The sequence below is a fragment of the Pseudomonas sp. 3A(2025) genome (assembly GCF_054589175.1).
On the sequence record NZ_BAAILM010000113.1, the window covers coordinates 134,584 to 247,327 of the forward strand.

Genomic DNA, 112,744 nt, shown 5'->3' on the forward strand with positions numbered 1-112,744 from the left:
CCAGAAAGGCTTTCCAGTGGCGCCCGGTATCAGGGCCATAGACATTCAGAAAGCCAGCGCCGCTGTGCTCGTCGAGTCCCAGGGTCGCGTGAATCTGACGGCGCAGTACCTGACCGCCCAGGGTCGCCCCCTCCAGAACATACAACACTCCCAGACAAGCGCCAGGGCTATCGATGGGCGGCACCTGCGTGCACAGCGCCAGTGATGCAGGCGCTGTGCCCAGCGCTTCAAGGTCGCGCAACAGGGTCGGCACTTTCAGGCGCACGGCCAGATCAAGCCCGGCCGGCACACACGCGCTGCGTGTCAACGCCGTTTCCAGCGGCTGGTAGAAACCGTAATAGGCTTGAATCAGGCGGGTGTACAGCCGGTGATCAAGCTGGGGGGCGAAAAACGGCATGCGCTTTTCCAGTTGGACATGTAGCTGGCCGGTGCGTGCTCGAAGCACGTCAAGCATCTTGGGTGAATCCAGGCAAAGGGGCGTTGCCGACATCCGGTAAGGCTCTCAGAGGGTTGGACTGCAAAACGCATCCCAGCGATCAAAAAACCTCAACATACAGGCGCAACGCCATTGCCGACAGGCATTTTATTGCTCAATCAGTAAATTAATTGCCTGACGCCACCGCAGCGCAGCACTTCAGGTGTTTTTTCTGGCCTTGGCCCAGCAACAAGTGGTCATGTCCAGAGAGGGTGCATGACCATACAACGACGGCCCCAGTGGCCGGGCAAAGCCCAACAGGGCTGTATAGGTGCGCAAACTTTGCGCAGCCCCCTGCAGAAAGACCGGGTGTCTGGCAAAACAGGCACTGCTCAGGCTGTCGGCCCCCCAGACCTGACGAAATGCCAGCACGCGCAACAGCCGCTGCATGACGTCGCCCGGCACTGCTGCCAGGTTATGTACCGGGACAGATGAGGTGCCAGCGCAAATCATTGCTTCGACCTGCTGCTCATCTGCGCTGTACAGCACAGACTCCCTGGCCTGGACGTTGTTTGCCCAGCCTCTGGCCAATGCACCTTGCGGATCGGGTACAAGGCCCGAGACCCTCAACCAGGTGGATTCACTGTAGCCGAGCATGGCGCTGCACAGCGCCCGATACAGGGCGATCTCGGCCCAGCGCTGCTCGGCGGCCGACAACGTTATGCCAAACTGCGCAGCCTGCACGGTGAATTCGGAGTGTGCCATGAAGCCTGAGCACGTGACGCTGATCAGGTGGCGGGTATGCTTGAGACAGACACCCTGGCTCAAGGCGCGCTGACGCCCGCGACGGATCGCTGCCAGCCCTGCGCGCACCTGGGCGACGCTGAAGCACTGGCTGGCATTGACCGCGTGCCCGGTCGCGACCAGCTCTTCGATGACATCACAACCCATTTCGCTGAGTGGCACGCTGACCATGATATTGGGCATCAGGTTAGCCAGTTGGCGCGCACGCCTGAACATCGCTACCGCGCCATGCGTCTCGCTCGGCTCGATTTCCACAGCCATCCAGCCGCGCTCGGACTGACTGTCTTGCCAGGCAGGAAAAAGCAATTCGGCGTTTTCGCGCAGGGCGGTTTCGTACAGGAGTTGATGAGTCGGCGCGGGACTGAACTGTTGGTTCCACTGCCGGACGCGACGTACCCAATGCTGCTCGTTGGACATCAGGAAGGCGGTGATCGAACCTATCGTGGTGATCGCCCCGCCAAGGCCAGCATCGACCGAGGCAAAACCGTTCGGCAGCAGATGACTGATACCGTCATGTGCGTCGGGATAGTCCTTGAACATCCGCGCCTTGAACACGGGGTAGAGCGCCGGTGCCCCGTCCCACCAGAACAGGGCGTGCCGAAGTATGTGAGGTAAGGAACTTAGTAGGCCATGCGATTCCATGCATCCTGCCTTTATTATCATTAAACACGGTCGAGCAATCAGCAGCGGCGCCCTGATTGTTATTTTTTTGAACCTGGCAACGGGCTCGCATCACGCCCCTAAATGCAACCTCTTACAGCATGACGTGTAACTTATCGTCGATCGGCTGCCGAGAATTATTATGATTATTAGATGACACGCATACCACGAGATTTGCCCAGGGTCCGGCCCGTGAGCAGGTATTACTAGAGAATGCATGAGGCTCACGCGGTGCGTGGCCTTGCCCGAGCGGGCGCTAGTGGCGCTATGCCAATACACAAGAATGTATGACTGTTATAAAACTGTCAAACCATTGAAGGTAAATTTATCGATACAGTAAACGTGCCACCCCCCACACCCATAATGTTTCACTTTTATTACAGGGCCTGGCGTTACCCCCCTCAAACCACGGCATCTCTTACACTTCAAAAAGGTGTTCACCCCTCGTTTGAGTGAACACCGTCGGTGTTTTAATAACGCGGTCAGAAAGTACCGCGCAGGGTTACTTCAAGGCTGCGTGGCTCACCCCAGTAATAACTGGTGGCCGTGGTGCCAATCTTCTTGTAATAGGCTTTGTCGAAAAGGTTATTGGCATTGAGTTGTACCGAATAATGATCGTTAAAGCGATAACTGGCCATGGCGCTGTACACCGCATAACCGCTTTGGGTGGCCAGTGCGGTGCCGCTGCGCGAGTAGATGTCGCTTTGCGCACGCACACCGCCGCCCACGGTCAGGTCTGACCAGGCGCCCGGCAGGCGATAGCGGGTAAACAGCTTGAGCATGCGCTTGGGGTCGGTAGAACGCAGCACGTTACCCGTATTGCTCACTGTGTCTTTGAGGAATTCGGTGCTGGTGTAGGTGTAGCCACCGGACATCTGCCAGCCCGGCAAAATTTCACCCGACACTTCGATCTCGAACCCGTCGCTGCGGCTCTTGCCGCTGGCCGCCTGGCAATAACCGGTGGCGTAGAACGGCGGGCACGGGTTGGGGCTGTTGATGTCATCCAGCGCCTTGCCGACCTGATTGATGCGAAACAGCGCCAACGAGGTGTTCAGACGCCCGTCATAGAACTCGCCCTTGATGCCCATCTCGTAGGCTTCGCCGGTGATCGGGTCGAGCACAGAGCCGGACACGTCGGTGGCGCTTTGCGGGTTGAAAATCTCGGTGTAGCTGGCGTAGGTGCTGAAGTTATCGTTGAGGTCGTAGATCAGTGCCGCATACGGGACGACTTCCTGAGTGACGCTGTAATCACCGGTGGCCGTGGTCGACTGGTCGTAATCCCACCAGTTGATCCGCGCGCCGACGATGGCGGTCAGCGGGTCGGCCAGCGAGATACGCCAGGTGGCGTGTGCCCCTTCTTGAGTGGTACGGGTCATCACCGGACGGGCACGAATGGTGATCGCAGGTTCAGCCAGGATGGTTTTAGGGTCCCAGGTGCGTACATCGACATTGGTCAGATTGGCCATGAAATTGGTGGCCGACGCAGTCGAGTCGTTACGAATGCGCTCCACGCCCAGCATCAGCTCATGCTGACGGCCAAACAGGCTGAACGGGCCATTGAGCGTGGCACTGAGGTTGGTCTGCTCGCTTTCGCCGCCATCGCCTTCGGTGGTCTGCACATTGACCAGGTAAGGGTTAGTGGTACTGGACCGCGAGATAAAGGTCTGCTTGAAGCCGTGGTCATCCAGGCGAAAATGCGTGCGGGTGCCGGACAGCTTCAGTGCCCAGTCGTTGTCGAACATATGCTCCAGCTCGACGAAGGTCTGCAGGTTGCTGCGGTTCCAGCGGTTCCAGTCCGTGCCCAGGTAGGTGCTGCGCGACAGGTCCAGCGGCTTGCCGCTGAAGTCTGCCGGCAGGCCACCCCAGGCACCGGTGGCGTCCAGTTCGGTGTACTCGATGCCGGTGGTCAGCGTGGTGCGCTCGCCGAGGTCGGCGGCCAGCGATCCGTAGAGCACGTTCTTGCGCTCCTTGCGGATGTCCTGAAACATCTCGCGGTCATCGTGTACCGCGATCATCCGGCCACGAATCGCGCCCTCGGCGACCAGCGGGCCGGAGACATCGACGACATAACGCTGGGCATCCCAGGAGCCGGCCGTGACGCTGGCCGAGCCCTGGAATTCGCGGGTCGGGCGCTTGCGCACCATGTTCACCGTGCCGGACGGATTACCCGAGCCGCGCAACATGCCGGTGGCGCCGCGCAGCACTTCGACGTGGTCGATGATTGCCGAGTCGCTCTGGATGAACGAACCACCGCCGCTGCCCTGCACCACGGTGGCGCCGTCGTACTGAATGGCGTCGATCTGATAGCCGCGTGAATAGTAGGTGACCCGTTCGCTGTCGACATAATCGACCACCACACCCGGTGTCTGCTCCAGCACGCTGGTCAGGTTGGTCAGGCCCTGGTCTTCAAGGCGCTGGCTGGTCAGCACGGTGACCGATTGCGGGGTACGGCGCAGGCTTTGCGGTGATTTGCCGATGCTGACGGCACCGGTGGTGTAGGAACCGGAGTGTTCGGTGACGCTGCCCAGCCCCGCGCCGGTGACGCTGGTGGCGCCCAGTTCGATGGCGCCTTCAGCCAGCGGTTGTGGCCTGGCGATCAGCACATAACTGCCGTTAGCTTGTGCCACTACCTGAAAATTGCTGCCGGCCAGCAGGGTCGCAAAGCCCTCTTGCACGCTGTAACTGCCGCGCAGGCCGGGCGACTGACGACCTTGTAGCTGGGCTGCATTGAAAGAGATTGCAGCGCCCGCTTCGGCGGCAAAGCGGCTGAGCACTTCGGTCAGGCTGCCAGCAGCGATGTCATAGCTGCGCACACGGCTTTCGCTGGCAGTTTCGGCGGCTGTTGCCTGCAATACAGGCGTCAGGCAGGCGGCCCCCAGGCCGAACAGACAAATACGAATGGCAGTGCTCAGCACGCTGTAATTGGGTTTGCAAGGTGTCATGTATCCCCTCCCCCGGGTATTTAATGACCGATATCGAGGGTTAAGCCGAACGGGATAGCGAATTAATGCAAAGGCGACACATTTTTATTTGCGAAAACATTCGCGGTACCTGTCAGGCGCGGCTGACGGTCACCCACAACGCGGTGTGTCGTACCACTTTCAGGCCCAGGCCGCTTTCCAGTGCTGCCAGGGCGACGTCGGTGTTGTTCAGCGGAAAGGCCCCGGACACCTTGAGCCCGGCCACTGCCGGATCGCAGCGCAGCCAGCCACGCCGGTAACGGTTCAATTCCGTCAGCAGTTCACCCAACGGTTGCTCGATGGCCAACAGGCTACCGTGCTGCCAGGCCGCCGTGGCCGGGGTATTGGCCTGGGCTGCGCCGATGTGCTCGCGGTCGAAACGCACTTGTTGGCCCGCTGGCAGCGGTTGCAACTGACGCCCATGCGGCAGGCGCACCTGCACGCTGTTGCGCAGCACCGACACCTGGCTGCCCTGCTCAAGCACGCGCACGGTAAAGCGGGTGTCTTGTGCCAAAACCCGGCCATGCGGGGTTTGTACCCAAAAGGGCCGGCCCAGCGGGTCGGGCAAGGCATTGACCAGAATTTCTCCGGAACGCAGGGTCAACTGGCGGCGCTGTGCATTGAAGTCAACATCCAGCGCGGTGTGGGTATTGAGCTTGATGTCGCTGCCATCGGCCAGTTGCAGGTCGCGCTGTTCGCCCACGGCGGTGCGGTAGTCGGCCAGCAATGCCGCACCGGTATCGCTGCGCCAGCCTGCGATACCCAAGCCCCCGGCGGCAGCCAACAGCACCACGCTGCGCAGCACCTGACGTCGTGACTGCCCGCCTTGCAAGACCGGCACCGCAACCTGGCCCGGCACCCGGCCAAACTGCGAACTGACCGACTCGACCCGTTGCCAGGCCTGACGATGCAACGGGTCGGCATCGTGCCAGCGTTGCCAGGCACTGCGATTGCGTTCGCTGTCTTCACCGCCCGCCAGCCGCGCATACCATTGCGCAGCGGCGCGAATGGCGTCGCGCTCACCCGGTGAGGGGCTCATGAGAATTGCATCAGGCAACAATGCTCCATCGCCCTGGCCATGTGATTGTTGACGGTGCGCACCGAGATACCCAGGCGCTCGGCGATGGCCGGGTAAGTCAGGCCTTCGAACTGCGAGAGCAAAAAGGTCTGCTTGACCTTGGCGCCCAGGCCGTCGAGCATCCGGTCGATTTCGATCAGGGTCTCGACGATGATTGCCTGATCCTCCAGTGACGGCAATTCCCCAGGTGGCACGCTGGCCAGCCACTCCAGGTAACTCTGCTCCAGCGCCCGGCGGCGAAACAGGTCGATGAGCAGCCCACGGGCAACGGTCGACAAGTAATGCCGCGGCTCACGGATATCCAGCGCAGTGCGCGCCTTGAGCAACCGCACGAACGTATCCTGCGCCAGGTCGGCTGCATCGCAGCGATTGCCCAGGCGCTGACGCAACCAGCCTTGCAGCCAGCCATGGTGCTCGGTGTACAGATCGTTGACGGCACAACGCAGGGAGGGAGGATCGACAGCCATGGGACTTCGTTCGATGGGAATGAAAGTGATTATCAGATACGCATGCGGCCATTTGCAACCGTCTGTTATCTGACAACCACTTTGCTTTCTCGAAAAAATCTCCCGATCACGTGGCGTAGATATTGACCGCAGGCTTACGCCGTACAAAGGCGATAAACAGAATCGCGCCGGTCACCGCTGCGGTCAGCAGGGTTTCGTAGCGGTAGCTCGGGCTGATCAGCATATAGCCCAGTACCAGGCTGATCAGGCCGATGACGAACCAGGTCAGCCAGGGGAACAGCCACATCTTGAAGGCGATTTCGGTGCCTTCGCGCTCCATGATCTTGCGCATGCGCAGTTGGGAAATGGCGATCACCAGGTACACCAGCAAGGCAATCGCGCCGGTGGTCGACAACAGGAAACCGAACACCTGACCCGGAAAGGCGTAGTTGACGAAGCAGCCGACGAAACCGGCCAGGGTCGACAGCACCACGGCCACGGTCGGCACACCGTTGCCCGATACGCGACGCACCGCATCCGGTGCTTCGCCGCGCGAGGCCAGCGAGTAGAGCATCCGCGAGGCGGTGTACAACCCGGAGTTCATGCAACTGGTCACCGCGACGAACACCACGATGTCGACCATCAGCTTGGCACCCGGCACATTCAGCACTTCCAGCACGCGCTGGAACGAGCCGACCTTGAGCAATTGCGGGTCGTTCCAGGCCACCAGCGAGACGATGAAGAAGATCGAAAACACGTAGAAAATCGCGATGCGATAGACCACAAGGTTGGTGGCGCGGCGAATCTTTTCCTTGGGGTTGGCCGTTTCGTCGGCCGCGATGGTGACGATCTCGGCACCGAAGAACGAGAAGATCGTGACCAGCACACCGCCCAGCACGGCACCAAAGCCGTTGGGCATGAAACCGCCGCTCTGCCACAGATGCTGCACGCCGGAGACTTCGGCCAGTGGCCAGAAGCCCAGTACCGCAGCGGAACACACGGCGATGAACGCCAGGATCGCGATGACCTTGACCAGGGCGAACCAGTATTCGAATTCACCGAAGTTTTTCACGCTGACCAGGTTGGTACCGGCCAGCACGATCATGATCAGAAAGGCGAACAGCCACGAAGGCACCGCCGGCATCCAGGCGTGCAGGATATCGGCACCGGCAATCGCTTCGACCGGAATGATCAGCACCCAGAACCACCAGTACAGCCAGCCGATGGTGAAGCCGGCCCATTGACCGATGGCGCGGCCGGCGTAGGTCGAGAACGAGCCGCTGTTCGGGTTGGCGATGGCCATTTCACCCAGCATGCGCATCACCAGCAGCACCAGGGTGCCAGCGATCAGGTAGGAAATCAGGATCGCCGGGCCGGCCTTGGCAATGGCGTTGGAGGAACCAATAAACAACCCGGCGCCGATGATGCCGGCAATCGAAATCATCGACACCTGACGCGAGGTCAGCCCGTGCTGGAGTGAGCGGTGCTCTTTTTTCTTGTCTGTGGTCATGGTGTTCCCTCAACGTGAGCGCCTTATCGCGGGCAGCCGAAACCGCGCCGGCCATTAGGCGACGTAATGCTGAATAAGCGTTGTTATAGGTTCTGAGGCAGAACGGGTTATTGGCTCAAGGGCAGGCTCGCCGTTGTAACGAGCCTGCCTGTTTCATTGGCGGACTTGTGATCAAAGCACGACGCGCAGGCATTGCCCGGCGTGGTACAGGGTGAAACCGGCTTCATAGGCCAGGCTGCGCACCGGGTTGCCGGTGGCCGCCGAGCGGGTGGTGAACGACACCGGTAGCGCCCTGGCGTCGTTACCGCCGAGCAGGTAATCGGCGAAGCACTTGCCCACCAACGTGCCGGTTGTCACACCACGACCATTGAAGCCGGTGGCGGCGAGCAAACCGGGCGCCGGCTCGAACAGACGCAGCAGGTGATCGGGGGTAAAACCGATTCGGCCGGTCCAGGTGCTTTCCCATTCAACCTTGTTGCCCAGTTGCGGGAAATAATGCTGCTGGATACGGTCGGCCCAGCGGCGAATGAACCACAGCGGGTAGTTGCCGGCATTGCCCAGGCTGCCGAGTACCAGACGGCCGTCGACGTCGCGACGGATGCTGCTCAATACCGTGCGGGTGTCCCACGAGCCCTGGCCACCCTTGAGGATGCCGGCCTGTTCGGCACCGTGCAGCGGCACGGAAGCAACCTGATAGTAGTAACCGGCGAAGATATGACTCTTGACGTCGGTCCACTCGCCTTCGGTGTAGGCATTGGAGGCGATGATGACTTTCTCGGCGCGCACACTGCCGCGCTCGGTGTTCACCTGCCAGCCATCGCCGGTGCGGCGCAGGCCGTTGACCGGTGATTCGCCGTACAGTTCGCCGCCCTTCTTCACCACATTGAGCGCCAGCCCCGAGACGTAGGCCATCGGGTTGACGGTGCCCGCGCGGTGATCGAGGATCGCGCCGGCAATCTTGTCGGTGCCGCAGGCGTCTTCACAGGCTTTGCCGGTCAACAGCTCGACCGGTGCGCCACGACGCTGCCATTGTTCGACGCGGCTGCGCAGGTCTTCCAGGCCCTTGGCGTTGTGCGCCATGTGCAGGGTGCCGGTGCGGGTGTCCTGGCAATCGATGGCGTACTTGTCGATGGTCGAGAACACCAGCGACGGCGCTGCACCCAGGGCCGTGTTAAGGCGCGTGGCCTCAGCGCTGCCCAGGGCCTTGTCGAGGTCATCGGGCGCGACCCAGGTGCCGGCGTTGACCAGGCCGACGTTGCGCCCCGAGCCACCGTGACCGACCTGATGCGCTTCGACGATACACACCGACTTGCCGCCCTCAAGCAATTGCAGGGCAGCCGACAGCCCGGTAAAACCGGCGCCGATGATGCAGACGTCGACCGTACGCTCGCCCGTCAACGGCGGATGAATCGGGCGCTGTGGCGTCAACTGTTCCCAGAGACACCCTTGTTGAAATTGCGCCATGCAAGAACTCCCCAGCGATGGCCAGAAAAAAGGCCGGCGAATGCCGGCCTCACAGCCCATCAATCAAACACGATGCCCTGAGCCAGTGGCAGCTCGCGGGAGTAGTTGACGGTGTTGGTCTGACGACGCATGTAGCCTTTCCAGGCGTCGGAACCGGATTCGCGACCGCCGCCGGTTTCTTTCTCGCCACCGAAAGCGCCGCCGATTTCTGCACCGCTGGTGCCGATGTTGACGTTGGCGATGCCGCAGTCGCTGCCGGCCGCGCTCTGGAAGGCTTCGGCCTCACGCACGTCGGTGGTGAAGATGCACGACGACAGGCCTTGCGGCACTTCGTTGTTCAGGCGCAGGGCTTCTTCGAACTCGTCGTAGGCCAGCACATAAAGGATCGGCGCGAAGGTTTCATGACGCACCACGGCGCTTTGTGCAGGCATCTCGGCAATGGCCGGCGTCACGTAATAGCCGTTGGGGAATTTGTCGGCCAGTTGACGCTCGCCGCCAAACACCTGGCCGCCTTCGTCGCGGGCCTTGGTCAGCGCGTCCTGCATGGCGCTGAACGCTTGCTTGTCGATCAGCGGGCCGATCAGGTTGCCTTCACGCGGGTCACCGATGCGCACTTTGCCGTAGGCGGCTTTGACGCGGGCAACCACTTCGTCCTTGATCGAACGGTGCACGATCAGGCGACGCAGGGTGGTGCAACGCTGACCGGCGGTGCCGACGGCGCTGAACAGAATGCCGCGCACAGCCAGGTCGAGATCGGCGCTCGGGGCCAGGATCATGGCGTTGTTGCCGCCCAGTTCGAGGATGCTGCGGCCAAAGCGGGCGGCAATGCGTGGACCGACTTCGCGGCCCATGCGGGTGCTGCCGGTGGCGCTGACCAGCGGCACGCGCGGGTCATCGACCAGCACTTCGCCGGCTTCGCGGTCGCCAATGATCAGTTGTGCCAGACCTTCAGGCGCATCGCCGAAGATTTTCAGCGCTTTATCGAACAGCGCTTGAGAAGCCAGGGCAGTCAGCGGGGTCTTTTCCGACGGTTTCCACAGCACGGCGTTACCGGCCACCAGCGCCAGCGCGGTGTTCCAGGCCCAGACGGCGACCGGGAAGTTGAAGGCGCTGATGACGCCAACCACGCCCAGCGGGTGCCAGGTTTCACGCATGTGGTGACCCGGACGTTCCGAGGCAATGGTCAAACCGTACAACTGGCGCGACAAGCCGACGGCGAAGTCGCAGATGTCGATCATTTCCTGCACTTCACCCAGGCCTTCCTGAGTGATCTTGCCGGCTTCGATCGACACCAGCTCGCCCAGCTCGGCTTTGTGCTCACGCAGCACTTCACCGAGGATGCGCACCAACTCGCCACGACGAGGGGCCGGCACGCTGCGCCATTTCAGGAAGGCTTCGTGCGCGCTTTGCACACGGGCGGCGACCTGTTCTTTGCTTTCCAGGGTGACGGAAGCGATCTGGCTGCCATCGATGGGGGTGAAGACGGCATGGTTGCCGCCCGTGTAGGCACTTTTATCCACGCCCAGACTTTCTAACAATTTGGCAACCACTTTGATTCTCCTGCTTTGACACTGGTTGAAAGCATTGATGTCGGTCAGTATTGATCCACACCCGTCATCGTCACAAACGACGATTTAGAAAAACATGATTCCGTTTTGGAATGTTCTACCTTAGCAGGAACTCACCGATGTCCAAGCGTCTGATGCCCTCCACCACCGCCCTGCAATGCTTCGAGGCAGCGGCCCGGCATCTGAGCTTCACCCGCGCCGCGCAGGAATTGCACCTGACCCAGAGCGCGGTCAGCAAACAGGTCGCCCAGCTTGAAGAAATGCTCTGCCACCCGCTGTTCCAGCGCATCCGCCGGCGCCTGCACCTGACGCCGGCTGGCGAGCTGTACATGGCCGAGGTGAACAAGATCCTGATTCAGGTCGACATGTCGAGCCGCTATATCCTGACCTACGGCGGCGAAACCGAAGTGCTTAAAATCGCCACCCAGCCGACCTTCGGCGACCGCTGGCTGGTGCCCAACCTCAAGGGTTTCAGCAGCCTTAATCCGGGCATTCACCTGGATATCCGCAGCGAACTGGAGCCCTTCGATCTGGTGCGCGCCAAGGCCGATGTGGCGTTCTTTTTCGGTCAGGGCACCTGGCCCGGCGCTACCTGTATCGAGCTGTTCAAGGAGCAGGTGGTGCCGGTCTGCGCCCCGGAAGTCATGGCCCGCCATGTGTTCGAGAACGCAGAAGCCCTGACCGGGCACATTCTTTTGCAATGCACCTCGCGCCCCGAGGCCTGGCATGAATGGTTTCTGGAGCAGAACCTGCATTCGCAAAACAGCTACCACGGCCCGCGTTTCGACACCTTCTATATGTGCATCCGCGCCGCACAAGCCGGTTGCGGCATCGCGCTGGTGCCGCGTTATCTGGTCAACGAAGAGCTGGCCGAAGGCAAGCTGGTCATTCCCTGGAATCATCCTTTGCAAAGCGACGGCTCACACTTCCTGGCGCATGCCGAACATGCAGCCCAGGTGCCGAAGGTCAAGGCGTTCGTGGACTGGATCCGGCACAAGGTCAGCACAGGCCACATCCAGAATTAATGGAATGACACAGCGATTTTATTTCGTTTGCGAGGTTTGCCGGTTGTTCGCTTAGATAGATGAAACGAGCAACAGCCAGGAAACTCATTCAATGAGCCGCGAGAACATCAGCCAGTCGATTTCGGCGGTACACCCGCTGACCCTGTCCCACGGCAAGAACGCCGAAGTCTGGGACACCGCCGGCAAGCGCTACATCGACTTCATGGGCGGCATCGGCGTGCTGAACCTGGGCCACTGCAACCCGGCGGTGGTCAAGGCCATTCAGGATCAGGCCGGCAAACTCACCCACTACGCGTTCAATGCCGTGCCGCACGATCCATACATTCAGTTCATGGACCGCCTCGAAGCGTTCATGCCGGTCAGCTACCCGCTGAGCGGCATGCTCACCAACAGTGGCGCAGAGGCTGCGGAAAACGCGTTGAAGATCGTCCGTGGTGTGACCGGCCGCACCGGCGTGATCGCCTTTGACGGCGGCTTTCATGGCCGCACCCTGGCGACGCTGAACCTCAACGGCAAGGTCGCGCCGTACAAGCAGCGCATCGGTGTATTGCCGGGCCCGGTGTTCCATGTGCCGTACCCGAGCAAGGACACCGGCGTCACCACCGAGCAAACCCTGAAAGCCATCGAGAGGCTGTTCAGCGTCGAGATCGATGTCAACGAGATCGGCTGCTTCATCATCGAACCGGTGCAAGGCGAAGGCGGTTTTCTGGCGCTGGAGCCCGAGTTTGCCGTGGCCCTGCGCGCTCTGTGCGATGCGCACGGCATTTTGCTGATCGCTGATGAAATCCAGTCCGGTTTCGGCCGCACCGGCCAGCGTTTCGGCTTCTCCCGCCTGGGCATCGAGCCGGACCTGATCCTGCTCGGCAAGAGCATCGCCGGCGGTATTCCGCTGGGTGCGGTGGTCGGGCGCCGGACCCTGCTCGACAATTTGCCAAAAGGCGGTTTGGGCGGCACGTACTCGGGTAACCCGATAGCCTGCGCCGCAGGCCTGGCCTCGCTGGCGCAGATGACCGATGAGAACCTGGCCTTGTGGGGCCAGCGTCAGGAAAAGGCCATCGTCAACCGTTACCGCACCTGGCAGGAAACCCGGCTGTCGCCTTATCTGGGTCGTTTGACCGGGGTGGGCAGCATGCGCGGTATCGAGCTGGTAACGCCTGAAGGCGCGCCGGGCACGGTGCAGCTGGCGCAGTTGCTGAGTACTGCACGCGATGCCGGTTTGTTGTTGATGCCCAGCGGCAAGTCGCGGCACATCATCCGCCTGCTGCCGCCCTTGACCACCGAGCTTGAGATTCTTGAACAGGGCCTGGACATCTTCGAACGATGCCTGGCGGCCTTGAACTGATAATAAATACCGTTGATTGACCGGAATTCGTGCGGAGAACCGATTCAGATGAGCACTGCAAGATTCGCCAGCCGCGACCAGATTCGCGCCAGCTTTTCCCGCGCCATGTCGCACATGTACCAAGAGGAAGTGCCGCTGTATGGCACCCTGATGGAACTGGTGGCCGAGACCAATGACGGCGTGTTCAAGGCTCAGCCCAAGGTCCTCGACAGCCTGAAAAAAACCGGCGAGATCGAGCGCCTGGACATGGAACGCCACGGCGCGATCCGCGTCGGCACGCCTGAAGAGCTGGCAACCCTGGCGCGTTTGTTTGCGGTCATGGGCATGCAGCCGGTGGGTTATTACGACCTGACCCCGGCCGGCGTGCCGGTGCATTCCACAGCCTTTCGAGCGGTGCATGAAGACGCGCTGCAAGTCAGCCCGTTCCGGGTGTTCACCTCGCTGCTGCGCCTGGAACTGATCGACAATCTTCAACTGCGCGCCTTTGCAGCCGACGTGCTGGCCAAGCGTTCGATCTTCACCCCGCGCGCGCTGGAGCTGATCGCCCAGGATGAACGCGATGGCGGCCTGAACGAAGCGGATGCTGCCGAGTTCGTCGAGCAGGCGCTGGAAACCTTCCGCTGGCACAACACCTCGACCGTGTCGCTGGCCGAATACAAACAACTGTTGGCCCAGCACCGCTTGATCGCTGACGTAGTAGCGTTCCGGGGTCCGCACATCAACCACCTGACGCCACGCACGCTGGATATCGACACCGTGCAAAGCGGCATGCCGCTCAAGGGCATCACGCCCAAGGCGGTGGTCGAAGGTCCGCCGCGCCGCGAGTATCCGATCCTGCTGCGCCAGACCAGCTTCAAGGCGCTCGAAGAGCCGATCACCTTTGTCGGCCAAGGCACCCATGAGTCGGGCAGCCACTCGGCGCGCTTCGGCGAAATCGAACAACGCGGTGCGGCGCTGACACCAAAAGGCCGTGCGCTTTACGATCAATTGCTCAATAGCGCACGCGATGAACTGGGTGAGTTTCCCAACGAAGCCAACTCACTGCGCTATGCCGAACTGCTGGAGAAGACCTTCAAGGATTTCCCGGACGACCTGGATGCGATGCGCAAGCAGGGCCTGGCCTACTTCCGCTTCTTCCCGACCGGAAAAGGCATCGCGGCGCGCAGCAACGATTTGCCGCTCAAGGATCTGGAACAACTGATCGAGGCCGGGCACATCGATTTCGAGCCGCTGGTGTACGAGGACTTTCTGCCGGTCAGTGCGGCGGGGATCTTCCAGTCCAATCTGGGCGACGACTCGCAGTCGCACTACACGGCCAGCTCCAACCAGCAGCAATTCCAGATCGACCTGGGCCGCGAGACGATCAACGAGTTGAAGCTGTACGCCGACACCCAACGCCGCTCGCTGCTGGAATGCTCGACACAATTGCGCGTGCCGCCGCTGGTATAGCCCAAACGACACAGATCCCCGTAGGACCGACTTTAGTCGGGAACGGTGGCGCTGCGGTTCCCGACTGAAGCGGTTCGCCGCCCGGTCGGTCCTACGAGCTCCTACGAGATTTGTATGCCGTTGTGCCCGGCTTCATTCACCAGCCAGTCGTGCACCGCGCGGCGGGCTGGGGTATTAAGGGCGCCTTCACGGTACACCAGCACATACTTCTTGCGCGCCTTGATCGGCTGGCCAAACGGTACGATCAGCGAGCCCTGCACCAGTTCGTCGGTGATCAGGGTCTTGCGCGCAATCGCCACGCCCATACTCATGCGCGCCGCCTCGATGGTCAGGTGGTTGCGGTTGAAGGTGTGCCCGCGCCGCACATCCACGCCCGTCGCGCCGATGGCGGTCAGGTAAAACTCCCACTCGGCATATTCATAGCTGCCACGCCAGGCGGTAATGTCGTGCAACAGCGGGTAATGCACCAGTTGCTCAGGCCCGTCCAGCGGTGGGCGGCCTTCGAGCAGGGCCGGCGAACAGACCGGAAACAGCTCTTCTTCCAGTAACGGCGTGGTCAGCAGGCCAGGATAACTGCCGTCATTGAGGTCAATGGCCAGGTCGAAATCGTCGTCGCGCAACGAGCCGCTGCTGTCCTCGGCAATAATCCGCAACTGGATATCGGGAAACGCCTGCTGCAAACGCGGCAAGCGCGGCATCAGCCATTTATGTAGAAACGACGGAATCGAGCGCAGCTTGAACACCCCGCCAATCCGTCCGGAATATAAAAGCCGCAATTCATCGCTGATGCGGCTCTGCACCTCGTTGGCCACCAGCGCCAGACGCTGACCTTCGGCAGTCAGCTCTAGCCCGCGCCCGACCCGGTGAAACAGGGAAAAGCCCAGGCGCTCTTCGAGCTGGCGCATCTGTTGGCTGATCGCACCCGGCGTCACGTGCAGCTCATCGGCGCAGCGGGTGAACGACAAATGCCGGGCCGCGCAGGCAAACACCTGCAACCAGGCGTGCATCTGGGCATTGAAAATTCGGCTCATTGAAGAGTTCTGCTAATACGTTGCATAGGAACCATCGTTTGTCGTTTCACCGCGCTCACCCAAAGATAAGCCCCATTACACATGAGGCTATTAAGCCTCAGGCTACTTATCCCAAGGGTGCACCAGATGGCTATCAGCGTCTTCGACATGTTCAAAATCGGCATCGGGCCCTCCAGCTCGCACACCGTGGGTCCGATGCGAGCCGGAGCGCTGTTTGTCACCGATCTGCGTGAGCAAAACCTGCTCGACAGCGTAGAACGGATGGAGGTGCGATTGTACGGCTCTTTGTCGGCCACCGGCATCGGTCACGCCACCGACCGCGCCACGGTCATGGGTTTGATGGGCGAATGGCCCGATCAGGTCGACCCTGCTGCGGTCGGGCTGCGTATCGAGGCGCTGCTGCGCGATAACCGCTTGCTGGTCGGCGGCGAGCGCGACATCGAGTTCATCTGGCAACGCGACATGCGCCTGCTCGACGAAAGCCTGCCCTTCCACCCCAATGGCATGACCTTGTGCGCTTATGGCGCGACCGGCGAGTTGTACGAGCAGACCTACTATTCGATCGGTGGCGGTTTTGTCATCGACGCCCGGCAAGCGGCCAGCGGCACACTCGACGGCGACAACACCGTACTGCCTTACGATTTTTCCAGCGGCAAAGAACTGCTGGCGCTGTGCAAGACGCACAACATGAGCATTTCGACGCTGATGCTGGAGAACGAAAAGGTCTGGCGCAGCGAAGCTGAAATACGCAGCAAACTGCTCGATATCTGGGGCGCGATGCAAGCGTGCGTCAACAAGGGTCTGCAAGAGCAAGGTATCTTGCCCGGCGGACTGAATGTACGGCGCCGCGCCTATCGTTTGCACCAGAGCCTGCTGAACCTGGACAACCCCAATGTCATCGGCTCGACCATGAGCGCCATGGAGTGGGTCAACCTGTTCGCCCTGGCGGTCAACGAAGAAAACGCCGCCGGCGGACGCATGGTCACCGCGCCCACTAACGGCGCGGCCGGTATCGTACCGGCGGTGCTGCATTACTTCATGAAATTCAACCCGGCGGCCAACGAAGACGATGTGGTACGTTTTTTTCTGAGTGCAGCGGCGGTCGGCATTCTGTGCAAGAAAAACGCGTCGATCTCCGGTGCCGAGGTGGGCTGTCAGGGTGAAGTCGGCTCGGCCTGCGCGATGGCGGCGGCCGGCATCGCCGAGATTATTGGCGCCACGCCGCAACAGGTCGAAAACGCCGCTGAAATCGGTCTGGAGCACAACCTGGGCCTGACCTGCGACCCGGTGGGCGGTTTGGTGCAAGTGCCGTGCATCGAGCGCAATGCCATCGCCGCGGTCAAGGCCATCAACGCCGCGCAGATGGCACTGCGCGGCGATGGCGACCACTTCATTTCGCTGGATCAGGCGATCCGCACCATGCGCGACACCGGTGCCGACATGCATGACAAATACAAGGAAACCTCGCGCGGCGGCCTGGCGGTGAGTCTGGTGGAGTGCTGAGGCTCACGGCAACGCGAGTCCTTACGACTTGGCACGTGCCTCATCGTCAAGAATGATCGCCTGCTCGCTGCTCTCCCCGGCCAGAAGCGTCAGCTTCTCGTCGGCGGACTTTTCCTCCTTCAGCGTCTGCCCGAGCAGTTTGGCCGCGTCCTTGATGCCCAACTGGCCAGCCATGGCGATCAGCGTCCCATAGCTGGCGATTTCGTAGTGCTCGATCTTCTGACACGCCCCGATCAGCCCGGCATCCAGCACATGCCCGGGCTCTATCTCTTCAAGCAGCTCCCTGCTTTCTTCAATCAAGCCTTCCATGGCCAGGCATTTGATGCGCTTGAGCTTGAAGTTCGACGCCTCGACCAGTTGATCGATGCGCTCGATCTGGCCGTGGGTTTCTTCAAGATGCGCCTTGAACGCTTCTTGCAGCTTGGGGTTGGTGGCCGCACGGGCCAGTTTCGGCAAGGCCTTGGTGATCTGCTTTTCCGCGCTGTAGACATCGGACAGCTCGTGGATAAACAGGTCGTCGAGGGTCTTTCTGCTTGCTGTTTTGCTCATCGCGGGTTTCATCCAGTAAGGTTGACTGCGTGAGGTTTACGGCTGAGGAAGCGATGGGCGCCTCCCCCGTGGAATCGACCGAGGGTGTGGAGGCGCTGTTCAAGGCAGGCGACGAACAGTCATGGTTAATTTGCCGCAGGGGATTTATGCCGGATCTGACCAGATGACTTAAGATCAGCGAAGACAGCCATAAGTCAGGCGCGTGACAGGCCCAGAGACCATTGAACTGCTGTACCACTGCCTGACGACGGCGCGCGAGATGCTTGCCGGCTGGTCCGTGGCACGGTGGGTGTTGATGAGACGGGGCTTACAACGCTGGCGTTTGTATGGGGCTGGTTGTCGGGGCAACCGGCAGCGGGTAATCGAGCTATGCCGAGCTTTTGGCTCAGGATCACGTGCCTGCGGCGGCAGGCGCGTGAGCATGTCTTTATAAGCGGCAAATGTCGTTATGACGACGCTTTGGCCAGCTTACCGCTGTAACGCAGCTTATTTGCGCTGTCGAACAGTTGAATCGCCACGCCCTCACCGTCGGGTCGGGCTTTCAAAGAGCCGGCCGCCAGTGTCGTGCAACGCCCGGCTGCCGCGCCCCTGAATACATAGCTTGCGGTTCTGGCGGCATCGGCACCAACGAACACCAGCGAAAGACCACACACCCACGGCTCGTTGAAGCGAATCCGTCCCGCAAGATCACCTTCCTGAACGGACGGCTTGATGCTCAGGGCGACGGAAAACGGTCGGCCATTGTCGTTCAACGTTCCCTGATAACTGTCATCGGCCCAGGTCGACAGAACTGTCGCCAGCGAAATGAACCCGACCAGCGTTGCAGCGATGCGCCTCATGATTGCGTTGTCTCCTGAAGGATCCCTTGATTGGGAAATGCCTGCGCCCCGCAGACACGCACAACGATATCAGACAGCCATTAACCATGAACCACTTTCGTTTCGGTGCCGGCATTACCGAATGCGCCGGATGCAATGGCGTTCGTCATGCCGGCCCTTTGGCGATCTGCTCGCGTATTTCAGCAGCGGTCTTGCCCTTGGTGTCGACTTTCATGCCGGGTGCCTGAAGCTGGGTGATTTCTTCATCGGTGATGCCGAGGTCGCGCAGGTCTTGTTCCCATTGCAGACGGCGCTTTTGAGCAGTGCGCAGTGAGTTTGGCCGCTCGGCGCGCAGGCGCACACAGACGTCGCACCTGTCGTCCGGGTGCGGCCTGGCCTGCCAGGTGCCCGGACGCCGGTATTCGTACAGGCCGCAATCGCAGCGGCAGAGCCACACGGTGCCTTTTCTCAAGGGGCACGGGCGACACCAGGCAATGGCGGTCATTGTCCCGCGCCGCTTGCCGGTATGGTCGCTGGCGTCCGCCGGGCGGGGCGAGAGGTTCGGCAGGTGATAGAGGGTTACGGGCGGCTTGGGTGGCTGCTTCATACGTTGCTCCCTTGGCCGATAGCGCCAGCACTAAACAGCGTGTTGGCTTTTTTCAGGCAAGCCGACCCCGTCGGTGCAAATGCACCGTTTTGATAGTTCATATTGTTAACCGCCCTATGGGCCTGGAATGCTATTCACCATCGCGGCCAGCCCTTGGGGGCTGGCGCGATCCCTTCGTGTCATGGCTGCGGTCCGGTTATGCCGGAGCGATGTAGCCCAGCGCGCCGCTGTCTGGCGTGAGCGGTGAGTCGATGACCGGAAGGCCGGACGGGGATGAGTGTGCGCACAGGCCGCTCAAGGCCCTATGGCGGTGAGCAAGTGCGCGGATTTTGAACGGATTGAGGGCGTGCATGGATATAGCTCCTAACGTTGAGGAACTACCGGCATCATTTGGCGCTGATGGGCGGTAGTGCTGTGCAGGTCGCCAAAACCAGAACGTTAGGAACCTGGTGCACACGAATGTGCCCCACACAGCACCACCATAAACACATACGAAAAAACTCCGCATGGGGATATGGGAGCTTGTGCTCCTAACAGGTTTCGGGTTTGGCGTCCCGTTCGCTGGATTGACAGCGACGGGCAGACGATACGCCGCATCACCGTTGCGCGCAACCGCAGCGTATAGGCATGGCAAGATGCCAAGAGACGGTGAAGTCCTTGCAAGACGGGCTTTCTGGAGGGTTTTGCTGCAGCGAGAGGCGGGTATGAACAGCTGGAATGTGTCCCCTGCAGGAATCGAACCTGCATCTAGCCCTTAGGAGGGGCTCGTTCTATCCGTTGAACTAAGAGGACTCAACATCGACTGGAGTGACCTGACGGCTTGCCATCAGGTGCTGCGCATTTTACGCAAAAACAAGGATTTAGCAAAAACTTCGTGACCTGTGCCCCGTACCGCTTGCAGCCGCCTGGCTTGCAAAGGAATACACACCCATCAGCCCTGTAAGACTGTGCCGACACAACTTTGCGAATTTGGTTCGACGCTGTTGTCGTGCATTTTGCAATCCTGCAAATGGCCATCATTGCAAAACGCAAGGAAAGGCGTTTGAAATATTAGCTTAACTCATTGATTTATAAGTTATTTTTTACATCAAGAGATTGGCATGCAGTCTGCAATATTACTTTCAACGAGCAGACTCCTTTCCACCCTCGGACGCAGGCACACAAAAATGAACATGATCCTCACCGCGTTGAATGCAGCAGTTCTGGTGGCACTGGTGACTTTTCATTTTCAAGGCGCTGCCAGTCAGGACGCCCAGGTGAGTACGCATGCTTATACCCACAACACCCTGCGCCAGGCGCCGCAACTGGCGATCATGGCTGACAAAGGCGCCAACCCGGCTATGCTGACCAATGACGCGCAACAGATGCCCCAGGCAACAGGCAGTGCGGCACAGCGCTGGGTGTTCTGAACGCGTCCTGCACAATTCTGCTGCATGAGAACTACTTGAGAGAGCTGCCATGTCAAAATCCGCACTGTCCTTTCTGATCCTGACTCTGATGGCCATCGCTGTAGACCTGCTGCTGCCGGAGCAGGCGCTTAGCCTCAACATCCTGACCAAAGTCACCGCAGGTGTATTTGCCAGCCTGTTCTTTGGTGCGCTCATCATCGGCCGTCGTTTCAAATTCGACCCGGTGCTGCGCTGAAAGGTCTGAGCCTCCAGCCTTGCCTGGCGTTCCATAAACCTGTTCATGCTGATGGCTGTACTGGTCTGCTGTACTGACCAGGCATCGGCAGTGTTGCCTGCCCTCCCCTCGCTGTACCCCTCCTTTATCAGACCGTTCGCCCGGCACGGTGCGTTGGTCGGACCAGATTCGTATTCGCCTCCAGAACCATCTACGCTCTGAGTACAGATAGCCATGATGGCAAAAAGCAGTCAGACGTTCGTGAGCATCGACAGGAAGGCGACAGCTTCGCGCTATGCAAAACCGTTCGCAATTCTGATAATCGGTGCTGGCCAAACGCCTTTATCTGAGTCAATATTTGTCACAGATTTGACGCCAAGTAATCGACGCAATGGGGCATGATGCTGACCCCCCGATAGCGCGGTTGAACATTTGGTCAAAAGGACTGTCATAAAAGGACAAGCTTGCGGCCATTTGCCAGAACCGCTTCCCCTGAACTAACCGGTTAAATATATGAGCCCTATGAAACAGGCTACTTATTCCAGCCGCACGGCTGACAAGTTCGTCGTCCGCTTACCCGATGGCATGCGCAATCGCGTGCAAGAGGTGGCCAAGAATCATCACCGCAGCATGAACTCGGAAATCATCGCTCGCCTCGAGCAGAGTCTGATTCAGGAAGGTGCCTTTGGCGACGAGCCAAGCCTGCGCCTTGATAGCCCTGAGCTGACCCTGAACGAACGCGAACTGCTGCAACGCTTCCGCCAGCTGTCCCACCGCCAACAGACTGCACTGGTATCGTTGATTGCACACGACACCGAACTTGCGAACGAAGAGTCGTAAGTAGTGCGCAGGATGCTCAAGCCAGCGTTACGCTGGCTTTTTTAACGGCTGTAAAACGCCCTGTTAGTTGTAGGACGTTTCTTTAGGCCACAAAAAACCGCCTCATACGGCGGTTTTTTTTTACGTGCGATTTAGTGCAACTAAAGCAGGAAAACGGTGGCCAGCCCCAGGAAGATAAAGAACCCGCCACTGTCGGTCATGGCAGTGATCATTACGCTGGCACCCATCGCCGGATCCCGACCGAAACGCACCAGCGTCATGGGAATGGTCACCCCCATGAAGGCTGCCAGCAGCAGGTTGAGCGTCATGGCGGCGGTCATCACCACCCCCAGTGACCAGCTGTCATACAGCAGGTAGGCCACTATACCGATCACGCCACCCCACACCAGGCCGTTGACCAACGCCACTGCCAGCTCCTTGCGCAGCAGGCGCGCGGTATTGCCGGTACTGACTTGATCGAGCGCCATGGCGCGCACGATCATGGTGATGGTCTGGTTACCGGAGTTGCCGCCGATACCGGCCACGATCGGCATCAGCGCCGCCAACGCCACCAGCTTCTCGATGGAGCCTTCGAACAGGCCAATCACCCGCGAAGCCAGGAAAGCGGTGATCAGGTTGATGGCCAGCCACGACCAGCGGTTACGCAATGAACGCCAGACCGAGGCAAAGATGTCTTCGTCTTCGCGCAGACCGGCCATGCTGCGTACTTCGCTTTCGCTCTCTTCACGAATCAGGTCGACCATTTCGTCGATGGTCAGACGGCCGATCAGCTTGCCGTTCTTGTCGACTACCGGCGAGGAGATCAGGTCATAACGCTCGAAGGCCTGTGCGGCCTCATAGGCATCGCCTTCAGGATGAAAACTGACCGGGTCGTCGGCCATGACGTCGGCCACTTGCTTATCCGGGTCGTTGACCAGCAGGCGCTTGATCGGCAGCACACCCTTGAGCACGCCTTCGCTATCGACCACGAACAGCTTGTCGGTGTGGCTTGGCAACTCCTTGAGGCGACGCAGATAGCGCAATACCACTTCCAGGCTGACATCCTCGCGGATGGTAACCATCTGGAAGTCCATCAGCGCACCGACCTGCTCCTCGTCATAGGACAGCGCCGAACGCACCCGCTCGCGCTGCTGCGCGTCGAGCGTTTCCATCAACTCATGAACTACGTCGCGCGGCAGCTCGGCGGCCAGGTCGGCCAGTTCGTCGGCATCCATGTCACGGGCAGCCGCCAGCAACTCGTGATCGTCCATGTCGGCGATCAGGGTTTCGCGAACCGCATCGGATACTTCAAGCAGAATGTCGCCGTCGCGCTCGGCCTTGACCAGTTGCCAGACCGTCAGACGGTCTTCCAGCGGCAAGGCTTCAAGGATATAGGCGACGTCGGCCGAGTGCAGATCGTCGAGCTTGCGTTGCAGCTCGACCAGATTTTGCCGGTGCACCAGGTTTTCGACACGGTCCTGGTGCTGGCTTTCCTGACGGTGAGTCAGGTCTTCGACGAGACGCTGGCGATGAAGCAGGTCGATGACTTGCGCCAGACGGTCCTGCAGGCTTGCCTGCGTCTTTTTTACTTCTCTTTCGGTCATAGGCGAACTCCACTCCCAGCAGCGGAGCACGCCGGGAGATCAATCAGGTGAAACTTGATTGTTAAAATCGGATGTCAAGTAACTACTGGGTAAGTCCATGGAGGTATTCCATAAGCCCCGGCGGGGCTGACGGGCGCAATGATACACCGCTTTGACCGGTTAGCATCCGGGAAAATTCGGGAAAGAACAGAAGGTTGCGACACAAACCTAACAATCGTGCGAGTCAGTATTACTACGACGTCACATCCTGCGAAGAAAACACGCTCGCCGGCAGAAATCAGCGGCATTAGGCTGTGGCGGATCAGTCATGGAGGACTCATCGATGCCCATTCGCACCACCCGCAACCTGATTACCTGCACCCTGTTCTGCCTGCCCCTTGCCGGCCAGGCCAGCACCGTCCAGCGCTGTGAGGACGCCAGCGGCGCCATCACCTTCACCTCGCTGGGCTGCACGACCGAGCAGCTCAGCCAGCAGGTGAAGGCCTACAACACACCGCCCGGCAGCGTAACGCCTGCCTTGTTGCCAGAACATGACTATCGACGTACGCGAACCCCCATCAAGGAACTGGTGGTAGTCGGACAGCGCGATGATGGATGCGGCAACCGCCTCAGCGCCGAGCAGCGACGCATTGCGATCATCAATCAGCGCACGCCATCGGGCATGACCCGGCGCGACGTAGAGAGCCTGCTGGGACGGCCGACCAAAGTCACTCAGCGCAATGGGGAAACGCGCTATCACTATGCAACCAGGAACGGGCGCAGCAACCAGGTCACCTTCGACGAGGATGGCTGCGTCAAAGGAAAGCGCTGACGCCACAAAGCAAAAAGCCCGCATCTTTCGATACGGGCTTTTTGATGTTTGGTGCACTCGACAGGATTCGAACCTGTGACCGCTCGGTTCGTAGCCGAGTACTCTATCCAGCTGAGCTACGAGTGCATTTGTTGGTTCGCATTATAGGCCGTGAATTTATTCTGTAAAGCGATTTTTTAAAATAAATTCAATGACTTATAACACAATGGAAAACGCCTGAGACAAACGGATTCCCGTAAAAGCAGAAAGCCCATATCTTTCGATATGGGCTTTCTGGTGTTTGGTGCACTCGACAGGATTCGAACCTGTGACCGCTCGGTTCGTAGCCGAGTACTCTATCCAGCTGAGCTACGAGTGCAAGTATGTTTTTAGACCAGACCATCTCTGGTTGAAGCCAGTTACTTGTCGGAGGTTTCAGCCCGTGGGCCAGACATCGTTCAAACAACCTTTAAATGGTGCACTCGACAGGATTCGAACCTGTGACCGCTCGGTTCGTAGCCGAGTACTCTATCCAGCTGAGCTACGAGTGCATATTCAGTGTTGCGCATTTTAGGTCGTCGAATCTTTTTGTAAAGCGCTTTTTCCATCAACCCCGAGTAGAAGATTTCAAGTAAAGCCAGACTCAACGCACTACACAAATAATGGCGGAGAACGGGGGATTCGAACCCCCGACACCCTTTTGAGGTGTACTCCCTTAGCAGGGGAGCGCCTTCGGCCACTCGGCCAGCTCTCCGCAACACGGGGCGTATATTAACCACGCTTATCCCGCTTTGCAAACAAAATCTTCAAATAAATTAATGGCTTGGTTCCTGGTCCTTCTCTTTCTTGATTCGCAGGTAGATTTCCTCGCGGTGAACCGCGACTTCCTTGGGCGCATTGACACCAATACGCACCTGATTTCCTTTGACGCCGAGCACAGTCACCGTGATCTCACCATCACCAATGATCAGGCTTTCTGCGCACCGACGAGTCAGAATCAGCATACTTTTCTCCTCACGCAATACATTCAGGAACAACAAGTCTGCACAACCACCAGGCAACAGCCGGCGACAAGAAAGCCACGAGCCAAGCCTGAGTATTGACCAGCGCACCGAAAAGAAAAGTCTTTGTGCGCCACTCAGAAAGCAAAAGGCGCGGTCATGCCGCGCCTTTTGCTATTTACGGGTCACTCGCCCTGGCGGGGAGCGTCCAGTTCGAAAGCCGTGTGCAAGGCGCGCACAGCCAGTTCCAGGTACTTCTCTTCAATCACCACCGACACTTTGATTTCGGAGGTGGAGATCATCTGGATATTGATGCTCTCCTTGGCCAGCGCTTCGAACATACGGCTGGCAACGCCGGCGTGCGAACGCATGCCGACACCGACGATCGACACCTTGGCGATCTTGGTGTCGCCGGAGACTTCACGGGCGCTGATTTCACGCGCGGTGTTTTCCAGGATCTGCAAGGCCGCCTGGTAGTCGTTGCGGTGCACGGTGAAGGTGAAGTCGGTGGTGTTATCGTGCGCAACATTTTGCACGATCATGTCGACTTCGACGTTCGCGGCACTGACGGGCCCAAGAATCTTGAAGGCCACGCCCGGGGTGTCTGGCACGCCACGGATCGTCAGCTTGGCTTCATCGCGGTTGAAAGCGATGCCGGAAATGATCGGCTGTTCCATGGATTCCTCTTCATCAATGGTAATGAGGGTGCCCGGACCCTCCTTGAAGCTGTGCAGTACGCGCAGCGGGACATTGTATTTGCCGGCGAACTCGACCGAACGGATCTGCAACACCTTGGACCCGAGGCTGGCCATTTCCAGCATCTCTTCGAAAGTGATCTTCTCCAGCCGGCGAGCCTGCGCCACAACCCGCGGGTCGGTGGTGTAGACGCCGTCGACATCGGTGTAGATCTGGCACTCGTCAGCCTTCAGCGCCGCCGCCAGGGCTACGCCGGTGGTGTCCGAGCCACCACGGCCCAGCGTCGTGATATTGCCGCTTTCGTCGACGCCCTGGAAACCTGCCACCACGACCACGCGCCCCGCCTTGAGGTCAGCGCGGATCTTCTGGTCGTCGATGTCGAGGATGCGCGCCTTGGTGTGTGCGCTGTCGGTCAGGATCCGTACCTGATTACCAGTGTAGGACACCGCCGGCACACCGCGCTTGATCAAGGCCATGGCCAGCAGGCCGATGGTCACCTGCTCACCGGTCGACACGATCACGTCCAGCTCACGCGGGACCGGCTGATCGGTGATCTGCCGGGCCAGCTCGATCAGCCGGTTGGTTTCGCCGCTCATTGCCGACAGCACGACCACCAGATCGTCACCGGCCTCGCGGAATTTCTTGATTTTCTCGGCTACCTGTTCGATTCGCTCGACAGTGCCGACGGAGGTGCCGCCAAATTTCTGTACGATCAAAGCCATGTCAAAGCCGCCTCAGAGCCCTTTAAAGGGCACCCGTTAACATTCAAATCCAGGCCCGGCCTGCCGGTTGTCCGACAGGCCGTCAAGCCGGATCAGATACCCTGTTCCACGAACGGAACGGTCAACGCCAACGCCGCATCCAGCGCCGCCGCATCGACACCGCCACCCTGGGCCATGTCGGGACGACCACCGCCTTTACCACCGACGGCAGCAGCCGCTTGCTTCATCAGATCACCGGCCTTGAGTTGGCCAGTCAGGTCCTTGGTCACGCCTGCGACCAGTACGACCTTGTCATCCTGAACCCCGCCAAGCAGGATCACTGCGCGGCCGAGCTTGTTCTTCAACTGATCGACCAGTGCCAGCAGTGCCTTGCCATCCTGACCATCCAGGCGCGCAGTCAGGACCTTGACACCCTTGACGTCCAGCGCACTCGACGACAGATCGTCGCCGGCGGCGCTGGCTGCCTTGGCCTGCAGTTGTTCCAGTTGTTTTTCCAGCTGACGGTTGCGCTCGAGCACCGCCGTCAGCTTGTCCAGCAGGTTGTCGCGATTGCCCTTGATCAGGCTCGCGGCTTCCTTGAGTTGATCTTCGGCCGAGTTGACCCAGTTCAGGGCCGCACTGCCGGTCACCGCTTCGATACGACGTACGCCGGAAGCCACACCGCCTTCGCTGGTGATCTTGAACAGGGCGATGTCGCCGGTGCGATTGGCGTGAATACCGCCGCACAGCTCGACGGAGAAATCACCGCCCATGGTCAGGACACGCACGGTGTCGCCGTACTTCTCGCCGAACAGGGCCATGGCGCCTTTGTTTTTGGCGGTCTCGATGTCGGTGACTTCGGTCAGCACTTCGGTGTTCTTGCGCACCTGGGCGTTGACGATGTCTTCCAGCTCACGCAGTTGCTCGGGCTTGATGGCCTCGAAGTGACTGAAGTCGAAACGCAGACGCTGACTGTCGACCAGCGACCCCTTCTGCTGTACGTGCTCGCCCAGTACCTGGCGCAAGGCGGCGTGCAGCAAGTGGGTCGCCGAGTGGTTCAGCGAAGTGGCCTGGCGCACTTCGGCGGCAACCCGGGTTTGCACCTCGGTACCCACCGCCAGGCTGCCAGTGGCAACCACACCATGGTGCAGGAACGCGCCAACGGTCTTGGTGGTGTCTGTCACGTCGAAACGCACCGCACCGGCTTCAAGGTAACCGCTGTCGCCGATCTGACCGCCGGACTCGGCGTAGAACGGCGTGGTGTCGAGGATCACAACGCCCTCTTCGCCTTCGTTCAACTGGCCGATCGACTGACCGTCCTTATACAAGGCAACGACTTTGGCCGTGCCACTGGTGTCGGTGTAGCCGGTGAACTCGGTGGCCACATCGACCTTGACCAGGCTGTTGTAGTCCAGGCCGAAAGCGCTGGCCGAACGCGCACGCTCACGCTGTGCCTGCATTTCACGCTCGAAACCTTCCTCGTCGAGGGTCAGGTTGCGCTCACGGGCGATGTCGCCGGTCAGGTCCATCGGGAAGCCGTAGGTGTCATACAGTTTGAACACCACAGCGCCCGGCACCACCGACCCCTGCAACTCGGCCAGGTCCTGCTCAAGAATCTTCAGGCCCTGATCCAGGGTCTTGGCGAACTGCTCTTCTTCGGCTTGCAGCACGCGCTCGATGTGCGCCTGCTGCTGCACCAGTTCCGGATAGGCTTCGCCCATCTCGGCAACCAGGGCGGCGACGATCTTGTGGAAGAAGCTGCCCTTGGCACCCAGCTTGTTACCGTGACGGCAGGCGCGACGAATGATGCGGCGCAGCACATAGCCGCGACCTTCGTTGGACGGCAGTACGCCGTCGGCGATCAAAAAGCCGCACGAACGGATGTGGTCGGCCACGACCTTGAGCGACGCCTGGGCATCGTTGCTGCAACCGATGGCCTGCGCAGAACCTGCCAGCAGGTTCTGGAACAGATCGATTTCATAGTTGGAGTGCACATGCTGCAGTACCGCACTGACCCGTTCCAGGCCCATGCCGGTGTCGACCGACGGCGCTGGCAACGGGTGCAACACGCCGTCGGCGGTGCGGTTGAACTGCATGAACACGTTGTTCCAGATCTCGATGTAACGGTCGCCGTCTTCTTCTGGCGAACCGGGCGGGCCGCCCCAGATGTCGGCGCCGTGGTCAAAGAAGATCTCGGTGCACGGGCCGCACGGGCCGGTATCGCCCATGGTCCAGAAGTTGTCCGAGGCGTAAGGCGCGCCCTTGTTGTCGCCAATGCGCACCATGCGCTCGGCCGGCACGCCGACTTCTTTGGTCCAGATGTCGTAGGCTTCATCGTCGGTGGCATACACCGTGACCCAGAGTTTTTCCTTGGGCAGGTTCAGCCATTTTTCCGAGGTCAGGAAGGTCCAGGCAAACGTGATCGCATCACGCTTGAAATAGTCACCGAAGCTGAAGTTGCCCAGCATTTCGAAAAAAGTGTGGTGACGGGCGGTGTAGCCGACGTTTTCCAGGTCGTTGTGCTTGCCACCGGCACGCACGCACTTCTGGCTGGTCACGGCACGGGTATAGGCCCGTTTTTCCTGGCCCAGAAAACAGTCCTTGAACTGGTTCATGCCTGCGTTGGTGAACAGCAGGGTCGGGTCGTTGCCCGGGATCAGGGAGCTGGAGGCGACACGGGTGTGGCCTTGCTCTTCGAAGAAGCTCAGGAAGGCTTCACGGATTTCTGCGCTTTTCATTAGGTTCTTCCACGGAGACTGCAGCCAGGCCCGTACACAACGTCGCGAGACGTAACGACGGCAAAGGGCCGCATTATATAGGCGTTGCGTCCTCGGTACAGTGTGTTTGTACGATAGATACGATTCATTGGATTATCGGTTACTGACTGACGAACGACGCGTGGGGATATTTGCAACAGGCCCTGAGGCTTATAAGCAAAAGGTAGGGAAACCAGACTAAAGTGTCCAAGCATGTTTGTCAGAACTGTGATAAAAATCCTGCGCCGGCCCCAAACAGGGCTCGGTAACGTTCTCAGGGCGGGGTGCAAGTCCCCACCGGCGGTAATGACGCACAGCGTCTAGCCCGCGAGCGCTTCGAACCTTTCGGTTCGCAGGTCAGCAGACCCGGTGTGATTCCGGGGCCGACGGTCATAGTCCGGATGAAGAGAGAACGGGATGAATGTCGACGGTATCCAGCTTCTCATCGAACGCCTCAACCGGTTTCGATGCGTCTATACGCCACCTCGCATCCCCTTCGATCCAAACGCCCTGTTTTATTGATAAACAGGAGTCAGAACACGTGCAACCTACCGCTATCAACAGCAAAAGCCACGCTAACGAGCGCATCGCTTTCATTCAGGCCAGCTGGCACAAAGACATTGTCGATCAGAGCCGCAAGGGCTTTCTCGCCGAAATCATCCGCCAGGGCTACAACGAAAACGACATCGATTTCTTCGAAGTCGGTGGCGCCTTTGAAATCCCCCTGCACGCCAAACTGCTCGCCAACACCGGTCGCTATGCCGGCATCGTCGCCGCAGGCCTGGTGGTGGACGGCGGTATCTACCGCCACGAATTCGTCGCCCAATCGGTGATCAGCGGCCTGATGCAGGTGCAGCTCGAGACCCAGGTACCGGTGTTTTCGGTGGTATTGACCCCGCACCACTTCCACGCCGGTGAAGAACACCACACGTTCTTCTTCAATCACTTCGTGCACAAAGGCGAAGAAGCAGCACGTACCTGCGCCGACACCCTGGCCAAGGTTCGTCAGTTGCATCATCTGGCTGCGCCACAGAAAGCAGCGGGCTAAGCATTCGCGACCTTCGCGACCTTCGCGGCTAAAGCCGCTCCTACGGGATATGCGTCGTAGGAGCGGCCGGGCGGCGATCCGCTTTAGCCGCGAAAAGATCCGCCTCAATCCTCCAGCACCACATCCTCTGCCGGCACAATCAGAATCGCGGCGCGCAATCCACTGGCTACCCGTGGGTTGGGAAAAATCACCCGCGTGCCCTTCTGCTCGATCACCCAGCGCTTGCCGCCGATGTCCTGGGCCAGAACATAGTCCTTCTGCAACACCGAAAAATTCTCCACATCCTCGGCCAGGTGCAAAAGAAAGCTCTCGCTGTACTTGATGACTTCCTGTGCCACGCGAAACAATTGCAGCCCTTGCAGCGAGCCTTCGCTCGCCGGCTCCGTGCCCTCGATCATCTGCGTCAGGCGCTCACGCAGGGCCGACAGGTTGACCTGCTGGTTATGACCGAACGGACGGGACTTGCCCAGCTCCAGGGTAAACGCCTGGGCATCGAGCTGACTGCGGGTGTAGGCGCTGAACACGGTCGAAGGTTTGCTCTGCAACAGCACGGCGCTGATCCCGGCCGCCTGCAAACGTGCCAGCTCGAATTGTGAAGGCTGACGGCCGTCTTTCCAGGGGCTCAAGGCAAACTGTTCGATCTTCGAGCCGCGAAGGGCGGTATGCAAATCGTAATGCACCCGCTCGCGCTCAGGCAGGCTGAAAAAACTGGCGGCCAGCCGCTCCAGCAAACAGGCACGCAGGGCTTCAGGGCCGCTGCTTTGTTCATGCTTGCCGCTGAACAGTCGGTTGACGTCCTCTTCGACATAGCGCACCCCGCGGCGCATCGCCTCGGGATTGCCGAACAGAAAAAGAATCCGTGCCCGAGGCTTGAGTTCACCCCGGGCGATGGCGCGGATCAGCTCATCCAGCAGCTCGATGGGCGCGGTTTCATTGCCATGGATACCGGCCGATAACAGCAAGTCCAGGCCACTGTCGCGGCCCTGGGGAGGCCGCACCTCCAGTGCGCCCTCGTCCAGCCAGCGCAGGCGTACGCCGCCGACGGTCAGTTGAGTCTTTTCTGCGGGCTCGCGGCCCGCCAGAGTCAGGTCAAGCAATTTACCGAGGGCGAGCATAGGCGGTTCCTCAGTGATTGCAGTCCGGACCGTGGACGTGGCCGTCATCCGCTTCAGGATCAGCCGGCTCCATCTCCAGCTGCAGGCTGACCAGGTTGGTGGCCAACGGACGTAGCAGCAGATTGGCGTACTCGGCATCGTCCTCCTCGACATCGACACCGATCAGCAACTGGCCACGGCCATCTTGCTGAATCCAGATTTCCTTGCCTTGCCAGACCACAGCCAGGCGTGTGGACGAAATTTCGGTTTGCTTGCCGTCGGCATCTTCAAGAATCAACTGCAGGGTGTCGCTCATACTCGGGTGCTCCAGGCAGGTAAAAGTCAGCGCAAAATGGCGCTGTAGTCATCAGGTCCGTTGAAACGGATAAACGGACCCCAGTGTAAGGATTTGCGTCAGTTGATCCAATGCCGTGCGGCACTCAAGCAGCAACTGTGGGTCGGCCAGGTCATGCTCGTGCATGCGGTCACGATAGTGCCGCTCTACCCAGCCGGTCAGTTGCTGATACAACGGCTCATTCAATATCACGCCGGGGTTGACCGCCGCCAGTTCCTGATCGCTCAGCACCACGCGTAAACGCAAACAGGCAGGACCACCGCCGTTGCGCATGCTCTGCTTGAGGTCAAAGGCCTTGACCTGGCTGATCGGCCCGCCAGACGCCAGCAGGCCTTGCAGATAATTCCATACCCGTGGGTTGGCCTGGCATTCCTGCGGCACGACCAGCAGCATCGAACCGTCGTCATGGCTCAGCAACTGGCTATTGAACAGGTAAGAGCGCACCGCATCGTCGACACTCACAGCAGCGCGCGGCACGGCAATGGCTTGCAACTGTCCGCCTACGCGTTCGAGCTTGCCGCGCAATTGGTCCAGCAACGCCTTGCTGTGCAGAAAGGCGTCCTCGTGATGCAACAGCACCTGGCCGTTGCCCACCGCGATCACGTCGTTGTGAAACACACCCTGATCGATGACCGTCGGATTCTGCTGGCCGAACACCACGCGCTCATCGCTCAGCCCATGCAGGCGCGCCACCGCTCTGGAGGCTTCAAGGGTCTGACGCGCCGGGTACTTTTGCGGTGCGGCATAGCGAGTGTCGAAGGCACTGCGGCCAAAAACGAAGAACTCGACACCGGGCTGGCCGTATTCGCGACACAGCCGGGTGTGATTGGCCGCGCCCTCATCCCCGAACTGAGTCACGTCCGGCAAGGCCGGGTGATGAGAGAAATAACGGGCATCGGCAAACATCGCCTCCAGCAAGCGGCTGGTGGTCGGGTGCTCGATGCTGCGGTGGTATTTGCAATTGAGGTTGGCCGCGGTGAAATGCACGCGGCCATCGGCGGTGTCGGCACTCGGGCTGACGGTCGCGGCATTGGCCACCCACATGCTCGACGCCGAACAAGTAGCGGCCAGCAACGGCATGTCCTGGCGCGCGGCCTTTTCGATCACCTGCGCGTCGCTGCCGGTAAAGCCCAGGCGGCGCAGGCTGGCGACATCCGGGCGTTCCTGCGGCGCGATCAGCCCCTGGGTAAAACCCAGGTCCATCAGGGCTTTCATTTTTGCCAGCCCCTGCAAGGCGGCTTCACGCGGGTTGGAGCTGAGCTGGCTGTTGTTCTGCGAGGCCACGTTGCCGTAAGACAACCCCCCATAGTTGTGGGTCGGACCCACCAGACCGTCAAAGTTGACTTCACGGGTTTTCATCAGGCACGGCTCCATGGATCTAGTTTTTATACCGCCAGCACGCCGGGACGATCAGTCCAGACGAATGCCCGGCGTCAGGCTGCCGGGCAGGGTCAGGTCCCGGGCCTCCAGCGATGCCACCGGCCAGGCGCAGTAATCGGCGGCATGATACGCACTGGCGCGGTGGTTACCCGATGCGCCCACACCGCCAAACGGCGCGGTGCTGGCGGCACCGGTCAACGGTTTGTTCCAATTGACGATACCAGCGCGGCTGTGCAGCCAGAACTCACGGTAGCGCTCTTCGCTGTCCGAGAGCAGCCCGGCGGCCAGGCCAAATTGCGTGGCGTTGGCCTCGGCGATCGCGCCGGCAAAATCGTGGTAGCGGATCACTTGCAGCAACGGCCCGAACAGCTCCTGGTCAGGGCGCTGTGCAACCTGGCTGACATCGAGAATCCCGGGGCCGAGCAAGGCGGTGCCCGGCTGCAAACGGGTCATTTCCAGCAACGCCACGGCGCCGCCAGCCAGCAGATCACGCTGGGCCTGCAACAGGCTGTCGGCGGTCTGCAAGGAAATCACCGCCCCCATGAACGGCGCCGGCTGGCGGTCGAAAGCCCCCACCTGCAAGGTCTTGCTGACCGCGACCAGGCGCTGCAAGAATCCATCGCCCCAAGTACCTTCGGGCACCAGCAGACGCCGGGCACAGGTGCAGCGCTGGCCAGCCGAAATGAATGCCGACTGGATCACCGCGTACACGGCAGCGTCGACATCCTGCACTTCATCGACCAGCAACGGATTATTGCCGCCCATCTCCAGCGCCAGAATTTTCTCCGGGCGCCCGCCAAATTGCTGATGCAGGGCATGGCCCGTGCGGCTGGAACCGGTGAAAAACAGTCCGTCGAGCCCCGTGTGTGCGGCCAGCGCCACACCGGTGTCGCGCCCACCCTGCAACAGGTTGAGCACACCCGCCGGCAAACCGGCCTCGACCCAGCATTGCACGGTCAGTTCGGCCACGCCGGGGGTCAGTTCACTGGGCTTGAACACCACGGTATTACCGGCCAGCAGCGCCGGCACGATATGGCCGTTGGGCAAATGGCCGGGAAAATTGTACGGACCGAACACCGCCACTACGCCATGCGGCTTGTGGCGCAAGACGGCGCTGGCATCGCCCAGCGGGCCACTCTTCTCGCCGGTACGCTCGCGGTAGCTCTGCACCGAGATGGCGATCTTGTTGACCATGCTGGTCACTTCGGTGGCCGACTCCCAGAGCGGCTTGCCGGTTTCGGCACCGATCCTGGCTGCCAGCTCATCGGCGCGCACCTTGAGGCGTGCGGCGAACGCTTCGAGCAGATCGATGCGTTCTTGCAAGGGCCGCAGCGCCCAGCCGGCAAAGGCCTGGCGCGCCGCCTGCACCGCCTGATCAACCTGAGCGGCGCTGGCGGCTTCACCGCTCCAGATCACTTGCTGGCTCACCGGATTGTGCGAAGCGAATGCCTCACCCTGCCCGGCCTGCCAGGCGCCGTCGATGTACAGGCTGCTCATCACACACCCGCTGCCAGCGGCACGGCACGCACGTTGTCGCCGGGGCTCATGCGCAGGCGCCGGGCAGTCGCCGGGTCGACCACCAGCGTACCGGCCACCGAGCGCGCACGGCCCACGGTAATACGGCAGTCTTCGCGCTTGCGGTTATGAATCAGAAACAGCGGTGCTTCTTCGCCTGCCGTGCCGATGGCCAGTACCAGCGTCTGGCTGTCACGCACCGCACGTACCTTGCCGGTTTCGCATTCGATGGCAGGGCCCGCATCGAAGATGTCGACATAGCCCTGATAAGTGAAGCCTTCGCTCTTGAGCATGGTCAGCGCCGGCTCGGTTTCAGCATGCACGCGGCCGATCACCTCGCGGGCCTCGGCAGACAGGAAGCAGGCGTACAGCGGAAACTTGGGCATCAGCTCGGCAATGAACGCCTTGTTGCCGACGCCAGTCAGGTAATCGGCCTGGCTGAATTCCATCTTGAAAAAGTGCCGGCCCAGGCTTTCCCAGAACGGCGAGTGGCCCTGGCCATCGGAAATGCCACGCATCTCGGCGATGATCTTGGGACCGAACAGGTTCGGGAATTCGGCAATGAACAGCATGCGCGCCTTGGACAGCAGGCGACCATTGAGCCCGGTGCGAGAATCGCTGTGCAAAAACAGCGAGCACAGTTCCGAGTTGCCGGTCAGGTCATTGGCCAGGAACAGGGTCGGTATCTCGCGATAGATGTTCAACTCCTGAGAGGCATTGACCGTCAGCCCCACCCGGTAGTTGTACCAGGGCTCGCGCAGGCCGACAGCGCCGGCAATGGCGCTGATGCCGATGACCCGCTCCTGATCGTCTTCCAGCACAAACAGGTAATCGGAGTCGGCCCGCTCGGCCTCGCCGCGAAAGCTTTTTTCGGCCCAGCCCACCCGATGCGTCAGGCGCTGTTCGTTGGCCGGCAGGGTCGTCAGGCCCGCACCGGTGCTGCGCGCCAGGTCAATCAGCGCGGGCAGGTCAGTGCTGCGTACAGGACGAACGATCATGTTTTCTCCTCAAGGGGCTCTGTGAGCCCCGACAAACCAACCGACCGCTGCCGGTCAGACCGCGACGATACGCACACTGGCGCCTTCGCCGACACCCAGCGCCTCGGCCGCCTGCGTATTCAGGGTCACCGGGCGACCCGGCGCCCAGTCCAGCTCCAGCAGCACGGCCCGGTAATCCTGCAACAGGTCGTTGGCGACCAGGTACAAGCGCCCGCCACGCCCGGGCTCGCTGCCCTGCCCGGCCTGGATCTTGACCGGTACCAGGCGGCTCTGGGCAATCGAACGAATCCCCGAGGTGCGCGCATGCAGGGTCGGCCCACCGTCGAAAATATCGATGTAGTGATCGGTTTCGAAGCCTTCGCGCATCAGGATATCGAAGGTGATCTGCGCACGTGGATGCACCTGGCCCATGGCCTCTTGCGCGTCATCGGACAGCAGCGGCACATAAATCGGGTAATGCGGCATCAGCTCGGCCAGAAAGGTCCGGCTCTTGAGCCCACACAGGCGCTCGGCATCCGCGTAGTTGAGGTCAAAAAAATGCCGACCGATCGAGTCCCAGAACGGCGAGTCGCCGTGTTCGTCGCTGTAGCCGACGATTTCGGTGACCACCGAATCGGCGAAGCGCTCCGGATGGCTGGCGATGAACAACAGCCGGCCACGCGAATTGAGCTCCGACCAGGCGCTGCCGACCAGTTCAGGGATCACATAAAAGCTGGTCAGCAGGCTGTTGCCGGTCAGGTCGTGACACAGCGACAGTACGTGGGTCTTGTTGTGAATCTTCAGTTCACGCGAGGCGTGTACGAACGTCTCGTTACGAAAGCTGTAGAACGGCTCGGAATAGCCCGCCGACGCGACGATGCCCGAGCAGCCCACAAGGCGGCCGGTGTCGCTGTCTTCGAGAACGAAAAAGTAGGTTTCTTCACCGTTGAAGCTGACTTCGGCGGCAAACGACGACTCGGACGCAACAATCTTGTCGCCCAGCCGATCCACATCGTCAGGCAGGGACGTGACACCGATCGGGCTGTCGGCGGCGAGGCGCTGAACCTCGGCCAGGTCAGCCATTTGCGCGGGGCGCATCACCAGCATGGTGTCACTCCTTGGCGTGTAGACCTGCCGGCGGTGCCGGCAGGCAGATGGATAAGGCAGGCCTGCTTAGCCGGCCAGCTTGGCAACGGCGCGTTCGAAGCGGTCCAGGCCCTCTTCGATGTCGGCGTCGAGAATCACCAGGCTCGGTGCAAAACGGACCACATCGGGACCGGCTTGCAGGATCATCAGGTCTTCGGTTTCGGCAGCGGCAAAAATGTCCTTGGCGCGGCCTTTCCAGGCATCCGACAGCACCGCACCAATCAACAGGCCCAGGCCGCGAACTTCGCTGAACACACCGTACTGCTCACCGATGCGCTCCAGACGCGTCTTGAACAGTTGCTGTTTGGCGAGCACGCCTTCGAGCACTTGCGGGGTGTTGACGATGTCGATCACCGCCTCGCCCACCGCACAGGCCAGCGCGTTGCCGCCATAGGTGGTGCCGTGCACGCCGACAGCGAAGTGTTTGGCCAGTTTTTCGGTGGTCAGCATCGCTGCCAGCGGGAAACCGCCGCCGATGCTCTTGGCGCTCGACAGAACGTCCGGGGTCACGCCGTAGTGCTGGTAGGCAAACAGCTTGCCGCTACGGCCCATGCCGCTTTGCACTTCGTCGAAAATCAACAGCGCGTTGTGCTGGTCGCACAGCTCACGGGCGCCTTGCAGATAAGCCAGATCGGCCGGCAGCACGCCACCTTCACCTTGAATCGGCTCCAGCACCACGGCGCAGGTCTTGTCACTGATGGCGGCTTTCAGGGCTTCAAGGTCGTTATACGGCACATGGGAAATGCCGGTGATCTTTGGACCGAAACCATCGGAATACTTGGGCTGGCCACCGACACTGACGGTGAACAAGGTACGACCGTGGAAGCTGTTGAGGGCGGCGATGATTTCGTATTTTTCAGGACCGAAATTGTCGTGCGCCACACGGCGCGCCAGCTTGAAGGCTGCCTCGTTGGCCTCGGCGCCGGAGTTGCAGAAGAACACCCGCTCGGCAAAGGTCGCGTCGACCAGCTTGTGCGCCAGGCGCAGGGCCGGCTCGTTGGTGAACACGTTGGAGACGTGCCAGAGGCTATTGCCCTGCACGGTCAGCGCGCCGACCAGCGCCGGATGGCAATGGCCCAGTACGTTCACCGCGATGCCGCCGGAAAAGTCCACCAGCTCGCGGCCGGCCTGATCCCAGACCCGCGAGCCCGCACCGCGCACAGGAATGAACCCGGCTGGCGCATAGTTGGGGACCATTACCTGGTCGAAATCGGCGCGTTGCACTGCAGCATGCTCAACGGACATCAGAGTCTCCTGAAGAGAAACGCCTGCCAGAAACCGGCAAGCGAGTGATAAGGGATTGTAAGGACTGCATTTTGCGCGGCCTTGTCGTCATGCGACAAGTTGTTACAGCGGTTGGGCGCGGTTTTATACCTCAACCGCGCTCGGCTGGCACCGACGATAACTCGAAAGGGCTGTTGCTGCGGCGCTGGTTGCGGTCTTCACGCGGGGTGGCGCCGAAGAAATTGCGGTAGGCGCTGGAGAAGTGCGGGCCCGACGAAAAGCCGCACGACAGGCCGATCTGGATGATCGATTTGCTGGTCTGCATCAGCATCTGCCGGGCCTTGTTCAGGCGCAGCTCCAGGTAATACTGGCTGGGCACCCGGTTGAGGTACTGCTTGAAGATGCGCTCCAGTTGCCGACGCGACACACAGACATGCTGGGCGATTTCGTCGGTGGTCAACGGTTCTTCGATATTGGCCTCCATCAGCAGCACCGCCTGGGTCAGCTTCGGGTGGCTGGAGCCCAGACGATTCTGCAGCGGAATACGCTGGCGCTCGCCGCCTTCGCGAATCCGTTCGACCACCAGTTCTTCAGAGACGGCGCCGGCCAGCTCTGCGCCGTGATCGCGCGACAGCACCGCCAGCAGCAGGTCGAGCACCGACAGGCCGCCACAGGCGGTCAGCCGGTCGCGATCCCAGTCGAACAGGTGGCTGGTGGCAATGACCTTGGGAAAGCGCTCGCTGAAATCGTCCTGCCAGCGCCAGTGCACCGCCGCACGGTAGCCATCGAGCAAGCCGAGCATGGCCAGCGGATAGACGCCGGCCGACAACCCGCCGATCAGGCAGCCGCTGCGCACCAGCTGTTTGAGGGCACTGCCCAGCGCCGGCGCGATGGCCGCCGGCGGCTCATCGGCGATCACGAACAGTTTTTGCAGCCCTTCCAGGCGGGCGGCGCTCCACAGCTCGCCCGGCAGGCGCCAGCTCGACCCGGCGGCTGCCGACGGGGTTTCGGCGTGCAGAATCACTTGTTCGTACAGCACATCGGGATGGACGTGCTGGGCAACGCTCAAGGCTTCTTCGGCCAGCGCCAGGGTCAGGGCCTTGGTGCCGGGCCAAACGAGAAAACCTATTCGGTGGGCAGTCATTGGGACATCCAGTACTTATTGCCGCTCATAGGGCTCTGTCGCCCTTTGGGGGCCGACGCAGCATGCCTTGTTCTACATCCAAAAGCACCAATACGGTGCAAGTTACTTCAGGCTTCCCGACAGAAACTGCCGCAGCCGTTCGGACTGCGGGTTGCTCAGCACTTCACGCGGGTCGCCCTGCTCTTGCACCAGGCCCTGATGCAGGAACACCAGTTGATTGGAGACCTCGCGGGCAAAGCCCATTTCGTGGGTCACCACCACCATGGTCCGGCCTTCCTGGGCCAGGCTCTGCATGACCTTGAGAACATCGCCGACCAGTTCGGGGTCCAGCGCCGAGGTCGGCTCGTCGAACAGCATCACCTCAGGCTCCATCGCCAGCGCCCGGGCAATCGCCACGCGCTGCTGCTCGCCACCGGACATATGCCCAGGGTAAGCATCCTTGCGGTGCGAAACGCCGACGCGGGCCAGGTAATGCTCAGCCTTTTCCAGCGCTTCGCGGCGCGGCACGCCAAGCACCTGAACCGGTGCCTCGATGACGTTTTCCAACGCTGTCATGTGCGCCCACAAATTGAAGTGCTGAAACACCATGGCCAGCCGCGAGCGCATGCGCTGCAACTGCCTGGGTTCGGCGGCACGCAGGCTGCCGTCCTTGCCCGGCACCAGACGCAGCTCTTCGCCATTGAGCAAAATCTTGCCGGCGTGCGGCTGTTCAAGCAGGTTGATGCAACGCAGGAAGGTACTCTTGCCCGAGCCGCTGGAGCCGATGATGCTGATGACATCGCCGGCCTGGGCGGTCAGAGACACGCCCTTGAGCACCTCGTGGGTGCCGTAGCGCTTGTGCAGATCCTGGACTTGCAGTTTGTTCATCTAAAGGCTCTCAAAAAACGGTCAGTCACTGAGCAGGCGCCCGTGGCGAAGCGCGGTGCGCCCCGCCACCTTGGCCAGCCAGAAACCGGGTTGAGCGTAACGAAGCCGCTCGACGGCGAACAACACGCCAGCGGTGGACGAACACACGGTGCTGGCCTGATCGGACAGCGGGTCGATGACCTCGAACAACGGCTCGCCGACCTCGACCCAGGCACCCGGCGCACGTAAAAAAGTCACCACACCGGGGTGCGGCGCGTAGATCAGCTCGGTGCCTTCGAACGGCATGCCTTCACACGCCTCGGTGGCCGGTCGCGAGCCGTTGCCCTCGATCAGGCCTTGCTCGGCCAGAAACGCCAGAATGCCGTCGGCATGCGCGCGGGCCTGGCCATCGCCGGTATCGGCCTGGCCACCCAGCTCCAGCGTAGTTGCCAGGCACCCCAGCGGAATCCGGGCTTCAGGAAAAATCCGCGACAGGCGCAGCCAGGGCAGCGAGCAGGCTTCATCGAACGAGCTGCCGCCGGAGTCTTCGGCCAGCAGCGCCACGCTCATCTGCAGGTGCGCGGCCAGCGAGCGCCATTGCGGCCATTGTTGCGGCAAGGTGTACATGTGCAACGCAGCCTCGGCATCGCAGTGCAGGTCGAGCACCACATCGGCATCGCAGGCGTGGCTGAGCAACAGGCGCTGCAAGCCTTCAAGCTCGCTTTGTGCCGTCGGCAACCCGGCCAGCGCGTCACGCATGGCCTGGCGGATCATCAGCACATTGGCGTGCGGATCGTCGCCCAGCCGGCCTTCGAGCTGCGCGGCCACCGGCTCGCTGAGTTCGGCAAAGTCACGGTTGAAGTTCTTGCCGCTGCCGAACTCGAAGCGCCCTTGATGAGCCCCCTGAATCAGTTGCCCCAACCCCAGCGGGTTGGCCACCGGCACCAGCTCGATAGTGCCCTTGAGCGCGCCTTGCGCTTCAAGCTCGACCAGGCGCTTTTTCAGCTCCCAGGCGGTGCGCATGCCGGGAAGTTCATCGGCGTGCAGGCTGGCCTGGATGTAGGCCTTGCGCTCGCCGGAACCGAAACGGAACACGCTCAACTGACGCTGGGTGCCGAGGCTGCTCCACGGCAATAGGTGATCGATACGTTGCATGTCAAACCTTCCTTGGGGCCAGGTAACCGAGCCAGCGGCGCTCAGCCAGGCGGAACAGCCGCACGAGAATGAATGTCAGGCACAGATAGAAAACGCCTGCGGTGATGTACGCCTCGAAAGGCAGGTAATACTGGGCATTGACCGTGCGCGCCGCGCCGGTCAGGTCGATCAGGGTCACGATCGACGCCAGACTGGTGGCTTGCAGCATCATCAGCACTTCGTTGCTGTATTGCGGCAAGGCCCGGCGCAGTGCCGAGGGCAGCAGAATGCGCCGGTAGAGCGTCACCTGCGACATGCCCATGGAACGCGCCGCTTCGATTTCACCGGCCGGCGTGGCCTTGAGGCTGCCGGCAATGATCTCGGCGCTGTAGGCACTGGTATTGATCGCAAACGCCATACAGGCGCAGAAGGTCGCGCTCGATAGCCACGGCCACAGGTAACTGTTGCGCACCGCCTCGAACTGGGCCAGCCCATAGTAAATCAGGAACAACTGCACCAGCATCGGCGTGCCGCGAATCACGTAGGTGTACAGCCAGGCCGTACCGTTGACCCAGCGGTTTTTCGAGACACGCATGATGCCCAGCGGCAGCGCCACCAGCAGGCCGAAAAACAGCGAAATCCCCAGCAGTTTCAGGGTCACCAGCAGGCCGCTCAGGTACAGCGGCAAGCTGTCCCAGATCACGTTGTAGTCGAACATCATAGATCAGCCGCCCTTACGCCCACGCTGTAGCGCTTCTCCAGATAACGCAGCACCAGCAGCGAAACGCTGGTGATCAGCAGATACAGCGCCGCCACGGTAAGAAAGAAGGTAAATGGCTCGCGGGTCGCGTCAGCCGCCTGCTTGGCCTTGAACATCATGTCCTGCAGGCCGACCACCGAAATCAATGCAGTGGCCTTGACCAGCACCAGCCAGTTATTGGTAAAGCCGGGAATCGCCAGACGCACCATTTGCGGCACCTGAATACGCCAGAACACCTGCACGCCGCTCATGCCATAGGCAGCGCCGGCTTCGGCCTGGCCTTTGGGAATGCCCAGAAACGCGCCGCGAAAGGTCTCTGACAGATAGGCGCCGAAGATGAACCCGAGGGTGCAGATGCCCGCCAGTAGCGGATTGAGGTCGATGTAGTCGTCATGACCGAGCATGGGCGCCACGCGGTTGATCAGGTCCTGACCGCCGTAAAAGATCAGCAAAATCAGCACCAGATCGGGAATCCCGCGCACCACCGTGCTGTACAGATCGCCCAGCCAGGCCATCCAGCGTACCGGCGACAGGCGTATCGCCACACCGATCAGCCCCAGAACGATTGCCAGGGCCATCGACGACAGGGCCAACTGCAAGGTCAGCCAGGTGCCTTCGAGGATCACGGCCCCGTAGCCTTTCAACATGGTGTACGGCCCTCAAACGTATGGATAAAAAATGGCGCAAGCAGGATGGCCCGGCTTGCGCCATTTTCGACAGTCAATGCAATGGCGAGGTTTTACTTGCCGTAGATATCGAAGTCGAAATATTTGTCCTGAATGGCCTTGTACTTGCCATTGGCGCGAATCGCGGCGATGGCCGCGTTCAGGCGCTCCAGGTTTTCCTTGTCACCCTTGCGCACGGCAATGCCGATGCCTTCGCCGAAGTATTTCGGGTCAGTGAAAGACGGACCGACAAACGCATAGCCTTTGCCCGCGTCGGTTTTCAGGAAACCATCCTGCAGCAACGTGGCATCGGCCACGGTGCCGTCGAGGCGACCCGCGCCGACGTCGAGGTAGATTTCGTTCTGCGAGCCATACGGCGTCACCACAGCACCCAGCGGCGCCAGGACTTCACGGGCGAAACGCTCGTGGATCGAACCGCGCTGCACACCGATGCGCTTGTCTTTGAGCTCAGCCAGGCTGTCGCTGACGGCAACGCCCTCTTTCATCACCAGACGTGCCGGGGAATTGTAGTACTTGCCGGTGAAGTCCACGGACTTCTTGCGGTCGTCGGTGATCGACATGGACGACAGAATCGCGTCGATCTTGCGTACTTTAAGCGCCGGGATCAGGCCGTCGAATTCCTGCTCGACCCAGGTGCACTTGACCTTGAGCTCTTCGCACAGGGCGTTGCCGATGTCGTAGTCGAAACCGACGATGCTGCCGTCGGCAGTCTTGGAGGCGAACGGAGGGTAAGCGGCTTCGATGCCGATCTTCAGTGGTTTTTCATCGGCAAAAACCGGCTGGGTGAGCACGGACAAGGCCAGTGCGCCCATAAGCATGAGCTTTTTCATTCCTGAGACTCCGTCGTAAAACATTCAGGTGGCAGATTGAGCATAGAACTCAATGCACGAAGAGGCAGCGGGTGTGCAATGCCAAAGGCTGGAACATGAAAACCGGGCATCGCGGATGGGCGGGCATTCTAGCGGCAGGTGACAGGCCGATATTTCGTCAATGCGACAACTAGTTATACAAGCCGCTACAGATCGGAGAGTGGCTGTTGACAAGACCGATTCGGCTTGAGCAAAGGGTAAGTTTTCCCACACCCGGCAAAGCAAAAAGCGCGCCCATTATTGGCAATGCCTTTTGATACGGCAAGCCTGAACGCGGTTCGTTCATCGCCCCGATGAAAAACGCCCCGCCAGGCGTTGCCTGACGGGGCGCGTTCACGGATTAAATGCTCAGGCCACTTTCATGGTCTTGTGCGTATCGATCAGGTGCTGCACTACACCGGGATCGGCCAGTGTCGAGATATCGCCCAGCGCATCGTATTCGCCGGTGGCGATCTTGCGCAGGATGCGGCGCATGATCTTGCCCGAGCGGGTCTTGGGCAGGCCCGGCGCCCACTGGATCACATCAGGGGATGCAATCGGGCCGATCTCTTTGCGCACCCAGTTGCGCAATTCGATGCGCAGCGCTTCGTCCGGCACCTCGCCGGAGTTGAGCGTCACGTACACATAGATGCCCTGGCCCTTGAGGTCATGCGGCACACCGACCACGGCGGCTTCTGCGACTTTGGGGTGCGCAACCATGGCGCTTTCGATCTCGGCGGTGCCCATGCGGTGCCCGGAGACGTTAAGCACGTCGTCCACGCGGCCGGTGATCCAGTAGTAGCCGTCTTCATCGCGGCGTGCGCCGTCGCCGGTGAAGTACATGCCACGGAAGGTCTTGAAGTAGGTGTCGACAAAGCGGTCATGGTCGCCGTACAAGGTGCGCGACTGGCCTGGCCACGAATCGAGAATCACCAGGTTGCCCTCGGCCGCGCCCTCGATCAGGTTGCCGAGGTTGTCGACCAGCGCCGGAATCACACCAAAGAACGGACGGGTCGCCGAGCCTGGCTTGAGCGCGGTGGCGCCCGGCAGCGGGCTGATGAGGATGCCGCCGGTTTCGGTCTGCCACCAGGTGTCGACGATCGGGCAGTTCTGCTTGCCCACGGTGTCGTAGTACCAGCCCCACGCTTCGGGGTTGATCGGCTCACCCACCGAGCCCAGCAGGCGCAGGCTGGAACCGTCGGCGCCTTCGACCGATTTGGTGCCTTCGGCCATCATGGCGCGGATCGCGGTCGGTGCGGTGTAGAGGATATTGACCTTGTGCTTGTCGACGATTTTCGACACGCGGGTGATGTCAGGGTAGTTCGGCACGCCTTCGAACAGCAACGTGGTCGCGCCGTTGGCCAGCGGGCCGTAGACGATGTAGCTGTGGCCAGTCACCCAGCCCACGTCGGCGGTGCACCAGTAGACTTCGCCGGGCTTGTAGTCGAACACCCGCTCGTGGGTCAGTGCCGCGTACAGCAAGTAGCCTGCGGTGGTGTGCAGCACGCCCTTGGGCTTGCCGGTGGAACCGGAGGTATAAAGGATGAACAGCGATTCTTCGGCGCCCATCTCTTTTGGCGCGCAGGTGCTGGAGGCCACTTCCAGCAGCGCGTGGTACCAGATGTCGCGGTGACGGTTCCACTCGATCTCGCCGCCGGTGCGCTTGCAGACGATGACCTTTTGCACGCTGCTGGTTTCCGGGTTGGTCAGGGCGCGGTCGACGTTGGCCTTGAGCGGGGTCTTCTTGCCGCCACGCAGGCCTTCGTCGGCGGTGATCACTACCTTGGAACTGCAGTCGATGATGCGCCCGGCCAGCGCTTCGGGCGAGAAGCCGCCGAACACCACCGAGTGAATTGCGCCGATCCGCGCACAGGCCAGCATGGCGACCACGGCCTCGGGAATCATCGGCATGTAGATGGTGACTACGTCGCCACGGTGCACATCCTGGCCGCGCAGGGCGTTGGCGAACTTGCACACTTCGGCGTGCAGCTCACGGTAGGTGATTTCGCGGTGTTCCGACGGGTCATCGCCTTCCCAGATGATTGCGATGCTGTCGCCGCGTTCTTCCAGGTGACGGTCCAGGCAGTTGTAGGCCACGTTGAGGGTGCCGTCGGCAAACCACTTGATGTCGACCCGGTGATCGTCGAAAGAGGTCTGTTTGACATGAGTGAAAGGCTTGATCCAGTCGAGGCGCTTGGCCTGTTCACGCCAGAACCCATCGGGGTTGACCACCGACTGCTGGTACATGGCCTTGTAGGTTGCCTCGTCGGTCAACGTATTGGCCGCGACTTCTGGGCGCACGGGGTACAGGGAAGCTGCACTCATCTTGGTTACCTCGGTGAAATAGTTGTTGTTGTATGCCTGTGTTTTATCCCGCCACAGGTTGTGGGGCCATTCGACGATGGTCTTACCGTGCAGAGCGCACCATTGTTGCAGTTTTGCCAAAACCGCTTATCAGACTGACGCCTATATCCCGCGCCGGCAGGCTCCTAGAATGTGCCTCGCCAACCGGCAATACGCTACAGACACCCCACGCAGACAGGCTGAAAACATCGATCCGATCCGGGTCGATGCGGTCTCTCTCGCACTGAAAAAAGGCTTACCACATGAAACGCTCCCTCTGGATTCTGGCACTTTGCGGCTTCAGCACCCTGGCGCTGGCTGAAGAATCGTCGACCAGAACAGCCAGCCAGACCGCCCCAGCCGCCGCTCAGACCGTCGAAACCTATACCTACGACTCGCACCCCGATATCGCCCGGGTGATTTCTATCAGCCCGACGCCGAATGTGTGCAAGGTCGTGCCGGCGCGGATGACCTATGAAGACTCGCAAGGGCACCGCCATGTCATGAGCTATCAGGTCATGGCCAACGGCTGCGGCAATAGCTGATCGTTCAGGTGCGGCTATGCTAGAGGGCCTTCCTTATGATTCAGGACTGCCGCCATGACTGCCTTGCACCAGAAAACCTGCCAGCCTTGCAACGCCGACGCCCTTCCTGTCACTGACGAGGACCTGCCGGTGTTGCTGGCGCAACTGCCGTTGTGGCGCCTGGAAACCCGCGACGGGGTCAGGCAGTTGGAAAAAAACTACACGTTCAAGAATTTTGCCAGTGCCCTGGCCTTTACCAACACCGTCGGCGCGCTGGCCGAACTTGAAGACCATCACCCGGCCTTGCTCACCGAATGGGGGCAGGTCACCGTCACCTGGTGGACGCACGCAATCAAAGGCCTGCATGCCAACGATTTCATCCTCGCGGCCCGTACCGAAGCCCTTGCACAACAAGCCCTGGGGCGAAAATAGCGCTCTAGACCGCACTTGTACGACGACCACTAAAAATGGCTTTTGTTTCATCAAGGGCAAATTAAAAGTCTGATTGTCATCTTCACTGCGCTATCCTGACGCCGCTTTATTCAAGCAAGGTTCAATCTGCAAACCCTTGAGAGGAGTGATGACGATGCATGAAATACCCAACTTCCCCTTCACAAGCCCCCAGGAACCCTCGCAGTCCGTTCTGGCTCGCCAAGAGCTCGGGCATGCGGCTGATATCAAAGCAACAACCCCGGCTGAAGACGGCCAACAGGCCTTGAGCGAAGACTGAACCCGCGAAAAGGCAATCAGCAGGCGTATCGAAAACGGGCCCACCTGTTTTCCATACGCCTGTCATGCTTCGAGCCCCTTGAAGAGGCCCTCCCCATGAACGATTTCAAGCCTGAACAGGCCGATGTACTGATCGACACCGCCGAAAAAATGATCGACCTGTGGATGCGCCTGAGCCCGGAAAAGCAGAATGCCCTGCTGGCGCGCTTCGGCACCCAGGAAAATGCCCTGGCGGCACTGATGACCACCCGCTTGTTGACGGCCGCCAATAGCTGACCGCCATTCCTGTACGCCCCCGCACCCGCTATCATGAACGCCGATCGTAAGCTTGCTAAGGTTTCGGCGCTCTCTAATGACCACATTCGAAAAAAGCTCCACCCCTACCCAGATGCAAGTCACCCGGCAAGTCGTCTCGGTGGTGCTGTTTACCTTTATCGGCTACCTGAACATCGGTATCCCGCTGGCCGTACTGCCCGGTTACGTTCACACCGACCTGGGTTTCGGCGCGGTGACGGCGGGGCTGGTGATCAGCGTGCAATACCTGGCGACCCTGCTCAGCCGCCCATGGGCCAGCAAGATCATCGATAACCTGGGCTGTAAAAAATCGGTGCAGTACGGCTTGCTCGGCTGCGGCTTGAGCGGGGTGTTCATGCTGCTGGCGGTGGGTCTTGAGGACTGGCCACTGGTCAGCCTCGCCAGCCTGCTGGTGGGTCGCGTGCTGCTCGGCAGCGCTGAAAGCCTGGTCGGTTCAGGTTCGATTGGCTGGGGCATCGGCCGCGTCGGCGCGCAACACACCGCCAAAGTGATTTCCTGGAACGGCATCGCCAGCTATGGCGCCCTGGCCATCGGCGCACCACTGGGGGTCTGGCTGGTCAAGACCTTTGGCCTGGCCAGCATGGGCATCAGCATCATTTTGCTGGGCATCATCGGCCAGTTGCTGGCCTGGAAACGATCACCGGTGCCCATCGTCGTCGGCGAGCGCCTGCCGTTCATCCACGTGCTGGGCCGGGTATTTCCGCATGGCATGGGCCTGGCGCTGGGCTCGATCGGCTTTGGCACCATCGCCACCTTCATCACCCTGTACTACGCCAGCAATAAATGGCCCGATGCAGCGCTGTGCCTGAGCCTGTTCGGCGGCTGTTTCATCATTGCCCGGTTATTGTTTGGCAACCTGATCAACCGGCTGGGCGGTTTTCGCGTGGCGATCGTCTGCCTGAGCGTCGAAACCCTCGGCCTGTTACTGCTGTGGCTGGCGCAAACGCCGGAGCTGGCACTGGTCGGCGCCGCCCTGACCGGCTTTGGTTTCTCGCTGGTCTTCCCGGCGCTGGGTGTCGAGGCGGTGAATCTGGTGCCCGCTTCAAGCCGTGGCGCGGCAGTCGGCGCCTATTCGCTGTTTATCGACCTGTCGCTGGGCATCACTGGCCCATTGGCGGGCGCGGTGGCGGCAGGCTTCGGCTTTGTGTCGATCTTCCTGTTTGCCGCCGCCGCGTCACTGTGCGGCCTGGCACTCAGTGCGTGGCTGTACTCACGCAGCAAGGCGCTACGCGCTCAATAGTCAATCTTGCCGCGCCCGGCCTTGATCGAGCCGCGCCTGGTCTTGGATTCCAGCCGGCGCTTTTTCGAGCCAAGGGTCGGCTTGGTCGGGCGGCGCTTTTTCTCGACCCTGGTGGCGTTGACGATCAACTCGGTCAGGCGCAGCAAGGCATCGGCGCGGTTCTGTTCCTGGGTGCGGTATTGCTGTGCCTTGATCACGATCACCCCGTCGCTGGTGATACGGCTGTCGCTCAACGTCAGCAGCCGTTCCTTGTAGAACGGCGGCAACGATGAGGCATTGATGTCGAAGCGCAAGTGCATGGCGCTCGACACCTTGTTGACGTTCTGCCCGCCTGCACCCTGGGCGCGAATCGCGCTCCATTCGATTTCGCCATCGGCCAGGTGAACGTTATTGGAGATGATCAGCATGATCAGGCCTTGCGCCGGGTCTTGAGCCAGTAGAATAACGCCATCACCAGCAGCCAGAACGGAATGGCGAACACCGAGATGCGAATGCCCGGAATCATCAGCATGATCACCAGAATCAGCCCCACGAACGCCAGGCACAGGTAGTTACCAAACGGGTACCACAACGCCTTGAAAGCCGGCACCTGCCCGCTGCGCTGCATATGCTGGCGAAACTTGAGGTGCGAGTAGCTGATCATCGCCCAGTTGATCACCAGCGTGGCGACCACCAGCGACATCAACAGCTCCAGTGCCTTGCCGGGCATGAAATAGTTGAGCAGCACCGCCACCAGCGTGACCACCGCCGAAACCAGAATCGCCCGCACCGGCACGCCACGGCGGTCGATGTGCGCAAGACTTTGCGGCGCATCGCCCTGCTCGGCCATGCCGACCAGCATGCGGCTGTTACAGTAAGTGCCACTGTTGTACACCGACAGCGCGGCGGTCAGCACCACGAAATTGAGAATATGCGCGGCCGTGTCGCTGCCGAGCATCGAAAACACCTGCACGAACGGGCTGCCGCTGTAGGCATCGCCCGAGGCATTCAGGGTAGCCAACAGGCTGTCCCACGGCGTCAGCGACAGCAGCACCACCAGCGCGCCGATGTAGAAAATCAGGATGCGGTAGATAACCTGGTTGATCGCCTTGGGGATCACGGTTTTCGGCTGTTCGGCCTCGGCAGCGGTGAAGCCGAGCATTTCCAGGCCGCCGAACGAGAACATGATAAAGGCCAGCGCCATCACCAGCCCGCCGACGCCATTGGGAAAGAAGCCGCCATGTTCCCAGAGGTTAGTCACCGATGCCTGCGGGCCGCCGTTACCGCTGACCAGCAGATAGCTGCCCAGCGCGATCATGCCGATGATTGCCACCACCTTGATAATCGCAAACCAGAACTCGGTTTCGCCGAAGACTTTGACGTTGGTCAGGTTGATCGCATTGATCAACACGAAGAACGCCGCCGCCGTGATCCAGGTCGGAATCTCGGGCCACCAGTAATGCACGTATTTACCGACGGCAGTCAGCTCTGACATGCCCACCAGGATATACAACAGCCAACAGTTCCAGCCCGACAAAAAGCCGGCGAATCCGCCCCAATAGCGGTGCGCGAAGTGGCTGAACGAACCGGCCACCGGTTCTTCGACGATCATCTCGCCGAGCTGGCGCATGATCAGAAAGGCGATGAAACCGCACAGCGCGTAGCCGAGAATCATCGACGGGCCGGCCGATTTCAGTACGCCGGCAGAACCGAGAAATAACCCGGTACCAATGGCGCCGCCCAGGGCGATCAACTGGATATGACGGTTCTTCAGCCCGCGTTTCAGCTCGCCTGGCTGCGCGTCGGTTGCACTCATGGAAAAGCTACCTGTTCGATGCAATGAAACCTGCCACGCTCGTGACGCGACAGAAAACGAAACCCCGTGGCGGGTGGCCCGTGGTTTTTCAGACAAATGCCGGATAAACAAACGCCGGTCGAAACCGGCGTTTGTTCGGGCAGTATTTACTGCGGCTTGCGGCCTGGGGCGCGCTTGGTGACAGGTTTGCCGCTCGGCTTACCGCCTGGCTTGCCATCAACCTTGCCTGGACGTGGACGCACGTCCTTGCGCATTTCGCTCGGGCGCTCGGCCACGGTGCTGGTGCGCTCACGCTCGGCAGGACGCGGGGCGCGGGCTGGCTTGTCGCCAATACGCGGTTTGTCGCTACCGCTGCGTGGCGCGGCCGGACGACCACGCTCTTCGCCCGCCGGCTGGCGCGGTGCACGTTCGGCACGCTCGCCGCTGTCCAGCGCCGGACGCACGGTACGAACGCGCTCGCCCTTGCCCAACGGGCGCGACGACTGGCGCTGCAAACGCTCGAGCTTTTCACGGCTCTTGGCATTGAGCACCGGCATGGCCACTGGCGTCAGGCCCACTTCGGCCGCCAGGATGTCGACTTCCTGCTGGCTCATTTCGCGCCAGCGGCCCATCGGCAGGTCGGAGTTGAGGAACACCGGTCCGTAACGTACGCGCTTGAGGCGGCTGACCACCAGGCCTTGCGATTCCCACAGGCGACGCACTTCGCGGTTGCGACCTTCCATCACCACGCAGTGATACCAGTGGTTGAAGCCTTCGCCACCGGGCGCTTTCTTGATGTCGGTGAAACGCGCCGGACCGTCTTCGAGGATCACGCCGTTCTTCAAGCGCAGCAGCATGTCGTCGTCGACTTCGCCGCGTACACGCACCGCGTATTCGCGGTCCATTTCGTAGGACGGGTGCATCAGGCGGTTGGCCAGCTCACCGTCGGTGGTGAACATCAGCAGGCCAGTGGTGTTGATGTCCAGACGGCCGATGTTGACCCAGCGGCCCTCTTTCGGACGCGGCAGGCGATCGAACACGGTCGGACGGCCTTCGGGGTCGTCACGGGTGCAGATTTCGCCGTCGGGCTTGTTGTACATGATGACCCGGCGCACGTTTTCACGCGATTCTTCGCGCTTGACCACCTGGCCGTCGACGCTGATGGCATCGAACGAGTCAACGCGCTGGCCGAGAGTAGCCACCACGCCATTGACCTTGATGCGACCCTGACCGATCCAGGCCTCGACATCGCGACGCGAACCGACGCCAATGCGCGCCAGAACCTTTTGCAGTTTTTCGCCTGCAGGTTTATCGGCCTGGTCGTCTTTAACTTCTATTTCACTCATCTGGGCACCTCCCGGTGTGTCGAATCAGGGCTCACCGAGGACCGGAAAGACCTGTTGCCCGGCAAGCAGTGTGTGCCGTGCCTGAGCGCAATTCAAGAATCATGGCCATTAGGGATGGCCAGAGGGGCGCGAATCATACGCGCTTGTGCGGGGTTATGCATCACCGCTCATTTCTTTTTCCGCCGGCCGGATGACTTGAGCCCGGCCAGGCGCTGCTTACAGGCCTGTAACACCTCAAGCCGCTCGTCCTTGTCGAGTTTCTTCCAGGCCTTGATTTCCTTTTTGCTGCGGCCACAGCCGATGCAAATGTCATCGCTGAACTTGCACAGGCCGGTACAGGGGCTTTTGCTTGAACTCATGCCGAAGGCTCATGGAATAGACGCGGATCGTCGTCCTTGTCTTCGTCACCCTCATCGCCCGCCGGTTCCGCTGGCAGCAAATCGTCGAAGTCGATCTTCAAGCCCTCCTCCATGCTGTCGAGCTCGACCAGCAAGGTGCGGAAGCTGGTTTCTTCGCGCGGTTCTTCAGGCTCGCCATCTTCGCCAAGGCTGGCGTCGGCCAACGCTTGAAGGTGCGCCGGTACCGGGGCGTCCTCGGGGTCGAACAACGGTTCGGGTTCGATTTCACGAATCTCGGCCAGAGACGGCAAATCGTCCAGCCCCTTGAGGTTGAAGTGATCGAGAAAGCCCTTGGTGGTGGCAAACATCGCCGGTCGGCCCGGCACATCGCGGTAACCGACCACGCGAATCCACTCGCGCTCCAGCAGGGTCTTGACGATCTGGGTGTTGACCGCCACCCCGCGCACGTCTTCGATCTCACCGCGCGTTATCGGCTGGCGGTAGGCAATCAGCGCCAGGGTTTCCAGCATCGCTCGCGAATAGCGCTGCGGGCGTTCTTCCCACAGCCGGCCGACCCACGGCGCGTAACGTTCGCGAATCTGCAAGCGGTAGCCTGAAGCCACTTCCTTGAGCTCAAAGGCGCGGCCCTCGCAGGACTTACCGAGTAACTGCAAGGCCTTCTTGAAGACCGAGGGTCCGGGCCGCTCGCCTTCTTCGAACAGCTCGTACAGGCGCTCCAGCGGTTGCGGCTTGCCGGAGGCCAGCAGAAAAGCTTCCAGCAACGGCGCCAGATCGCGGGGTTCATTGAGGTTCATGAGTTATTGAGCTCGGGCACGCACGTGAATGACAGCGAAAGGTTCGTTCTGCACCAGCTCGATCAGCGATTCCTTGACCAGTTCCAGAATCGCCATGAACGTCACCACCACGCCCAAACGGCCTTCCTCAGGCGTATACAGCTCGGCAAACGGCACAAAACTGCCGCCCTTGAGGCGTTCGAGCACATCGCTCATGCGTTCGCGGGTCGACAGCGTTTCGCGGCTGACCTGATGGCTTTCAAACATGTCGGCGCGGCGCATGACTTCGGCCATCGACATCAGCAGTTCTTCGATACTGACATCCGGCAGCAGCTTGCGCGCCCGCGCTTCGGGGGCTTCGAGGCGCGGCACATAGGTGTCGCGACCGACGCGGCGCAACTGGTCGATACCCTCGGCGGCACTCTTGAAACGCTCGTATTCCTGCAGACGCCGAATCAGCTCGGCGCGCGGGTCGTCTTCCTCGGCTTCTATTTCTTGCGAGCGCGGCAGCAGCATGCGCGACTTGATCTCGGCGAGCATGGCGGCCATCACCAGGTACTCGGCGGCCAGCTCCAGGCGCACGTTTTTCATCAGTTCGACATACCCCATGTACTGCCGGGTGATTTCCGCCACCGGGATGTCGAGGATGTCGATGTTCTGCTTGCGAATCAGGTACAGCAGCAGGTCCAGCGGTCCCTCGAAGGCTTCAAGAAACACTTCAAGGGCATCCGGCGGAATGTACAGGTCCTGCGGCAACTGGCCGAACGGCTGGCCGTAGACCCGCGCCTGTTGCTGGGCATCTTCAGGGCTTTCGATCTCTGCGCTTTCGACAGCCGTCATCAAGCGGTTTCGCCAAACGGCGTCGGGTCGCCACAACCGACGCGGATGATCTGCGGATCGCCCTCGGCCAGGCTGATCACCGTCGAGGCATCGACGCCGCCAATACCGCCGTCGATGATCAGGTCGACGTGGTGTTCAAGAAGCTCGCGCATGTCTTCGGGGTCGCTCAGCGGCAGCGTGTCGCCGGGCATGATCAGGCTGACGCTCATCAGCGGCTCGCCCAGTTGTGCCAGCAGCGCCTGGGCAATCGGATGACCCGGCACACGCAGGCCGATGGTGCGGCGCTTGGCGTGCAGCAGCAGGCGCGGCACTTCGCGCGTGGCGTTCAGAATAAAGGTGTAAGGGCCGGGCGTATGCGCCTTGAGGGCACGAAAGGCGCCGGTGTCGACCTTGGCGAACAGCCCCAGTTGCGACAGGTCGCAACACATCAGGGTGAAGTTGTGTTTGTCGTCCAGCTTGCGCAGGCGGCGGATACGCTCGATGGCACCCTTGTCGCCGATCTGACAGCCCAGCGCGTAGGAAGAATCGGTTGGGTACACCACCAGCCCGCCGGCTTTGATGATTTCCACGGCCTGCTTGATCAGGCGTGGTTGCGGGTTCTCCGGGTGGACCTGGAAAAATTGGCTCACGGTTACATCCTGTTCAAACGGCGGTAATAACGGGTTCATGTTTGAATTTGCTCCACAACGGCGGCAAATCCTCGGGCAGCGGCCGATAAATGCCGATCTCCGACCAATGGCCGGGGCCATGAAAATCACTGCCGGCACTGACCAGCAGGCCAAACTCTCGGGCCAGGATAGACAAGCTGCCGACCTGCTCGGCCGGCTGCATGCCATTGACCGCCTCGATGGCGTGGCCACCGGCCTTGATGAAGTCGATCACCAGCCGACGCCGCTTGCTGCGGGTGAAATCATAATGCATAGGGTGTGCCAGACTGATCCACGCACCGGAATCGCGCAAGGTACCGACCGTCTCTTCAAGCGTCGGCCAGTGCTGCTTGACATCACCCAGCTTGCCGGCCCCCAGCCACTTGCGAAAGGCTTCGCCACGGTCCTTGACGAAGCCTGCATTGACCAGAAAATCGGCAAAGTGTGGCCGGGCCGGCGCATTGCCGCTGTCGCCCAGCGCCTGTTGCACGGCGCGTGCGCCTTCCAGCGCGCCGGGCATGCCCTTGAGCGCCAGCTTGCGGCTGATTTCTTCGGCACGCAGCCAGCGCCCATGGTGCAGGCTGACAATAGCGGCAGTCAGCGCCGGGGCATCCATAGCAAAACCATAGCCCAGCACATGGATGGTCGAGCCATTCCAGACGCAGGACAGTTCGACGCCGTTGATCAGTTGCATGCCCAATCCTTCGGCAGCTGCACGGGCTTCGGGCAGGCCTTCGGTGGTGTCATGGTCGGTCAGGGCCAGGACGCGCACGCCGTTTTCATAGGCGCGGGCCACCACCGCCGAGGGCGCGAGGGCCCCGTCGGAAGCGGTGCTGTGGCAATGCAGGTCAACATTCATTAGTTAGGTTTCGCGGTCTTTGATGTTTGTTATTATGCCGCCACATCCCGCGTCTGGCTGCCATTGTGAAACAACTCATCGATTTCATCCCGCTGATTCTGTTCTTCATCGTTTACAAGATCGAACCTCACGCCGTCGATATCCTGGGCCACAGCTTCATGCTGGGGGGGATATTCAGTGCGACCAAAGTGCTGATCGCCAGTTCCGTCGTGGTCTACGGCATTCTCTACGTCAAGCAGCGCAAGCTGGAAAAGAGCCAGTGGCTGACCCTGATCGCGTGCATTGTGTTCGGCAGCCTGACACTGGCGTTCGACAGCGAAGCCATCCTCAAGTGGAAAGCCCCGGCGGTCAACTGGCTGTTCGCCCTGGCCTTTGCCGGCAGCCACTTTATCGGCGACAAGCCACTGGTACAGCGGGCCATGGGCCACGCCCTGACCCTGCCGCAAGCGGTGTGGACACGCCTGAACATTTCATGGGTCATCTTTTTCCTGTTCAGCGGTGCTGCCAACCTGTACGTCGCCTTTACCTATGAGCAATTCTGGGTCGACTTCAAGGTGTTCGGCAGCCTGGCCATGACCCTGATCTTCATGGTTCTGCAAGGCCTGTACCTGGCCCGCTACCTGAGCGACACCCCACAATCGACCACCAAGACCAAGGACTGACATGCTCTACGCCATCATTGCCACCGACACCGCAGACTCCCTGGAAAAACGCCTGAGCGTGCGCCCTGCTCACCTTGAGCGCCTCAACGCCCTTAAAGACGCCGGTCGTCTGGTGCTGGCCGGCCCTCACCCGGCCATCGACAGCAACGATCCGGGCCCTGCCGGTTTCAGCGGCAGCCTGATCGTCGCCGAGTTCGACTCGCTGAGCGCTGCAGAAACCTGGGCCAAGGCCGACCCATTCGTAGAAGCCGGTGTCTATGCCAATGTGCTGGTCAAGCCGTTCCGTCAGGTTCTGCCCTGACCGTACGGCAGTGCATCTGTAACCTTCCTGGACTGATCGAGTAAGTCATGAGTGAGCTGTTATTGATTGATGATGACCAGGAGCTGTGTGAGCTGCTGGGCAGTTGGTTGTCTCAGGAAGGTTTTCAGATTCGCGCCTGCCACGACGGCCAGAGCGCCCGCAAGGCCCTGGCCGAGTCGGCGCCCGACGCCGTGGTACTGGACGTGATGCTGCCCGACGGCAGCGGTCTCGAGTTGCTCAAGCAGTTACGCAACGAACATCCCGACCTGCCAGTGGTGATGCTCTCGGCGCGCGGCGAACCGCTGGACCGCATTCTGGGTCTGGAACTGGGCGCCGACGATTACCTGGCCAAACCCTGCGACCCACGTGAGCTGACTGCCCGCCTGCGGGCGGTATTGCGCCGCAGTCATCCCGTCACCGCGACCAGCCAGCTGGAACTGGGCGACCTGACTTTCAGTTCGGTGCGCGGCGTGGTGATCATCGACGAACAGGAAATGACCCTGACCGTCTCCGAAAGCCGCCTGCTCGAAGCGTTGCTGCGCCAGCCCGGCGAGCCGCTGGACAAACAGGAACTGGCGCAACTGGCCCTGGGCCGCAAGCTGACGCTGTACGACCGCAGCCTGGACATGCACGTCAGCAACCTGCGCAAAAAGATCGGCCCCCACCCCGACGGCCGCCCCCGCATCGTGGCGCTGCGCAGCCGCGGCTACTATTACAGCCTGTAGGACCGACTTTAGTCGGGAACCGTAGCACCGCCATTCCCGACTAAAGTCGGTCCTACGGACGCTCGACGGTTCGCCGCACGCGGATCGCCGCCCGACCGATCGCCGCCCGGTCGCTCCTACGGGCCTTTACAGAAGCTTTACGCTGCATTGACTGCGCTTGACCTTGATCTCCCTAAACTGGGCTCCAACGGCAAACAAGCCGCACCAGAGACAAGGAGATACACCATGCGCAAGACCCTGACTGCTTTGATGTTCGCAGCTGCCCTGCCCGCCCTGGCCATGGCCGCACCTCCTGCACCGGCTGACGGTCCTGAGCACGGCGGCCCACGCTTCCATCAAGAGCAAGGCCCTGGCAAACACCGTGGCGGCCCGTTCGCAGATCTGGACCTGAGCCGCGAGCAACGCCAGCAGATCGGCAAGCTGATGGGTGAACAAGCCCATGAGCGCAAGGAAATCAACAAGCGCTTCCTGGACAAGCTGCCCGCCGCCGACCAGAAAGCCATGAAGGACGAGCTGCAAGCCAACCGCGACAAGACCGACAGCGCCGTGCGCGCCCTGCTCAAGCCCGAGCAGCAGAAAGAGTTCGACGCCGAGAAGAAAAAGCGCGAAGAACGCCGCGCCGAGTGGGCCGAGTTCCAGGCCTGGAAAGCGGAAAAGGCCAAAAAGGCTCAGTAATCGTTACACTTCCTCCCCCGACCCGACATGCGTGCATGTCGGGTTTTCCCGTTGCAGAGAGGTCAAAACGTGCGTTCATTGTTCTGGCGAATCCTGGCCAGTTTCTGGCTGGCCATCGCCCTGGTGGCGGGCCTGTCGGTCCTGCTCGGGCACATGTTGAACCAGGATGCCTGGATTCTCAGCCGTCATCCGGTGCTTAACGAGCTGCCGCAAAAATGGGCCAGCCGCTTTGAAGAACAGGGCGCGGACGCCGCCCAGGACTTTCTGCAGAACGTCAAACGCAAGAACCGCATCGATGTGCAGGTGCTCAACAGCAGCGGCGAACCGGTGGTGCCTGGCACCTTTCCACCTCGGGCTGCCGCCTATGAAGCCCGCCAGGGCGATGACTCGCGGCCCTTGCCATGGCGGCGCCTGACCACTGAATACACCAGCGAGACCAGCGGCGAAACTTACCTGCTGATCTACCGCATCCCGCACCCGGAAGTCGAAGAATGGCATCGCCAGAGCCTGATGTGGCCGCTCAGCGCGCTGGGCATTGCGCTGGTGGTGCTGACCCTGTTCAGCCTGTTCGTCACCTTGTCGATCACCCGCCCGCTGAATCGCCTGCGCAGTGCGGTACATGACCTCGGTCAGGCCAGCTATCAGCAGCACAGCCTGGCGCAACTGGCCAACCGCCGCGACGAATTTGGCGTACTGGCAACCGACTTCAACCGCATGGGTGCACGCCTGCAAAGCCTGATCGGCAGCCAGCGCCAGTTGCTGCGCGACGTGTCGCACGAACTGCGTTCACCATTGGCACGCCTGCGCATCGCCCTGGCGCTGGCCGGCCGCGCCACACCTGAAGAACGGGAAAAACTCTGGCCACGCCTGGACCGCGAATGCGACCGGCTCGAAGCGCTGATCAGTGAGATTCTCGCGCTGGCGCGGCTGGATGCTGACATGGCCAAGGCGGAACCGGTGGACCTGGACAATCTGCTGCAACGGCTGCGCAACGATGCGCTGCTCGACGGCCAGGAACCGGGTATTACCTTACAGATCCAGGGCCCGCTGAGTGTCGAAGGCTGGCCAGACATGATCGAACGCGCCATCGATAACCTGCTGCGCAATGCCCGGCGCTTCAGCCCGCCCGATCAGCCTGTAGAGCTGCACGCCGTAAAGCTTGATGAGCGCATTCGAATCAGCGTGCGTGATCATGGCCCCGGCACGGCGCCCGAATACCTGACGCAACTGGGCGAACCGTTCTACCGCGCGCCCGGCCAGAGCAGCGCCGGCCATGGCCTGGGCCTGGCCATTGCCCGCCGCGCCGCCGAACGCCACGGCGGCAGCCTGACCTTGAGCAACCACCCGCAGGGCGGTTTTCTGGCTGTAGTCGAGTTACCGCTGGTGCCGGTCAATCCAGCGCATTAACGGTCTTACCAGGCGCTGACAAACCCGCCAGTTTCCTCTTTGCCCGCCACCCGTGGCGGGTTCAGCGGGGTGCCCAGATACAGAAAGCCCAGCACTTCTTCACCTTCGCTCAAGCCAAGGCCTTGAGCCACACCGGGCGCATACGACAACTCGCCGGTGCGCCATACCCCGCCCAGCCCCAACGCGTAGGCTGCCAACAATACGCCGTGCGCCGCACAACCGGCGGTCAGACGCTGCTCGCTGCGCGGCACCTTGAAATGATCCTGCAAACGGGCAATCACCACCACGACCAGCGGCGCACGCAGCGGCCCCTGACGGGCCTTGTCCAGTTGCTGGGCCGGCGGGTTGCTGTCTTTTTCCAGCAAGGCCTGAGCCAGCAGTTCGCCCAGGCGCTCACGCGATGAACCTTCAACCGTCAGAAAACGATAAGGCTTGAGCAAGCCATGGTCTGGCGCGCGCAAGGCCGCGCCGAACAGAATTTCCCGCTGGGCGGCATCCGGGGCCGGCTCGACCAGACGCGGGACCGAAACACGATTGAGTAAAACGTCGAGAGCCTGCATGGGCCAATCTCCTTGAAAAGTAGTCGGGCATTCTAGGCCAGCACGCTACGCTTTACCCACAGGTTTACATGCAAAACCGCGCAGGTAGAATGGCGCCCCACTTCCCCTCCAGTCCGAGCAGTTCATGGCGTTGCCGACCTTTCGCATTATCGGTTTTATCATCGGCATCTTCCTGATCACCCTGGCGATCTCGATGGTCGTGCCCATGGCCACACTGGTGATCTACGACCGCTTCGAAGACCTGCGTTCGTTTTTGTGGGCCAGCGCCATCACCTTTATCGCAGGGCTTGCGCTGGTATTGCCGGGCCGCCCCGAGCATGTGCACCTGCGCCCGCGCGACATGTATATGCTGACCGTGACCAGCTGGATCGTGGTGTGCATCTTTGCCGCGCTGCCGTTTCTGCTGACCCAGCACATCAGCTATACCGACTCGTTCTTCGAAAGCATGTCGGGCATCACGGCCACCGGCTCTACGGTACTCAACCACCTGGACGACATGTCGCCAGGCATTCTGATCTGGCGCTCGATGCTGCACTGGCTGGGCGGTATCGGCTTTATCGGCATGGCGGTGGCGATTCTGCCGCTGCTGCGCATCGGTGGCATGCGCCTGTTCCAGACCGAATCGTCCGACCGCTCGGAAAAGGTCATGCCGCGCTCACACATGGTGGCCAAGTACATCATCCTCGCTTACGTCGGCTTTACCGTACTCGGCAGCCTGGGCTTCTGGTGGGCCGGCATGAGCCTGTTCGATGCCATCAACCACGCGATGTCGGCGATTTCCACCGGCGGTTTCTCGACCTCCGACCTGTCGCTGGCCAAATGGCCACAACCGGCGGTGCACTGGGTGGCGATTGTGGTGATGATCCTCGGCAGCCTGCCCTTCACCCTCTACGTCGCCACCTTGCGCGGCAATCGCAAGGCGCTGATTCGCGACGAACAGGTACAGGGCATGCTCGGTCTGCTACTGGTCACCTGGCTGGTGATGACCTTGTGGTACGGCCTGACCACCGACCTGCCGTGGCTCGATGCGCTGCGCCATGTGGCGCTGAACGTCACCTCGGTGGTCACCACCACCGGTTTTGCGCTGGGCGACTACAGCCTGTGGGGCAACTTCTCGTTGATGCTGTTCTTCTACCTGGGCTTTATCGGCGGCTGCTCCGGCTCGACTGCCGGCGGCGTGAAGATTTTCCGCTTCCAGGTGGCCTATATCCTGCTCAAGGCCAACCTCAATCAACTGATCCACCCGCGTGCAGTGATCAAGCAGAAATACAACGGCCACCGCCTGGACGATGAGATCGTGCGCTCGATCCTGACCTTCTCGTTCTTTTTCACCATCACCATCTGCGTCATCGCCCTGCTGCTGTCGCTGCTGGGCCTGGACTGGATGACCGCCCTGACCGGCGCCGCCAGCACCGTGTCGGGCGTCGGTCCGGGGCTGGGCGAAGTGATAGGTCCTGCGGGCAACTTCGCCAGCCTGCCGGATGCCGCCAAATGGATTCTGTCAGCCGGCATGCTGCTCGGCCGACTGGAAATCATCACTATCCTGGTGCTGTGCGTACCGGCGTTCTGGCGGCACTGATGACGAAGGGGCTTATACGGGACTAGACTGGCCACAGACCGACATGAGGACGTACACCATGGAACACGTCAGGCATTTCGCAAACTTCGCCGAGTTTTATCCGTATTACCTTGAAGAACACCGCAACAGCACCTGCAGGCGCCTGCACTTTGTCGGCACCAGCCTGGTGATTTTCTTGCTGGCGTTCGGGATTGGCAGCGGTCGCTGGGAGCTGTTATGGCTGGTGCCAGTGGCCGGTTACGGCTTTGCCTGGGCCGGGCACTATCTGTTCGAACACAACCGCCCCGCGACCTTTCAGCATCCGCTGTACAGCCTGATGGGCGACTTTGTGATGTTCCGCGACATGTTGCTGGGACGGGTGGCGTTTTAAACGGCCACCACCTCTTCAGCTTGCTGCTTCTGCAACATCTGCGCATCCGCCAGGCGGTACAGCTCGATGCTGCCGTCCAGATGCTCGATCAGCGCCGTGCACGATTCGACCCAATCGCCGCAGTTAAGGTACTCCACCTCGCCCACCTGACGAATTTCGGCGTGGTGAATATGCCCGCACACCACGCCATCGAGTCCGCGCTTGACGCATTCATGGGCGATGGCGTTTTCAAAGTCGCTGATGAAGTTCACTGCGCCCTTGACCTTGTGCTTGAGGTACGCCGACAGCGACCAGTAACCGTAGCCATAGCGGGCGCGCCAGTGGTTGAGCCAGCGGTTGAGGGTCAGGGTGAATTCATAGGCCGAGTCGCCGAGAAACGCCAGCCAGCGGTGGTAGCGGGTGATCACATCGAACTGATCGCCATGGATCACCAGCAGGCGCCGGCCATCGGCGGTGACGTGCACGGCTTCGTCAAGCAACTTGATATTGCCCAGAATCAGCTTCGAGTAACGGCGCAGGAATTCGTCGTGGTTGCCGGTGATATAGATCACCTCGGTGCCGCGTTTGCTCATGGTCAGCAGGCGGCGGATCACGTTGGTGTGCGTCTGTGGCCAGTACATGCCGCCGCGCATTTTCCAGCCGTCGATGATATCGCCCACCAGATAGATCCTGTCGGCCTGATAACCCTTGAGAAAGGTCGACAAATGCTCGGCCTGACAATCGCGGGTGCCCAAGTGCACATCGGAGATCCACAGGGTACGCACGCGTTGTTTGCGGCTGGGTTTGGCGAGCTGAGCGCTGCTCATGGGCGACCTCCGGCTGGGTTTTGCCCAGAGTGCCCGGCAGCGGTGACCCGAATATGACATCGTCATGGCATTCACATGACAACCGGCCAGTGCCCTGCCCGTGTAGACTGGCGGGCTTTCGCCCGTCACCCATGCAAGGACCATGATGACTCCACGCACTGCTCTGGGCGCCCTGCATCTGGGCGCCATTCTGGTCGGCCTGGCCGGCGTGCTCGGCAAGCTGGCCGCCACCACGCCCAGCGTCATCGTGTTCGCCCGCGCCGCCTTTGCGGTGCTGGCACTGGCGGCGTTCATCAAGCTGTTTGGGCGTCACGGCTGGCAGCCCATGCAGCGCCGAAACGGGCTGCAGATGACGCTGTCCGGCGTGTTGCTGTGCGTGCATTGGGTGGCGTTTTTCATCGCGATCAAAACCGCTGGCGTGGCCATCGCCACGCTGGGCTTTGCGACGTTTCCGGCCTTTACCGTGGTGCTTGAAGGCCTGCTGTTCAAAGAGAAGATCCAGCGCCGGGAAATACTGCTGGTCGCGATGGTCAGCGCCGGGCTGGTGCTGGTCACGCCGGGTTTCGACCTGGCCAGTGACGCCACGGGCGGCTTGCTGTGGGGCGTGTTCTCCGGTCTGACCTTCGCCCTGCTGTCGCTGGCCAACCGAGCCAGCGCCGCGCATGTGCCACCGGTACAGGCGGCGCTGTGCCAGAACCTGGTGGTGATGCTGTGCCTGTTGCCATTCGCCGCGCCGCAGTTGGACAGCCTGCGGACCATCGACTGGTTGTGGCTGGCGCTGCTTGGGGTGATCTGTACCGGACTGGCGCACAGCCTGTTCGTCGCCAGCCTGGCAGTGGTCAAGGCGCGCATCGCCGCGGTAGTGTTCGCCATGGAGCCGGTCTACGGCATTGCCCTGGCCTGGCTGATCTTCGCCGAAGCCCCGAGCCCACGCATGCTGGCCGGCGGCGCGCTGATCATCGCTGCCATTTTACTGTCGGGGCTTAAACCTCATGACAAGGCGGGCCCGGCTCACTGAGCCGGCCGGTCGTTATGGCCCAGATCACGCTGCGGGTCGATGCAATCGCGGACCCGTTGCTTGAGCACCTTGGCCTCCGGAAAGCCGCCATCGGCCTTGCGTTCCCAGATTTGTACGTCATCGCAGGTGATGCGAAAAATCCCGCCCGTGCCCGGTTCCAGGCTCACCCGGCCCAGATCGTCGGCGAAGGTGCTCAATAATTCCTGGGCCAGCCAGGCGGCGCGCAACAACCACTGACATTGGGTGCAGTAAGTGATAACGATGTGGGCTTTAGGAGTGTTCATGAAATCACGCTCGAAGCAGGTTATTGAGAAACAGGGCCGTTAAAACGCATCATCATACGCCTGGCTGCGCATGAATTTGCGCAGCCAACGGTGGATAACCCTGTGGACTGACGCCTGTAGATCAACCGGGCCAAGGCCTTCGTTCAAGCGCGCAAACACCTGCATACCCTGCGCAAGGAGTTGCGCAATTTAATGGGCATTTTGCGCAAAAAACGCTCAATTCAAATCGATAAAAAACACAAGACATTGATTAAAAAGGGAAATATTTACGTGGCACAGATCTTGGTATGGCTTGTGTGTCAGCCATTACCGGGAGACCCGGCATGTCCACTCGATTCACTCAGCCATCCTTTACCCTGAGTCTGCCCGGCCAGCATGAATTCCAGGTGCTGGCCTTCAAGGGCTACGAAGCCCTCAACCAGCCGTTTCGTTTCGACCTGCAACTGGTCAGCGAACGCCATGGCCTGGACCTCGAAGCCCTGCTGCACCAGCCGGCCTTTTTGCAACTGAGCCCGGATGGCAGCGGTATTCATGGCCAGGTCGAGCGCATTGCCCAGGGCGATCGCGGCCAGCGGCTGAGCTATTACCAGCTCAGCCTGCGTCCCCGGCTGGCCAACCTTGCCTACCGCACCAACCAGCGCATTTTCCAGAAACGCAGCGCACAGCAGATCATCGGCCAATTGCTCAAAGAGCACGGCATGCTCGAAGAAGATGCCTGGCGCTTCCAGGTCAAGGCACCGTGCCCGGAACGCGAATACTGCGTGCAGTACGATGAGTCGGATCTGCACTTCATCCAGCGTCTGTGCGAAGAAGAAGGCCTGCACTATCACTTTGAACATAGCCGCGCCGGTCATGTGCTGATGTTCGGTGACGATCAGGCGTACTTCCGCTCCTTGCCGGCGCTGGCCTATCACCCGGATGTCTCGATGGTCGCCGATGCGCCGGTGGTCAGCCGCTTCAATGTACGCCTCGAAACCCGCAGCAACCGCACCACTCGACGCGACTACCACTTTGAAATGCCTCGGGTCGACATGATCAGCAGTGCCGGCAGCAAGGCCGTGCTGGATCTTGAGGACTACGACTATCCAGGGCGCTTTATCCATCGCGACCGTGGCCAGGTGCTGGCGCAACGCGCACTGGAGCGCCATCGCCACGACTATCGGCTGGCCGAAGGGCACAGCGACCAGCCACGTCTGGTCAGCGGTCATTTTTTGCCGCTGACCGAACACACCCGCCAGGACTGGAACCAGTTGTGGCTGCTGACCGAGGTCCATCATGAAGGCCGCCAGCCGCAAGTGCTGGAAGAATCCGCCGCGCTCGCACAAACCACCGACGGCGACTTCACTCAGGGCTATCGCAACCGCTTTCAGGCCACGCCCTGGGACACCTATTACCGCCCGCCGCTGAACCATCCCAAACCACGCATCCTTGGCAGCCAGACCGCCAAGGTCACCGGCCCCGCCGGGCAAGAGATTCATTGCGACCGCCATGGCCGGGTCAAGGTGCAGTTCCACTGGGACCGCGAAGGCCAGAACAACGAGCGCTCCAGTTGCTGGGTGCGGGTCGCCAGCGGCTGGGCCGGCAATCGCTATGGCGCCGTGAGCCTGCCGCGCGTCGGCATGGAAGTGCTGGTGACCTTTCTGGAAGGCGATCCCGATCAGCCACTGATCAGCGGTTGCCTGTTCCACAGCGACCACCCGCCGCCCTACCCGCTGCCCGAAAACAAGACCCGCAGCGTGTTCAAAAGCCTGAGCAGCCCGGGCGGCAAGGGCTACAACGAACTGCGCATCGAAGACCGTGCCGGCGAGGAGCAGATATTTGTCCATGCCCAGCGCGACTGGGACCAGGAAATCGAGCGCAACCAGAAGATTCGCGTCGGTCATGAGCGCCACGACGAGGTCAAGGCCAACAGCTACAGCCACTTTCTCGCCGAGCAACACTGCACCACCGACCTTGACCGACGCACCCAGATCAAGACCGACGACCACCTGACCGTCGGCCAGACCCAGCACATTCGCCTGGGGGTCGCGCAACGGGTCGAAGCCAGTAACGAAATCCACCTCAAGGCCGGGCAAAAACTGATTCTCGATGCCGGCCAGCACATCACGCTCAAGGCCGGTGGCAGCTTCATCACCCTCGATGCCAGCGGCGTGACCCTCAGCGGCCCGGACATCAAGCTCAACAGCGGCGGCAGTGCAGGCAACGGCATGCCTGCCGCTCCATTGTTGCCCGGCATGGTGCAGCCGGCCGACAGCGACAAAGCCGGCGACCTGCTGGTGCCAGCACAAAACGTGGCGATCAAGCGTACCGGCCGTTGCGAAGAATGCGAAAAAGCCAAGGCGGCTGGCCAATGACTGCTCAAGCGTTTGTGCTGATCGACGGCCTGTTACTGCCCGAAGCCCTCAGGCAGCTCTATGGTCGGGGCGAAACCCTGGAAATCGACCCGCTTTACCTCGGCACCCGCTGGAGTCCCCTTAAGGACAAGGGGCCGATTCTGGTTCAGGCCAGCGAGCGGCTTGAAAATGAATGGCTGCATAAAGGCCACTGGCACGCCTGCTCATCGCTGCTCTACAGCCAGGCAGCCATGCCGACACTTGCCGCGCACCTGCGTCGCTTTCTCTGCCCGCCCGATTATCTGGGCAACGCCAGCCTGCTGCGTTTCGCCGATCCTCTGGTGCTGCACGCCTGGCTGAGCAGCCAGGAACAGGCCCACCTTGACCGCACCCTTGGACCCATCGAGCAATTGCGGGTCGCCATACCCCGACAACCCTGGCACCGCGAGTCAGCTTCAGTAGCGGACGGGATTGCCACCTTTGCCCGCGACCGTACCGAGCAGGCATGGGAATCGAGTTTTGCCTTGCAAGGCCCGGCGCAGCTTGAAGCCTTCGAGCAGGCTTATGACTTTCTGTTCAAACGACGCCTGTACGACTGGATCACCCGCGAGACACCGGGCGCTTTCGCCACTGAGCGCTCCGAGCAGATCGATAACTGGCTCGACCACAGCCTGCGCAGTGGTCGCGACTGGGGGCTGATCAGCGAGTTTGCCTTGGCGACGTGGGTCAGGCACAGCCATGCGCTCGGTCTGGACTTCGTCAACGCACCAGGCAGTGTCTGGCAGCAATGGCAGGCCAAACATCCTGAGCAGCAAGCTCTGGCACCAGAGCTGCGTCTCGACGCATTCGACATTTATCAAGAACAGCGCGAAACCGCGGAGCCCACCGATGAATAAAAAACAGGGCACTGCCCGACAACGCTGCGCCACGGCATTCGACAAAACCCCGGCCACCGGCACCAGCCTGTGCCCGTTCAAAGGCCCGGACATTGCCATCGTGCCGATGCGCTATGCGCTGGACCGCTCGCGCTACGACCCCAATCCGCACGCCCTTACACCACTGTCCAAAGCGGGCAAATGGCCCGCCCTGCCTGAACTGAAAAGCCGCACTTACACCCTGCGCCAACTGTACGACGGCTATGTCTACGTGTTCGACGAAACCGCCGGCACCCTGCACGAATATGCCTTCTCGGCGACCGATGCGGGTCTGCAGCGCATCGTCTGGACTGAGGCTCATCTCGGTCAGGACGAACGCACTGGCGCAGGTGAGGCACTGCCCTACCTGCTTTATCCACGTAATCACAGCCTGCATATCGCCTACGCACCGATGCAGTGGACCTGGCGAATCTGCGAACACCTGCGCTCCCACGAAGACAGCCGCGCGATGTGGATGAAGCGTGTGGATCTGGCGAGTTACTGCATCACCATGAATGAGCCGGGGACCTTGCCGCTGAGTGAGATTGCCAGGGCGGTGGCGGATGTGGATGCGGGGTGCATCAACGAAGACCAACGATTTGCCGATACCGCGCTGCCCAGCACCCAGCCACAACTTGATCCAGAAAAACCTGACAAAAAACCTGAATGGGTGCCACTGGGCGCCGATGTGCACTGGCTGGGCAGCGTACCGGACAAGGACAGCGCGCTTTTAATCGCGCTGGACGACTCGCTGGCCATTCTCAAGGATCTGGGCATGCAACTGGCGGGGGATCAAGCGGCTTATCAGAGTTGGCAGGCGGAACATGAGCACAAACTTGAGATCGCCTCATTGGTCAGCAATCTGTGTGGTACAGCCAGCAAGCCAGAGAAAGACAAGCTACCAGGGTCGGTTCGAAACAGCCCGGTCATGACCCAGCAGTATTTGATCGAAGCCGAAGAGTATCTGGAGCAGTACGAACTGGAAGAACGTCTTCACACAGAAAACACGACAGTCGCGCCTGAAATCTTTTTCATGTCACGGACCGAGAGCGATGCGAAGCTTCAGGCGCTGAAAGATCGTTATGGCCATGCCCCCGATCAAGCCGATGTGCAATCGTGGCTGGAGCGCAGTAAATGGCGACGCGAAGTTGATCTGCAAGCCGCACGTATTCATATGCAGCAACAGCACTTGCCTCAGCAGCGCTTGCTGCAAAAGGTTCGCGATACTCAGGCAGATTTTGAAACGTGGGCTGAACGCATCGGCATCGACCCTCTGGAGCTGTTCATTGATACCGGGAACATCAGAACGCTCGACTACCTGAAAATGATCATGGAGAACCTGCTTACCATCTGGGCCCAGGACATGCGCACCACCGACTGGCTTATGGAACAGGAAAACCGGGCTACCACCCTGTTCGGCACAATGCGCTACGGTTTCTCGCCGGCCTTGAAAGAAGCACTGCACAACGAAGCCGACAAACTGATCAATGGTGTGAGCGATTTCACCAACCTGGCCACCCGCGCGGGCGAACTCAATGCTCTGCTCAACCACAAGGACTTTGCCAATGCACCGTGGATGAAAGCTCTCAAGCAACCGGTGCAAGATACCTTCAAGGCCTTACGTACGCTGGCCAGCGATATAGGTAAAGAGACAGCACAACGCATGCTGATTGCCTGGTTGCCCGTGGACAGCCGCTTGGCACAAGGCAAGCAACTGAACGTGGTTGCATTACTGCGCACCCTGCTGATCGGCCAGATCCTGAGCAACTCCCCGGAACGATTGGTTGTAGACACGGCTATCGCCAGCAAGCTCAAGGAATGGCAACGACAACGCCGGGTTTTGCTCCAGCATCTTGATCGTGTGCAGATGAGGTGGTTCTACCCCTCCGAACCCTGGGTGCGCCGTGGATTGACCGCCGAAGTGCAAGCCTGCACAGACCGACTCAAAGCCCACGACCTGAAACTGCCCATGCTGGTGGACTTTCAGAACAATCAGTACGCCAAATTGTTTCAGCAGGAGATTGAAAAATTCTTCCAGTCCGGCAAAAACGTCGTCAAGCACTGGCAGCAACATGTCAGAAACTGGAGCCAGCGCCTGGGCATTCATGGTGCCAGCATCAGTTGGGGCGTGATCATACTTAACTTCATCAATACAGCGCTGACGCTGGAAGAGGTCAGCCGGGATGGAGACCTCAGCAAGAAGGACCTTGTAAAGGTCGGATACAACCTGGGGTATAGCTTTAACCTGTTGATGGCCTTGTATGTCGAAGCACCGTGGGCAATTGTCAAAAATGCGCAACCCATGCAATCCGGAAACTATCAAATCGGAATACTGGAGCGCTCTTCAAGGTATTGGAAAGCCCAGGGGAATTCGACATGGGCAAGTGCAGTTCGTAGCTTCAGGTCACGTTTATTGGCTGCGGGAGCCTGGGGGGTGGCGGCGGCAGCACTGGAGTTCTCGGAGCTGAATGAAGTCTTAGAAAATGCCAAAAATCCAACTGAAAAAAACATACTAAGACTCAAGGCCATCGGTATATTTTTCATGGGTGCCGCTGCCTTAGGGCAGGGAATTTCAGCGATAATAACAGGCTCATTAGCAATGAGTGCAGCGACAATAGTGCTGGGTGGCTGGTTTGCTATTATCACATTGACCGGAGGGCTTATTTATTTACTCGCCAGCACCCTATTAAACTACTTAAAGCAAGACAATATCGGCTCTTGGCTTAAAAAATGCTGTTGGTCCTATCCCTCAGACTCTCGCTATCCCGACACGCCAGACGGGCATGCCCAAGAGCTAAAAACCTTACTGGAAATCCAGCTCAGCCCACAAATAATGGTAAAAAGCACCACAGAACAAGAATGGATATTCACCGGCAAAAATCACGTCCCGATTGACAACCAAAATGGTGCCTGGGTTCAGATTCGCTTTCCCCATGTATTACGAGGCCGTGGAATATTTTTCGATATTATCAGCAGCAAGCGCCCATTAGGCGTAATGCCTGTCAGGAAAATTGAATCGTCAATCAAGGATACTTTCCTGGAAGAAGGCACTTATGCTTCTATCAGGGATTGGGGCAATATTAACAACCAGCGCCAGCCCTACGGTTTTTATCCGGCCTTAGCGCTTGGCATACCTGAAGAAGAGGACATTATCTGGAAGGCCTGGGTCCCACTCGACAAGGAGGCTACTTTTCTCGAATTCCAGATCTGGTACCCCGTCGATATCCTGCACCCATCAACTCATGACACAGGCTATCTCTATCAGATCGAACTGAGTGCCAAGGGCGTCAGTACGATTGATGCGCTCGGCAACACAGAATTACAAGTCAAGAATAAAAGCCGCGAAGCAGCATCGCAAATATTTCTGATGCAGTAGTAGCGATGACTTCGCCAACTTTAAATACAGCTGACGAATTACATATTCGTCAGCGCTCACAAGCCCTATTGAAAAAACTTATGACCAAAGACAATCAGAAAATCCTTCACGAGAACACCTCCCCAACAACCAGCACCGCTCCAGCCTTAATGACATGGTCCGTCAAACGCATCAACCTTCCGCGACCAGCCATAATAAAACTACCACTTGCCTTTGCCTGCATCCCCATACTGATGTCAAGTTATGTGACTTTTATTCTATGGGACAGCCTCAGTGAAAACTATGACTTTGTTCTCATTGCCGGAGGCGTATCAACAGCAACCACATTATTTCTTCTGAGGGTCGCACTACAAAAATCTAACTTCCACTACCATATCCATGCCGACCAAGGTGAAGTCGAATACCAGCTTCACACCTCAAAATATGCAGGTGATATCTTTATCGGAATAGTTATCATGCTGATTTTCATGTTCATCCTGCTTGCCATTTTCACAGGCTCACTGCTCTTTCTTTTGGGAACGATCATATTCATCGTTATCCCGGCCACGAGGCTGCTGAAATGGGAGCCTCCTGCGGCACAACACGAAAAAAGCCTGCCCTGGATCAAACACCATTTCGTCACCGTCGACCGCAAATATCTGATCATCGTGGTGCACACCACAGACACCACGACCGGCTTCAAAGCCCGCTTCCCCAACAAAGAGCTCTTCGAACAATATCTCGCCTTCCTGCACACCGCCGTCGCGCCGCATGCAGAATTCACCGAAAAAGTCTGGGAGTGGTAAAGCAAAAAACCCACGCCACCCGCCTCAGCCGATAACGTGGGTCTTCCCCTCTCCTCACCTCAACGCGCGTTAGCCACCCGCCGCAGAGCATTCAACGTCGGATCCTGAGCCGCTGCGACAGTCGCAACCGCTTCATGCTCTCCAACCTTGACCCCCAACAACCCCAGCAACCGCGTACGAATCGCCTGAAAACCCGCCTGGCTACTGTCCCGCTGACGAGGCAAATCAACGTGGATTTCATCAGCGATCTTGCCATGAGCGAGGACGATAACCCGGTCAGCCAGCAGGATGGCTTCGTCGACATCGTGGGTGACCAGCAGCACGGCCGGGGTGTGTTTGCGCCACAGGTCGATGATCAACTGGTGCATGCGGATGCGGGTCAGGGCGTCCAGCGCGGCGAAGGGTTCGTCGAGCAGCAGCAGTTTTGGTTCGCGCACCAGGGCGCGGGCCAGGGCCACACGTTGCGCTTCGCCGCCGGACAGGGTCGCGGGGAAGGCGTTGATGCGGTGCGACAGGCCGACTTCGGTCAGCGCCGCTTCCGCGCGGACCTTGGCGTCGTCGCTGCGCAGGCCGAGCACGACGTTTTTCCAGGCGCGCTTCCAGGGCATCAGGCGCGGCTCCTGAAACACCGCCGCGCGCGCCTTGGGCACGCGTAGTTCGCCGCCTTCGATGCTGTCCAGCCCGGCCAGGCTGCGCAGCAAGGTGGTCTTGCCCGAGCCGCTGGCGCCGAGCAAGGCGACGAATTCGCCGGCGCCGATGTCCAGTTGCAGGTTGTCGATCACCCGTTGTTCGCCGAACTGGCGCACCACATTGCGCAGTTGCACCGCAGCGGGTACGACCGGGTTGGCGGCAGAACGGGTGGTCACAGGGTCCAGCACATCGATAGCACTCATGCTCAGTTCCTCACGAAGGTGGGTCGCCAGGCCAGCGCATGGCGCTCCAGCGTGCGGATGATGCCGTCGATCAACAGGCCCAGGACGCTGTAGATCAACAGGCAGATGACAATCACATCGGTGCGCATGAAGTCGCGCGCATCGCTGGCCAGGTAGCCGATGCCGGCGGTGGTGTTGATCTGTTCGACGAACACCAGGGCCAGCCACGAGATGCCCAGCGCGTAACGCAAGCCGACGAAGAACGATGGCAAGGCGCCCGGCAGGATCACGTGCCAGATCAGCTCGCGGCGGCTCAGGCCCAGGGTGTTGGCGGCTTCGATCAGTTTCGGGTCGATGTTGCGGATGCCAGAGAACAGGTTGAGGTACACCGGAAAGGTGGTGCCGGTGACGATCAGCGCGACCTTGGTGAATTCGCCGATGCCGAACCAGAGGATGAACAGCGGCACCAGCGCCAGCGAAGGAATGGTGCGCAGCATCTGCATCGGCGAGTCGAGAATCACTTCGCCGCGCCTGGACAGGCCGGTGAACAGCGCGGCGGCCACACCGATGGCGACGCCGATGCTCAGGCCCAGCAAGGCCCGTTGCAGGGACACCCAGAGGTGCCCGGCCAGTTCGCCGGAGGTAATCATTTCCCACAGGGTGCCGCCGATCTGTGAGGGCGCGGCGATGACGCGGCTTGGCAACAGGCCGGTCTGCGAGGCCAGTTCCCAGAGCACCAGCAAGGCCAGCGGACTGAGCAGACGCAACGCGAACGCCGGTACTTGCCATTGACGGCGGTTCTGGCGCGTTCCGGCCTTGGCCGGGTCTGGCTTGCTGATGGTCAGAAAGCCGGCGTCGGCGGGGTCGAGGGTCTTTTCAGACATAGGCACATCCTTGGTGAGCAACCCGGACAAAACCACCCGAGCACAGGAAGGCCAATGCTAAGCGCATAAAAAACAGGCGTGAAATTCTATTTGGAAATAACCTAATAGTTAAAAAATCCTGATTATTATCATTTTTTATAATGCGTATTTTTTATAATTAACTTAGACCCAATTGGAATTTCACAGCCACCGCCTGCGCACCTTAAGGTGCCCGCCAACAGGTACCGCTCCCTCAATGAAGCTGCGCAGGAGATTTCATGAGCATCGAATTCATCGGTTACATCGGCACACAACCCGGTTCGGAGATTCATCCGCGCACAGGACCCACCATCCAGCACGAGTACGTCGCCAAGGTGGCCAAGGCCCATGAAGACGCAGGCTTCGACCGCGCGCTGGTGGCCTATCACTCCAACAGCCCGGACAGCGCTTTCGTGGCCGCCCACGCCTCCAGCCTGACCACACGCCTGAAGTTTCTGGTCGCTCACCGCCCGGGCTTTATCGCACCGACCGTGGCAGCACGGCAGTTTGCGACACTGGATGCGTTCAATGGCGGGCGTACTGCCGTACACATCATTACCGGCGGCAACGATCAGGAACTGCGCGCCGACGGCAGCCATATCGGCAAGGACGAACGTTATGCACGCAGCGACGAATACTTGAGCGTGCTGCGTCAGGAATGGACTGCTGAAGCGCCGTTCGATCACAAGGGCGAGTACTACCACGTCGAGGGTGCGCACTCGCAGGTCAAGTCGCCGCAGCAACCGCACATTCCGCTGTACTTCGGCGGCTCGTCAGCGGCCGCGATTGCGGTGGCCGGCAAGCATGCCGATGTCTATGCCTTGTGGGGCGAGACCTACGAGCAAGTGCGCGAGGTGGTCAAGCAGGTGCGCGCAGAAGCGGCCAAACATGGCCGCACCATTCGTTTCAGTTTGTCGCTGCGTCCGATTCTGGCCGAGACCGAAGAACTGGCCTGGGCACGCGCCGACAGCATTCTCGAACGCGCCACGGCGCTGGCCGAAAGCAATGGTTTCGTGCGCAAGGACCCGCCGAACGAAGGCTCGCGCCGCCTGCTGGCAGCGGCGGCACAAGGGGCGCGTCTGGACAAACGCTTGTGGACCGGGATTGCCGGCTTGCTGGGCGCCCAGGGCAACTCCACCTCGCTGGTCGGCACCGCAGAACAGGTGGCCGAAGCGTTACTGGACTATTACGACCTGGGAATCACCACCTTCCTGATTCGCGGCTTCGACCCGCTGGAGGATGCCATCGACTACGGCCGCAAACTGATCCCGCTGACCCGCGAACTGGTTGCCCGGCGCGAGCGCGAAGCGCAGGAAAAGGTGGCTTGACACCCGAGGGTGTCGACACGCCGCGTTATGCGGCCGCCGACACCTGTTTCAACGACTGCGCCACCAGGTTGCCGAAGGCTTCGACCGGGCCTTGCAGGTTGCCCAGAAAGCGCGGGTACACCAGCCACAAGTCCATCACCGGCTTGAAATCCTTCAAGGTCATGATCGCCAGTTGCTCACGGTAGGCGCTGCGTTCCAGCAGCGGCCGTGGCACCAGGCCCAGGCCCATGCCGTCGGCCACCAGCCCCAGTTGCAGCTCGGTGCCGAAGGTTTCCAGATTGACCTTGAGTCCCAGCCCCTGATCCGACAGCGTGCGCTGCAAACCGGCGCGGAAGCCACAACCGTCCGGGTTGAGCACCCAGCCCTGCTGATAACAGTCAGACAGCTTGCCGGCCTTTTTCGGCAGGGCGTCGCGGGCGCAGACCACAACCAGCTCGACTTTGCCGATCGACTCGCCAAGGATGTTGTCCGGGAAGATCTTGCCGGCCGGAAACAGCGCTGCGGCGGCATCCAGCTCGCCATTTTCGATCTTGCCGATCAGGTTGCTGCCCCAGCCAGTCACCACCTGGGCGCGCAGGTCGGGAAAGGCGCCGCGCAGTTGCTTGAGCGCATCGAGCAGCACCACGTCGCCAATGGTCTGCGGCACACCTAAACGCAACTGGCCGCTGGGCGGTGTGTCGCTGGCGACCAGCTCGCGCAGCGAGTCCATCTCGCGCAGGATCGCCAGGCATTTCTGGTAAACCTGATTGCCCATCGGCGTGGGCTTGAGCGGTTTGGTGTTGCGATCGAACAGCTCGACCCCCAGCGCCTGCTCGAAATTCTGCACGCGCCGGGTGATGGCGGGCTGGGTGAGATCCAGCGACTCAGCGGCATGGCTGATCGATTGGCAGCGGATCACAGCAACGAAGGCATCGATATCATCAATTTTCATTCGAACCGCACATAAAGGCATAAAAGGAACATAGGCAAAAATCATAGTGCGATTCGCCGTTTCTGGATAGTCCGCCGCTTGAGCAAGTCGCCCCCTTTTCGCGCATCTTCGCCAACGGCAAAACACCCTCATATGCAGTACAGCACGTACTTTCAAGCTTCAAAAGAGCGTTTCGTTATATGCTAATCATAAAAAAATAGCATATTAGATGACCCTATTATGTTTATATCCATCCATGCCTCAACACAGCCTGGAATGCACATGTCACACACCACACACCCCGAAAGACTCAGGGCCTTCATTGGCGCACTGGCCGAACTGATCGACAGCAATCCGCATGAAAGCGACCTGCTGCATCGCGGCGGCAAACTGCTCTCGCAACTGGTCAGTTTCGATGACTGGTTGCCTGAGGAGTTCGCGGTGCCGGACCCGACCCGTTATCAGCAATTTCTGCTGCATGCCGATTCGCGGCAGCGTTTTTCGGTGGTCAGCTTTGTCTGGGGTCCAGGCCAGAGTACGCCGATCCACGACCACCGCGTCTGGGGCCTGATCGGCATGTTGCGCGGCGCCGAATATTCGCAAGGCTATGTGCGCACCGCAGGCGGCCGCCTGGAGCGTGAAGGCCCGGCCATTCGTCTGGACCCGGGCCAGGTCGAGGCGCTGTCGCCGCGCAGCAACGATGTGCATCAGGTCAACAACGCCTTCGACGACAAAGTCTCGATCAGCATTCATGTGTACGGCGCCAACATCGGTGCCGTCCGCCGTGCGGTGTATCTGCCTGACGGCACCGAGAAACCGTTCATATCCGGCTATTCCAATGCCTTCCTGCCCAACATCTGGGACCTGTCCAAAGAAGTGAGCCAAGCACGATGACTACACATGCAACCCGTTCCTATACCGACATTCGCCAGGCCTTGCTGGAACGGCAAGAACTGGCCCTGGTCGACGTGCGCGAAGAGGCCCCTTTCGCCGAATCGCACCCTTTGTTTGCCGTGAACATCCCGCTGTCCAAACTGGAACTTGAAGTGCTGGCGCGCATCCCGCGCAAAGACACGCAGGTTACGGTTTATGACAACGGCGAAGGCCTGGCACAACTGGCCGTAGAGCGTTTTCAAGCGCTGGGCTATGTCGATGTGAAGCTGCTCGAAGGCGGCCTCAAAGGCTGGGGCGATGCCGGTGGCGAGCTGTTTATCGACGTCAATGTGCCGAGCAAGGCGTTTGGCGAACTGGTCGAACACCATCGCCAAACGCCATCGCTGGCCGCTGAAGAGGTCAAGGCCTTGCTGGATGCCAAGGCCGATGTGGTGGTGCTCGACGCACGCCGCTTCGACGAATACCAGACCATGAGCATCCCGACCGGCATCAGCGTGCCGGGCGCTGAACTGGTGCTGCGTGCCCGTGAACTGGCGCCTGACCCGGCCACACGCATCGTCGTCAACTGCGCCGGCCGCACGCGCAGCATCATCGGCACCCAGTCGCTGGTCAACGCAGGCCTGCCCAACCCGATCAGCGCGCTGCGCAACGGCACCATCGGCTGGCTGCTGGCCGGCCAGACCCTGGACCACGGCCAGGCGCGGCGCTTTGCCGAAGTCAGTGAAGACACCCGCGAAACTGCCAGCGCCGATGCTCGTCGCGTCGCTGACAAGGCCCGCGTCAAACGCGCCAGCCTGAGCGAGCTGCACACCTGGCAGGCCGATGCCGCACGCACCACGTACCTGTTCGATGTGCGCACCCCGGAGGAATTCGCCAAAGGCCATTTGCCGGGCGCACGCTCCACGCCGGGCGGCCAGTTGGTGCAGGAAACCGACCATTTCGCCAGCGTACGCGGTGCGCGCATCGTGCTGGCCGATGACGATGGCGTGCGTGCCAACATGTCGGCTTCGTGGCTGGCCCAGTTGGGCTGGGAAGTCTATGTGCTCGACGGCGTGCAAGCGGCGCAGTTCAGCGAGACCGGTGATTGGGACGCGCCCTACCCCAACCCGCCGCAGGTCGAAGAAATCAGCCCCGAGACCCTGGCCGAATGGCAGGCCCAGGACAACGTCGCGGTGCTGGATTTCACCGCCAGCGCCAATTACGTCAAGCAGCACATTCCCGGCGCCTGGTGGACCTTGCGTGCCGACCTGGACAACGCCGTGGCCAAGGTGCCGGCGGCCGAACGCTATGTGCTGACCTGCGGCAGCAGCCGTCTGGCGCGCCTGGCGGTGGCCAAGGTTGAGGAACTGACCGGCAAGCCGGTGTTTCTGCTCAATGGCGGCACCGCCAGCTGGATCAAGGCCGGCCTGGCGCTGGAGCACGGCGAAACCCGCCTGGCCTCGCCACGCATCGACCGCTACCGCCGCCCGTACGAAGGCACCGACGCACCGCGTGAAGCGATGCAGGCGTACCTGGATTGGGAATACGGCCTGGTCGCGCAGTTGGGCCGTGACGGCACCCACGGCTTCTATGTGATCTGATCCGATTGCCATATTTATCGGCTGGGCAATCGCATATTGCCCAGCCTTTAAATTACAAAAAATTATATTAATCAAAAATATAATCAAACAAATACATAATTAGCTTATAGCCAAACGTTCCTTCCCTCCCCGTTCTTATAGGCATAACTTCAATTCAAGACCGACCCCCAGCCTGGCGGACGTCCTCCAATCGCCTGCTGCACGGTCTTGCCATGACCTGCTCGACTCGACGACAGCAGCGCCAGATGCGTGCAATCACTCGACAATTTTCAGGAGCAGTCTCATGAGCAAGCAACGTCATTTGAAACTCGGTGCCATGATTCACGGCGTCGGTCATGGCTGGGGCGAATGGCGGCATGCCGATGCCCAGCCCGATGCCAGTGTCAATTTCGGCTTCTACAAGCAGCAGGCACGACTGGCCGAAGACGCCAAATTCGATTTCGTGTTCATTGCCGACAGCCTGCACATTCATGAAAAATCCAGCCCGCACTACCTCAACCGCTTCGAGCCGCTGACCATTCTGTCGGCGCTGGCCGCGACCACCGAGCACATCGGCCTGGTGGCCACCGTGACCGTGAGCTACACCGAACCCTTTCAGGTGGCCCGTCAGTTCGCTTCGCTGGACCACATCAGCGGCGGCCGTGCCGGCTGGAACATCGTCACCTCGTGGCTCAGCGGCACTGCCGATAACTTCGGCAAGAGCGAGCACCCGCCGCACGCCACGCGCTACCGCATTGCCAAAGAGCACGTGAGCGTGGTCAAAGGCCTGTGGGACTCGTGGGAAGACGACGCCTTTACCCGCAACAAACAGACCGGCGAGTTCTTCGCGCCGAACAAGCTGCACGCACTCAATCACCAGGGTGAATTCTTCAAGGTCAAAGGCCCGCTGAACATCGCCCGCTCCCGCCAGGGCCAGCCGGTGTTGTTCCAGGCCGGTACCAGCAACGACGGGCGTAACTTTGCCGCTGAATACTCCGATGCGATTTTCGTCCATGTCGAGTCGCTGGAAGACGGCATTGCCTACGCCAAAGACCTCAAGCAACGCGCTGCCGGTTTTGGCCGCGATCCGCAGCAATTGTCGATCCTGCCGGGCATCCGCCCGATTGTCGGGCGTGATGAAGCCGAGGTCGAATCACGCTTCCAGCAGGTGGTGGACCTGGTCAGCATCGAGGACGCCATCGTCGCGCTGGGTCGTCCTTTCAACGACCACGACTTCACTCAGTACCCGCTCGACGAACCGTTCCCGGAACTGGGCGATCTGGGTTCCAACAGCCAGAAAGGCGGCTCTGACCGCATCAAGCAACTGGCCAAGGACGAAAACCTGACCCTGCGTGAGGTGGCGCTGTATTTCTCGCGCCCACGCCGCGACTTTGTCGGCACCCCGGAGCAAGTGGCCGACACCGTACAAACCTGGTTCGAACAAGGCGCTGCCGACGGTTTCATCATCAACTCGGTGCTGCCTGACGGCCTGAAATATTTCGCCGAGTTGGTCGTACCGATCCTGCAGCAGCGCGGCCTGTTCCGCACCGAGTACCAAAGCCAGACCCTGCGCGAGCACTTTGGCCTGGAAGTGCCAGTCAACCGCCATGCACGCGCCGAACACACTCAAGAGGAGGCCGTGGCATGAGCCAGTCTTTGAACCAGCAACTGGCCGATCTGCACGCCGAGCGTGTCGCCAACTGGGCACCTGAGGTGCTGCAGGTCAATATCAACCAGCGCCAGCACCTGGTCGACAGCGCCGACACCGAGCGCTTCGTCAAGGCCGGCGACCACATCGAGCCGTTCGAACTGCTCAAGGTCGAAGGCGGCACTCTGAGCCGCGAACAGTTGCTGGAAAGCGGCGCGGCGGTGCTGGTGTTCTTCCGCTTTGCCGGGTGCCCAGCGTGCAATATCGCCATCCCGCATTACGACCGTCAGCTGGTACCGGCACTCAAGGCGCTGGGCGTGCCGCTGGTCGCCGTCAGCCCGCAGGTGCCGGAGCGGCTGATCGAGATCAAGCAAAAGCACACGTTGCAATTGCAGGTCGCCAGCGACAAGGACAACGAACTGGGCCGCCGCCTGGGAATCCTCTACAGCTTCGATGACGCGTCGCGCCAGGCGGCGCTGAGCAAGGGTAAATCGATCGGCGAAGTGACCGGCACCGGCACCTGGGAGCTGCCGCAACCGACCGTGGTGGTGCTCGATGCCGATGCGCGTGTGGTGTTTGCCCAGGTCAGCCCCGACTGGCTGGTACGCACCGAAGCCGAACCCATTCTGCAGGCAGTCGAGCTGGCCCTGGCGACCCGCAAGACCGCAGCGGCCGTTTGAGGCGCCACCACTACCTTTTGCGCACAAGGAACCGCACATGAGTCTCACAAGTCTTCGTCAGCACCATGACGAACCGGAATCTGCCGAGGCGTTCAGCGCCAGGCTGGCGACCATTACCGCGCAACTGGCAGCCACTGCCGAGCGTTACGACGAGTCGGGCGAGTTTCCGCATGAAAACTTTCGCCTGCTGCACGAGCACGGCCTGCTGGGCCTGACCGTACCGCGTGAACTGGGCGGCGGTGGTGCCGATCTGCCCCAGGCCCTGGAGGTGATCAGCGCCGTGGCCCGGGGGGAACCGTCCACGGCGCTGGTGCTGGTCATGCAGTACATCCAGCATGCGTGCCTGCAAGACAGCCAGCAGTGGCCCGAACACCTGCGTCAGCAAGTGGCCATCGAGGCGGTGCGCGACGGCGCGCTGATCAATGCCCTGCGCGTAGAACCCGACCTTGGCACCCCGGCACGCGGCGGCTTACCCGCCACCACTGCCCGGCGTACGCCTGAAGGCTGGCGCATCAGCGGGCGCAAGATCTACTCCACCGGCAGCCACGGCCTGACCTGGTTTGGTGTGTGGGCGCGCAGCGACGATGAAGACCCGTTGGTGGGTACCTACCTGGTGCATAAGGACACGCCGGGCATCAGCATCGTCGAAGACTGGGATCACCTGGGCATGCGCGCCACCAGCAGCCATGAGGTGATCTTCGAAGACGTGCTGGTGCCGCTGGAGCATGCCGTCAGCGTCAGCCGCTGGAGTGCGCCGCGTTCGGAGCTGGACCCGGCCGGCATGCTGTGGATGTCGGTGTTGCTGTCGGCGGTCTACGACGGCGTGGCACACGCCGCACGCGACTGGCTGGTGACGTGGCTGGAACAGCGCAAACCGTCCAACCTCGGCGCCTCGCTGGCCACCTTGCCGCGTTTTCAGGAAGTGGTCGGCAAGATCGACACGCTGTTGTTCGCCAACCAGAACCTGCTGAGCACCGCGGCCCTTGGCCTGGTGCCCACCCAGCATGCGGCGCAAATCAAGTACCTGGCCACCGACAACGCCCTGCGTGCGGTAGAGGTCGCCATCGAAGCCAGCGGCAACCCAGGCCTGTCGCGCAGCAACCCGTTGCAGCGTCACTACCGCAATGTGCTCTGTGCGCGGGTGCACACCCCGCAGAACGACGCCGTGCTGCAAGGTATCGGCAAGGCGGTGTTTGCGAGCCGCCAGCCCGCCTGACCTTACGCTTTACCCCAACAAGCCAAACGGCGCCCTGCAGGTTGTAGCGGCGCCGTTTGTCGTTTTGGCGTGCGTCTTACGTCATCGTACAGCGAGGCCTGTTGCGTCTTCGGCCTGTTTTCTGTCTGAAAAACCTAAAAAACCGGTCACATTGTAGGACAACCCTTAAGGCAATTTCTTAAATGGCCATTTGGATCCTTATCGCCCCTGAAAACCGCTGCCGCCATGAAGTCTCTGAATCAACGAGAACTTATCTGACCCGGCAATCAACTTAAGTTTTCATCAAGGCACGCCGGCATACCAGATACCCGGCAGTCGGCTTAGGGGTTATCCCGATACTGAGGGCAAATTGCCACCGATATCATCGTCAGACTTTTACATAATCGAATGGATGCGAGAATGCTGATTTATCTTGCTTTCTGGGCTGGCCTGATTGTCGCTGCAACCGGAATTGCACTGACTCATACCCTTGTCGGCGCCGCAGGCCTGGCGATCATCGCCATCGCCACCTTGAGCCTGCACCTGCGCGCCCCCGTCACCACAGCCGCCCGTCACGAAACGCTCGATCTTCCAGACACCGCACCCACCGCCCCCGATGTGCCGGCCTTGCTGCACAGCGTGGTGCCCAGCTGGAGCGACAGCATCGCCCAGAGCCGTCACTTGCTGCAAAGCAACATCGGCGACCTGTTCGAGCGCTTCAGCAACATTGCCAGCCGCCTGGAAGGCAGCGTTGGCAACTCGGAAAACATCCTCGCCAATGGTGGCGTCGGCAGTAGCCTGCGCGATGCCAACCAACGCCTTAAGGAGGTTACTGAGGCGTTTCAGGCCAGTAGCCAGCGTCAGCACAGCCTGATCGAGACCATCAGCCAGCTCGGCAATTACACCGGCCAGTTGCAGCAGATGGCCAAGCGCGTCCAGGAAGTCGCCAGCCAGACCAACCTGCTGGCCCTGAATGCCGCCATTGAAGCGGCGCGTGCCGGCGAGCACGGCCGGGGGTTTTCGGTGGTGGCCGACGAGGTGCGCAAGCTTTCTTCGTTGTCTGCCGAGACCGGCCAGGGCATGGACGCCAAGGTGGTCGAAATCAATCACGCCATCGCCTCGACCATCAGCGCCGCCACAGCGCTGGGCGAAAGCGAGCGCAGCAACCTGGCGTTTCTCGATGGCTCGGTCAAGCAGGTCATGAGCCATCTGGAAAACAACCTCAACGAGTTGTCCGACGCCTCCCGAACCCTGCAAAACGATGCCCGCGATACCCAGCACGACATCCAGGCCATCATGGTCAATCTGCAGTTTCAGGATCGCGCCGACCAGATGCTCGATCACGTGCAGAGCGACCAGCAACAGTTGCTCAGCGCCCTGCATGAACAGGACGCCAGCCTGCATGACCCGCGTGCCTGGCTCGAACGCCTGCGCCAGCGCTTCACGACCGAAGAGGAACGCCACGGGCGAACCGCAAGCACGGCCAACAACGAAGTCACGTTTTTCTGACAGGCCACATTTTTCTGATTGCCCTTCTATGTACGAGACCTGACACATGGCCAAGACCGTAATGATCGTTGATGACTCTTCTTCGATGCGCCAACTGGTGAGGATGAGCCTGACCGGCGCAGGCCATCAAGTGATCGAGGCCAGCGACGGCCAGGACGCGCTGAACAAGCTGACCGGGCAGAAAGTCAACCTGATCATCAGCGACGTGAACATGCCCAACCTGGACGGCATCGGCCTGGTCAAGGCGGTCAAGGCGCGCCCTGAATACCGCTTTACCCCGATCATCATGCTCACCACCGAAAGCGAGCAGTCGAAAAAAGCCGAAGGCCAGGCTGCCGGTGCCAAGGCCTGGATCGTCAAGCCTTTCCAGCCCCAGCAGTTGCTTGCGGCGGTCGAAAAGCTGATGGGGTAAGCCCATGTTCTCGATCACCCCAGCCACAGCCGACAGCCCTGCACGCATGCAGGTGAATGGCGACCTGACCATCTATGAAGTGCAGCAGGCCCATGAGCAACTCATGGGCCTGCTGCCGGGCGTTGAAGCGCCCTGGCAACTGGATTTGTCTGGCGTCCAGGAGCTGGACAGCGCCGGCGTGCAACTGCTGCTGGCCCTGCACCAGGCGCTGTCGATGCACGGGCAACCCGCCACCGTGCTCGCGGCCTCGCCGAGTGTGCAGGAGCTGGCCGGGCTGCTGGCCCTGGATGTCCTCTACCCCATCGCCCTGGCCGAGGATTGAACAATGCTCAGCGCCGATCAGTGGAACCAGCTTTTGCAGGGCTTTCTGGATGAAGGCCGCGACCTGCTCAAGGAGGCTGAAGACAGCCTGCTGCGTCTGGAAACCCGTCCGGACGATGACGAGGCGGTCAACCAGTTGTTTCGGGCGGTGCATACCCTCAAGGGCTCGGCCGGCATCTTTTCGCTGACGCCTCTGGTCGGTTTGACCCATCATCTGGAAAGCTTGCTGATGTCGGTGCGCGACGGGCAACTGGCGCTGACCTCGCTGATCCTCAATTGCATGGACGAACTGCGCGTCATGCTCGAAAGCGTCGACCCGGCCATCGGCGAGTTGCCGGCCGATGAAGCGCGTCAGGCGCCGTTGCTTGAAGCATTGGCGCACGCGCAGGGTGCTCAACAAACGTCCGCCATTGAACAACCCGCGCAGACGTTGCAGAACACCGACAGCGAGCCTGCGCGTGACTGGCAGATCAGCATTGGTTTTGCGCCCGAACTGTTCGAGAACGGTTTCGACCCGGCCGCCTTTGTGCGCTACCTGAAAAAGCTCGGCAGCATCACGCACATGGTCACCCGCACTCCGACCCTGCCGGCGCTGCACGAACTCAACCCGCACCAGTGCCATCTGGCGCTGGACATCAGTCTGCGCAGTGCGGCCACGCGTGAAGAAATCGAAGATGTCTTCGAGTTCATCCAGGACTTTTGCACACTGCACATCAAAGCCCTGGACGAGGATCTACCGCTTGTAGTGATCGAACAGCCGCCAGTGCCCGCGACGTCGCTGGTGCACAGCCAGCCCGAGCGGGCGTCCGCCAGCACAGGCAGCACCAGCACCACCAGCCGCGAACGGCGCCCCAGCGAATCGGCGATGATCAAGGTCTCGGCCAGCAAGCTCGACGAGTTGATCAACCTGGTGGGCGAACTGGTCATCAGCACGGCCGGCGCGCAGATTCAGGCGCGACTGTCGGGGGACAATCGCTGCATCGAAAGCACCCAGGCGGTGTTCCAGCATGTCGAACAGATCCGCGACAACGCGTTGAAGCTGCGCATGGTCGAGGTGGGCGAAACCTTCAACCGCTTCCACCGCGTGGTGCGCGATGTCAGCCAGGAGCTGGACAAGAAGATCCAGCTGACCATTCGCGGCGGCGAGACCGAACTGGACAAGTCAGTGATCGACAAGATTGCCGACCCGCTGACCCATCTGGTGCGCAATGCCATTGATCACGGCATAGAACCTGCGGCCGAGCGCCTGGCCGCCGGCAAGCCGGTCGAGGGCAACCTGAGCCTGAATGCCTATCACGACTCCGGGATGATCGTGCTGGAAATCAGCGACGACGGTCGCGGGCTCAACACCCAGCGCATTCTGGACAAGGCTATCGCCAAAGGCATGGTCGAGCCCGACGCCGTGCTGGCCGAACGCGATATTCATGCGCTGATCTTCGAGCCGGGCTTTTCCACCGCCGAGCAGGTGTCGAACCTGTCGGGCCGTGGTGTAGGGATGGACGTGGTACGCAGCGCCATCGACCAGTTGCGCGGCCTGATCGAAATCGACTCGGTGGCAGGCTTTGGCTGCATCTTCCGTATTCGCCTGCCGCTGACCCTGGCAATCATCGACGGCTTTCAGGTCAGCGTCGGCGACGAAAGCTTCGTGATCCCGCTGGACATGGTCACCGAATGCATGGAAGCCCCGGAGCACGCGCTCGACAAGGGTCATGGCTACCTCAACCTGCGCGGCCATCCGCTGCCATGCATTGCCCTGGACAGCCACTTCGGCATCAAGGCCAGCCCTTCACGGCGACGCAATATCGTGGTGGTCAGTCAAGGCCGGCAACAGGCGGGTCTGGTGGTCGATCAGTTGCACGGTGAGCTGCAAACGGTGATCAAGCCACTGGGCAAGATGTTCCAGCACCTGCGCGGCATCAGCGGCTCGACCATTCTCGGCTCGGGCCAGGTGGCACTGATTCTCGATATCCCCAGTCTGCTGCGCCACTTACAAACGCAAGTCGAAACCCCGGCCCAGGCACCGCCCGGCATGGCCAACGCGTACTAACTACTACAGCCTTTCAGGAGATCAACCATGCAGTTCATTCGCAACATGAAGATAGGGTTAAGGCTGACGCTGGGCTTTCTGGTGGTGGTGGTTCTGACCGGCATCATCGGGGTAATCGGCATCCGTAACCTGGACCAGGTCAACCAGCTTTCCGACCGCATGTACGACGTCGATGTCGAAGGCATGTCGCAACTGCAAGAGGCCAATATCGAGCTGGTGATGATTGGTCGCTCGCTGCGCGGCGCCATCCTGAGCCCCACCGCTGCCGAGCGGGAACGCTTGCTGGCCAACACCCTGAAATCCATCGAGCAGACCCGGGCGCTGATCGCCAAGGGTCGCGAAAGCTTTCTGACCAAGGAAGGCCAGGACAAATTCGACCAGATCAGTGGACCACTCACCGACTACGAAACAGCGGTCAAGCAAGTAGTCACGCTGGTGCGCCAGTCGACCCAGTTGCAGGAAGCCGGCGAAGTGACCGACCTGTTGTCCCGCGCCATGGTCAGTGGTGACGTGGTAGACCGCGTGCTCGGTGAAATCGTCGATCACAAGAAAAACCGTGCCGGCCAGGCCAACGAAGAAATCACCAGCATTGCCGAAAGTTCGCGCGTGCAGATGATCGGTCTGATCATCGCTGCCACCCTGCTGGGCATCCTCATCGGCGCGCTGGTCACGCGCAGCATCACCAAGCCGCTGGGCGGCGCCGTCGAAGCGGCCAACCGCATGGCCGCCGGCGACCTGAGCAAAGACCTTGAGGTCAACAGCAAGGACGAAACCGGCCAGTTGCTGGGCGCGATGCAGAACATGGCCGTGCGCCTGCGCAGCATTCTGGGTGATGTGCGCAGCGCTGCCGATGCGTTGTCGTCGGCTTCCGAGCAAGTCAGTTCGACCTCGCAATCGTTGAGCCAGGCGGCCAACGAACAGGCCGCCAGCGTCGAACAGACCAGTGCCTCGGTCGAACAGATGTCAGCGTCGATTTCGCAGAACACCGAAAGCGCCAAGATCACCGATGGCATCGCCGGCAAGGCCGCCAACGATGCGGTGCAAGGCGGAGGTGCGGTGAGCGACACGGTGCTGGCCATGAAGCAGATCGCCGACAAGATCAGCATCATTGACGACATTGCCTACCAGACCAACCTGCTGGCCCTGAACGCCGCCATTGAAGCGGCGCGTGCCGGCGATCACGGCAAGGGCTTTGCCGTGGTGGCCGCCGAGGTGCGCAAGCTGGCCGAACGCAGCCAGGTCGCCGCTCAGGAAATCGGCCAGGTGGCCTCCAGCAGCGTACAACTGGCCGAACAGGCCGGCCGCCTGCTCAACGAGATCGTGCCCAATATCCAGAAGACTTCGGACCTGGTGCAGGAAATCACTGCTGCATCCCAGGAGCAAAGCGGCGCGGCCGGGCAGATCAATATAGCCATGGGCCAGATGAACCAGATTACCCAGCAGAACGCCTCGGCCTCCGAAGAGCTGGCGGCCACCGCCGAAGAAATGAACGCCCAGGCCGGGCAACTGCAAGAACTGATCGGTTTCTTTCGCTTCGACGAAAACGCGTCCAGCCGCCCTTTGCCACGCATCAACGACAGCCACTCCGGCACGCCAGCCTCCTGGTCGCGCGGCAAGAGCCAGGTCGATGAAGGCCAGTTCGTCAGTTTCGGTTGACGGAGGCCGCCCATGAACCTTGCCCAGAAAAACCTGCCCGGCTTGCACACGACTCACGCCGACAGCGGCCACGTCGAAAGCGTCCAGCACTTGTCGTTTCGCGTACGCGAGGCGGCTTATGCATTGCCCATCGACCTGGTGCGCGAGATCATCGAGTACCACGATGTGACGCCGGTGCCGATGATGCCGGCCTTCATCCACGGTGTACTTAACCTGCGCGGCAACGTCGTGCCGGTGCTCGATCTGGCCGCACGCTTTGGTTTCGAACTGACCGTGGCGACCAAGCGCACCTGCATTGTGATCATCGAACTGCACCTTGAAGACCACCAGCAAAGCATTGGCCTGGTGGTCGATGCCGTGGATGCGGTGCTGGATATCGACCCGCAGCAGGTGGTGCCGCCACCGCCGTTCGGGGCGGGCATCCGCACCGACTTCATTGCCGGCATGGCCCGCAACGACCAGACCTTCACCATTATTTTGAATATCCCGCAAGTGTTGTCCCTGGACGATATCCGCCAGCTCAGTCTTGCCGCTGTCAAGGGAAGCTGAGATGTCCGATGCACTCAAGATGCCGGCGCTGGGCGACGCCGATTTCCGGCATCTGCAAAAACTCATGGCCGATGCGTCCGGCATCCAGATGGCCGACAACAAGCGCCCGCTGGTCGCCGGACGCTTGATGAAACGCTTGCGCCATTACCGGCTGGGCAGCTTCAACGAATACCTGCGCCTGATCGAACAGCCGCTGTACCGCCAGGAGCGGCGGCTGGTGGTCGACCTGCTGACCACCAACGAAACCTATTTCTTTCGTGAGCATCCGCATTTCGATTTTCTCGCCAGTTGGCTGGTGCGCCAGCGCGGCCCGCTGCGACTGTGGAGCGCGGCGTGTTCGTCGGGCGAAGAGCCCTACAGCATGGCCATGGTCATGAGCGAACACGCAACCACCCGCGACTGGTCGATCCTGGCCAGCGACTTGAGCCTGAGCATGCTGCACAAGGCCCATGAAGCGATCTACGACATCAACCAGGCCAAATACTTCCCTGAAGGCTGGCTGCAGCGTTATTGCCTGAGCGGCGTCGGCGACATGAGCGGACGCCTGCGTATCCAGGCCGCCCTGCGCGAACGCGTCACGCTACGCGAGGTCAATCTCGTGCAGCCGCTGAGCGAGGACCTGGGCCTGTTCGATGTGATTTTTCTGCGCAATGTGCTGATCTATTTCGACAACGACGAAAAGAAACGCATCGTGCAACGCCTCGTGCAGCAACTGCGTCCTGGCGGCCTGCTGTTCATCGGTCATGCCGAAAGCATCCATGGCTTCGAGCTGCCGGTGCGTCTGGTCCAGCCTTCGGTGTACGAATGTCTGTGAGCCCAGCCCTGTTCCTGCGACCCGGCGATTACTTTTTCGGACGCCATAACGGCCCGGTCACGACCCTGCTGGGCAGTTGCGTGTCGATCATCCTCTGGCACCCACGCTGGAAACTGCTGGCCGTGTCGCACTACGTGCTGCCCAAAGACCCGGGGCTGCGCGACGACGAAGAGCCCGGCGAGCCTTACGACACCCGTTATGGCATGGCGGTGTTCCAGCGCCTGCACGCCGACATGCTGCGCCATGGCACCAACCCGGCCCAATACCGCAAGAGCATTTTCGGCGGCGGCACCCTCACCGGGCTGACCGGCCGGGCAGGCCTGGCAGCGTTGCGGGTTGGCCATAACAACAGCGAATTTGCCCGCCAGCAGTTCGAGCAGCGCAACTGGCCGGTGGACCATTGCGACCTGTCTGGCGAGCACTATCGACGCCTGAGCATCGACGGCGTGAGCGGCCGTATCGATTGTCAGCGCAAGGCCATGCGGTTGCCCATCAGCAGGAGGCTGAGCTCATGATCAAGGTATTCATCGTCGACGACTCGGCCCTGGTGCGCCAGGTGCTGACCGGTTGCCTGGACAACCACCCCGGTATCAAGGTCATCGGCCATGCCGGCGATCCGCTGTATGCCATCGACAAGATGCGCCGCGACTGGCCGGACGTGATCATTCTCGACATCGAGATGCCACGCATGGACGGACTGACGTTTTTGCGCCAGATCATGAGCGAGCGGCCGACGCCGACGCTGATCTGCTCGACCCTGACCGAACAAGGTGCGGGTATTTCGGTCGAAGCACTGGCCGCCGGTGCCGTAGGAATTTTCACCAAGGCGCGGCTGGGCTTGCGGCAAAGCCTGGAGCAGATGTCCGGTGAGCTGATTCGCACCATCGAAGACGCAGCACGAACCCGGCCAGGGGCTTTTCGTCCACCGGCAGGGGTCTTGCATCACTTGCAGCACAAACCTGCCACAGCGCAACCGGCAATACCGCCCGCCGGGTTGCTGCAGACCACTGACAGGGTGGTGGCACTGGGCTGTTCGACCGGAGGTACACAGGCACTTGAGTACGTGCTGCGACAATTGCCACGTGACTGCCCGGGCATTGTGATCGTTCAACACATGCCGGAAAAATTCACCGCCGATTTTGCCCGGCGCCTGGACAGTCTGTGCAGAATCGAAGTCCGCGAGGCCAGGCATCTGGATCGCGTGCATACAGGCCTGGCGCTGGTTGCACCGGGTGGGCTGCACATGCAGCTCAAGCGCAATGGCGCGCATTATCAGGTCGAGGTGCTCGATGGCCCGCCGGTCAATCGTCATAAACCTTCGGTAGACGTGCTGTTTCGTTCCGTCGCCCGACATGCCGGGGTCAATACCCTGGGGGTGATCATGACCGGCATGGGCGACGACGGTGCACGCGGTCTGCTGGCCATGCGCGAAAGCGGCGCCCAGACCGTAGCCCAGGACGAGGCCAGTTGCGTGGTCTTCGGTATGCCCAAAGAGGCCATCCGCATGGGCGCTGCGCAATCCGTCGAACCGCTATCCAGGGTCCCGCTGCTGATCCAGCAGTTCGGTGACCACGCTCGACACGGCTGAAGGACATTGCCGGAACTCCGGGACACCAATACCGGGATAAGGACGTCTTCCTGTGGGCGTCCGCCAGCGTGCCGGCTCATCGTTCGCCTACGGGATAAAAATAACGCCGCCTATATTGAAGGACGGCACCCTCTCCCATGCGACACAGGCCTGACTTATGCCTTGCCGAATTTTGCTCGCCGATGACTACCCGCTGTTTCGGGCAGGTATCCGGGCGCTTCTGGAAAAACGACACGAATACGAAATTGTCGGGGAGTCCGATAACACCCTGAGCACCGTGGAACTGGCGGTGGTACTGGCTCCGGAAATCGTCTTGCTGGACATGTCGGTGGAGCGTACTGCCAGTGTCCAGACGCTGGAGGAGTTATCGCTGCACGCCCCACACAGCAAAGTGCTGATGCTGTCGATGCACACCGATTCGGACTTTGTGATGAAATGCCTGCAACTGGGTGCTCATGGTTATCTGCTCAAGAGTGCCAGCGTCCTGGAGCTGGAACTGGCCTTGCAGGCACTGCGCCGGGGCGGGCAATACCTGTCCTCGGCGGTGGTGCCGCTGGTGGTCAGCCAGGCGGTGCGAAAAAGCATGACGCAACCGGCGAGGCCGGGCAACTTCACCCTGACCGACCGCCAACTGGAAATCCTGCGCCTGATCGCCCGCGGCGAATCGACCCGCTCCATCGCCGTAGGCCTGGGCCTGTCGGTCAAGACCATCGAGGCCCATCGTTCACAAGTCATGCACCGCCTGGGCATCCACGACATCGCCAGCCTGGTGCTGTTTGCGGTGCGCGAAGGGATTATCGAGGTGAATGATTAGGGGCTAGCGGTATTGCTGGTCAGGTTGTATGGACTTTTTGTACTGGCCTGTTAGAGAGGTTCCGGCCCTCTTCGGGCCGGGTTACTTTGTCTTGGCAAAGTAACCAAACCGCTTGCTCCTGGTTTCGGCCCTTCGGGTTCCCTCCTTCCGGCATTGCTCCGGGGTCGCCGCTTATGGGCCTTCCATGGCCCAAGCGGCTAACGGGCCATCCATGGCCCTTTTCCCCCTGCGCAACACCTCCACTCGGCCTGCACAAGTCGCGATTGGCGGCGCCTGTGCTATAGCGTATGAAAAGCAAAGCAAGAGCTTTTGATCTTGGCGTTGCCCTTGATCTTGTACGCAGACTTCACAGGCGCCGCAGAACGCGACTTGGGCGCAAGGCCGAGTGCAGGCGACACGCAGGCGAGGAGCGAGGCAGGGAAGCCGAGCCAGGAGCCAATGGTTTGGCTACTTTGCCGAAACAGAGTAGCCCGGCCCGAAGAGGGTCGGAACCTCTCTAACAGACGCACCAGAACAACCCCACACAACCCGATACTACGTGCCAGACCCAAGCACGCTCACCCAACCTCAAACAACGGCGGCTCGAATGCGGTAACCGGTGGCAACTCGCCGTGCCATTTGACCACCTCCACCGACGCGGTCTGCGCCGAGCAGCCTTGCGACAGGCTGGAAGCACCGACATCGGCGGTGATCACATTGGGGTTGCCGTGCTTTTCCAGGCTGCCCGGCTGGCCGTGCAGTAACGGGTCGAACCAGGCGCCGGTAGCGATCTGCACCACGCCCTGACGGATGCTGTCGCAGACGATTACCCCGGCCAGAAACGCCCCGCGCTCGTTGAACACCTTGACCACATCACCGTCGCTGATGCCTCGGGCCTGGGCGTCCTGTGGATTAAGGGTCAACGGTTCGCGGCCCTGAATTTTCGAGGCGCGGCTGTAGGCGCCATGGTCGTACTGGCTGTGCAGGCGGGTGCGCGGCTGGTTCGACAGCAAGTGCAGCGCATGCGTGGGTGCCGGTTTGTCGAGCCAGACCGGATGCCCCGGACAATCGGCATAGGCAAAGCCTGCAATGCGCTCCGAGAAAATCTCGATGCGCCCTGACGGCGTGGTCAGCGGGTGCGCCTCGGGGTCTTCGCGAAAGTCCTTGAGCAGCACGGTGTCTGTGGCCGGGCGTTGCACTTCGAAGATGCCATCGCGCCAGAACTGCTCGTAGTCGGGCAGCTCGATATCGAACTCACCTGCCCTGCCCCGCGATTCTTCGTAGATGTTGCGCAACCAGGCATCGGCGTCACGGCCTTCGGTGAACTCAGCCTCCACGCCCAAGCGCTGCGCCAGCCCGGCGAGAATCGAGTAATCGTCGCGCGACTCGCCCACCGGGTCGATGACCTGCTGCATCGCAATCATGAAACGGTCGGATGCCGCACTGCCAATGTCGTTGCGCTCAAGCGAAGTGGTCGCCGGCAAGACGATGTCGGCGTACTTGGCCTGGGCGGTCCAGTATTGCTCATGGACCACAATGGTCTGCGGCTTTTGCCAGGCCTCCAGCAAGCGGTTCAAGTCCTGATGGTGGTGAAAGATATTGCCGCCGGCCCAGTACACCAGGCGAATGTGCGGGTAGTGGCGTTGCTGGCCGTTGTAATCGAAGGGTGCGCCGGGGTTGAGCAGCATGTCGGTGACCCGCGCCACCGGAATGAAATCGGTGACCGGGTTATTGCCTTGGGAAAAGCGCGGCCCGGAGAACGCCTTGCGCCCGCTGCCGGTGTTGTTCATGCAGCCATAGCCCAGACCGAAACCGCCACCGGGCAGGCCGATCTGGCCGAGCAAGGCGGCCAGGGTCACGGTCATCCAGAACGGCTGCTCGCCATGCACCGAACGCTGCAACGAATAGGCGATATTGATCATGGTGCGCTTGCGACCCATGCGCCGCGCCAGTTCGGTGATTTGCGCGGCCGGGATATCCGTGAGGGCGGCGGCCCATTGCGGGGTCTTGGGCTGGCCGTCGAGTTCGCCCAGCAGGTACTGGCGAAAGCGCTCGAAGCCGACCGTGCAACGCGCCAGAAAGCTTTCGTCGTGCAGGTTTTCGCTGACCAGCACCCAGGCCAGTGCCAGCATCAAGGCGGTATCGCTGCCTGGGCGGATGGGCAGCCATTCGTTGTGCGCAGGGCCGGTCAGGTCGTCGCGCAACGGGCTGATGTTGACGAACTCGACGCCGGCGGCCGACAGGTTCTGCAGCGCCTCGCTGAGCAAGTGATCGCTGGCGCCGCCAGGGCTGGTCTGGGCGTTTTTATGCGGCAGCCCGCCAAACGCGATAAACAGCTCGCAATGCTCGGCCAGGTTGCTCCACGAGGTGTGCCGCGCCAGCAGCCAGTCCATATTGCCGACGATGTGCGGCATCAATACCCGACCGGCGCCGAGGCTGTAGCTGTCGGTGCTGAACACATAGCCGCCAATGCAATTGAGGAAGCGGTGCAACTGGCTCTGCGCATGATGAAAACGCCCGGCACTACCCCAGCCATAGCTGCCACCAAAAATCGCCTGGTTGCCGTGGTCGCGACGCACCCGTTGCAGCTCGCCGGCCACCAGGTCCAGCGCCTGCTCCCAACTGACCTCGACAAACGGCTCCTGGCCGCGCAGCTCAGGACGCCCCTCTCCCGTCAGAAAGCTGCGGCGCACAGCCGGGCGCAGGATGCGGCTGGGCGAGGTAATGGCGCCTGCGATCGAATTGCCGATCGGTGACGGGTCCTTGTCCCACTCTACCGGCAGCATGGTCTGTAACTTGCCATCGATCACCTGTGGTCGATAGGCGCCCCAATGCAGTGACGTAAAGCTCATGAATTGCTGTCTCCCTGCGATGCCGTGCTGTACAGAACCCGGTCGAAGCTAACACGCAGCCAAAAATCAGCAAAAGTGATTTTCACTCTAGCCTTATATGCAAATCGGTGATTAAACCCTTTGGACACAGGCTTACAAGCTATAGCGCAATCCAGACGTCATAGTCGGGTTTTCGAGGCAAAGGCTGATCTGGCATGCGTGGTTTTCTTCTCCTCTGCGGCCTGGCCTTGGGCACCGTGGCGCACAACGCTGTCGCTGCCGAGGCTTCGGTGCTGATGCGCAATTACTTTCTGCACAACGACGACCGCAACGACCGGGTGCGTGAGCAGAGTTACAAGCAGGAATGGGCGCAGGGCTTTATTGGCCGCTTCGATTCGGGCTACACAGCGGGCTGGTTTGGCGTCGGCGCCGAGGCCCACGGTTTTGTCGGCCTGCGTCTGGACAGCGGACGCGGCACGGCCGGCACCGGGTTATTGCCGCTGGACAGCGACGGCCGGGCCGAGCCCGAATACTCATCGGCGGGCGCCGCGTTGAAACTGCGCCTGGGCGAGACGCAATTGAAGGTCGGCGAAATGGAAGTCGAAACCCCGGTGTTCGACACCGCCGACAAGCGCCTGCAACCGGAGTACGCCAGCGGCTGGCTGCTCGACAGCCTTGAGGTGCCCGGCGTGCGCCTGGTGGCCGGGCATTTCACGGCGTTCAAGAACCAGAACCAGTCGAGCGGTCATGGCGACTTCGAGGGCTATGAGGTCAGCACTGCCGGCCATGCCGTCAGCCTGGCTGGCGTCGAAAGCCGCAGTGACTTGCCTGTGAACGGGTCGCTGTACATGGGCGAACTGAGCGACACCTGGCGCCAGTACTACGCCAACCTGCACGGTGCGCACCCGCTGGGCAACGACACCCGAATGCTGTGGGACGCCAACCTGTATCGCACCCTGGACACCGGTGCAGCCAGTGGCGGCGCCATTGCGACCACGGCAACGAGCCTGATGCTCAAGCTGCGCCATCAGGTGCAGACGGTTGGCCTGGGCTATCAGAAAGTCCACGGTGAGACGCCGTTCGATTTTGTCGGCGGCGATTCGATCTACCTGGCCAACTCGATCAAGTACAACGACTTCAACGGCGCTGGCGAGCAGTCCTGGCAAGTGCGCTACGACCGCGACCTGACCGAACTATTGCCGGGCCTGAGCGTGATGGGCCGCTATGTGCGTGGCAGCGGCATCGATACCGCGAACGGCGAAGGCAAGCACTGGGAACGCGACCTGACCCTGGCCTACACCGCCCCGTCCGGCCCGGCCAAGGACCTGTCGCTGGAACTGTCATACGTGACCCATCGCGGCAACGCCGCGCAGGGCAATAACGACCTGGACCGGGTGTACATCATCGTGCAGTACCCGTGGGACATCACGGGTCGATAGCGGTGTTGTTACAACCCCGCTTCGATGCTGCCCTCGAGCTTTTCACGCAGGAACTCGATGAAGGCCTGCACCGGCCGGGAGGTTTGTCGATGTTGCGGATACACCGCCGACAGGGTCAGCGGTGCCGGGCGCAGGTCGTCGAGCACGCGCACCAGGCTGCCGGCACGCAGCGCGGCGCCGACGATGAAGGTCGGCAGGTAGGTGACGCCCAGCCCGGCAATCGCCGCGTCGCGCAGCAGGTCGCCGTTGTTGACGCGCATCCGTCCGGTGACGTTGAGGGTGGTCGGTTTGCCCGGCCCCTCGAAGCGCCACTGCACCTGACGGCTGTGGCCATAGGGCAGGCAGTCGTGGTCGAGCAGGTCTTCGGGGCAGCCCGGATGACCACGCTCGGCCAGATAGACAGGGCTGGCGCAGTACACCCGTTCGATGGTCGCGATACGCCGCGCCACCAGCGAGGAGTCTTCCAGCGTACCGATGCGCAGCACCAGGTCGTAGCCTTCGCTGATCAGGTCGACCGGGCGGTCGCTGAGGTCGACCTCCATCGATACCTCTCGATGGCGCTGCAGAAACAGCGGCACCAGACACCCCAGGTGGGCGATGGCAAACGACAGCGGCGCACTGACCCGAATGGTGCCGCGCGGCTCGCTGTTCTGCCCGGCAATGCCCTGCTCGACCTGCTCCACTTCGCTGAGCAGGCGCAACGACGATTCGTAGTAACTCTGCCCCAGCGGCGTGACGTCCAGGCGCCGGGTCGAGCGGTTGAGCAAGCGCACGCCCAGGCGCTCTTCGAGCTGCATCAGGCGCCGGCTGACGAACTGTTTGGACAACCCAAGCTTCTCGGAAGCGGCGGTGAAGCTGCCCGACTCCATGACCTGGCAAAAGATACGCATGTCTTCAAACGGGTTCATTGTCTCGTCCAGATTGACAGTTAAACGCTTTATAACCGCTTTTTCTCATTTCAGCATCAAATTAATCTGTGTTCACGGTGCCGCTGAGGCCACAGGCCAGCAGCCCTACCGACTTCTTATCTCATCGAATACCAACGGAAACGACCATGAACCTGATGCAGAAAACCCTCGCCGCCAGCCTCCTTGCCCTGTCCGTCAACAGTGCTTTTGCCGCCGGCAGCCCGGGCGTCGAACAAGACACCCAGGCATTTCTTGAAGCACTGGCCGCAGGTGGTGGCAAGCCGCTGGAGCAACTGAGCCCCAAGGACGCCCGTGCGGTGCTGACCGGCGCCCAGGCGTCGGTGAAGGTCGACCTGTCAGGCATCGAAGTCAGCCAGCGCACCATCAAGGCCGACGGCCAGGACATCAAGCTGCAAATCGTGCGCCCGGCCAGGGTCAAGGGTGACCTGCCGGTGTTCATGTTCTTCCACGGCGGCGGCTGGGTGCTGGGCGACTTCCCGACTCACCAGCGCCTGATCCGCGACCTGGTGGTCGGCTCCGGTGCCGTGGCGGTGTATGTCGATTACACCCCGTCGCCGGAAGCGCAGTACCCGACCGCGATCAACCAGGCCTACGCCGCCACCCGCTGGGTGGCCGAGAACGGCAAGCAGATCGGCGTCGACGGCAAGCGCCTGGCAGTGGCCGGCAACAGCGTCGGCGGCAACATGGCGGCGGTGGTGGCACTGATGGCCAAAGAACAGAAAACCCCGGCCCTGCGCTTCCAGTTGTTGCTGTGGCCGGTGACCGACGCGACGTTCGATGACGCCTCGTACGGCCAGTTTGCCGAAGGCCATTTCCTGACCCGCAACATGATGAAGTGGTTCTGGGACAACTACACCACCAACCCGGCCGAGCGCGCACAGGTGCATGCGTCGCCGTTGCAGGCCACCCCGGAACAACTGCGCGGCCTGCCACCGGCGCTGGTGCAAACCGCCGAGTTCGATGTACTGCGCGACGAAGGCGAAGCCTATGCCCGCAAGCTCGATGCCGCCGGCGTGGCGGTCACCAGCGTGCGCTACAACGGCATGATCCACGACTACGGCCTGCTCAACCCGCTGAGCCATGTGCCGCAAGTGCGCACCGCGATGCGCCAGGCGGCCGAAGAACTCAAGACCCACCTCAACTGATCGGCCACCGCCTGACCTTTTCATGGTCATGCTCCCCGTAGGACCGACTTTAGTCGGGAACCGCAGCGACACCGTTCCCGACTAAAGTCGGTCCTACAGCGTTCATGGAGAACCCCGTCATGCCCCTGTTGCTCAGTCATCCCCTGTTGTGGAGCGCCTTGATCCTGTTCGCCGACGTCTCGCTCTGGTACGTGCTGCCGCTGCACCTGCGGGCGCTTCGGGTCGCATTGCGCCTGGCGCTGTTCATCGCCTACAGCAGCCTGTTGATCAATGCCGGCATCAGCCCGCTGCTGGCACCGGCCTGGGGCGATGACAGCGTGATGCAACTGGGCGCCACGGCGCTGGCGATTCTGTGGTGGCTGTTTGCGGCCAGGGTCATGACCGTACTGATCGGCCTGATGCTGATGCGCCGCATCGGCCAGAGCGGGCGCTTGCTGCAGGATGTGTTCGGCGCGCTGATCTTCCTCGCCTGTGTGGTGGCGGCCGCCGGCTACGTGCTGGAATTGCCGGTCAAGGGCTTGCTGGCGACCTCGGGGGCGGTGGCAATCATCGTAGGTTTAGCGTTGCAGAGCACCCTGAGCGATGTGTTCAGCGGCATCGTGCTTAACACCACCAAGCCGTATCAGGTCGACGACTGGGTGAGCATCGACGGCGTCGAGGGCAAGGTCATGGACGTCGACTGGCGCGCCACCCACCTGCAAACCAGCGCCGGCACCACGGCCGTCGTGCCCAACTCGGTGGCGGCCAAGGCCAAGATCGTCAACCTCAGCCGGCCGAGCAACATGCATGGCGTGTCGATCAGCATTCAGGTGCCCAAGCACGTTCGCCCACGCCGGGTGCTGGATGCCCTGAACCGCGCCTTGCAAGGCAGCGACAGCCTGCTGCTGACCCCGGCACCCAAGGTGGTGCTCAAGGAGTCGGGCGAAAGCATGGCCGAATACGTGGCCAGCGGCTTCATCGCCGAGCTGTCGCGAAAGGGCGAAGTGCGTAATCAATTGTTCGACCTGGCGCACCGGCACCTGGAAGCCGCCGGCATCATTCGCCAGAGCGAAGGCAACGCCGTACCGATTTCCCGGGCTCGCGCCCTGCTCGACGAGGTGAAAGTGTTCCGCTCGCTGAGCGAAGAAGAACGCGACCGCCTGGCCGAGTCGATGACTGCCGAACAGTTCGTTGCCGGCCAGGTGGTGCTCGACCTCAACGAGGTGTCCGGGTCGCTGTTCGTGATCGCCACCGGTGTGGTCAGCGCCGCGGTGCCCGATGGCGAGCAACGCATCGAAGCCGGGCGTATGGGCCCCAGCGAGATCATGGGCGAACAGGGCATTCTCGCCGACACGCCGTCCGAAGCCTGCTTCACCGCGATGACCTCCAGCATCATTTACCGCATCGACAAAGAGATCGCCCGCGCTTCGCTGGAGCAGTGCAAACAAGTCACCCGCGCCTTCAACAAGCTTCAGGCTGTGCGCCAGAACAACAGCCATGGCGTGTTGCTGGCGCGGCCTGCGCAAGTCAAGAAAGGCGGCTTTCTGGGCTGGTTGCAACGGCGTAGCTGAAAACGCCGAGCGCTCTGGCTCAAGCCCTCCAGGGTCGGCATGGCAAGCACAACGCCACTACTGACCCTTAACAAAATTAACAACGATTAACTCGTCAGCACCGGTTGCAGCGCCAAGAATGAACCGCTCAGTACAGACCTTTGCCGATGGAGCGCGCAGGCCCTGTTCAAGGCTGGATTAGCCTCCCCGAGACTCAAGGACATTCGCCATGATTCAAAATTCCCGTGCGTTGCCCCATCACCCCTGCCAGACCTGCGCACGCATTCACAGCCGCGAGCATTCGGCACTGGCGCAAAGCGGTGGTCTGACGCCATGGCGTGAAAAGCTGGCCAAGCAGTTGATTCTGGACAATCTCGGCGAGAACATCGAGGTCACTGAACTGGCCCGCGCCTGCGCCTTGTCGCGCAGTTACTTTTCCAGGGCGTTCAAATGCAGCACCGGCCTGTCGCCACAGGAATGGATACGCGAACAGCGTATCCTGCGCGCCAAGTGCCTGATCGCTCACACCGGCATGACCCTGACGCAGATCAGTCAGGAATGCGGCTTTTGCGACCAGTCGCACTTTTCGCACATCTTCTCGCGCAGTGAGGGTATTACGCCCTTGACCTGGCGCGGCCATGCGCTCAAAAAGCATCAGGGTCTCGACATGCACCTTGCCATTTGACCCCCCGTTGTCTCTTTTTCAGGACAGGAATCCGGCGTTGACGCCCATCCCCGAACAGGCCCTGCAATTCGGCCCTTACCGTATCTACCCCGAACAGCGTCTGGTGCTGGACGTCGACCAGCCATTGCGCCTGGGCAGCCGCGCCCTGGACATTCTGCTGGTGCTGCTTGAACAGCCCGGCGAGGTGATCAGCCGCCAGCACTTGATCAGCCGCGTCTGGCCGACCAGCGTGGTCGAAGACAGCAACCTGCGGGTGCACATGGCCGCCTTGCGCAAGGCGCTGGGTGACGGCCAGACCGGCCAGCGCTATATCGTCACCGTGGCGCAACGCGGCTACAGCCTGGTGGCGCCGGTGATTCAGGTGGCCCAGGATGCGCCGCAGCACATGCGCGCGACCCCGCTGCGTGCCGACCACAACCTGCCGCTGCGCCGGGCGCGCATGATCGGCCGCCAGCCGCTGGTCGACGCCCTGGTGCAGACCCTGCACAGCCAGCGCTTGATTACCCTCACCGGTCCCGGCGGCATCGGCAAGACCTCGGTGGCGTTGCGCGTGGCCGAACAACTGATCGGTCATTACCGCGATGGCATTCGCCTGCTGGAGCTCGCGCCGCTGAGCGACCCGCTGCTGGTGCCCGCCCAACTGGCCGCACTGTTTGACCTGGCCCCGGATGACGGCGACCCGCTTGGTCAGCTGTGCACCTGGCTGCGCGACAAACAGGTGTTGCTGGTGATCGACAATTGCGAGCACCTGATCGATGCAACGGCGTTGATCTGTGAACGGATACTGCGCAGCGCCCCGCAGGTTGCCATTCTGACCACCAGCCGTGAGCGCCTGCGCGCCGAAGGTGAGTTCATCCAGCGCCTTGAGTCCCTCGACTGCCCGCCACGTGAGCTGGACGTCGAACTGAACGCGGCAGACTTTCCGGCATTGCAGCTGTTCGTCGAGCGGGCCATGAGCAGCCAGGAGCAGTTCGAGCCCAACCGCGTGACCCTGGCCATGGCTGGCGATATCTGCAGGCGCCTGGACGGCATTCCGCTGGCCATCGAACTGGCCGCCGCGCAAGTGGCCAGCCTCAGCCTGTCTGACCTGCAGGCCCAGTTGCAGTACAACCCGGCGCAGTTGATCCACGCCGGCGCACACAGCACCGATCGCCAGCAGACGCTGCTGGCGACGCTGGACTGGAGCTTTCATTTGCTCACCCCCGACGAGCAGTGCTGCCTGAGCCGGCTGTCCGTCTTCAAAAGCCGCTTTACCCTGGAGTCGGCGCTGGCAGTTGCCGGCGATGCCTCGATGCCGGCCGCGACGCTGTACACCGCCATCAGCCAACTGGTCGCCAAATCGCTGCTCAATGTCGAAGCCGGCGATGAGCAGGTGTTCTATCGCCTGCTCGACACGACCCGGCATTACGCGCTGGAAAGATTGCGCCAGTACGGCGAACTGCCGGCCACGCTGGAACGCCACGCCGAACACTGCCTGGCGTTGATGCAGCAGGCACGTGACGACTGGGAGCAACTGCCGACCCAGCAGTGGCTGGAGCGCTACACCCGTAGCCTCAAGGATGTGCGCGAAGTGCTCGACTGGGGCCTGAACGGTGAAGGTCCCAAAGCCCTGGCCATCTCGCTGGTGGCGCACTCGGCACCGCTGTGGCAAGAACTGTCGCGGCTCAAGGAACACGGGGTGTATGTGCGCAAGGCCTTGCTGGGTTTGCAACACGCCGGGTATCAGAACCCGTCACTGGAAATGCAACTGCGCCTGGCGCTGGGCAGCTTCAGCTATCACAGCCGAGGCCCGACCCTGGAAACGATGGACGCCTTTATCGACGCCCTGCGCCTGGCCGAGCAAAACGACGATTCAGCGGGCCGGTTACGGGCGATTTCCGGGCAAATGACGGTGTACCTGTGCCGTGGCGACTATCCGGCGGCGCTGGTGCAAAGCCGCCAGTTCGATCGCCTGGGATTGGGGCTGGACCCGGAGATCAACCTCAGTGCCCATCGCCTGCGCCTGTTGGCGCTGCATTACGAGGGTCGCCAGCCCGAAGCCCGCCAACAAGCCGAAAATGTGTTGCAGCGCCTGGCCCACAATAGCCAGCACAACCGGTTCAGCCGTGGTTTTGGCATTCAGTACGAGCAAAGCGTGGCCACCCTCACCGTTCTGGCGCGCACCCTTTGGCTTCAGGGCCAGCCGCTGCAGGCCGAACGAGTGGCCCGTCAGGCGCTGGAGATTGCCGTGCAGATCGATCATGGCCTGTCGATCTGCTACACCCTGGCGCTGGCCGGTTGCCCCATCGCGCTGTGGTCCGGCAATACAACGCTGGCCCGCGAGCAGGTCACCCAACTGCTGGCCCAGACGCACAAACACGGGGTGCTGCTGTTCCACACCTGGGGCCGTCACTACGCGCGGCTGCTCGACCTGCCGAACGAGGCGGCGGGACCGGCGACCGGGCTGCTCAGCGATATCCTGCTAACCCTGCGCGACAGCGAGATCGACCCGCCGCAACTGGAGCGCGCGCAACAGGGCGAAGCGGGCTGGTGCAGCGCCGAAATCCTGCGCTGCCGGGCAGAAAATCTGTTGGCGCCGGACGATGGTCAGGATGTTGACGAGGCTGAAAAGCTGCTGTGTCAGGCACTGGACATTGCCCGAGAGCAAGGTGCGTTGGCATGGGCGCTGCGCAGTGCCTTGAGCCTGGCAAGGCTGCGGCCCGAACAGACTCGCGCGCTGCTGGTGCCACTGCTTGAGCGGTTTGAAGCCGGCAGTCAAACCCCGGATATGGTAATGGCGCAGACGTTGTTGTCGCGGGCCTGAAAGCGCGTCATCCCATGCAAACGCACGGTATTGAACAGCCGGTAACGTGCCTCGCCGTCGCTGACAACCGCTACCAGCAATGACCTGTCTTCCAGGCGCTGCAAATCCTGGCGTAGCCTGTCGAGGGTGTAATCGCAGTCACACACCACACAGGCCGCCGCTTCCAGCGAGAAATCCTGCGTAAAGATCGCCAGGCGCCGCAACAGGTTGCATTCCCGCTCGTTCAGCCGCGCATGACTCCACTCCAGCGCCGCTGCCAACGACCGGTGCCGCGCCACCGCCGTGCGCCGTGTCAGGTTCAGCAGCCATTGGCTATTGTTCAGTTGTGCCTGCAAACCGGGTACGGAAAACATCTCCAGTTGCGCAGCAAGCAGTTCGATGGCCAGCGGCAGGCCATCGAGCTGCCGGCAGATTTCGCTCACGGCCGGCAGGTCCTGTTCGCGCAGCACATAGCCCTGCTGACAGGCCTGGGCACGGCTGATCCACAACTGCACCGCCGCACACGTCATGCCCTGCTGCGGGTCACGCACTTGCGCGCGTGTAGGCTGGGCCAGGCCGGGCACCCTTTGCAGCCATTCACCACAGGCGTACAACGGCTGGCGACTGGTAGCCAGCACCGCCAGTTGCGGCGCCGTTTCCAGTAATTGTTCGATCCGTTGACGGCAGGCCGGCGGCAAACACTCGGCGCTGTCGAGCAACAGCAAACAGTGCCGCCCCGCCAGTGCCTGGCTCAGTGATTCCCCCAGTGCATCCAGAGGCTCGCCGCTGCTGCAATCGACCCACCAGACACCATCGCGGTACTGCGCTGCCAACTGCTCGGCTGCGTGGCAGGCCAGGCGGGTCTTGCCCACCCCGGCAGGGCCGACCAGGGTCACGAAACGGCGGGTGGAAAACTGCCCTACCAGCGCGGCCACCGCCTCGTCCCGACCGATCAGGGGCGTCATGGAGGCCGGCAGGTTATGCCGGGCAATCATCCCCTCTGTCGTTGATCCGGCAGGCAACGGCGCCTGAGTGACCTCGGCGATAAAGCTGTAACCTCGATGCGTGACCGTGGCGATATAACGCTGCCCATCACGCCCGCCGCCCAAGGCCCGGCGCAAGGCAGCGATGTGTACCCGCAGGTTGACCGCCTCGACCACCGAAGCCGGCCAGACCTGCTCGATGACCTGCTCCTTGCTGACCACCGTTCCGGCACGCTCGACCAGCACCTGAAGAATATCCAGCGCCCGCCCGCCCATCGGCACCGCCCGGCCGTTACGCAACACTTGACGCTGACGCACATGAAAGGCGTAAGGCCCAAACAACAGCACCGGCTCTGCGAAGGTATTGACCTGACCGTTCATGTGCACCCCTCCACGCCCTGCGCGGGGGTTACCCGGTCAGCGCATGCCATTCAATAAACAAGAATGGTTATCTTCGCAGCCACAGGTGTTGAAACAACCGTGGCGGGGGGTGCGATACGGTCAATGCGGTGCGCGATACGGACACCGGCTCAAGGAGGCGCTCAACTGAACTGTTCACGGTACTGTGCAGGCGTCAGCCCCAGCCGTGCCGTGAATAAGAAGCGCATGTGCCGTACACTGCCAAAGCCGCTTTTATAAGCAATGGTCTTGAGCGGCAGTTCGGTGGTTTCCAGCAGGCTGCGGGCGCGGTCGATGCGCGCGTTTTGCAGAAACTCCATGGGCGTCATCTGCACGTCACGCATGAACAGCCGCGAGAAGTGCCTGGCGCTCATGTTGACCAGTGCGGCCATGCGTTCGACCGTGAACGGATCGTCCAGATGTTCCAGTACATGGTTCTGCACCCGGGTCACAGCACTCTCATGAGGTGCGACCGCCGCCATCAGCGGGCTGAACTGTGCCTGGCCGCCCTGGCGCTTCATGACCACCAGCAGCACCTTGGCCACATCCTGGGCGATTTTCTTGCTGTGATCGCGGGCCACCACGGCCAGCGCCAGGTCGATACCCGCCGTCACGCCACCGGAGGTCAACAGGTTGCCGTCCTGGATGAAGATCTGGTCGGTTTCCACCAGCGCTGCGGGGCAACGCTTGATCAGCCGCTCGGTGTAATGCCAGTGGGTGGTGACGCGGTAACCGTCGAGCAGGCCGGCATCGCCGAGAAGAAAAGCGCCGGTGCAGATCGAGCCATAGCAATGCGCACGCGGCACCGCTGCTTGCAGCCACGCCTGCACATCCGGCATATGCCGGTCATACGCACCTGGCCCGCCGGGCACCAGCAGCAGGTCGTAGGCCTCGGTGGCTTGATCCAGCGTGATATCGGCCTGCACCACCACGCCGTTGGAAGCGCGCAGCAGGCCGGCTTCGGAGCCGATGGTGACGATCCGGTAATGCGCTTCGAGCGGCAAATAGCGATTGGCGATGGAGAACACTTCCAGCGGCCCGGACATGTCCAGCAGCAGCAAGTCGGGGAACAGCAACATGGCCACGGTTTTCATGCGGGTGCTTCGTGCATGGCAAAGAGGGCTCCGATTCGAGGGATTGAAGCTGTTATACCCGTCCCTTCCCCCGCACACAACTGTCAACTGTATGGAGACAGTCATTCCCGATTGACCTACTTATTGTGACAGTCTCTACGCGGTAACCTTGTTCTCACTTGCTCGACACCTGAATGCACAGGGTCGAAACCGAATGGAGAACCACCATGATCACTCTTCGCAAAGCTTCCGAACGTGGCGCCGCCGACCATGGCTGGCTGAATTCGCATCACACCTTTTCGTTCGCCAGCTACTACAACCCGCAGGAAATGGGCTTCTCTGACCTGCTGGTGATCAACGACGACCGCGTGCAGGCCGGCAAAGGCTTTGGCCAGCACCCGCACCGTGACATGGAGATCTTCTCCTACGTACTCGAAGGCGCGCTGGAACACAAAGACACCCTGGGCACCGGCTCGGTGATCCGCCCGGGCGATGTGCAACTGATGAGCGCCGGCAGTGGCGTGGCACACAGCGAGTTCAACCACTCGCATGAAGAAGGCGTGCACTTTCTGCAAATCTGGATCGTGCCCAACGTCGGCGGCGCCACCCCGAACTACCAGCAACAGCATTTCAGCGCCGCAGACAAACGCGGCCGCCTGAAATTGATCATCGCCCCCGATGGCCAGGACGGCGCGTTGCAGGTTCGTCAGGACGCCAAAGTGTATGCAGGGCTGTTCGACGGCGATGAATCCGCCGAGCTGACGCTCGATGCCGACCGCTATGCCTATGTGCATGTGGCCCGAGGCAGCCTGGTATTGAATGGCCAGGCACTGGGCCCGGGCGACGGTGTAAAAGTGCGTGATGAGCAGCGCCTGCAACTGAGCCAGGGCGTGGATGCCGAGGTGCTGGTGTTTGACCTGCGCCCACAAGAGCGGCCACAGCGTCCTTGAGGGCAGTAGCAAGGGTAAGCGGCAAGCCACAAGTAAAAGCGCGAAGGGTGCGCTGGCTTGTGGCTTTTTTGTTTGAGGGTCTCGCCGCTTGAACTGAAAGAGCTATACAGCCATTATTCGACGCCCTGACACAAATAAATGCAGGGTCGGCCAGCTCTTGATCAGTCGATGCCTTTAATGAACACGCCTCCAGACCCCAATTCCTCTGTGCCCACAGGCCCGACGTCATTGTCATCGGGCGATGCAACGGAGCGGCTGCAACTGGCGCTGGAGGCCGGTGCAATCGTCGGTACCTGGGTGTGGGATATCTTTGCCGACCACTTTGTCGCCGACGAACGGTTTGCGCGCTCTTTCGGGCTCTCTGCGCAGTTATGCCGGGACGGGCTGGCAGCCGATAAAGTCTGCGAGTCCATTCATCCCGATGACCGTCAGCGGGTCGAGACTGCCGTCATCGAAGCCATGGCCCGTGGCGGGCCGTATCGATGCGAGTATCGGGTCCGGCAAAGCGATGGCGTCTACCGCTGGGTCGAAGCCAATGGCCGCGCCGAACTGGACGAACAAGGGCGCGCCGTGCGCTTTCCCGGCGTGCTCATGGACATCGAGTCACGCCGCGTCGCCGAAGCCGAGCGTGACCGGATGGCCGCACTGCTGCGTATCTTTACCGCAGCGGTGCCGGGAGTTGTCTACGCCAAAGACCTGCAGGGCCGAATGCTGGTGGCCAATCAGGGAACCACTGATCTGATTGGTAAACCGCCTTCGTTCTATCTAGGCAAGACCGATCTGGAGTTTCTCGCCGATAAACGCCAGGCCCGACAGGTCATGGCCAACGACCAGCGCATCATGCATGGCGGCAAGGCGGAGCAAATCGAAGAGCAGGTCGATATGCCAGACGGCTCCGAGGTCACCTGGCTGTCGCTCAAGGCTCCGCTGCTGAACGACAGCGGCGAGGTCATCGGCCTGATCGGTTCATCGGTCGATGTCACCGACCGAAAAAAAGCAGAACGCGCGCTGCAAGAGCTTAACCTCACGCTGGAGGACCGGGTCGCCGCGGCCATCGCTGAGCGAGAGGTCGCCGAGGCCGCGCTGCGCCAATCGCAAAAGATGGAAGCGGTCGGGCAGTTGACCGGCGGCATCGCCCACGACTTCAACAATTTGCTGGCCGGTATCAGCGGCTGCCACGAATTGATGAATACGCGCCTTGAGCAAGGTCGTCCTGGCGACGTGAAACGCTATCTGGCAACGGCCCAGGGTGCAACCAGACGTGCCGCCGCGCTCACTCACCGTTTACTGGCCTTCTCCCGGCGCCAGACACTGGCGTCGGTCCCGACCGATGTCAATGCGCTGGTCAGCGGCATGCAAGAGTTGGTCAACCGTTCGGTCGGCCCGTCCATCGACGTTGAAATTCATCTGGCGCCAGAACTCTGGACTGCCTTGATTGACCCTGCACAACTCGAAAGCGCACTGCTCAACCTGTGCATCAACTCGCGCGATGCCATGCCCGAAGGCGGCAAAATCTGCATCGACACGTTGAACACCCGGGTCACCCAGGATACCGGCCTCGATCACACCGTTGCCCACGGCAACTACCTGGTGGTGTCGGTGACGGACTCTGGCCTGGGCATGTCTGCTGATACTGCCGCACGGGCCTTCGAGCCTTTTTTCACCACAAAACCCGTAGGCGCCGGCACCGGGCTGGGCCTGTCCATGGTTTACGGCTTCGCACGGCAGTCTGGCGGTGATGTCCAGATTCATTCGACCGAGGGTCGCGGAACACGGATTGACGTTTATTTGCCACGGCATCTGCACGATAGCGTCGAACCCTGCCTGCAACCGCCTGTGGCCGACAGCTCGCAGGCTGTTTCAGGGCAGACAGTGTTGCTGGTCGACGATGAACCTTCGATCCGTATGCTGGTCAGTGACGTCTTGACTCAACTGGGCTACAGCGTTCTGGAGGCCGCCGACAGCAAGACAGGCCTGCACATTCTGCAGTCCGATGTGCGTATCGATGTGCTGATATCGGATGTGGGCCTGCCGGGCGGACTCAATGGCCGGCAGATGGCTGATAGAGGGCGACGCGGCAGGCCGGGCTTGCCGGTGCTGTTCATTACCGGTTATGCAGAGGCCAATGTGCTGGACCATGACTATCAGGAGCCTTGTACGGCGGTGTTGACCAAGCCGTTTGCCCTGGAGGCGCTGGTTGCGCAAGTGGGTGCGTTGCTCAAGGGCTGACCGGACGGCTAGCGTTAATCTTTCGTTCAATCATCAACGACGACGCCACGCCAATCGGGTGGCGGTCGAACCTTTATCAAAAGAGAACCAGGAATGCAGCAAGTCATGCTGAATCGCTTTTTCACAGCACTGCTCGCGCTGATGCTGCTGAGCGTCGTCGTGCCGGCCGTCGCCCAGTCAAAACCTGCGGCCCCGACCGCCAGTTCCAGCACGCTGCCAGTCGTGGCCGAGGGTGCGGGCCTGGACGAGTTGAGTGAGCAACTCGATCTGATCCGGCAAAAGGTTTCAGTCAACGCCAATGATGACTTGCTCGCCAGCTTGCGCCAGGCGGCTCTACAGGTACAGAAGCTGGCCGACAACCTCGTCTCCCGACAAGCCGCAGACATTGATCACCTGAATGAACAGCTCAATATCGTAGGGCCCGTACAGCCCGACGAGGCGCCAAGCCTGAGCAGCCAGCGTAAAGCGCTGACGGCGCAAAAAACGGCGTTGGCCAGTGACGAGCGCCAGACCAGTGCGTTGAGTCAATCGGCCCGCGATCTGGCCGTACAGATCTCCAGCCTGCGCCGCAGCCTTTTCGACTCGCAGATCAGCACCCGCTCGGCGAGTCCGCTCAGTCCAACCTTCTGGAACCAGATGATCCGTCCGACCGACGACGATCTGGGGCGTCTGCGCAGTCTGTTCAAGGATGTCGGCACGGTCGTCGATGCCGCACTGTCACCGGCAAATCGCACGGTGTTCATTACCGTGCTGCTGGGTGCGTTGCTGATCTGGGTGGTGGGCCGGCGCTTGCTGGAGCAATTTCTGGTCTGGCTGATGATGCGCCGGGTGCCAGAGGGGCGTCTGCGTCGCAGTGCCCTGGCACTGGCAGTAGGCCTGGCGACCATTCTGACGATCAGCGCGGCAACCTCCCTGCTTCGCTGGGGGCTGGTGCGCAACGCGACGCCGAGTGCCGACGTGCTCAATCTGCTCGACCAGTTGCAGACGCTGATAACATTCAGCGCCTTCATTGTCGGGCTTGGCCGTGCACTGTTGATGCTCTCCAACCCGTCCTGGCGCCTGCCACAGATTCCGGACGAAATTGCTTCGGCCATGGGCCGCTTTCCGGTGTTGCTGGCGCTATTGCTGATGATCATCGGCACGCAAGAACGTATCAACAGTGTGATCGCCAGCAGCCTGGCTTTGACTCTGGCGGTCAATGGCCTGACGGCGCTGGCCGTGTCACTGGTATTTTTCTTTGCCCTGCTGCGCTACCGCCGTACCCGCCGCAAATTCGAGTTGCCGCGTCTGCCAGGTTTTGCCGGGCTGATACCGTTTGTGGTTGCGGTCTGGGTCGGCCTGAGCCTGATCGCGCTGATCAGCGGTTACCTGACCCTGGCCTACTTTCTGGCGGTAAAACTGCTGTGGATGAGCGTGGTAGCGGCCACGGCCTATCTGTTGATCGCCTGCTTTGGCGATCTTTGCGAGACCCTGCTATCGCCTAGACAACCGGGCGGGTTGGCACTGGGATCTACCCTGGGCTTGTCGCCCCGGCACCAGGCTCAGGCGAGCACGGTGCTGGCCGGTATCGGACGTACCCTGTTGCTGTTTACTGCACTGCTGCTGGCCCTGCTGCCGTCCGGCTCCAGCCCCGGCGACATACTCGAAAGCTTTACCCAACTGGACATCAGCAACCGGCCGTTGGGCGGCCTGAACATCGTGCCCGGCGATATCTTGCTGGCCCTGGTCCTGCTGGTCGTAGGCCTGCTGGGTGTTCGAGTAGTCAAGGACTGGCTGGGTGAACGGCTGCTGCCGGAAACCAACATGGACGCCGGCATGCGCGCCTCGCTGGTGACGCTGGTCGGCTACATCGGCTTTATCGTGGTCGCGGCCACGGTGATGTCGACCCTGCATATCAGCCTGACCAACCTGACGTGGGTCGTCAGCGCCCTGTCGGTGGGCATCGGCTTCGGCTTGCAAGCCATTGTGCAGAACTTCATCTCCGGCCTGATCCTGCTCACGGAGCGGCCGGTCAAGGTCGGCGACTGGGTCAGCCTGGCGGGCGTTGAAGGTGATATCCGCCGCATCAACGTGCGCGCCACGGAAATCCAGATGTCGGACCGCTCGACCGTGATCGTGCCGAACTCGCAATTCATCACCCAGAACGTACGCAACGTGACCATGGGCAATGCGCTGGGTGTGGTCGGCATCACTCTGACATTGCCGCTGGACACCGACGTGCTGCAGATACGCGAACTGCTGCTGCAAGCCTTCACCGAGCATGAGGCAATACTCGACACGCCCGCGCCCTCGGTTTCGTTCAAGGACCTGACCACCACCGGCGTGATTATCAGCGCCAGCGGTTACGTCAACAGCCCACGCTCGGTCGGCGGTGCCCGAAGCGACCTGTTGTTCACCGTTCTGGGCCGCCTGCGCGACATGGGTATCGCCCTGTCATCACCGCAAAGCATGGTGCTGATTAACGAACTACCCGAGAAGGCGCGGTCGGACGAGTAAAAATCGTCTTCAACACCGCGGCCACAATCGCTTCAGGGCAATCTTCCTGAACCAGATGGCCGGCGTTTTCGACAGCAATACAGGGATGGCCGGAAATCAGCCCGGCCAGTGCCTCGCCCTTGGCATAGGGGATCCATTCATCATGGCGTCCCCACAGGACTGTCACCGGACAATCGAGCCGGTCGTACAACCCCTCGATCTCATCGGTATAAACCTGATCCATCTGGGCGATCTGCCGATAGAACGCGGGCTGCCCCACCGGCCCGGTCCAGGGCGCACTGTAGATGTCCAGCGCCTGTTCGGACAACGGCTGGTGCGCCGCCGATTGCAGATACGCCTTCAGCAGTGCGCGGTGCATGTAATCCGGCATGCCCGCGAACGCCTGTTCGTGCTGGCGCACATGCTGCACGAACGGTGAGCCCCAGGGTGCCAGCGCCACGGCATCGAAAATCGTCAGCGAGGCATAGCGCAGGCCATTGAGGTAATAGGCGCGCAGCGCTGTTGCCCCGCCGAAGTCATGCGCCAGCACGTCGGGGCGCTCCAGCCCCCACTCCTGAAAAAGTGCGTGCAGCACCCTGTTCTGCACCGCCAGCGAGACGTCTTGCCCCGCGCGCTGCTCGGACTGTCCGTAGCCGACCAGATCGAAGTAATAAACCGTCCGGTGATCGAGAAGATACGGCACGATCCTGCGCCAGACCTGAGAAGAAAAAGGGGTGCCGTGGATCGCCACGAGCGCAGGCCCGGTGCCCGCCTTTCCCCAGCGCACGGCGTTGCCCTCGATGAGGGTGGTATTCGGCAAATCGAGCATGGCGTTCAACCTCATTTTGGCAATCGGGATACTGGCCGTGGAATGTTAAGCTGGGCGCTTTCGAGCACTTGAACACCGGGCAGGCCAGACATGAATCGTCGTAAAAAGATAAAGCAGTTATTACAGGCTCATGCAAAAAAGGCCAGCGCCAAACTGGCACCGGCCAGCAAGAGCAAATACATCAGCAAGGCTGACCGTTTGAAGCTGGCAGCCGAGGCTGAATCCGGCGTGCCTGCCGAACAATGACGCGTCTGGACTTCAAGGCACGCTTCATCAGCGCACTGCCCTCTTTCCCGGCAGAAATGGACCTGGGCCTTGATGAGTTCGTGGTCTACGAACGCGACCTGCTTGCGTCCCTCGCGGTGCAGGACGCTGACTTTCTGGTCGAGCAAGGGCTGCCCTGTGATGCCGCACCCTTTCTCAGCTTTGCCGCTTACACCGAAGCGCAAAGAACCCACCGGCTGAGCGTGTTCGGGATTGGCGATGACTATTTCCCGATTGGGCACAACGGCTCCGGCGACGTCCTGGCCATCGAGCGCTCGAGTCGTGAAGTCGTGTATTTGAACCATGATTTCAATAACGAACGGGTGTTCATCAATTCCACCCTGCTGCAGTTCGCAGAATGCTTATGTATTTTTCAGGAACATCTGCGCGACAACAGGATGGCGTTCTGCCTGACGGAGATTGAGCGTATTGATCCTGCGGCGGCGCGACCGGGGACGATGTGGGCCGAGGCGGTCAAGGAAGCGTTTGATTGAGGCGGATCAAGGATCATTACCACCTGGCTGCGCCGACGATGGTCAACAGGTAGACTAGCGCTTTAAGCGCCGACCGGGAGTTTTGCATGGGCACGCAGGAAAACATGACGAGTGCCGCAAGAAACTCGCTACGGCTTTCCCGGTTGCGGCTGCGTGACTTTCGTTGCTTTGAAAAACTCGATATCGATTTTCACCCGGGCCTGACCGTTCTGGTCGCGGCCAATGGGGCGGGTAAGACATCCATTCTCGATGCCATCGCCATCGCTTTAGGCCCCTATGTGGGAGCATTCGACGAGGCAGTGGGCAAGCACCTTGAGCCGAGCGATATTCGCCAGTTTCGTGCCAGAAAAACCGCTACCAACGAAATGGAATACGCCCCCAAAGGGGCTCGAATCGAAGCGACAGGGTTTATTCCCGGCAGTCTGGAGCATCAGTTGTCAGGTGGACTGCACAGCAGTTGGCGTCGTCATCTCGACAGCCCTGGCAAAGCCAGGACCTCAGTCAAGGACGCCAAAGAACTGGTGAGCTACGGCAAGCGCATACAAGAGGCGGCTCGCACCCCAGGCACCGAGGTCGTGCTGCCACTGATTGCGTACTACGGCACCGGACGGCTGTGGCAACAGAGAAAGCTGGCAAGTGCAAAGAACATCGAACGCACCTCAAGAACCGTAGGCTATACCGACTGCCTCGATTCGGCCTCCAGCTATAAATCGTTCGTGCAATGGTTTCGTTACTGGAGCCTGAATGCCAAACAAGCTCAACTCAAGGCGCTTGAAGCTGGGGCCGCCGTTACCAGAACCGAATTCGACGACTATCTTCAGTCTGTGAGTAGCGCCGTAAACACCTGTATCCAGCCGGCAGGCTGGAGCGGTATCGAGTACTCCTTCAGCCGTGACGCACTGGTTGCCCGTCATGAGCAATTGGGCGAACTGCCAGTCGAGTCGCTCAGCGACGGTATTCGCAACATGATCGGCATGGTGGCTGATATCGCCTTCCGCGCCACCAAACTCAACGGTCACTTGGGCTCGCAGGCAGCGCAAGAGACGCCGGGGGTGCTACTGATCGACGAAGTCGATATGCACTTGCATCCTGAATGGCAGCAAGTGGTATT

101 protein-coding genes, 5 tRNA genes, 1 pseudogene and 1 riboswitch (2 of these 108 running past the window's edge) are annotated in these 112,744 nt (G+C 61.0%); of the genes and pseudogenes, 53 read left to right on the plus strand and 54 right to left on the minus strand.

Annotation, left to right across the window (positions count from 1 at the left end; translation table 11 throughout):
* The 8 genes from ACYP2A_RS27190 to amaB form a co-directional block, all read right to left on the minus strand.
* Positions 1–490: the 5' portion of a biliverdin-producing heme oxygenase gene (locus tag ACYP2A_RS27190; RefSeq protein WP_459749024.1), read on the minus strand. 116 nt of this gene lie to the left of the window's left edge; only the first 490 of its 606 coding nucleotides appear in the window; its start codon is at positions 488–490; the stop codon falls past the left edge of the window.
* Between the two features lie 144 nt (positions 491–634).
* A complete protein-coding gene (locus ACYP2A_RS27195) occupies positions 635–1,759 on the minus strand; it encodes a transaldolase family protein (protein WP_459749025.1) in 1,125 nt (374 codons plus the stop codon).
* Between the two features lie 602 nt (positions 1,760–2,361).
* Entirely contained in the window at positions 2,362–4,821 is a 2,460-nt protein-coding gene (locus ACYP2A_RS27200; RefSeq protein WP_459749026.1) for a TonB-dependent siderophore receptor, read from the minus strand.
* 112 nt (positions 4,822–4,933) lie between these two features.
* A complete protein-coding gene (locus ACYP2A_RS27205; RefSeq protein WP_459749027.1) occupies positions 4,934–5,878 on the minus strand; it encodes a FecR domain-containing protein in 945 nt (314 codons plus the stop codon).
* The gene (locus ACYP2A_RS27210) at positions 5,875–6,384 is read right to left on the minus strand and encodes a sigma-70 family RNA polymerase sigma factor (RefSeq protein WP_459749028.1); all 510 of its coding nucleotides are present in this window, start codon (positions 6,382–6,384) and stop codon (positions 5,875–5,877) included. Before ACYP2A_RS27210 ends, ACYP2A_RS27205 begins: the two co-directional genes overlap by 4 nt.
* 106 nt (positions 6,385–6,490) lie before the next feature.
* Positions 6,491–7,873, minus strand: a complete 1,383-nt coding sequence (locus ACYP2A_RS27215; RefSeq protein WP_459749029.1) for an amino acid permease — start codon at positions 7,871–7,873, stop codon at positions 6,491–6,493.
* A gap of 171 nt (positions 7,874–8,044) precedes the next feature.
* The gene (amaA, locus tag ACYP2A_RS27220; RefSeq protein WP_459749030.1) at positions 8,045–9,337 is read right to left on the minus strand and encodes an L-pipecolate oxidase; all 1,293 of its coding nucleotides are present in this window, start codon (positions 9,335–9,337) and stop codon (positions 8,045–8,047) included.
* 59 nt (positions 9,338–9,396) lie between these two features.
* Positions 9,397–10,887, minus strand: a complete 1,491-nt coding sequence (gene amaB / locus ACYP2A_RS27225) for an L-piperidine-6-carboxylate dehydrogenase (RefSeq protein WP_459749031.1) — start codon at positions 10,885–10,887, stop codon at positions 9,397–9,399.
* Positions 10,888–11,024: 137 nt separating this feature from the next.
* On the opposite strand from amaB, the gene ACYP2A_RS27230 reads away from it, so the two are divergent.
* The 3 genes from ACYP2A_RS27230 to hglS all read left to right on the plus strand — a co-directional run bounded on the left by ACYP2A_RS27230 (position 11,025) and on the right by hglS (position 14,721).
* The gene (locus tag ACYP2A_RS27230) at positions 11,025–11,930 is read left to right on the plus strand and encodes a LysR family transcriptional regulator (RefSeq protein WP_459749032.1); all 906 of its coding nucleotides are present in this window, start codon (positions 11,025–11,027) and stop codon (positions 11,928–11,930) included.
* 91 nt (positions 11,931–12,021) lie between these two features.
* Positions 12,022–13,272 (plus strand): 2-aminoadipate transaminase, encoded by a 1,251-nt coding sequence (locus tag ACYP2A_RS27235; protein ID WP_459749033.1) that lies wholly within the window; start codon positions 12,022–12,024, stop codon positions 13,270–13,272.
* Between the two features lie 48 nt (positions 13,273–13,320).
* Positions 13,321–14,721, plus strand: a complete 1,401-nt coding sequence (hglS, locus tag ACYP2A_RS27240) for a 2-oxoadipate dioxygenase/decarboxylase HglS (RefSeq protein WP_459749034.1) — start codon at positions 13,321–13,323, stop codon at positions 14,719–14,721.
* A 101-nt stretch (positions 14,722–14,822) separates the two neighbouring features.
* On the opposite strand, the gene ACYP2A_RS27245 is transcribed toward hglS, so the two are convergent.
* Positions 14,823–15,752: a LysR substrate-binding domain-containing protein gene (locus tag ACYP2A_RS27245; RefSeq protein ID WP_459749035.1), complete on the minus strand. Its 930-nt coding sequence runs from the start codon at positions 15,750–15,752 to the stop codon at positions 14,823–14,825.
* Between the two features lie 126 nt (positions 15,753–15,878).
* Between ACYP2A_RS27245 and ACYP2A_RS27250 the strand changes: the two genes are divergently transcribed.
* The gene (locus tag ACYP2A_RS27250; RefSeq protein ID WP_459749036.1) at positions 15,879–17,255 is read left to right on the plus strand and encodes an L-serine ammonia-lyase; all 1,377 of its coding nucleotides are present in this window, start codon (positions 15,879–15,881) and stop codon (positions 17,253–17,255) included.
* A 21-nt stretch (positions 17,256–17,276) separates the two neighbouring features.
* On the opposite strand, the gene ACYP2A_RS27255 is transcribed toward ACYP2A_RS27250, so the two are convergent.
* Positions 17,277–17,804, minus strand: coding sequence for a YciE/YciF ferroxidase family protein (locus ACYP2A_RS27255; RefSeq protein ID WP_459749037.1), 528 nt, complete (start codon positions 17,802–17,804; stop codon positions 17,277–17,279).
* Between the two features lie 193 nt (positions 17,805–17,997).
* On the opposite strand from ACYP2A_RS27255, the pseudogene ACYP2A_RS27260 reads away from it, so the two are divergent.
* Positions 17,998–18,223, plus strand: a pseudogene (locus ACYP2A_RS27260) (hypothetical protein); the annotation flags it as partial.
* 27 nt (positions 18,224–18,250) lie between these two features.
* On the opposite strand, the gene ACYP2A_RS27265 reads toward ACYP2A_RS27260, so the two are convergent.
* The 3 genes from ACYP2A_RS27265 to ACYP2A_RS27275 all read right to left on the minus strand — a co-directional run bounded on the left by ACYP2A_RS27265 (position 18,251) and on the right by ACYP2A_RS27275 (position 20,021).
* The gene (locus ACYP2A_RS27265) at positions 18,251–18,643 is read right to left on the minus strand and encodes a hypothetical protein (RefSeq protein WP_459749038.1); all 393 of its coding nucleotides are present in this window, start codon (positions 18,641–18,643) and stop codon (positions 18,251–18,253) included.
* 145 nt (positions 18,644–18,788) lie between these two features.
* A complete protein-coding gene (locus ACYP2A_RS27270) occupies positions 18,789–19,229 on the minus strand; it encodes a hypothetical protein (RefSeq protein ID WP_459749039.1) in 441 nt (146 codons plus the stop codon).
* A 720-nt stretch (positions 19,230–19,949) separates the two neighbouring features.
* A tRNA-Arg gene (locus ACYP2A_RS27275) sits at positions 19,950–20,021 on the minus strand.
* A gap of 374 nt (positions 20,022–20,395) precedes the next feature.
* On the opposite strand from ACYP2A_RS27275, the gene ACYP2A_RS27280 reads away from it, so the two are divergent.
* From ACYP2A_RS27280 to ACYP2A_RS27290, 3 genes are all read left to right on the plus strand, one after another.
* The gene (locus ACYP2A_RS27280; RefSeq protein ID WP_459749040.1) at positions 20,396–20,638 is read left to right on the plus strand and encodes a hypothetical protein; all 243 of its coding nucleotides are present in this window, start codon (positions 20,396–20,398) and stop codon (positions 20,636–20,638) included.
* A gap of 49 nt (positions 20,639–20,687) precedes the next feature.
* The gene (locus ACYP2A_RS27285; RefSeq protein ID WP_459749041.1) at positions 20,688–20,873 is read left to right on the plus strand and encodes a PA3371 family protein; all 186 of its coding nucleotides are present in this window, start codon (positions 20,688–20,690) and stop codon (positions 20,871–20,873) included.
* 492 nt (positions 20,874–21,365) lie between these two features.
* Entirely contained in the window at positions 21,366–21,692 is a 327-nt protein-coding gene (locus ACYP2A_RS27290) for an Arc family DNA-binding protein (protein WP_459749042.1), read from the plus strand.
* A 140-nt stretch (positions 21,693–21,832) separates the two neighbouring features.
* Here the strand turns inward: ACYP2A_RS27290 and mgtE are convergent, their stop codons facing one another.
* Positions 21,833–23,275: a magnesium transporter gene (gene mgtE / locus ACYP2A_RS27295; RefSeq protein ID WP_459749043.1), complete on the minus strand. Its 1,443-nt coding sequence runs from the start codon at positions 23,273–23,275 to the stop codon at positions 21,833–21,835.
* Between the two features lie 328 nt (positions 23,276–23,603).
* Here mgtE and bamE point away from each other — a divergent pair, with 328 nt between their 5' ends.
* On the plus strand, positions 23,604–24,086 hold the full coding sequence (bamE, locus tag ACYP2A_RS27300) for an outer membrane protein assembly factor BamE domain-containing protein (protein ID WP_459749824.1): 483 nt from the start codon (positions 23,604–23,606) through the stop codon (positions 24,084–24,086).
* A 49-nt stretch (positions 24,087–24,135) separates the two neighbouring features.
* On the opposite strand, the gene ACYP2A_RS27305 is transcribed toward bamE, so the two are convergent.
* The 7 genes from ACYP2A_RS27305 to alaS form a co-directional block, all read right to left on the minus strand.
* A tRNA-Arg gene (locus ACYP2A_RS27305) sits at positions 24,136–24,212 on the minus strand.
* 155 nt (positions 24,213–24,367) lie between these two features.
* Positions 24,368–24,444: transfer RNA gene (locus ACYP2A_RS27310), tRNA-Arg, on the minus strand.
* 95 nt (positions 24,445–24,539) lie between these two features.
* Positions 24,540–24,616: transfer RNA gene (locus tag ACYP2A_RS27315), tRNA-Arg, on the minus strand.
* 112 nt (positions 24,617–24,728) lie between these two features.
* Positions 24,729–24,819, minus strand: a tRNA-Ser gene (locus ACYP2A_RS27320).
* Between the two features lie 61 nt (positions 24,820–24,880).
* Positions 24,881–25,069: a carbon storage regulator CsrA gene (csrA, locus tag ACYP2A_RS27325; protein WP_020290522.1), complete on the minus strand. Its 189-nt coding sequence runs from the start codon at positions 25,067–25,069 to the stop codon at positions 24,881–24,883.
* Between the two features lie 182 nt (positions 25,070–25,251).
* Positions 25,252–26,484, minus strand: coding sequence for an aspartate kinase (locus tag ACYP2A_RS27330; protein WP_459749044.1), 1,233 nt, complete (start codon positions 26,482–26,484; stop codon positions 25,252–25,254).
* Positions 26,485–26,576: 92 nt separating this feature from the next.
* Positions 26,577–29,201, minus strand: a complete 2,625-nt coding sequence (gene alaS / locus ACYP2A_RS27335) for an alanine--tRNA ligase (RefSeq protein ID WP_459749045.1) — start codon at positions 29,199–29,201, stop codon at positions 26,577–26,579.
* 284 nt (positions 29,202–29,485) lie between these two features.
* A riboswitch (FMN riboswitch) is annotated at positions 29,486–29,637 on the plus strand.
* Positions 29,638–29,760: 123 nt separating this feature from the next.
* On the opposite strand from alaS, the gene ACYP2A_RS27340 reads away from it, so the two are divergent.
* A complete protein-coding gene (locus ACYP2A_RS27340) occupies positions 29,761–30,267 on the plus strand; it encodes a 6,7-dimethyl-8-ribityllumazine synthase (protein ID WP_459749046.1) in 507 nt (168 codons plus the stop codon).
* 104 nt (positions 30,268–30,371) lie between these two features.
* On the opposite strand, the gene astE is transcribed toward ACYP2A_RS27340, so the two are convergent.
* The 14 genes from astE to acs form a co-directional block, all read right to left on the minus strand.
* On the minus strand, positions 30,372–31,382 hold the full coding sequence (gene astE, locus ACYP2A_RS27345; RefSeq protein WP_459749047.1) for a succinylglutamate desuccinylase: 1,011 nt from the start codon (positions 31,380–31,382) through the stop codon (positions 30,372–30,374).
* Positions 31,383–31,392: 10 nt separating this feature from the next.
* A complete protein-coding gene (locus ACYP2A_RS27350) occupies positions 31,393–31,677 on the minus strand; it encodes a topoisomerase II (RefSeq protein ID WP_459749048.1) in 285 nt (94 codons plus the stop codon).
* 51 nt (positions 31,678–31,728) lie between these two features.
* A complete protein-coding gene (astB, locus tag ACYP2A_RS27355) occupies positions 31,729–33,075 on the minus strand; it encodes an N-succinylarginine dihydrolase (RefSeq protein ID WP_459749049.1) in 1,347 nt (448 codons plus the stop codon).
* 51 nt (positions 33,076–33,126) lie between these two features.
* A complete protein-coding gene (gene astD, locus ACYP2A_RS27360) occupies positions 33,127–34,596 on the minus strand; it encodes a succinylglutamate-semialdehyde dehydrogenase (protein WP_459749050.1) in 1,470 nt (489 codons plus the stop codon).
* The gene (gene astA, locus ACYP2A_RS27365) at positions 34,593–35,609 is read right to left on the minus strand and encodes an arginine N-succinyltransferase (protein WP_459749051.1); all 1,017 of its coding nucleotides are present in this window, start codon (positions 35,607–35,609) and stop codon (positions 34,593–34,595) included. The genes astD and astA overlap by 4 nt, the downstream gene beginning before the upstream one ends.
* 54 nt (positions 35,610–35,663) lie before the next feature.
* Positions 35,664–36,695 (minus strand): arginine/ornithine succinyltransferase subunit alpha, encoded by a 1,032-nt coding sequence (gene aruF, locus ACYP2A_RS27370; RefSeq protein ID WP_459749052.1) that lies wholly within the window; start codon positions 36,693–36,695, stop codon positions 35,664–35,666.
* A gap of 66 nt (positions 36,696–36,761) precedes the next feature.
* Complete coding sequence (locus ACYP2A_RS27375; RefSeq protein WP_459749053.1) at positions 36,762–37,979, minus strand: aspartate aminotransferase family protein; 1,218 nt, start codon at positions 37,977–37,979, stop codon at positions 36,762–36,764.
* Positions 37,980–38,109: 130 nt separating this feature from the next.
* On the minus strand, positions 38,110–39,102 hold the full coding sequence (argR, locus tag ACYP2A_RS27380; RefSeq protein ID WP_459749054.1) for a transcriptional regulator ArgR: 993 nt from the start codon (positions 39,100–39,102) through the stop codon (positions 38,110–38,112).
* Between the two features lie 102 nt (positions 39,103–39,204).
* Positions 39,205–39,969 carry an ABC transporter ATP-binding protein gene (locus tag ACYP2A_RS27385; protein ID WP_459749055.1) on the minus strand — a complete coding sequence of 255 codons (765 nt, stop codon included), beginning with the start codon at positions 39,967–39,969 and terminating at the stop codon, positions 39,205–39,207.
* A 21-nt stretch (positions 39,970–39,990) separates the two neighbouring features.
* A complete protein-coding gene (locus ACYP2A_RS27390; RefSeq protein WP_459749056.1) occupies positions 39,991–41,103 on the minus strand; it encodes a succinylglutamate desuccinylase/aspartoacylase family protein in 1,113 nt (370 codons plus the stop codon).
* Between the two features lies 1 nt (position 41,104).
* The gene (locus tag ACYP2A_RS27395; RefSeq protein ID WP_459749057.1) at positions 41,105–41,803 is read right to left on the minus strand and encodes an ABC transporter permease; all 699 of its coding nucleotides are present in this window, start codon (positions 41,801–41,803) and stop codon (positions 41,105–41,107) included.
* Complete coding sequence (locus tag ACYP2A_RS27400; RefSeq protein WP_459749058.1) at positions 41,800–42,489, minus strand: ABC transporter permease; 690 nt, start codon at positions 42,487–42,489, stop codon at positions 41,800–41,802. Before ACYP2A_RS27400 ends, ACYP2A_RS27395 begins: the two co-directional genes overlap by 4 nt.
* A gap of 92 nt (positions 42,490–42,581) precedes the next feature.
* On the minus strand, positions 42,582–43,358 hold the full coding sequence (locus ACYP2A_RS27405) for an ABC transporter substrate-binding protein (protein WP_459749059.1): 777 nt from the start codon (positions 43,356–43,358) through the stop codon (positions 42,582–42,584).
* Between the two features lie 387 nt (positions 43,359–43,745).
* The gene (gene acs / locus ACYP2A_RS27410; protein ID WP_056838516.1) at positions 43,746–45,701 is read right to left on the minus strand and encodes an acetate--CoA ligase; all 1,956 of its coding nucleotides are present in this window, start codon (positions 45,699–45,701) and stop codon (positions 43,746–43,748) included.
* 281 nt (positions 45,702–45,982) lie between these two features.
* Here acs and ACYP2A_RS27415 point away from each other — a divergent pair, with 281 nt between their 5' ends.
* From ACYP2A_RS27415 to ACYP2A_RS27430, 4 genes are all read left to right on the plus strand, one after another.
* Positions 45,983–46,264, plus strand: coding sequence for a DUF2790 domain-containing protein (locus ACYP2A_RS27415; protein ID WP_459749060.1), 282 nt, complete (start codon positions 45,983–45,985; stop codon positions 46,262–46,264).
* 54 nt (positions 46,265–46,318) lie between these two features.
* A complete protein-coding gene (locus ACYP2A_RS27420) occupies positions 46,319–46,675 on the plus strand; it encodes a 4a-hydroxytetrahydrobiopterin dehydratase (RefSeq protein ID WP_459749061.1) in 357 nt (118 codons plus the stop codon).
* 393 nt (positions 46,676–47,068) lie between these two features.
* Positions 47,069–47,248: a hypothetical protein gene (locus ACYP2A_RS27425; protein ID WP_459749062.1), complete on the plus strand. Its 180-nt coding sequence runs from the start codon at positions 47,069–47,071 to the stop codon at positions 47,246–47,248.
* Between the two features lie 76 nt (positions 47,249–47,324).
* A complete protein-coding gene (locus ACYP2A_RS27430; RefSeq protein WP_459749063.1) occupies positions 47,325–48,527 on the plus strand; it encodes an MFS transporter in 1,203 nt (400 codons plus the stop codon).
* On the opposite strand, the gene arfB is transcribed toward ACYP2A_RS27430, so the two are convergent.
* From arfB to ACYP2A_RS27470, 8 genes are all read right to left on the minus strand, one after another.
* Positions 48,521–48,934, minus strand: coding sequence for an alternative ribosome rescue aminoacyl-tRNA hydrolase ArfB (arfB, locus tag ACYP2A_RS27435; RefSeq protein ID WP_459749064.1), 414 nt, complete (start codon positions 48,932–48,934; stop codon positions 48,521–48,523). The two genes, ACYP2A_RS27430 and arfB, sit on opposite strands and share 7 nt — an antisense overlap.
* A 2-nt stretch (positions 48,935–48,936) precedes the next feature.
* Positions 48,937–50,322 carry an amino acid permease gene (locus tag ACYP2A_RS27440; protein WP_459749065.1) on the minus strand — a complete coding sequence of 462 codons (1,386 nt, stop codon included), beginning with the start codon at positions 50,320–50,322 and terminating at the stop codon, positions 48,937–48,939.
* 146 nt (positions 50,323–50,468) lie between these two features.
* Positions 50,469–51,647, minus strand: coding sequence for a 23S rRNA pseudouridine(2605) synthase RluB (gene rluB / locus ACYP2A_RS27445; RefSeq protein WP_459749066.1), 1,179 nt, complete (start codon positions 51,645–51,647; stop codon positions 50,469–50,471).
* Between the two features lie 167 nt (positions 51,648–51,814).
* Positions 51,815–52,006: a DUF1289 domain-containing protein gene (locus ACYP2A_RS27450; protein WP_459749067.1), complete on the minus strand. Its 192-nt coding sequence runs from the start codon at positions 52,004–52,006 to the stop codon at positions 51,815–51,817.
* Positions 52,003–52,800, minus strand: a complete 798-nt coding sequence (gene scpB, locus ACYP2A_RS27455) for an SMC-Scp complex subunit ScpB (protein ID WP_459749068.1) — start codon at positions 52,798–52,800, stop codon at positions 52,003–52,005. The genes ACYP2A_RS27450 and scpB overlap by 4 nt, the downstream gene beginning before the upstream one ends.
* A gap of 3 nt (positions 52,801–52,803) precedes the next feature.
* The gene (locus tag ACYP2A_RS27460; RefSeq protein ID WP_459749069.1) at positions 52,804–53,619 is read right to left on the minus strand and encodes a segregation and condensation protein A; all 816 of its coding nucleotides are present in this window, start codon (positions 53,617–53,619) and stop codon (positions 52,804–52,806) included.
* Positions 53,619–54,248 (minus strand): L-threonylcarbamoyladenylate synthase, encoded by a 630-nt coding sequence (locus ACYP2A_RS27465; protein ID WP_459749070.1) that lies wholly within the window; start codon positions 54,246–54,248, stop codon positions 53,619–53,621. The genes ACYP2A_RS27460 and ACYP2A_RS27465 overlap by 1 nt, the downstream gene beginning before the upstream one ends.
* Positions 54,249–54,261: 13 nt before the next feature.
* Positions 54,262–55,125 (minus strand): PHP domain-containing protein, encoded by an 864-nt coding sequence (locus ACYP2A_RS27470; protein ID WP_459749071.1) that lies wholly within the window; start codon positions 55,123–55,125, stop codon positions 54,262–54,264.
* Between the two features lie 65 nt (positions 55,126–55,190).
* Here ACYP2A_RS27470 and ACYP2A_RS27475 point away from each other — a divergent pair, with 65 nt between their 5' ends.
* The 5 genes from ACYP2A_RS27475 (at position 55,191) to ACYP2A_RS27495 (ending at position 58,895) form a co-directional block, all read left to right on the plus strand.
* Complete coding sequence (locus tag ACYP2A_RS27475) at positions 55,191–55,787, plus strand: septation protein A (RefSeq protein WP_459749072.1); 597 nt, start codon at positions 55,191–55,193, stop codon at positions 55,785–55,787.
* A gap of 1 nt (position 55,788) precedes the next feature.
* Entirely contained in the window at positions 55,789–56,088 is a 300-nt protein-coding gene (locus ACYP2A_RS27480; protein WP_459749073.1) for a YciI family protein, read from the plus strand.
* Positions 56,089–56,135: 47 nt separating this feature from the next.
* Positions 56,136–56,813, plus strand: a complete 678-nt coding sequence (locus tag ACYP2A_RS27485; protein ID WP_459749074.1) for a response regulator transcription factor — start codon at positions 56,136–56,138, stop codon at positions 56,811–56,813.
* A gap of 225 nt (positions 56,814–57,038) precedes the next feature.
* Entirely contained in the window at positions 57,039–57,488 is a 450-nt protein-coding gene (locus ACYP2A_RS27490) for a hypothetical protein (RefSeq protein ID WP_459749075.1), read from the plus strand.
* A gap of 69 nt (positions 57,489–57,557) precedes the next feature.
* On the plus strand, positions 57,558–58,895 hold the full coding sequence (locus ACYP2A_RS27495; protein ID WP_459749076.1) for a sensor histidine kinase: 1,338 nt from the start codon (positions 57,558–57,560) through the stop codon (positions 58,893–58,895).
* 5 nt (positions 58,896–58,900) lie between these two features.
* Here the strand turns inward: ACYP2A_RS27495 and ACYP2A_RS27500 are convergent, their stop codons facing one another.
* Entirely contained in the window at positions 58,901–59,455 is a 555-nt protein-coding gene (locus tag ACYP2A_RS27500) for a nitroreductase family protein (protein ID WP_459749077.1), read from the minus strand.
* A gap of 124 nt (positions 59,456–59,579) precedes the next feature.
* On the opposite strand from ACYP2A_RS27500, the gene ACYP2A_RS27505 reads away from it, so the two are divergent.
* Both ACYP2A_RS27505 and ACYP2A_RS27510 read left to right on the plus strand, forming a co-directional pair.
* Positions 59,580–61,034 carry a TrkH family potassium uptake protein gene (locus tag ACYP2A_RS27505; protein WP_459749078.1) on the plus strand — a complete coding sequence of 485 codons (1,455 nt, stop codon included), beginning with the start codon at positions 59,580–59,582 and terminating at the stop codon, positions 61,032–61,034.
* Positions 61,035–61,092: 58 nt separating this feature from the next.
* Positions 61,093–61,404, plus strand: a complete 312-nt coding sequence (locus ACYP2A_RS27510) for an Mpo1-like protein (protein ID WP_459749079.1) — start codon at positions 61,093–61,095, stop codon at positions 61,402–61,404.
* On the opposite strand, the gene ACYP2A_RS27515 is transcribed toward ACYP2A_RS27510, so the two are convergent.
* Positions 61,401–62,210, minus strand: a complete 810-nt coding sequence (locus ACYP2A_RS27515) for a UDP-2,3-diacylglucosamine diphosphatase (RefSeq protein ID WP_459749080.1) — start codon at positions 62,208–62,210, stop codon at positions 61,401–61,403. The genes ACYP2A_RS27510 and ACYP2A_RS27515 overlap by 4 nt on opposite strands.
* A gap of 145 nt (positions 62,211–62,355) precedes the next feature.
* Here ACYP2A_RS27515 and ACYP2A_RS27520 point away from each other — a divergent pair, with 145 nt between their 5' ends.
* Positions 62,356–63,228: a DMT family transporter gene (locus ACYP2A_RS27520; protein WP_459749081.1), complete on the plus strand. Its 873-nt coding sequence runs from the start codon at positions 62,356–62,358 to the stop codon at positions 63,226–63,228.
* On the opposite strand, the gene ACYP2A_RS27525 is transcribed toward ACYP2A_RS27520, so the two are convergent.
* A complete protein-coding gene (locus ACYP2A_RS27525; protein WP_459749082.1) occupies positions 63,222–63,512 on the minus strand; it encodes an Rdx family protein in 291 nt (96 codons plus the stop codon). The two genes, ACYP2A_RS27520 and ACYP2A_RS27525, sit on opposite strands and share 7 nt — an antisense overlap.
* Positions 63,513–63,835: 323 nt before the next feature.
* On the opposite strand from ACYP2A_RS27525, the gene ACYP2A_RS27530 reads away from it, so the two are divergent.
* The 4 genes from ACYP2A_RS27530 to ACYP2A_RS27545 are packed head-to-tail and all read left to right on the plus strand — an operon-like array spanning position 63,836 to position 70,920.
* Positions 63,836–65,866, plus strand: coding sequence for a type VI secretion system Vgr family protein (locus tag ACYP2A_RS27530; RefSeq protein ID WP_459749083.1), 2,031 nt, complete (start codon positions 63,836–63,838; stop codon positions 65,864–65,866).
* Positions 65,863–66,741 carry a DUF4123 domain-containing protein gene (locus tag ACYP2A_RS27535; protein ID WP_459749084.1) on the plus strand — a complete coding sequence of 293 codons (879 nt, stop codon included), beginning with the start codon at positions 65,863–65,865 and terminating at the stop codon, positions 66,739–66,741. The genes ACYP2A_RS27530 and ACYP2A_RS27535 overlap by 4 nt, the downstream gene beginning before the upstream one ends.
* Positions 66,734–70,135, plus strand: coding sequence for a toxin VasX (locus tag ACYP2A_RS27540; protein WP_459749085.1), 3,402 nt, complete (start codon positions 66,734–66,736; stop codon positions 70,133–70,135). Before ACYP2A_RS27535 ends, ACYP2A_RS27540 begins: the two co-directional genes overlap by 8 nt.
* A gap of 5 nt (positions 70,136–70,140) precedes the next feature.
* Positions 70,141–70,920, plus strand: a complete 780-nt coding sequence (locus ACYP2A_RS27545) for a permease (protein ID WP_459749086.1) — start codon at positions 70,141–70,143, stop codon at positions 70,918–70,920.
* A gap of 59 nt (positions 70,921–70,979) precedes the next feature.
* Here ACYP2A_RS27545 and ACYP2A_RS27550 read toward each other — a convergent pair whose 3' ends face one another.
* Positions 70,980–71,813, minus strand: coding sequence for an ABC transporter ATP-binding protein (locus tag ACYP2A_RS27550; protein ID WP_459749087.1), 834 nt, complete (start codon positions 71,811–71,813; stop codon positions 70,980–70,982).
* A gap of 2 nt (positions 71,814–71,815) precedes the next feature.
* Positions 71,816–72,676: an ABC transporter permease gene (locus ACYP2A_RS27555; RefSeq protein WP_459749088.1), complete on the minus strand. Its 861-nt coding sequence runs from the start codon at positions 72,674–72,676 to the stop codon at positions 71,816–71,818.
* A 257-nt stretch (positions 72,677–72,933) separates the two neighbouring features.
* Between ACYP2A_RS27555 and ACYP2A_RS27560 the strand changes: the two genes are divergently transcribed.
* The gene (locus ACYP2A_RS27560) at positions 72,934–74,022 is read left to right on the plus strand and encodes an LLM class flavin-dependent oxidoreductase (RefSeq protein ID WP_459749089.1); all 1,089 of its coding nucleotides are present in this window, start codon (positions 72,934–72,936) and stop codon (positions 74,020–74,022) included.
* Between the two features lie 25 nt (positions 74,023–74,047).
* Here ACYP2A_RS27560 and ACYP2A_RS27565 read toward each other — a convergent pair whose 3' ends face one another.
* Positions 74,048–74,953, minus strand: coding sequence for a LysR family transcriptional regulator (locus ACYP2A_RS27565; protein ID WP_459749090.1), 906 nt, complete (start codon positions 74,951–74,953; stop codon positions 74,048–74,050).
* A gap of 261 nt (positions 74,954–75,214) precedes the next feature.
* Between ACYP2A_RS27565 and ACYP2A_RS27570 the strand changes: the two genes are divergently transcribed.
* From ACYP2A_RS27570 to ACYP2A_RS27640, 15 genes are all read left to right on the plus strand, one after another.
* Complete coding sequence (locus ACYP2A_RS27570; protein ID WP_459749091.1) at positions 75,215–75,826, plus strand: cysteine dioxygenase family protein; 612 nt, start codon at positions 75,215–75,217, stop codon at positions 75,824–75,826.
* The gene (locus ACYP2A_RS27575) at positions 75,823–77,406 is read left to right on the plus strand and encodes a rhodanese homology domain-containing protein (protein WP_459749092.1); all 1,584 of its coding nucleotides are present in this window, start codon (positions 75,823–75,825) and stop codon (positions 77,404–77,406) included. The genes ACYP2A_RS27570 and ACYP2A_RS27575 overlap by 4 nt, the downstream gene beginning before the upstream one ends.
* A 283-nt stretch (positions 77,407–77,689) precedes the next feature.
* The gene (locus tag ACYP2A_RS27580; protein ID WP_459749093.1) at positions 77,690–79,033 is read left to right on the plus strand and encodes an LLM class flavin-dependent oxidoreductase; all 1,344 of its coding nucleotides are present in this window, start codon (positions 77,690–77,692) and stop codon (positions 79,031–79,033) included.
* Positions 79,030–79,713: a peroxiredoxin-like family protein gene (locus ACYP2A_RS27585; protein WP_459749094.1), complete on the plus strand. Its 684-nt coding sequence runs from the start codon at positions 79,030–79,032 to the stop codon at positions 79,711–79,713. Before ACYP2A_RS27580 ends, ACYP2A_RS27585 begins: the two co-directional genes overlap by 4 nt.
* A 37-nt stretch (positions 79,714–79,750) precedes the next feature.
* Entirely contained in the window at positions 79,751–80,929 is a 1,179-nt protein-coding gene (locus ACYP2A_RS27590; protein ID WP_459749095.1) for an acyl-CoA dehydrogenase family protein, read from the plus strand.
* A 399-nt stretch (positions 80,930–81,328) separates the two neighbouring features.
* A complete protein-coding gene (locus ACYP2A_RS27595) occupies positions 81,329–82,417 on the plus strand; it encodes a methyl-accepting chemotaxis protein (RefSeq protein ID WP_459749096.1) in 1,089 nt (362 codons plus the stop codon).
* A gap of 46 nt (positions 82,418–82,463) precedes the next feature.
* On the plus strand, positions 82,464–82,829 hold the full coding sequence (locus tag ACYP2A_RS27600; RefSeq protein ID WP_459749097.1) for a response regulator: 366 nt from the start codon (positions 82,464–82,466) through the stop codon (positions 82,827–82,829).
* A gap of 4 nt (positions 82,830–82,833) precedes the next feature.
* Positions 82,834–83,151, plus strand: a complete 318-nt coding sequence (locus ACYP2A_RS27605; protein WP_459749098.1) for an STAS domain-containing protein — start codon at positions 82,834–82,836, stop codon at positions 83,149–83,151.
* Positions 83,152–83,154: 3 nt separating this feature from the next.
* Positions 83,155–85,197 (plus strand): chemotaxis protein CheA, encoded by a 2,043-nt coding sequence (locus ACYP2A_RS27610; RefSeq protein WP_459749099.1) that lies wholly within the window; start codon positions 83,155–83,157, stop codon positions 85,195–85,197.
* Positions 85,198–85,224: 27 nt separating this feature from the next.
* Entirely contained in the window at positions 85,225–86,853 is a 1,629-nt protein-coding gene (locus ACYP2A_RS27615) for a methyl-accepting chemotaxis protein (RefSeq protein WP_459749100.1), read from the plus strand.
* Positions 86,854–86,865: 12 nt separating this feature from the next.
* Positions 86,866–87,402 carry a chemotaxis protein CheW gene (locus ACYP2A_RS27620; RefSeq protein WP_459749101.1) on the plus strand — a complete coding sequence of 179 codons (537 nt, stop codon included), beginning with the start codon at positions 86,866–86,868 and terminating at the stop codon, positions 87,400–87,402.
* Between the two features lies 1 nt (position 87,403).
* Complete coding sequence (locus ACYP2A_RS27625; protein WP_459749102.1) at positions 87,404–88,216, plus strand: CheR family methyltransferase; 813 nt, start codon at positions 87,404–87,406, stop codon at positions 88,214–88,216.
* Positions 88,207–88,731 (plus strand): chemotaxis protein CheD, encoded by a 525-nt coding sequence (locus ACYP2A_RS27630; protein ID WP_459749103.1) that lies wholly within the window; start codon positions 88,207–88,209, stop codon positions 88,729–88,731. Before ACYP2A_RS27625 ends, ACYP2A_RS27630 begins: the two co-directional genes overlap by 10 nt.
* Positions 88,728–89,804 (plus strand): protein-glutamate methylesterase/protein-glutamine glutaminase, encoded by a 1,077-nt coding sequence (locus tag ACYP2A_RS27635; RefSeq protein WP_459749104.1) that lies wholly within the window; start codon positions 88,728–88,730, stop codon positions 89,802–89,804. The genes ACYP2A_RS27630 and ACYP2A_RS27635 overlap by 4 nt, the downstream gene beginning before the upstream one ends.
* Positions 89,805–89,961: 157 nt before the next feature.
* Complete coding sequence (locus ACYP2A_RS27640; protein ID WP_459749105.1) at positions 89,962–90,618, plus strand: response regulator; 657 nt, start codon at positions 89,962–89,964, stop codon at positions 90,616–90,618.
* Between the two features lie 557 nt (positions 90,619–91,175).
* Here the strand turns inward: ACYP2A_RS27640 and ACYP2A_RS27645 are convergent.
* Positions 91,176–93,449 carry a molybdopterin guanine dinucleotide-containing S/N-oxide reductase gene (locus tag ACYP2A_RS27645; RefSeq protein ID WP_459749106.1) on the minus strand — a complete coding sequence of 758 codons (2,274 nt, stop codon included), beginning with the start codon at positions 93,447–93,449 and terminating at the stop codon, positions 91,176–91,178.
* Positions 93,450–93,643: 194 nt separating this feature from the next.
* Between ACYP2A_RS27645 and ACYP2A_RS27650 the strand changes: the two genes are divergently transcribed.
* Complete coding sequence (locus ACYP2A_RS27650) at positions 93,644–94,867, plus strand: OprD family outer membrane porin (RefSeq protein WP_459749107.1); 1,224 nt, start codon at positions 93,644–93,646, stop codon at positions 94,865–94,867.
* Positions 94,868–94,875: 8 nt separating this feature from the next.
* On the opposite strand, the gene ACYP2A_RS27655 is transcribed toward ACYP2A_RS27650, so the two are convergent.
* Entirely contained in the window at positions 94,876–95,775 is a 900-nt protein-coding gene (locus ACYP2A_RS27655) for a LysR family transcriptional regulator (protein WP_459749108.1), read from the minus strand.
* A gap of 146 nt (positions 95,776–95,921) precedes the next feature.
* Between ACYP2A_RS27655 and ACYP2A_RS27660 the strand changes: the two genes are divergently transcribed.
* The 4 genes from ACYP2A_RS27660 to ACYP2A_RS27675 all read left to right on the plus strand — a co-directional run bounded on the left by ACYP2A_RS27660 (position 95,922) and on the right by ACYP2A_RS27675 (position 101,958).
* Positions 95,922–96,941 carry an alpha/beta hydrolase gene (locus ACYP2A_RS27660; RefSeq protein WP_459749109.1) on the plus strand — a complete coding sequence of 340 codons (1,020 nt, stop codon included), beginning with the start codon at positions 95,922–95,924 and terminating at the stop codon, positions 96,939–96,941.
* 119 nt (positions 96,942–97,060) lie between these two features.
* Positions 97,061–98,491, plus strand: coding sequence for a mechanosensitive ion channel domain-containing protein (locus ACYP2A_RS27665; protein WP_459749110.1), 1,431 nt, complete (start codon positions 97,061–97,063; stop codon positions 98,489–98,491).
* Between the two features lie 208 nt (positions 98,492–98,699).
* Positions 98,700–99,155, plus strand: a complete 456-nt coding sequence (locus tag ACYP2A_RS27670; protein ID WP_459749111.1) for a helix-turn-helix transcriptional regulator — start codon at positions 98,700–98,702, stop codon at positions 99,153–99,155.
* Positions 99,156–99,192: 37 nt separating this feature from the next.
* Positions 99,193–101,958 carry an ATP-binding protein gene (locus ACYP2A_RS27675; RefSeq protein ID WP_459749112.1) on the plus strand — a complete coding sequence of 922 codons (2,766 nt, stop codon included), beginning with the start codon at positions 99,193–99,195 and terminating at the stop codon, positions 101,956–101,958.
* On the opposite strand, the gene ACYP2A_RS27680 is transcribed toward ACYP2A_RS27675, so the two are convergent.
* Positions 101,910–103,301 carry an ATP-binding protein gene (locus ACYP2A_RS27680; protein WP_459749113.1) on the minus strand — a complete coding sequence of 464 codons (1,392 nt, stop codon included), beginning with the start codon at positions 103,299–103,301 and terminating at the stop codon, positions 101,910–101,912. The genes ACYP2A_RS27675 and ACYP2A_RS27680 overlap by 49 nt on opposite strands.
* Before the next feature lie 161 nt (positions 103,302–103,462).
* Positions 103,463–104,413, minus strand: a complete 951-nt coding sequence (locus ACYP2A_RS27685; protein ID WP_459749114.1) for a GlxA family transcriptional regulator — start codon at positions 104,411–104,413, stop codon at positions 103,463–103,465.
* Positions 104,414–104,619: 206 nt separating this feature from the next.
* On the opposite strand from ACYP2A_RS27685, the gene ACYP2A_RS27690 reads away from it, so the two are divergent.
* From ACYP2A_RS27690 to ACYP2A_RS27700, 3 genes are all read left to right on the plus strand, one after another.
* On the plus strand, positions 104,620–105,342 hold the full coding sequence (locus ACYP2A_RS27690; protein WP_459749115.1) for a pirin family protein: 723 nt from the start codon (positions 104,620–104,622) through the stop codon (positions 105,340–105,342).
* Positions 105,343–105,519: 177 nt separating this feature from the next.
* A complete protein-coding gene (locus tag ACYP2A_RS27695) occupies positions 105,520–107,571 on the plus strand; it encodes a hybrid sensor histidine kinase/response regulator (protein WP_459749116.1) in 2,052 nt (683 codons plus the stop codon).
* A 93-nt stretch (positions 107,572–107,664) separates the two neighbouring features.
* The gene (locus tag ACYP2A_RS27700) at positions 107,665–110,067 is read left to right on the plus strand and encodes a DUF3772 domain-containing protein (protein ID WP_459749117.1); all 2,403 of its coding nucleotides are present in this window, start codon (positions 107,665–107,667) and stop codon (positions 110,065–110,067) included.
* Here ACYP2A_RS27700 and ACYP2A_RS27705 read toward each other — a convergent pair.
* The gene (locus tag ACYP2A_RS27705; RefSeq protein ID WP_459749118.1) at positions 110,030–110,875 is read right to left on the minus strand and encodes an alpha/beta fold hydrolase; all 846 of its coding nucleotides are present in this window, start codon (positions 110,873–110,875) and stop codon (positions 110,030–110,032) included. The two genes, ACYP2A_RS27700 and ACYP2A_RS27705, sit on opposite strands and share 38 nt — an antisense overlap.
* Before the next feature lie 90 nt (positions 110,876–110,965).
* On the opposite strand from ACYP2A_RS27705, the gene ACYP2A_RS27710 reads away from it, so the two are divergent.
* From ACYP2A_RS27710 to ACYP2A_RS27720, 3 genes are all read left to right on the plus strand, one after another.
* Positions 110,966–111,121, plus strand: a complete 156-nt coding sequence (locus ACYP2A_RS27710; protein ID WP_459749119.1) for a DUF2986 domain-containing protein — start codon at positions 110,966–110,968, stop codon at positions 111,119–111,121.
* A 56-nt stretch (positions 111,122–111,177) separates the two neighbouring features.
* Entirely contained in the window at positions 111,178–111,633 is a 456-nt protein-coding gene (locus tag ACYP2A_RS27715; protein ID WP_459749120.1) for an SUKH-4 family immunity protein, read from the plus strand.
* Between the two features lie 86 nt (positions 111,634–111,719).
* Positions 111,720–112,744: the 5' portion of an AAA family ATPase gene (locus ACYP2A_RS27720; protein ID WP_459749121.1), read on the plus strand. It continues 430 nt past the right edge of the window; 1,025 of the gene's 1,455 nt are visible here — the first part of the coding sequence; its start codon is at positions 111,720–111,722; its stop codon lies off the right edge, out of view.

What these genes read in the sequence shown, in the direction of transcription:
- ACYP2A_RS27650 (WP_459749107.1), top strand. Translation starts at nt 93,644, where the DNA reads ATGCGTGGTTTTCTTCTCCTCTGCGGCCTGGCCTTGGGCACCGTGGCG.
- ACYP2A_RS27530 (WP_459749083.1), top strand. Translation starts at nt 63,836, where the DNA reads ATGTCCACTCGATTCACTCAGCCATCCTTTACCCTGAGTCTGCCCGGC.
- ACYP2A_RS27255 (WP_459749037.1), bottom strand. Translation starts at nt 17,804, where the DNA reads ATGAGCAAAACAGCAAGCAGAAAGACCCTCGACGACCTGTTTATCCAC.
- ACYP2A_RS27285 (WP_459749041.1), top strand. Translation starts at nt 20,688, where the DNA reads ATGTCAAAATCCGCACTGTCCTTTCTGATCCTGACTCTGATGGCCATC.
- ACYP2A_RS27270 (WP_459749039.1), bottom strand. Translation starts at nt 19,229, where the DNA reads ATGAAGCAGCCACCCAAGCCGCCCGTAACCCTCTATCACCTGCCGAAC.
- aruF (WP_459749052.1), bottom strand. Translation starts at nt 36,695, where the DNA reads ATGCTGGTGATGCGCCCCGCGCAAATGGCTGACCTGGCCGAGGTTCAG.
- ACYP2A_RS27250 (WP_459749036.1), top strand. Translation starts at nt 15,879, where the DNA reads ATGGCTATCAGCGTCTTCGACATGTTCAAAATCGGCATCGGGCCCTCC.
- ACYP2A_RS27680 (WP_459749113.1), bottom strand. Translation starts at nt 103,301, where the DNA reads ATGAACGGTCAGGTCAATACCTTCGCAGAGCCGGTGCTGTTGTTTGGG.
- hglS (WP_459749034.1), top strand. Translation starts at nt 13,321, where the DNA reads ATGAGCACTGCAAGATTCGCCAGCCGCGACCAGATTCGCGCCAGCTTT.
- ACYP2A_RS27695 (WP_459749116.1), top strand. Translation starts at nt 105,520, where the DNA reads ATGAACACGCCTCCAGACCCCAATTCCTCTGTGCCCACAGGCCCGACG.
- ACYP2A_RS27645 (WP_459749106.1), bottom strand. Translation starts at nt 93,449, where the DNA reads ATGAGCTTTACGTCACTGCATTGGGGCGCCTATCGACCACAGGTGATC.
- ACYP2A_RS27430 (WP_459749063.1), top strand. Translation starts at nt 47,325, where the DNA reads ATGACCACATTCGAAAAAAGCTCCACCCCTACCCAGATGCAAGTCACC.
- ACYP2A_RS27560 (WP_459749089.1), top strand. Translation starts at nt 72,934, where the DNA reads ATGAGCATCGAATTCATCGGTTACATCGGCACACAACCCGGTTCGGAG.
- ACYP2A_RS27710 (WP_459749119.1), top strand. Translation starts at nt 110,966, where the DNA reads ATGAATCGTCGTAAAAAGATAAAGCAGTTATTACAGGCTCATGCAAAA.
- ACYP2A_RS27670 (WP_459749111.1), top strand. Translation starts at nt 98,700, where the DNA reads ATGATTCAAAATTCCCGTGCGTTGCCCCATCACCCCTGCCAGACCTGC.
- ACYP2A_RS27615 (WP_459749100.1), top strand. Translation starts at nt 85,225, where the DNA reads ATGCAGTTCATTCGCAACATGAAGATAGGGTTAAGGCTGACGCTGGGC.
- ACYP2A_RS27385 (WP_459749055.1), bottom strand. Translation starts at nt 39,969, where the DNA reads ATGAACAAACTGCAAGTCCAGGATCTGCACAAGCGCTACGGCACCCAC.
- ACYP2A_RS27230 (WP_459749032.1), top strand. Translation starts at nt 11,025, where the DNA reads ATGTCCAAGCGTCTGATGCCCTCCACCACCGCCCTGCAATGCTTCGAG.
- ACYP2A_RS27555 (WP_459749088.1), bottom strand. Translation starts at nt 72,676, where the DNA reads ATGTCTGAAAAGACCCTCGACCCCGCCGACGCCGGCTTTCTGACCATC.
- ACYP2A_RS27440 (WP_459749065.1), bottom strand. Translation starts at nt 50,322, where the DNA reads ATGAGTGCAACCGACGCGCAGCCAGGCGAGCTGAAACGCGGGCTGAAG.
- mgtE (WP_459749043.1), bottom strand. Translation starts at nt 23,275, where the DNA reads ATGACCGAAAGAGAAGTAAAAAAGACGCAGGCAAGCCTGCAGGACCGT.
- astA (WP_459749051.1), bottom strand. Translation starts at nt 35,609, where the DNA reads ATGATCGTTCGTCCTGTACGCAGCACTGACCTGCCCGCGCTGATTGAC.
- ACYP2A_RS27460 (WP_459749069.1), bottom strand. Translation starts at nt 53,619, where the DNA reads ATGACGGCTGTCGAAAGCGCAGAGATCGAAAGCCCTGAAGATGCCCAG.
- ACYP2A_RS27520 (WP_459749081.1), top strand. Translation starts at nt 62,356, where the DNA reads ATGACTCCACGCACTGCTCTGGGCGCCCTGCATCTGGGCGCCATTCTG.
- ACYP2A_RS27610 (WP_459749099.1), top strand. Translation starts at nt 83,155, where the DNA reads ATGCTCAGCGCCGATCAGTGGAACCAGCTTTTGCAGGGCTTTCTGGAT.
- ACYP2A_RS27655 (WP_459749108.1), bottom strand. Translation starts at nt 95,775, where the DNA reads ATGAACCCGTTTGAAGACATGCGTATCTTTTGCCAGGTCATGGAGTCG.
- ACYP2A_RS27425 (WP_459749062.1), top strand. Translation starts at nt 47,069, where the DNA reads ATGAACGATTTCAAGCCTGAACAGGCCGATGTACTGATCGACACCGCC.
- ACYP2A_RS27490 (WP_459749075.1), top strand. Translation starts at nt 57,039, where the DNA reads ATGCGCAAGACCCTGACTGCTTTGATGTTCGCAGCTGCCCTGCCCGCC.
- ACYP2A_RS27485 (WP_459749074.1), top strand. Translation starts at nt 56,136, where the DNA reads ATGAGTGAGCTGTTATTGATTGATGATGACCAGGAGCTGTGTGAGCTG.
- ACYP2A_RS27510 (WP_459749079.1), top strand. Translation starts at nt 61,093, where the DNA reads ATGGAACACGTCAGGCATTTCGCAAACTTCGCCGAGTTTTATCCGTAT.
- ACYP2A_RS27550 (WP_459749087.1), bottom strand. Translation starts at nt 71,813, where the DNA reads ATGAGTGCTATCGATGTGCTGGACCCTGTGACCACCCGTTCTGCCGCC.
- ACYP2A_RS27600 (WP_459749097.1), top strand. Translation starts at nt 82,464, where the DNA reads ATGGCCAAGACCGTAATGATCGTTGATGACTCTTCTTCGATGCGCCAA.
- astB (WP_459749049.1), bottom strand. Translation starts at nt 33,075, where the DNA reads ATGAAAACCCGTGAAGTCAACTTTGACGGTCTGGTGGGTCCGACCCAC.
- csrA (WP_020290522.1), bottom strand. Translation starts at nt 25,069, where the DNA reads ATGCTGATTCTGACTCGTCGGTGCGCAGAAAGCCTGATCATTGGTGAT.
- ACYP2A_RS27540 (WP_459749085.1), top strand. Translation starts at nt 66,734, where the DNA reads ATGAATAAAAAACAGGGCACTGCCCGACAACGCTGCGCCACGGCATTC.
- scpB (WP_459749068.1), bottom strand. Translation starts at nt 52,800, where the DNA reads ATGAACCTCAATGAACCCCGCGATCTGGCGCCGTTGCTGGAAGCTTTT.
- ACYP2A_RS27515 (WP_459749080.1), bottom strand. Translation starts at nt 62,210, where the DNA reads ATGAGCAGCGCTCAGCTCGCCAAACCCAGCCGCAAACAACGCGTGCGT.
- ACYP2A_RS27620 (WP_459749101.1), top strand. Translation starts at nt 86,866, where the DNA reads ATGAACCTTGCCCAGAAAAACCTGCCCGGCTTGCACACGACTCACGCC.
- ACYP2A_RS27545 (WP_459749086.1), top strand. Translation starts at nt 70,141, where the DNA reads ATGACTTCGCCAACTTTAAATACAGCTGACGAATTACATATTCGTCAG.
- ACYP2A_RS27505 (WP_459749078.1), top strand. Translation starts at nt 59,580, where the DNA reads ATGGCGTTGCCGACCTTTCGCATTATCGGTTTTATCATCGGCATCTTC.
- ACYP2A_RS27700 (WP_459749117.1), top strand. Translation starts at nt 107,665, where the DNA reads ATGCAGCAAGTCATGCTGAATCGCTTTTTCACAGCACTGCTCGCGCTG.
- ACYP2A_RS27395 (WP_459749057.1), bottom strand. Translation starts at nt 41,803, where the DNA reads ATGATGTTCGACTACAACGTGATCTGGGACAGCTTGCCGCTGTACCTG.
- alaS (WP_459749045.1), bottom strand. Translation starts at nt 29,201, where the DNA reads ATGAAAAGCGCAGAAATCCGTGAAGCCTTCCTGAGCTTCTTCGAAGAG.
- ACYP2A_RS27195 (WP_459749025.1), bottom strand. Translation starts at nt 1,759, where the DNA reads ATGTTCAAGGACTATCCCGACGCACATGACGGTATCAGTCATCTGCTG.
- ACYP2A_RS27500 (WP_459749077.1), bottom strand. Translation starts at nt 59,455, where the DNA reads ATGCAGGCTCTCGACGTTTTACTCAATCGTGTTTCGGTCCCGCGTCTG.
- ACYP2A_RS27690 (WP_459749115.1), top strand. Translation starts at nt 104,620, where the DNA reads ATGATCACTCTTCGCAAAGCTTCCGAACGTGGCGCCGCCGACCATGGC.
- ACYP2A_RS27625 (WP_459749102.1), top strand. Translation starts at nt 87,404, where the DNA reads ATGTCCGATGCACTCAAGATGCCGGCGCTGGGCGACGCCGATTTCCGG.
- ACYP2A_RS27210 (WP_459749028.1), bottom strand. Translation starts at nt 6,384, where the DNA reads ATGGCTGTCGATCCTCCCTCCCTGCGTTGTGCCGTCAACGATCTGTAC.
- ACYP2A_RS27330 (WP_459749044.1), bottom strand. Translation starts at nt 26,484, where the DNA reads ATGGCTTTGATCGTACAGAAATTTGGCGGCACCTCCGTCGGCACTGTC.
- ACYP2A_RS27405 (WP_459749059.1), bottom strand. Translation starts at nt 43,358, where the DNA reads ATGAAAAAGCTCATGCTTATGGGCGCACTGGCCTTGTCCGTGCTCACC.
- ACYP2A_RS27665 (WP_459749110.1), top strand. Translation starts at nt 97,061, where the DNA reads ATGCCCCTGTTGCTCAGTCATCCCCTGTTGTGGAGCGCCTTGATCCTG.
- ACYP2A_RS27685 (WP_459749114.1), bottom strand. Translation starts at nt 104,413, where the DNA reads ATGAAAACCGTGGCCATGTTGCTGTTCCCCGACTTGCTGCTGCTGGAC.
- arfB (WP_459749064.1), bottom strand. Translation starts at nt 48,934, where the DNA reads ATGCTGATCATCTCCAATAACGTTCACCTGGCCGATGGCGAAATCGAA.
- ACYP2A_RS27350 (WP_459749048.1), bottom strand. Translation starts at nt 31,677, where the DNA reads ATGAGCGACACCCTGCAGTTGATTCTTGAAGATGCCGACGGCAAGCAA.
- ACYP2A_RS27635 (WP_459749104.1), top strand. Translation starts at nt 88,728, where the DNA reads ATGATCAAGGTATTCATCGTCGACGACTCGGCCCTGGTGCGCCAGGTG.
- ACYP2A_RS27660 (WP_459749109.1), top strand. Translation starts at nt 95,922, where the DNA reads ATGAACCTGATGCAGAAAACCCTCGCCGCCAGCCTCCTTGCCCTGTCC.
- ACYP2A_RS27375 (WP_459749053.1), bottom strand. Translation starts at nt 37,979, where the DNA reads ATGTCCGTTGAGCATGCTGCAGTGCAACGCGCCGATTTCGACCAGGTA.
- amaA (WP_459749030.1), bottom strand. Translation starts at nt 9,337, where the DNA reads ATGGCGCAATTTCAACAAGGGTGTCTCTGGGAACAGTTGACGCCACAG.
- ACYP2A_RS27590 (WP_459749095.1), top strand. Translation starts at nt 79,751, where the DNA reads ATGAGTCTCACAAGTCTTCGTCAGCACCATGACGAACCGGAATCTGCC.
- ACYP2A_RS27265 (WP_459749038.1), bottom strand. Translation starts at nt 18,643, where the DNA reads ATGAGGCGCATCGCTGCAACGCTGGTCGGGTTCATTTCGCTGGCGACA.
- ACYP2A_RS27235 (WP_459749033.1), top strand. Translation starts at nt 12,022, where the DNA reads ATGAGCCGCGAGAACATCAGCCAGTCGATTTCGGCGGTACACCCGCTG.
- ACYP2A_RS27290 (WP_459749042.1), top strand. Translation starts at nt 21,366, where the DNA reads ATGAGCCCTATGAAACAGGCTACTTATTCCAGCCGCACGGCTGACAAG.
- ACYP2A_RS27715 (WP_459749120.1), top strand. Translation starts at nt 111,178, where the DNA reads ATGGACCTGGGCCTTGATGAGTTCGTGGTCTACGAACGCGACCTGCTT.
- ACYP2A_RS27390 (WP_459749056.1), bottom strand. Translation starts at nt 41,103, where the DNA reads ATGCAACGTATCGATCACCTATTGCCGTGGAGCAGCCTCGGCACCCAG.
- ACYP2A_RS27640 (WP_459749105.1), top strand. Translation starts at nt 89,962, where the DNA reads ATGCCTTGCCGAATTTTGCTCGCCGATGACTACCCGCTGTTTCGGGCA.
- ACYP2A_RS27450 (WP_459749067.1), bottom strand. Translation starts at nt 52,006, where the DNA reads ATGAGTTCAAGCAAAAGCCCCTGTACCGGCCTGTGCAAGTTCAGCGAT.
- ACYP2A_RS27580 (WP_459749093.1), top strand. Translation starts at nt 77,690, where the DNA reads ATGAGCAAGCAACGTCATTTGAAACTCGGTGCCATGATTCACGGCGTC.
- astE (WP_459749047.1), bottom strand. Translation starts at nt 31,382, where the DNA reads ATGCTCGCCCTCGGTAAATTGCTTGACCTGACTCTGGCGGGCCGCGAG.
- ACYP2A_RS27595 (WP_459749096.1), top strand. Translation starts at nt 81,329, where the DNA reads ATGCTGATTTATCTTGCTTTCTGGGCTGGCCTGATTGTCGCTGCAACC.
- ACYP2A_RS27470 (WP_459749071.1), bottom strand. Translation starts at nt 55,125, where the DNA reads ATGAATGTTGACCTGCATTGCCACAGCACCGCTTCCGACGGGGCCCTC.
- acs (WP_056838516.1), bottom strand. Translation starts at nt 45,701, where the DNA reads ATGAGTGCAGCTTCCCTGTACCCCGTGCGCCCAGAAGTCGCGGCCAAT.
- ACYP2A_RS27535 (WP_459749084.1), top strand. Translation starts at nt 65,863, where the DNA reads ATGACTGCTCAAGCGTTTGTGCTGATCGACGGCCTGTTACTGCCCGAA.
- ACYP2A_RS27215 (WP_459749029.1), bottom strand. Translation starts at nt 7,873, where the DNA reads ATGACCACAGACAAGAAAAAAGAGCACCGCTCACTCCAGCACGGGCTG.
- ACYP2A_RS27280 (WP_459749040.1), top strand. Translation starts at nt 20,396, where the DNA reads ATGAACATGATCCTCACCGCGTTGAATGCAGCAGTTCTGGTGGCACTG.
- ACYP2A_RS27480 (WP_459749073.1), top strand. Translation starts at nt 55,789, where the DNA reads ATGCTCTACGCCATCATTGCCACCGACACCGCAGACTCCCTGGAAAAA.
- ACYP2A_RS27200 (WP_459749026.1), bottom strand. Translation starts at nt 4,821, where the DNA reads ATGACACCTTGCAAACCCAATTACAGCGTGCTGAGCACTGCCATTCGT.
- ACYP2A_RS27245 (WP_459749035.1), bottom strand. Translation starts at nt 15,752, where the DNA reads ATGAGCCGAATTTTCAATGCCCAGATGCACGCCTGGTTGCAGGTGTTT.
- ACYP2A_RS27565 (WP_459749090.1), bottom strand. Translation starts at nt 74,953, where the DNA reads ATGAAAATTGATGATATCGATGCCTTCGTTGCTGTGATCCGCTGCCAA.
- ACYP2A_RS27630 (WP_459749103.1), top strand. Translation starts at nt 88,207, where the DNA reads ATGTCTGTGAGCCCAGCCCTGTTCCTGCGACCCGGCGATTACTTTTTC.
- ACYP2A_RS27585 (WP_459749094.1), top strand. Translation starts at nt 79,030, where the DNA reads ATGAGCCAGTCTTTGAACCAGCAACTGGCCGATCTGCACGCCGAGCGT.
- ACYP2A_RS27525 (WP_459749082.1), bottom strand. Translation starts at nt 63,512, where the DNA reads ATGAACACTCCTAAAGCCCACATCGTTATCACTTACTGCACCCAATGT.
- ACYP2A_RS27605 (WP_459749098.1), top strand. Translation starts at nt 82,834, where the DNA reads ATGTTCTCGATCACCCCAGCCACAGCCGACAGCCCTGCACGCATGCAG.
- ACYP2A_RS27415 (WP_459749060.1), top strand. Translation starts at nt 45,983, where the DNA reads ATGAAACGCTCCCTCTGGATTCTGGCACTTTGCGGCTTCAGCACCCTG.
- ACYP2A_RS27400 (WP_459749058.1), bottom strand. Translation starts at nt 42,489, where the DNA reads ATGTTGAAAGGCTACGGGGCCGTGATCCTCGAAGGCACCTGGCTGACC.
- ACYP2A_RS27570 (WP_459749091.1), top strand. Translation starts at nt 75,215, where the DNA reads ATGTCACACACCACACACCCCGAAAGACTCAGGGCCTTCATTGGCGCA.
- ACYP2A_RS27575 (WP_459749092.1), top strand. Translation starts at nt 75,823, where the DNA reads ATGACTACACATGCAACCCGTTCCTATACCGACATTCGCCAGGCCTTG.
- ACYP2A_RS27420 (WP_459749061.1), top strand. Translation starts at nt 46,319, where the DNA reads ATGACTGCCTTGCACCAGAAAACCTGCCAGCCTTGCAACGCCGACGCC.
- rluB (WP_459749066.1), bottom strand. Translation starts at nt 51,647, where the DNA reads ATGAGTGAAATAGAAGTTAAAGACGACCAGGCCGATAAACCTGCAGGC.
- ACYP2A_RS27705 (WP_459749118.1), bottom strand. Translation starts at nt 110,875, where the DNA reads ATGCTCGATTTGCCGAATACCACCCTCATCGAGGGCAACGCCGTGCGC.
- argR (WP_459749054.1), bottom strand. Translation starts at nt 39,102, where the DNA reads ATGACTGCCCACCGAATAGGTTTTCTCGTTTGGCCCGGCACCAAGGCC.
- ACYP2A_RS27205 (WP_459749027.1), bottom strand. Translation starts at nt 5,878, where the DNA reads ATGAGCCCCTCACCGGGTGAGCGCGACGCCATTCGCGCCGCTGCGCAA.